Consider the following 113,489-nt stretch of genomic DNA (forward strand, 5'->3'; position numbering starts at 1 on the left):
TCCGGATGCCCCACTTTTTCATATGATGTTTACTCCTATAAGGGCAGGTTAATAAGCAATGCCCACTCTGCTGCCAATAAACTCGGGATTCTCCAATTGTTTATAAGCAAAGTCAGCGGTATCCCCTACCGTAATCTGTTTTCCGCCTTCCGGCAAGTAATCCTTTTCAATCCGGTAATTGCCGTATGCTTTTCCATCCGGCAAATATGTCGGGCAGACAATGGTCCAGTCAAGGCTGGTCTTTTCCAGCAAATGAAAAACCGAAGCGTGTTCTTCTGCTGCAAAAGTCAACTTGCGATTGGATTCGCCTCCTTGGTAACGCAATGATCCGGGTGCCATCCGGCTATTCAAAATGCCTGCCGTTCCAATCGTGATAATGCGCCGAATCCCCTGCTCTTTCATCGCATTGATGATAAGCGGCATGGATTGGGATAAGGTTGTGGTCCGGTCGGTCCCGATTGCACTGAAGACCGCTTCCGTCCCGGCAATTGCCTTTCCGACATCTTCCGCTTTTCGGATATCACCAACAATCGCTTCTAGATTGGGATGATCAAAAGGCGGTTTTGACCGGACCAGCGCTTTCACTTGATGGCCATCATCCAAGGCCGACCGTAAAATTTTTTCCCCGACTCGCCCAGTAGCTCCAAACAAAGCAATTTTCATGTGCTTCCTCCTTTATGAATGATGGATGAAAAATGTTTCCAATGGCTTGATAAAATCAAATGAAAACATAGGCAATAAGTGGTGTAGCCTAATTAAAAAGTATATAGAATTTTCTGTCAACTAGTAAGACTTGCCTATTGCGAAGAAAAGCCCGTATAAATTTAAAAAGGCCCGTTTCGGCCTTTTTCTTGAAAAAATAACGGCTTTCAGTTTGGTGTTATTTGAAAAGAAAACCTTTTTTCGCTAAAAATTCACGCAGATGCGTGCGATGCGGCTTATTTAGGAAATGAGCCATTTGCTGTGTCCATGTGATGGATTTCTGATTAGAAGTTCGCGTCTTATAATAAGCTGCAATGGTATTGTCGTATTCTGGAAGCAAACTTTGATATTTCGCCTCATCGTATTCGTTCTCATGCAATATCGCTTCTACCGGCAAACGCGGTTTTACTTCGTTCGCTTCATTAGGCACCCCAATAGTCAAGCCGTATACCGGAAAAACGCCTTCCGGCAGCCCGGCCAGCTCGCTGATTGCTTCCATATTGTTTCGGACTCCGCCAATATAACAAATGCCATAACCTTTGGATTCCGCAGCAAGCGCCAAATTCTGTGCCAGAAGCCCGACGTCCGTGACCGCCACGATCAAATTTTCAGCCTGATCAAAAACGATAGGTTCTTTTTGCATCGCTGATGCATGCTTCAGACGGTTGTAATCGGCGCACATTAAAAACACCGCGCCAGCCCCTTCCATTTGCTGAGGGTTGCGTGATAGTTCCCCCAGTTTTCTCCGTTTTGCCGGATCGGTGACCCAAACGATGGAATAAGCTTGCACAAAATGCGAGCTTGCTGCGTACTGGGCCGCTTCAATCAATTCGCTGACTTCGCTGCGCGTTAACTGTTTTTCTTGATAATCACGCACCGATGCATGGGATTTCATTAAGTTCAAAACCATTAACCTTATCTCCTTTCAATCCTTTCTTCTATCCTAACAAAAACTTTGCTTCGATACTCTTCGGACGATTTTTGCTACAATAAACATATAGGGGTGAATGGATTTGAAACTTGCACAGACCGTTTTTTCCGTCTTTTTCTTGCTGGTGCTCGGCAGTTTTTTGTTTATATGGCTGCGCAACGAAGTGGCGTTCCGGGAAGAACTTAAAGAACGGCCCGCGCCGTCCAGCCTCCATCCCATCGTCGAAGAAAAGAAAGATGAACTGATTGAGAAAACCGCGGATATCGGCATCGAGATTCTCATTACTGACGATTTCCGCTCCATCGATGCACAAGACAACTTGCACCGCCAAGGACGCAGCGAGCCAGGAAGGATTGTAACGTATGCCGAGGGCGGCGAATCTTACCACAATTACGGATTGGCTATCGATTTCGCATTGCGCCTTCCTGATGGAGGTGTTGTATGGGATATAAAAAGAGACGGCAACGGAAACGGGAAAGCCGATTGGCTGGAAGTAGCGGACATCGCCAAAGAACTTGGGTTTTCATGGGGCGGCGACTGGCGGAATTTCAAGGATTATCCCCACCTGGAAATGAATTTCGGCTTGTCAATCGAAGACCTGCAAAAAGGCTGGCGGCCTGAAGATGTCATAGAATAGGAAAAGAGCACCTCATGGGTGCTCTTTTCTGTTGGAAGCGCTGCTGAATTCCGATGAAAATGTTCGTAAAGTCTACAATTCTTGCCGAAGTGCCTGGATAACATCAATCTTTGTGGCTTTTCGTGCTGGCCGCCATCCCGATACCATCGCAACTCCGATGCTGATAAGTGATGCGATGACCACAAGCTGCCAGGGAATAACCGAAATCAGGATATTGATATCGTCCACGCCCTCTTCACCCATCGAACTTTTGATGATGATTGGAACCAGCCAATTTGCCAAAAAGCTGATGCCGTAAGAAATGATGATTGCAAACACGGTGCCGATAATGCCGATAGCGGCACTTTCCATCAGAAAAAGCTTCTGGATCAGCTTCGGCTGTGCACCGATTGCTTTCATAACACCGATTTCGCGCGTCCGCTCCGTGACCGCCATCGTCATTGTATTAAAAATACCTATAGAAGCGATCAACACCGCAATCGTCCCAACAAAAATCAAGCCTGCTTTCAATGCGGTAAAGAACATATCCATCGAACCAAGTTCTTCGGTAACAGAATACACATAGTACCCATCTTCTTTCAGTGTTTCAGTGATTGTTCCGACGTTTTGAAGATCGTCCGCATAGACTAGAATTTCGCTAAAGCTTTCGTTCAGAGCCAGTTCGCTGTTGAACACAGCTACAAATGAGTTATCGATATAAACGCTATTGTTAACAATCCAATCTTTTCCTGGCTCTTCCATAATGCCGGAAACCGTGAATTCCCAAGTTGCAGGTTCTGCGTCTCCTTCGTATGGGGTTAGTTCCAGTTTGAATGTTTGGCCGAGGATACTGCCCGCGAATCCTTTCGTTTCTTCCCCATTGTCTGCCTGCCCCTGCTCTTCTTCTGTTAACAGCGACTGTGCAAAATGATAGCCAACCAAAACTTCATCTTTTGATTTCGGCATTTCGCCTTCCGACAAAACAAGACCGGCTTTTTGTTCTTCTTTAAAATCCACTAGAACCGGTGAAACATACCCTTCTCTTTCACCAAGCATTGCGCTCGCTTCCGCTTCCGGCCTGCTGTGCTTGACGGTTGCTATAACGTGGTCCATATCCCGCATTGCTTGAATTTCTTCATCAGTGATTTTTTCATCGGACTCTTCTTTGCCTGGCACTTGGATTTCCGTGACCAGTTGGTTGTCCAGCACATCGTCTGTGATCGTTTTATGCAAACCGAAGCCGACAGACGCCAAGACGATCAGGAACGCGCAGCCCATCATCGCTGCAAGGATAGTCGTCGCTACCCGAAGCTTATTGCGTTTCATATGCTGGCGGATAAAATCGATCTGGTCCTTAAATCGCATGGCGCTTTTCCCCTTTCACGAGTTCGCCGTCATGGAGCCGGTATTTCCGGTGTGCCACATTGGCCACTTCTTCGTCGTGCGTGATGATGACAAATGTCAACCCGAGCGACCGGTTCAGCGATTGAATCAGCATTAAAATATCTTCTTCCGTTTCGGAGTCCAAACTGCCTGTCGGCTCATCGGCGAGCAGAATGGGCGGTTCGGTGACCAAAGCGCGGGCAATGCTGACACGCTGCTGCTGCCCACCCGACAATTCATTTGGATAATGGTCGGCCACCGCTGCAAGCCCCACTTTTTCTAATAATTGCTGCACTTTTGCCCGTCTTTCGCCTTCAGCCTCTCCTTTGATTTTCAGCGGCAGTTCAACGTTCTCAAAGGCGGTCAATCCAGGCATCAATTGGAAATTCTGAAAGATGAAACCGAAGTTCGCTAAGCGAAATTTAGCCATTTCCGCTTCGTTCAGCGTTGCGGTTTCTTGTTGGTTCACCTTTACTGAACCGGATTCGGGCGCCATGAAACCTGCCAGAACGTTCAATAGCGTTGATTTCCCCGATCCGCTTTTTCCAAGAATCGCGACAATCTCGCCTTTTTTTACATCTAAAGTCAAACCTTTCAACACTGGAACACGGCGCTCTTTTCCTTTTTTCCCGATTGCGAATGTGTGCTGCAAATTTTGAATCTCAATCATATTACTGCCCCTCTCTGTTTCATGGTTTCAGTATAAAGGGCAAATCTTAACAAATAGGCAGGGCTTTTCTGAAGAAAGTCTTAAGAAGCATTGGACAAAACAAAAAGGCCCCCAAGGAGCCCTTTTGTCCGTTGCCACAATTCCATATTCTCTATTGTCCGCGTGCCCAGGCGATGCGTGGATCGATTTGCCTCGACATGCGCACCATTACCGGCTTGAATCCAAGCCGCGGCCAAAATGATGAAGCTAAATGATTGGGCGTGTGCCAATCGGCAAAAACAAAATCAAACCCTTCGTTCTTCAATTCCGTAAAGCAATGGTTCGCAAGTGCCCGTCCGATTCCTCTCCCGCGCAGCTCCGGATTTGTAGAAGCAGCAGGCAGCTCCACGCAATTGGCCGGTGTTACCAGGCTCAACGGGTTGTCTTTCCGGTAGTAGACATGGAATCCCGCGACCCGTTCCCCTTGCTCGGCCAGCCACAGATAGGCTTCCTGATCTTCCGATAACGCTTCATACGCATTTTTGATATCGTGCATCGTCTCTTTCGTAATCGGCAGCCATGACGGGGCGTCCGCTTGGTGGATGCTGTTCCAAAGCGCCATTTTCTTCAAAAGAGGCGCATCTTCTTTTCCGCCTCGGCGAAATGACAAGTTCGGCTTCTGCGCAGGCAATTTCGGTTCAAAGTCGTGAAGCGGCAAAACCGCGTATTTCTGTTCATAGTAAAACGATTGGTTCAACCACTGTTCCACGATTGCCGGATTGCCGAGCGGAGCCATCAGTACATGATGGAAATAGCCGTGCTTGATCCATTCCGCTCCCGCATCCGCGTACAGCAGCCGCAGCAAGCTCGGATTTTCCTTTTCGCTGATGGCGATCGCTTCGTAGTCCATCCAAACGAATCGCCCCCGCTCTGCCTCTTCCTTGAATTCATACAGCAGATAGCCAATGACTTCAATTCCCCTGACAGCGACGATGCCGCTGATATAAGGGCGTTCCAGCATCTTACGGATTACGTTTTCCGCTTCGTCGATTTCTTCGAAACTCTCAGGAAGAAACGCAAAGCTTTTCCGTTCCCTTTCATGCCGTTTCGCTAATAATGCCGCCATTTGGCGAATATGGTTTTCTTCGACGCCTATAAACTGAATCATGGCCCTTCACTCCTCTGACTGAAGTTTCACTTCTAATATGCGGTAGTGGCCCGTTTCCAACTTTTCCCCGAAAACAACCGGCACAGGCTCTACAAAAATTGGTCCGTCAATGATAATGGTATGGAATTCCCCTTCTTCCCCGCACGCATCAATTCCCAGCGCTTCAAGCTCCTCGATCAATTCCAGGGTAAATTCCCGGCCCAAAAACCGTTCATCCATGCGCTCTGTGTCAACAACCGTAATGACTGCCTTGAAGCCTTCATCCACCAGTTCTTGCAGCAAGGCTTTTCTCGGCTCCTGCCACAACGGATGGAGAAGCTTCATCCCTGCTTCTGCGCTGACTTTTTCCACCCACCTTAAATGGTCCTCCAAGTCGATATCGCCATACACACCCATTTGGACGCCTGCTTGCCGGAACCTTTTCAACTGCTCAATAAATTCCTCCTCATATCCTGCCCAGTCGGCTTTGCCAATGACAAGCGGAAGTCCCATGCGTTTAGCTTGCGCTTCCATTACGTCCAGCGGCAATCCATGCGACCGCGATTGGGATCCGTCCTTTTCAAACATCGTAAACAACGCAATAGGAACATGCCCCTCCAAGACTGCCCGGTAATAAGCGAGTGCGGAATCTTTGCCGCCGCTCCATGACATAAAAAATGATTTTTGCATTTGGCACCTCTTTTGTTTAATGGTTCTTATTTTATAAAATTCGACAGCGGACGACTAAATTCCTTTGTCGCCTTGAGTTTCCCAAGCCCTTGCTCCAGCCTTGTGCCGATTGAAGAGCGAGGCGCTTATCCTTTTGCAAAAAGCATCTGCTTAGCAAGAAACCAAAAAAGCTGCCGAGAGTTCTCGACAGCCTTGTCCATGCTTTTATAATCGCTTATCTTCCTACCATGTTCTCCGGCCTTACCCATTCATCGAACTGTTCGGCTGTTAAATGTCCGCTTTTTACCGCAGATTCTTTTAGCGTCGTGCCTTCTTTATGGGCCTGTTTTGCGATTGCTGCCGCTTTTTCATAACCGATATGCGGGTTCAATGATGTCACCAGCATCAATGAATTGCTCACATGATTTTGAATAACATCAAGGTTCGCTTCAATTCCTACTGCACAATTGTCATCAAAGCTGATCAGGCTGTCTGTCAACAACCGGACAGACTGCAGGAAGTTGTATGCAATTACCGGCTTAAAGACATTCAACTCAAAATTCCCTTGGCTTGCTGCAAATCCGATTGCTGCATCGTTGCCCATAACTTGGACGGCCACCATCGTTAAAGCTTCACTTTGTGTCGGGTTGACTTTCCCTGGCATAATAGAGCTGCCTGGTTCGTTTTCAGGAATCGTGATTTCGCCGATGCCACTGCGCGGGCCGCTTGCCAGCCAGCGAACATCATTTGCAATCTTCATGGAGTCCGCCGCAAGCGCTTTGATTGCGCCGTGTGTATAAACCATTTCGTCGTGGCTTGTCAGCGCATGGAATTTGTTTTCAGCAGATGTAAATTGGGAGCCGACTGCTTCTGAAATAAATGCCGCAACAGAAGGGCCAAAAGTAGGATCAGCGTTGATGCCTGTTCCCACCGCCGTACCGCCGATTGCCAACTCACGCATTTCTTCAACACTTGCGCGGATCATACGCTCGCTTTTCTCAAGCATATGCCTCCAGCCGCTGATTTCCTGGCCAAGCGTCAACGGTGTCGCGTCTTGAAGATGCGTACGGCCGATTTTAATAATATCGTCAAAACGCTTCGATTTTTCATCAAGCGTCGCTTTTAGTTTTTGGATGGCTGGAAGCAATTTCTCAGTCACTGCTAAAACGCCTGCCACGTGCATCGCTGTTGGATATGTATCGTTCGAGCTTTGCGACATATTGACATCGTCATTCGGATGCAGCTTTTCTTCAGATGATTGTTCCGCCAGAATTTCGTTGCCTCGGCGTGCCAGCACTTCGTTCATGTTCATGTTCGATTGGGTGCCGCTGCCAGTTTGCCAAACCACTAATGGGAAATGGTCGTTCCATTTGCCTTCGACCACTTCATTTGCGGCTGTTTCGATCGCTTTCATCTTCGCTTCTGATAATTTGCCAAGTTTATGGTTTGCTTTCGCTGCCGCTTTTTTCAATTGGGCAAACGCCATGACCACTTCATGCGGCATGCGTTCTGTGCCGATTGCAAAGTTTTGGAGGCTGCGCTGTGTCTGCGCTGCCCACATTTTGTCTGCTTCTACTTGAATTTCGCCCATCGTGTCTTTCTCTGTACGATACTGCATTCCATTCACTCCAATTCATATGTCATTATGTAGCCTTCTCTTCTATTAAACACAAGCGGTGCAAAAAAAGCGACCTTTCCAGTTAAAAAAGTCCTATTTTTGCTGCATGAAAAAACCTTCGATCACTTCTTCATCCGAATGCGGAATATATTCGCCTTTGACAATTTGCGCTCCATTGATATTGCCGCTGGAAAGCAGCACGATATCGTTGGGGCCGCTCTCTCTCAGCGCTTCAATAACTCCTTCGCGCCGCGTAGGGGCTGTCCGCACTTTTTGCTTGTAAGGGACAGAAAACCCCTTCAGCACTTCGTTGACAATATCATCGGGATCCAAGAAGCCGGGATGGTCAACCGAGACAACCAGGACATCCGCTTTTCCTTCAGCTGCTTTTGCCATTTTCGGCATTTTGGCAAAGTCGCGGATGCCCACTCCTGCAATCATGGCAATCAGCCGATTGTGCGGCAACTTCTTCACTTCTTTCAATACCAGATCCAAAGCCACCGGCGTATGGGCATAATCGAGGATGATTTTCCGTTCTTCCGGTCCCCGGATCACTTGAAAGCGACCTTCCACTTGCGGCATCTTCGGTAGTGCAAGCAAAATCTCGCCGATCGGAACATCGGTCAGGAGCGCCGCGCCGATGGCGGCTGTCAGATTAGCGGCATTATACTCGCCGTAAAGCGGGACCTTCACCGGATAGGACTGCCCCTTGTACATTAAATCGAATGCTAATCCGTCATTCAGGCTTTCGCAGTTTGCCCAGATCAAATCAGCACCGGAGTCTAAAAATTGGCTGTAAGTGAGAGCTGGGTAAGTTACAACCTCCAGAATTTGCCTTGCCATTCCTTTATCGTCCAAATTAATGACTGCATTTTTCGCCTGCGAAAACAATTGAAGTTTGCACTGTAAATAATGTTCAAACACTTTGTGGTATTCCATATGCTCTTCTGAAATATTCGTATGGATGGCGACATCAAAAAGAACGCCTTCCACCCGTTTTTGGTCTAGGGCGATGGAAGAAACCTCCATTGACGCGGCCTGGTCCCCAAAAGCGGCCAATTGTGAAAAGATGCCGTGGATGTCGGAAGATAACGGGGTAGTCGGCGTGCTTTTTTTATAACTGATTTTGCCGGCCGAGTTCCATATGCCGGTTGTACCAAGAAAACCGCAAGGAATTCCAAGCAGGTTGAACAAGTGGTACACATATGTCGCCGTTGTTGTTTTGCCATTTGTTCCTGTCACCCCGACTTTAACCAGTCGGTCTTGCACCCGGTTGTAAAAGTGAATAGAGGCATATGCCAATGCGGTACGGGAATCTTCCACTGCTGCAAAAGTCACCCCATTATGGGCTTTTGCGTGAGTTTCTAAAATTTCGCGGTCCGATCCTATAACTGCACTAGCCCCTTTTTGAATGGCTTCTTCTATATAAAGGTGTCCGTCCGTATTTTCTCCAGATACGCAAAAGAATGCGGAGCCGTTTGTAACTTCTTGTGAGTTATATACAATGGAACTGATTTCCTGTGTTTCGGGGCCATAGCAGGCGATAAGCGAAAAATGTGGAATTTGGTCGAATTGTATATTCATTGGCAGCTCCTTCTTTATGAAAATAACTTGTTCTACAGATAATTTTATCCTTAGATTACCATTATTCTATCATTTTAACAGGAGCGAGAGAACCGTTTCCGAAAGCCATTTACCCAATATACTTTATTTTCGTACTATTCGACTAGGCCAGCCCTTTTTCTTAACGCTTTTTGGATATAGCTCCGTTGTTTATTGATTTCTACTGGAAACGAATTTCTATTTATGGAAACTGTTTTATGCCCATCCTTTAAAATTAAACAAAAAAGGAGCAAAAGCTGAAGAGCTTTTGCTCCTTTTCGGCAATCATCCAAATCCATCTTACTTTTCCGTTTGTTTAGAGGCTGTTTCATACTGTAGTTGCTTTATCGCCTCAGCGTAATCAGTTTTCCCTGTCAAGCTCTCCAGCATGTCGCGGACGTCGATGCCTGAAGATTCTTTTAGCGTCTCTTGAAGCGAGGACATCAAATTAGTCGCGTAAGCCGTTACTTTGTTGGCGCCGCCGCCTTCTCCGCCACCTGTATCGACTACAGTGATTTTATCAATATTGGAAAGCGGGCTTGCGATTTCTCTTGCGTACTCAGGCAGCATCTTAACGATCATGTCGAGAGTGGCAGCCTGGCCGTACATTTCAAACGCTTCCGCAATTTTGCGTTTTGCTTCGGCCTCGGCCAAACCTTTCATGCGGATGATATCCGCCTCCGATTCACCTTGCGCACGAAGAGAATCGGCTTTCGCCAAACCATCGAGGCGCACTTTTTCCGCATCCGCTTTCGCCATCGCTTCAACGCGGTACTTCTGTGCATCCGCCACTGTCAGCTGTTTTGACTTTTCCGCTTGGGCAGCCTGTTCAACCGCATAACGGTCGGCATCGGCCTTTTTCTTTACTTCGGAATCATACTGGCGCTCACGGCGCTGGATTTCTTTTTCTTCCAACTCAATTTGCTTTTGGCGCTCAATGATGCGAATTTGCATTTCCTGCTCTATGACTTCCTGTTTCGAGCGGGCCGTCTCAAGCTCGTATGCTTGGTCGGCGCGGGCTTTCGCGCTGTCCTGCTCGCGCCGGTATTCCGCGACTTTCAATAAGTTTTCTTTCTCCGCTTCCGCAATTTCCGTGGCGCGCTGGATTTCAGCACGCTGTGCGTCTTTGCCAGCTTCTGCCCGCTTGATGCGCGTCTGCATTTCCGATTCCGCCGTCGCAATGTCGGCATCCCGCTTCACTTGTGCAATACGCGCTTTACCGAGTGAATCCAGATAGCCGTTTTTATCGCGCACGTCTTTGATAGTAAAGGAGACAATTATCAAACCCATTTTCGCCAGATCATGGGAAGCGACGCGCTGCACTTCTTGGGAAAATTTGTCGCGGTTTTTATAAATTTCTTCGACAGTCATCGATCCTAAAATGGAACGCAAATGGCCTTCAAGCACTTCTTTCGCTTCGTTTTCGCGGTCTTCCTTTGACTTTCCTAGAAACTGTTCTGCAGCAGTCGCGATTTCAGAAATTGAACCGCCGATTTTGATGATGGCCGTGCCGTCGGCCATGACAGGAACTCCTTGTTCCGTATAAACTTCAGGTGTGGTCACTTCCAACTTGCTTGACAGCAAACTGAGCGGCGCCGCCTGCTGGAATATCGGCAGCAAGAATGTCCCTCCCCCTCTAATGATCTTAATGCGGTTTCCTGAATCGTCCGTATGGACATTCTTTGACCCTAAGTAGCTCCCTGTCACAATCAATGCTTCATCGGGGCCTACCGTCTTATATTTAGTGATATAGACGCCGATAATCGCCAGCAGCACAAACGCTGCTATTCCCACTGCAATCATACCCATTCCAATTTCCATTTCCATTCCCCCAGTCATTTTTTCCCGCCGAAACTTACCGGTTGATATGCCCTGACATACAGCGTATTGTCTTTGACATCGATAATCAGCACCTGCTCATCTTGGCTTATAGCTTCGTTATCATAGCCTGTCGCCCGCTTCGCAATCATGCCGCCATATGTTTCCATAACGACTTCCCCATATCCATTCTCAGGTATCGGAATAATCACCCGCGCAACTTGCCCAAGAAGCGACTCTTCTGTATACGCGATGGATGATTCCGCAGAGGACAACGGCAATAAAACAAAGAAATAAAGCAAAAAGTCCAAGAACGCCGCTATTGCTAAAGAAACGCCAAGTATGGCCAAGCTGCTCCATCCCGTCCCGATTTCCAGCAAATAACCTGCTGCAGCTGCCAAAGTGAAGAATGCCAAGATGACTGTCGGATTTAAAAAAGGAAGCGCATCTCCCCCGTCAGCAACATCGCCAAAAAACACGTAAAGCACTGTCAAAGCCCCTGCGATAATAAGGGTGTACATATACAGCTGCTCCATGGCCAGCTTAAACAGCTCCATTCCAAAACCTCCCATTCCAGTTATTTTATTTCCATACTTTCTATACGGAGAGAAAAGAAGAAAGTTTCAGAAAAATACATTTTCCATCGAAAAGGCCGTTCGTCTTCGGAATGCCGGTTCTTCTTCCTCTGTATAGAAGAATCCTTCAACAACCAAAAAGACGGCTGTCTTAAGACAGCCATCTTTTGCTTAATGTGCAGATGCAGTTTTATAGAATGGGTTTTGCAAATTGAAGCTCGTGGAAGCCTTTGACAAGCTGGAAACCGAGGCCGACATAGCCGGATTCCAGCAGTTTCCGCTGTTTTTCAAGATCATTGAGTTTCGCGCTGACGTAATCCGTATACCGAAGCGGAGGGTTCTTCAAATCTTTCATAAAGATATACCGATCCAAACTATTGTATTTGTTTTTTAACGCTTTGATGTACATATGCTGGGAAAACTTGTCTTTCAAGCTGGGAATGTTCATCGGCGCTACCGTACAGCAAACATAGCGGAACTCTTCTTTTAAATGAGGCAGCTCTTTCATTACAACTTCTGCCAAAGTCTGCTGGAGCCGATTGCCCCTGTATTCAGGAAGCACTACAGAAATTTCTTGATAGATGACCTTCGAAAGCTCTTCTTCCCCAAGCCCGATGTCGTATCCCAAATGCCCTTCATCAATTTCCGGTATCAACAAAGCACGGAAGCCGATCAGCTGGCCTTCCGCGAATGCGCCTACCATAACTCCCCGTTCGTTTAAAATGAATAGGAATTCCTCCGTTGACAGCGGCTGGAGCGTTTCTTTTTCAGCAAGCGATTCGATTACGGTTTCCTGCACGTGTTCGATTATCGGCAAATCTTCCAAAGAGAGGCGCTTTATATACATAGGCTGTTTTTCATGAAGCACTTGGTTAGTTATAGTCCCTTCATACAAGAACCCCATTGTACATTCTCCTATTGGTTAGTTTATGTCGCTTTTGTAAGTTAGCATACCACGCGCAAAAGAACTCGTCTGTATTTCCGATGAATTTTTATGCATTTCATCCTTTTTTACAAGTCCTAAATCATGCCGGCAATTTGAAAAATCCTTCGATTTGCTTTTTTGATGTCAGAAGAATGACAGTATTTCCAGGCCGGGCATTCTGGAACACCCGCATTCGTTCCCTCATCTTCATCTTCCGCGCAGAATAAGTGGTGATGATGAATTTCAAAAAGGGCCAATCCATTTTTTCGGGGCACCCTTCCCCTAAATCAGGCCGTGTTCTTCCGATATTAGCCAGCCAGCGTTTTAAAACCCGATACAAGCAAATGCCTAATGGCAGCTCCAGGTAAATCATTGTATCCGCTTCTGCTAAACGGATATCGGCCGTAGCTGTATAATTTCCGTCAATGATCCACTTATCGCTTTTTACGATTTTTTCTTGGGCCTCCCTGAATTCTTCAGGTTCTGCTTCTATCCAACCGGGCTTCCAATAATACGCGTCAAGATGGTAAACCGGCAGGGATAGTTTCTTTCCAAGCTTAGCAGCGAATGTGGACTTCCCCACTCCTGCAGACACGCCCATTACGATGACTTTTTCCACATTCTGCCTCCCTTTTTTTCACTCTTGTTTTCTATTTTACTATTAAATGCAAGAGCCAATCTATAAAAAATTTAGACAATCTAAAGATATGGGTTGCAATTTCCGTAAACCCATGTTATTCTAAGGAAGAATTATTTTTGTTCGGATAACTTTTTTAAAAGTGTCAGATGTATATCTGCAAGATTTGAGCAAGGATAGTAATACAATGTATGCTCACGCATACGAGGAGGAAACACACATGGAACACGGTAAAGTAAAATGGTTTAACTCAGAAAAAGGATTTGGCTTCATCGAACGCGAAGGCGGCGACGATGTATTCGTACATTTCTCTGCAATCCAAAGCGAAGGCTTCAAATCACTAGACGAAGGTCAAGAAGTTACTTTTGACATCGAGCAAGGCCAACGCGGTCTTCAAGCTACTAACGTAGTTAAAGCTTAATCTAAAACCAACTATTTATGGGTTCCTCTTCGGAGGAGCCCATTTTTTTGCCTTTTTCTTGCATAAAAAAGCGCAGCTCTGCAAAGCTGCGCTTTTCCCTTTTCTTGAGTGCCCGTCCATTCTATGATTTTATTGCTGAGGATTCATTGCGAAATACAATTGGAACACCAAAAAAATCAAAATGCATGCCGCAAGAGTCCCGATGGCAATCCCAAGTGCCAGTTTCTTTCCATCCATGCCCTCACCCCTTTTTCTCAAATCTGTCCTGCCTCATCCAGCCATGCACCCTCAATCAGTTTCATCGCCTCAAAAGCGCCCTTGCCCCTATTTGATAGTACGGTCAACACACTGCCGCTATCCGGATAGTAGCCTGAATGGAAACTTACTCCCGGGTCATAGCCTATGACGTGATATTTAGTGATGGCACCGTCCTGTCGATCGATCCAAACACCATAGCCGTAATCGCCGCTCCCCCCGGAAACATGGGCAGTGAGCAGACAGCCGGTCATGCCTTTTGAAAGCAAGGAATGATTCATCAGGCTCTCCCAAAAACGCACCATATCATTTGCGGTAACAAAAGCCCCTCCATCAGCTCCTCCGATAACCGGAATTGCGTATTGGTTGGTCCGCCAACCGTTTTTTTCTTCAATATAGCCAAATGCCGTCTGCGCCGGCAGCTGATCCAATGGAAAATAACCGGAATCCGCCATTTCTGCCCGCGCAAAAATCCGTTCTTCCACCTCTTCTATAAACGGCTTGCCCGTTATTTTTTCCACAACCAGGCCGAGTGCGATAAACCCTGCATTGTTGTACCGGAAACGTTCACCCGGCGTGAACAGCATCGGCCTGTTTTGGAAGAGCGGCAAAAAATCACTGCCGGTTTTCATTCCATACATCGGCCGATCGTGCCACAATTCTTCATAATCCGCCATTGTTTCTTCATCAAAATAATCCGGGATGCCGGAAGTATGCGTCAGCAGATGATGGATGGTTGCAGGAAAATCCGGGAAAAGATCCGGCAGCACTTCGGACAGCTTGGCTTCGAAAGACAAAAGCCCTTCTTCCACCAGCTGGCATATGATAACCGCAGTAAATATCTTGCTGCCGGAAGCGATGCCAAAACGTGTATCTATGGCATTTGGCCGCAGATTCGCCCGGTCAGCCAGCCCCTTTGCTGTTGACCATGTTTCTTTTCGCTTGAAGATAGCGACTCCTGAAAACTCCATTTCCTCCAATGTATCGGATATAGGATTTTCAGCGGCAGCTTCCCGGAACTCGCCTTCTTCCGTAATATCGATTTGGCGGCCGTCCGCCAGTTCAACCGATAGCGGATGGGTTTCACTTTTCTGCTTCGAAAAATACCATAGGCGTTTTGGCGGCACCAGGAGCAGATAAGTATCGCCTTTTCCAAGGAAATTCAACGTGCCGGGATCTATACCTTTATTGCCCCGCACCGGGATATTCATTTCTTCCAATCGGCGGCCGATTTCTTTTACATGCGGGGTAGTGATGCTGACTTCACTGATGTTCAGGAGCGAATCGACGGTAAAGTCGCCCATCCGGTCGACGTTACGCCTTGCAATAAATTCTATAATATTACCAGCCGGATCTTGAAAATAAAACGCGTCTGCGTTGAAATTGGCATAAAAGATTTCGTCCATGCCATCTTGGCGATTTAAAGTTACACGTGAATTTGCCCAGCTTTTAGCAAGCGTGAATTGGTTGCCGGGAATATTAAAGGCAAAATGATAAAATGCTTTCCGTTCGGATTTTTCGAAGACCAGCTGAGATTCACCGATCGAGAGCGTAAAACCGGTATCGCCCTCCTCCACAATACGGAATCCTAATTGGTATTCATAAAACCCTTTCAATTCTTCCAAACGATTTGTATATAAGGTCACTTTTTTAAACATGTCCTCACCCCTTACGACAAGCATACCGAAAACGATAGGGATTTTCCTCTTTTATACAACAAAAAGAAAAAGGAGCACAAGGCTCCTTTTATACCGCTCCGGTAAACTGCAGTTCTTTCGCTTCTCGATTGCCGGCTGCCAAAATCACTTTCAGCCAGAAGCCCCTTTGCCTTTGTATTCTAAACGGATCATATCACGGCATTGTATGCCGTTCTCAAAAATCGGTTCCGGGTAATGGCGGATAAAAAAGTCCCGGTCGATAGCCGCAATGCGGAATCCACATTTCTGATAGAGGGCGAGCTGGCCGATGCTTGAATTTCCCGTGCCGATTTCCACTGTTTCATAGCCCATCCGCAAAGCTTCCGAAAGCGCATGATTCAGCAGCTCTTTGCCATAGCCCTTGCCTCTTCTGGAAGTTTCAAGGGCTATATTTTTTATTTCAATGGCAGTGTCAGTGAGCGGCAAAAGGATATACGCGCCGACCCTCTCGCCTTGATGTTCTGCGGCATAGCAAAAACCGGTTGCTGCATATGAAAGAATGAGCTCTTCAGACGGGTCCGCCTCGAGCAGCAAATCCATTGGCAATGGTTCGTTTTTTCGCAGCAGCCGGATATCCATCAGTTTTTCTCTCGGAATCCCTGGTCGAGCAAATATTCTTTCGCATCGTCAAATGTGCCGAAGCTTTCTTCCAAGTTCTTTCCTGTGTAAACATTCCAGAACGGTTCTTCATAAGCTAAAAGCAATTTGACGTCTTCGCGGTTTGTCCAAGTTTTTTCATAAGGCGGTTCCGGTTCAAGCGATAGATAGTCGAGTGCATCAGCAATAACTGAGCGCAGTTCTTTTTCATTGAATTCACGGATATTGACGAAACCTTTACTGTCCGCTTCATAATGCGGCAAATCCCCTACATAGACAAAGCCGTTGCCGTTCGGATGAAGGTGGTACACTACTATTTTTTTATCATATAGGCTTTCTTCAAAGTGGAAATTCACACGCTTCATTGACACGTCTTTGCGCGTCAATTCCGGAAAAGATTCAATGATTTCCAGTTTTTGTTCGAATGTCAGCATATTTTTACCCCGTTTCTTATGGTTCACTCTTTGAATATTATAGCATGAAAAAGGCGGTGCTTTGGGCGGATTCGTGTAAGAATCGCGATTCGTCATGCAGGAACGTCCAAAGTGCTTGTAGAACGATTCAAAGTTCGTGCAGGAACCGAAAAACTTCATGAAGAAAATTCCGGCAACCAACTCCAAAACAAAAAAGCTGCGCGGACGCAGCTTTTCATTAGTTTTTCGCTTTTTTCTGGATGAATGGCCACCAGACGCCGCGGTCGAATGATACTGAAATTGCCGGAATCAATAACGGCAAGACGATCAAACCGTAAAGCAGCAATCCGGTAATGACAATTGTCGCAATTTGCACCAGGCTCAAGACGCCGGATGGCATCATGGCACCGAATGTACCGGCTAAAATAATGGCAGCTGTGATGATGACGGTACCCATCTTCGCCATTGAAATGCCCATCGCTTTGCGTACACTCAGTCCGTGTTCCGCTTCTTCGCGGAAACGGTCAAGAAGGAAAATCGAGTAATCGACACCGAGTGCCACCAGCATAACAAATCCGAAGAACGGGACTGCCCAGCTGATGCCGTCATAGCCAAGCCCATTCACGAAAATCAGTTCCGCGATCGAAATCGATGTGTAATACGTCAACAACAATGAGCCGATCATATACAGCGGCATGATCAACGAACGGAACAAAATTGCCAGCACGATGAACAAACTTGCCAACATGATTGTTACTGTCTTGGTAAAGTCGCTCGATGATACTTCCTGCAGATCGTTGTTGATGCTTGAAATTCCGCTGTAGGCGATTTGCGCGTCTTCTAGCGGCGTGTCCATAATTGTGCGGTCCACAGCTTCTTTAACTTCCGCTGTTATATCGATCGATTCCGGTGAATATGGATCTTCGGCTAATACAACCTCCAGCTTCATGCCTGTGCCGTCTGCAAATGCATAGCGATCAAGCACTTGAGCGAATTCTTCGTCTTCAAGGGTGCCGTCAGGAATGAAAAGGCCGGTATCGCTTGCCGCTTGGCTACCGCTCATTTCCTGCATTATATCTGTCGCTTGGGTCAAACCATCTTGAATCTGGATGATCCCTTCATTGGAAGCACCGACCCCATCAGCAAGTTGAGAAAGGCCTGTACCGAGTTCACCTGTTTGCCCGGCTGCTCCTGCCAATCCTTGCTGGATTTGCGTAAGCCCACCGCTGATGCCTGTCAACGCGCCAACTGTTTGCTGGATATTGCCAGTTTGCTGCAAGCCTTGATTTGTCAAAGCAAGCTGCTGATTGATCTGGGAAAGGCCGGCTGCCGCTTCATCCAGCCCGCCAGCGCCATCGGTTTGGGCGCTGACACCGGCCAGGTTCGTTTCAATTTCGCCCAATCCATTCTGGACTTCGCCAAGCCCGTCGCGCGCGTCCGAAATACCATCGGCCAACAAACCGATCTGATTGTCGACGTACAAGTCTTCGATAACTTCGCCAGTTGGCCGGGTCACTGTGCGGACCGCTTCAACTCCGTCAATTTTTTCAATTTCACGGCTGAGCGATTCGAAATATGGAACAATTTCTTCGTCGGTAAGCGATTCCCCGGACTTCACAATAACTTGCACCGGCAAGGAATCACCTTTTCCGAAGCCTGCTTCAATGGCGCGGAGTCCTTTAACCGATTCATATTCCGAGCCGATCTCATCAACTGTATTGAACGAGAGCGAGTTGTCGTATGTGAAAAGAAGAGGCACAGTGATGATGGCCACTACCAGCATGGACAATAACGGTCGGTTGATGGACAACTTGCTCATTGTTATCCAGAGTTTGCTGTCATTATGCGAAGCCGATTTTTTTGCCGGCCAAAAAAGTTTTTCTTTCAGCAATGCCATAAAGAATGGCACGACTGTATACAAGACGATCAGCAAAACGAATATGCCGACAGCCACTGCAACCGCCGATTTAAAAATCGGAAATTCGGCAAAGCCGATGGCAAAAAAGCCGATGAACACAGCAATCCCGCTGATCAAGAGCGTTCTTCCCGCTGTTTTGTACGTATTGACGATGGATTCCACCGTATCATGCCCGGCCGACAATTCTTCCTTATAGCGGCTTAGCAGCAATATGCAGTAGTCGGTCCCGATTCCGAACAAAATCGCCACCAGGAATATTTGAGTATAATTCGAAACCGGGAATCCGAACCAGTCAATGAAATAAGCTACAATCGACTGGCTCAGCAAGTATGAAATGCCCACCGCAACAAGTGGGATGAACGGCGTGATGATTGAACGGAAGACCGCTAAAAGCAAAGCGAATATCAATACGACTGTAATGATTTCCGTCCGCTTCAAGCCTTCCTGCGCGCTGGCATTGACATCGTTGTTGATAATCGCTTCTCCGGTCACGTACGCTGTCAGGTCTTCCGGTATGATGCTTTCCCGAATTTCATCAGCTACCGCATTCACTTCTTCATCAGTGCCATCAACCATAATCGGCATAAGCACCGTTTTTTGGTCTTCTGAAATCAATTGTTCTTCAAGCTCTTCGCTTTCGACCGGATTAAGGACGCTTGTAACCGGATCGCCCAACTCTTCAATTTCCCCCACCATTTGCCCAAGCGTCTCCCGCATCGAACTGTCGATACCATCTTCAAGCGGAACAACGAGTGAAATGGTTTGTTCCGCTGCATCGGCATCGCTTAAGATTGTGGCTGCAATTTGGGAAGAAGCTTCATCGGACAGTTGGAATGAACCAGCCTGTTCCGCTTGTTCCGCCAAATTGGGGGCCAGTAAAAACAAAGCAACTGTAATAACAAGCAAACCGATGGTAATCGGCCATTTTAACTTTAGTACTGTACGCATTCCTTACACTCCATCCATTTTTATGATCTCTTTCAGCTTTCGGAAAAACAACAGAAACTGCTCGATTTCTTTATCATTCACTTGGTCGGACAACAGCTTTCCGAGATACTCCATCAGCACTTTATCGGATTGCTCAAGCACATCTTTTCCCGACTCGGTCAATTCCAGCAGTTTCTCCCGCCGGTCTTCCGTTTGGACAATCCGGATCAACTCTTTTTGAAGCAATTTTTTGATGCGGCTTGAAATGGCGCTTTTGTGGACAGACTGCAAAAGGGCCAATCGGCTTGAAGTGATCTTCCCTTCTTTGCTGATGAGCTTTAAAGTCTGTATCTGTTCAGGCGAATACTCGTTCCATAACGGGTTATCCACTGCCCGTATGACCCGTTCCGTCCCATAAAACATTACTTCCTGAAACAAATCCACCGCTTCTTTTATTCTTTCATCCATAAAGTATACCCCCTAAACTATTAACTAGTTTAGGGGGTATACTTTCCTGCGTCAAGCAATTCACATTCCATAAAAAAACCTGTGGAACAAGTCCACAGGTTTTTACTCTACATCTTTTACTACAGTATGACCGATTTCTTGGCGCCGCGCGTAAATGTTCTTAGCAATCGCCTTGATCACGGCATACACCGGGATAGCCAAGATGATTCCCCATAAGCCCGCTATGTTCCCGGCCGCCAGAATGAGCGTGATAACGGTTAGCGGATGGACATCCAAAGCATTGCCCATGACATTCGGCGTGATGAAGTTGCTCTCAATTTGTTGCGCAACAAGCATGACAATGAGAACATATACCGCCATAATCGGTTCTTGTACCAGCGCGATGATAACCGCAGGCACAACCGCGATATAAGGCCCTAAAAACGGGATGACGTTCGTCGCCATGCCTATCAAAGCAAGGAGCAAAGCATAATCAAGGTCAATGATCAAATAACCGATCAGCAGCATGATGCCGACTAAAAAGCTGACAAACAATTGCCCTTGGATGTACGCTTGCAAAGTTTGGTCAATGTCGTGCATCGTCTTGCGGATCCATCTGTTGCGGGCCCCTGAAAAGAATCCCGAAATGAATGGCACGAATTTACGGTGATCGATCAGCAGATAGATAAGGAAGAACGGCACTAGAACGAGCGTGAACAAGCCGGAAATAAAACTTGTCAGGAAGGACAATACCCATGTCCCGATTCCCGCAGCTCTTGCTCCAAACTGCTCTGTCACTCCATTCAGCTGCTCCTCCACCGAAGTCGGCAAACGGTCCCGCTGATCCAGCAAATACTGGATATAGCCCTCGGTATTTTCGATAATCTCCGGACCATTTTCGACCAATGCATTGACCTGATCTGTTACAATCGGGCCAATCATTCTATAAAGCAGCCAAAAAACAAGAATAATGAGCAATATAATAATTAAAATAGCTGACCATTTCGGAAACTTTTTCCTTTCCAAAAAATAAAGAATCGGCCGGGTCAGATAGAAAAGCACCCCTCCAAGCAACAATGGCACAAAAATTGTTTGCGCAATGATGAACAGCGGATCGAATATTGCTTGGACTTCTATAAATAAACGGATAATGATCAAAGCAAGTATAGTACCGATACCCGCTTGAAACCAAAGTTTACTCGTCAACTAATGCACATCCCTTCTTTATATATATAACCGTAGTTTACCACGAAAGCTCCATGTTCTAACGCTATTCAAAGGATTCTGTTCTTATTCGCCTCGCATATTCGTGCTGAAACAGAAAAAGCATCTGCAAATTGCGCAGATGCTTGCTATCGGTTAAAGAAGTTTTCCGTGAAATAAGGCTGATTTTCTTTGTTGAATGCCGCTCCAACCCCTAAGTACCCATAATCGGCTTTTACGATATTTTCCCGGTGCCCCATGGAGTTCATCAAGCCTTCATGAGCAAAAATGCTGCTGTATTGTCCATAAGCTAAATTTTCGCCAGCCACGAAGAATTGAATTCCGTCTTCTTCCATCCGGTCAAACGGTGACTCCCCTTGCTGGTTCGTATGGCTGAAGTATTGATTGGCTGCCATATCTTCGCTATGTTTACGAGCGGTATCCGCGACTTCCTCGTCCCATCTCAGAATGGGCAGGTTCCGTTGGACCCGCGTTGAATTGGTCAGCTCAAACAGCAAAAGTTCCGACCCTTTCCGAAACTCATCGTTTGGCTCTGCATAAATGCCTGGCCGTTTTTCTTCCAATTCTTCATGGATCACTTGAACGGCTGTGACGGTATCCCCTTCATGCACATCATAAAAAACTGTAACGTAAATATCATCAATCTTGTACAAATCGTATTCGTCCCGCGTATCTAAAATGTATTGGACATTGCCTTTTTGGAGATGTTTGAGCGGCGTCCCTAGCGCTTTCCGCACTTCCTCTTTCGTCGAGTCCATCGACAGATCTTCAGTTGAGGAGATGAGGGCTTGATTGGTATACATGCCATTGACTTTTCCTTCTTTGTCATAGGAAAGCAAGACATAGTTTTGATAGTCTGTATGGTAGCTATGCCAGTCTGTCCCATACTCATTGCGCATCAAACGCAGCGGCAAGCCCACTTTCGCCTGTGCTTCTTCTTTTGCCATGCCAAGGGTGACGTTATGGACAGCAAAAAGAGAGTCTGTTGCAGCGATATCCGGTTTTGCAACTGCTTTTGGAGCTTCAAGCGAATTGTCGGAAACCAACGACTGAAGTTCACCCCCAAGACGCGCGGTGAATTGCTTGGCGCCATCCAGCGCTTTTGCAACTTCCGGATTTTCTGATACATTTTCAATGGCCTGATCGACAGAGTCCAAAAAGCTCAAATCCACGTATTCACCGGCCTTTTCTTCCCATAATGGGCGTGCCGCATAAGCAAGCACAAGTATGGCCAGCAGCCAAAATATTTTCCGCAAGTGCATCACCTCTTCTCTCCCATTTTAAATGCCGCCGCCGCAACTATAAAGCAATAACGCTCGGCTAATTGAAAAGAAAGCCCTGCGCATGCATCAGCATCAGGGCCTTCTCTTTTCACTCAATTCCTTTGATTTCCAATTCTTTTACCGGCAAGAACAGTTCCCCCGTCCGGGAATAAGTTAACGAAACGTCATCGCCTTCCTGCAAATAGATGGCCAAAGGCACATTCTCGGAAGAGACAAGATAATTGGTTCCATCTTCAAGCAAAAACGACACCACAGTAAAGTCCCCGGCTTTTTCCTTGAAAACCCGTTCGACAATGCCCGAAGTTTCCGCGTCCTCTGAACCCGACGCGCCGTTGACCGTACTGCCTCCGCGCTGAAGAGCCGTCTTGTATGAGCGCAAAGCGTCGTTTGGAGTTGAAGCATAAACCGATATTTCCGGATTCGCTGCAGAAACGATAAAATAGTTTTGCAAAAATCCATTGGAATCAAGCACCGGCGTCAGCCAGCTTGTTTCGCCGTAGAAGTTGTAAAGTACCGGCATGGCTCCAGACCACTCTTTCTCGATAAACTGCTTTTCAATAATTTGCAGGTTTCCTCGAGAATCCATATAAGAATCTTCCATGTTGCCCGTAAAATATGTCGATTCGCCTGTCCGCGCATTTGTCAAAGAATAGCCGAGCATCGAATCGACGCCTTCTTTCGGGCTGGTGAAGTCCGTGAAATAATACATGTCGCCTGCTGCGTCGAAGATTGGGCTGACATTAGCCTCCGTCCCTTCATTCGACGGCAGTTTTACATCTTTCTTGCCAAAAACGCTGTTCCAGAATCCATGGACGTACTCTCCGTAATAATCGTTTTCCAAACTGACGGATTCAGGAGAAACAGCTCCATCGATAAACGCCGGAACTTCGGCCAAAGGGTAGGTTTCAACTGCCCCTGAAGCCGGGTCGACCGCGACGACGCCCTTTACCTTGAATCCGTTGCGCGCTGAAATGAATTCGCCATACGAACGGATATAAAAGGGCTTTCCATCATCATCAATTTCAAGCTGAGGATCCCCGTAGAAAACCGCCTCCGGGTTTTTCATGCGCATGTGGCGCTCAATGTTTTTGTTAAAATAAGAAGACGGCGTGTACGCCATTTCGGCAGCCATGAATTTCGGATTAGCTGCCGCGTCCGTTGCGCTCATCGTAAAATAGCCAGGAGTAACTTCCGCATTGCGCCATTTGAAGAAGCCGGAAAATTCTACAGGAGCAATATAGACATATTCCCCGGCCACTTTTTGAATCTGTAAATTCCCTAATTCATAATAGCTTGTGTCCGGCACTTGCCCAAACGCCTTTTTCATTTTATTGCGGGCAAATTGAGGCGGCACGCTGGCCGGTGTTTGGGTCTCGTCAAACGCAGTGATTTCCATTTGTTCATCCATTTCGACCGCTTTGAATTTTTCCGTCGCATTGAACAATGGCGCAGACAAAACATACGCGCCTATTATCAGCGAAGCCACAAAAAGAAAGCCCTTCACTTTTTGTTCGGTGCCGCTCGAAGCGAAAAACCCAAGCGCGGACACTATTATAAACAGCGGCCAAAGCGATAACAAATTGAGGTCCAAATGCGTAAAATAATAGTAAGCGGTGATTAACACCGTGAAAAACAGGAGCATAACTATAACCCCGGCAAGCCGCGCGGAAAAAGTCCTTTTTCCGCTGCCGCGCTTTGTCGGCTTTCCTTCTGTCAGCGGCGAGGCAATCAAAGCGGCGGCTAAAGCGGCAATAGCAGCAAACAAGATAATACTTCCCATAATGTATTCCCCTCTGTTTCTGAATGGTTCCCACATTACTATATACGGATAACCAGGGGGGAAGTTTCACTTCAGCCATTGCCGTCCACTAAGCGGCATATGCAATTGACCAACAAAAAGCAGGCTCCCAAACACTTGGAGCCTGTTTTTTCATCCTAGGTTCTTTTTCAGCAGCTGTTCCGCTTCTTGCATAATCGTCCGCACGATATCGGCGGCGGCCATTTCATGGGTCAGCATGCGCGTCGTCTGGCCTGCCCATAGGGACATGAATTCTGGATTCGCCGCTTTCGCTGCTGCTGCACGAATATCTTTTGTTGCGGTATTTTGGGAAGGAAATGGCAGCGGCTCAATGTTCTTCTGCTCGAACTCTTCGACAAAGCGGTTTTTGATGCCGCGCGCCGGCCTCCCGGTAAAACTTTTGGTGATGACTGTACTTTCTTCTGTGCTTTCGAACAAAGCCTGTTTGTACATTTCATGTGCGGCAGATTCTTTTGAAGAAAGGAAGCGGGTTCCGATCTGAACCGCCTGCGCGCCAAGAAAAAGCGAAGCGACAAGTCCTCGCCCATCCGCGATTCCCCCTGCCGCAACAACCGGAATCCCAACTGCGTCGACGATTTGCGGCACAAGAGACATTGTTCCGATTTGCGCGCCAAAAGGATGCTTGCCAAGCGTAAACGTGCCGCGATGCCCGCCGGCTTCACTGCCTTGGGCAACAATAGCATCCACTCCTATCCGTTCCGCTGTCTTCGCTTCTTCTACAGTCGTCACCATCGCTACAATTTTGATGTTCCTGCTTTTCGCGCGTGCCATCTGTTCCGCCGATAAACAGCCGAACGCTGTGCTGATGATCGGCACGCCAAAATCCAAACAAATATCGAATTGCTCGCCGCTCCAATCGGGAGACGACAAGGAAGCAGGCGGCTCGGCAATTCCCAGTTCTGTCCGAAAAGGATTCAAGATTTGCTGCACTTCTTCAAGCCGAGAAAAATCGTCTTCCACTTCTGCTGCAAACAGATTCACACCGAAGGGCCGAGAAGTTCTTTGAGCTATCTCGCTAAGGGCAGTCCGAAGCGCATCCGGAGCCATGTAAGCGGCCCCAAGCGTACCAAGCCCCCCAGCCTCGCTGACTGAAGACACCAGCTCTACAGTTGTAGGACCGCCTGCCATACCAGCCTGGATAATCGGATATTCAATGCCAAACAATTCACATATTCCTGTTTTTAATGTAATCACTTTCTCCCTCCTAGCATTTTCCACTCTGTCTTCAGTATCTCGCAACCGGCAATCTTCTTCAATCGGGAACTTTTCCGCAGCGCTCATCGTTCTTATTAAAAAAGCAGACAGAAAAAGGCGGGATTACTACTATGAAGGGGTTCCTTTCACTTTTGGGCATCACTTTGATCGTCGGTGCATTTGGGTTGATCCTTATAATTTTCATCGACAACCCTCTCGAAGAATGGAAAAGCGACGAAAGAATGTATGCTTATATTGAAACGCGCCAACACCATTCTGCAGAAATTGCCACACAAAATGAATTTGGTTTAAAACCGTTAGTGGCCATAGCACATAAAACAACTAACCTCTACATCAACTTGGACAGCAGCTGCGAGAAACCTTCCCGCGATTAATATAAAAGGCGGCCCAGCATCGTTTTCGACGATTGCTGGGCCGCCTTGCTTTTTCACCGCTTGGATTGCGAATCCAAAATTTTCTTCATGAAGTTTTTCGTCCCTGCATGAATTTTCGGACCATCCCCCTGAACTTCACGTTTTTCACATGGCGAAACGCCTGTCCTGCTACGGTTTTCGTGCTTCTATACATTAATCAAACAACCAAACGGATCTTGTTTCCCGCTGGGTCTTTTGTTTCCAGAAAATCCTCATGGAACGAAACTTCCGCTCCGATTTCATGAAGCCGAGCAGCTGTCGCACTTCGTTTCTCCTCGGTATCAAAGATCAAAGTATAGTAATCCAATCCAGCAGCTTTCTCGGGAAGCGCCGGGATGCCGACACCGTTCCAGACGTTCAGGCCGATATGATGGTGGTATTTCCGGTCGGCTATGAACAATGCTTGCCGCCCCATTGAAGCAACAATTTGAAAGCCCAGGCCAGCCACATAAAAATGTTCCGCTTGTGCAAGATCCGATACATGCAGATGAATATGCCCCATAACGGCGCCAGCCGGCATTCCTTGCCACGTTTCGCCGGATTCCTGTGCAGCCTTGACGATCCCTTCCGCATCAAGCGGATCGACCGCCATTGCAACTTCATCGTTATTCCAATTCCATTTTGCAGCATCCCGGTCCCGGTAAATTTCAATCCCATTTCCTTCGGGGTCCGACAAATACAGCGCTTCACTCACCAAGTGGTCCGACGAACCAAGCCCGATGCCCCTGTAATGAAGATGAATCAAAATTTTCCCCAGCTCTTTGCGGTTTGGAAGCAAAATCGCAAAATGATAAAGGCCTGCATAACGCCCTTGTTTCGGCAATAGCCCTTCAACTGTTTCAAGAACTAACAACGTCCGTCCTGCTACTCCTAGTTCCGCCCTTTTTTCTGTGCGGGACAGCACGCTAAAACCGATCGTCTCTGTATAAAACTGAATCATTTTCGTTAGATCCAATACTTTCAATCCTACTTGGGCCACATAAGTGACCGGTTTTTGATGGAAATTCATATGCTTCTTTCCCTTCCTTCTAGTTACTTTATGTAACTAATTTTATTTTAATAACAATAAGTTGTCAAGTAACCTTATTCTTTTAATTTACAGTATTTTTTGCTATTATATATAGAAAGGAGTGAGGAATATGGATACATCCCTTATTTGCCCGCGTTTTGAAAGTGCCATTTCAATTTTGAGCCAGCGCTGGACAGGCTTAATCATATATCAATTATTATCAGGGCCTCAGCGCTTCAGCCAGTTGACCGAAGCTATTGGCATAAGCGGCCGTCTGTTGTCCGAACGGCTGAAAAATTTGGAAGCGAGCGGTCTTGTGACCCGTACTGTCTATCCGGAAACACCCGTGCGGATTGAATACTGTTTGACCGAGAAAGGCATTGCATTAAAACCGGTCATGGATGAAATCCAAAGCTGGTCCCAAACCTGGGTGGAACCGATTGAAACCAAATAAAACAGCTTATCCATCAATAGGATAAGCTGTTTTATTTGGTCTGGTGCTGAATAATGTATTTCAGCCCCTCATAGGCTGTACCGAATGTTTTTGTTTTGCTTTCCAGTTTCACAATGGACATCGCCAGCTTAGGGTTGATGCCGACTAAGATGCATTCGGTTCCAATAAGCTTCAAACTATCCGTCAACATTTGAATCTGGTAGCGAATTTGGTTTTCAAACTCCGTAATCCCGCTCAAATCAACGAGAACGTGTTCTATGCCTTTTTCTGAGCATTCCGCCAGAATCGTGGCCAGCAGCTGATCCGAACGGTCTTTATCAAACTCCCCAATAAGCGGAAGCGCTATCGTCTTCTCCCAAATGTTCAGAATGGGAATAGAGAGCTCCTTGATCAGCTTCTCACTTCGCTTTTGCTCTTCTGCCTGTGTTGTGACATCCATCAGCATCACAATATAGCCTTCAATTGCATCTTCCGCATTTTTAATCGGCGTTATGACAATATCAGTTACAAATTCATTGCGGATGGTAATTCTGGACCGGTGAGTTTCGTTCAGCTGTTTCATAAGCTGCTTCTGCCGATCCGGCTGCTTGTGAAAACTGTCCATATTCATGCCGATCAGCTCCCGGCAATCAGACAGGCCAAATAACGGGACAACATCTGTAAGCAGCCTGCATGCTTCAGTGTTCATCCATCTTACGGTATAAGAAGTATCGGCAATTATAATAGTTTCTCCAATATAGTCCAGGGCATGTAACAGTGATATCGAATCCGGTATTGCTCCTATTGCGGCCATAGTCTTCCACCTTATCAGTCATTTTGGTATTTACCTTATACCCATTATCGCATAAGACTATTCCTGCCGCTCCATTATATGTTCAGCCTTGCCAAAAGAAAGAAGCATACGGTAGAAGCATGCTTCTTGTCTTCCGGAATTCAGCTGGCTAACCGGACTGTCATTTCACAGCCAGCGCCTTTTTCTTTTCTCTTGCAAAGCTGTAGTTTCCATCAAAACGTTCAATTGTTTCGTCGCGCAGCCAATAGGTGACCGGAAAGAGTTTGTCCAAGAAATACCGGTCATGCGAGACCGAAACAATGGTTCCCGGAAAATCGGAGAGCGCCTCTTCCATCACTTCTTTCGCCTCCAAATCCAAGTGGTTCGTCGGTTCATCCAAAACAAGTAAATTGTGGTCCATATGCATCAGCTGGGCCAGCCGGAGCCGCATCCGTTCCCCGCCGCTCAATTGCCGGACTGGCTGGAATACCATGTTCCCAAAAAACAGAAACTTCGCCAGGAGTGGACGGGCATCATATTCGGAAACCGGCACTACATCCCGGAATTCTTGGATAATGGTACGGTCGTTATCCATTTCCAAAGTATGCTGGGACAAATAGCCGATTGAAAGTCCGCTGCCAAGCCGAATCTCCCCGGCATCCACCGGCTCATTCCCTAAAATCATATTCAGAAGGGTCGTTTTCCCCGTTCCATTGGAGCCGACGATTGCAACGCGCTCCCCGTACCGAATATGCATGGAAACATCATGAAATAAAATTCTGTCGCCAAATTCCTTCCAAACGTCCTCCATGCGTACAACGTCTTTACCGCTCCGGTCTTTTGCCTGAAAATGGAGAGCCATCTGTTTTTTCGACAATACGGGGCGCGCCAGTACATCAATTCGCGCCAACGCTTTTTCCATGCTTTTGGCTCTTCTGTGCATGCCCGCATTCGGCGGATTGGCCCGGTTCGCCCACTCCTTCAGCCGCTTGATCGTTTCTTTCATTTTCTGTATTTTCTTTTGCTGGTCCTGATACTGCTGGAATTCGATCAAGAGCCGGGCTTCCCGCTCTTTTACATATGCAGAGTAGTTCCCTTTGTATTGGATCAAATCCCCTTGGTCAAGTTCCCAAATATGAGTCACTGTTTCATCAAGAAAATAGCGGTCATGCGAAACCAGCACAATCGTCCCTTTATAGTGGGCAATGAATCCGGCTAGCCACTCAATGGCTTCCAGATCCAAATGGTTGGTCGGTTCGTCGAGCAACAACAGATCCGGCTGCTGCAGCAACAATTTTGCAAGCCCCACTTTTGTACGTTCGCCCCCGCTTAGATGGCCCCACTTCTCGGACTTCAAATGCTTGATCTTCAACCCGTTCAGCACTTGGTCCATCCGGACATCAATCTCATACCCGCCCCGCTGAATAAAGTCATCTTGCAGCTTGCCGTAGCGCGATAGGAGCCGTTCCATTTCTTCCGGAGAAGCTGTTGCCATGGCATTTTCCATTGCAGCCAATTGCATTTGGACCGCTGCCAATTCTGAGAAAACGTCCGATAACAATTGGTAAACCGGCAGTTCCCCATCCTCATACGGAGACTGCTTCAATAATCCGACCGCACTTCCCTTTTTCCAGGTGACCGTTCCTTCAGTAGGCTGCAAAGCGCCTGCCAGCACATTCAGCAGCGCTGTTTTCCCTTCTCCATTGCGGCCTACCAAGCCGATTCGCTGGCCCTCCGCCACTTCGCCTTTTATATGATTGAATAATTTTTGTGTCGCAAAATGACACATGATCTGTTGGAATTGGCTAATAATCATCGTGCTCTCCCTTTCGTCGAAGAGACGCAGCCATAGAAAAAAGGCCATGCACAGACGCATGCCCTTTTAAAAAATCCGTTCGCAGGCAGATGTCTCTTACTGGTTATTTTCACTCCATGCAGTTGTCTGTAAAAGGACAGACTTGTCCAGTGCAGCTACTCCGGTGAAAAAAACGGCATGAAGGATGTACAAATATTGTTCACATTCCGACATGCGCTTACCAGTATGATTCATCTTACCCACCTCCTTCGTTCATTTCTTCCATAATAAGCGAAGCTAAGAAAGCAGTCAACAGAAATCAGAATATTCTTTTCAGCATCAAAAAAAGAACAGGACCGTATCTTCCTGTTCTGTCTTTGCTCAGCCATTGTACTTTGATTTGGGATGGGATGTTTTCAAGACATCCCCAATCCAGCCCCGCCGTCTCAAGTAAAGGTATAAGACCAAGGTAGTTAGTATGATTAACGTGAGCGCCATCGGGTAGCCAAATGACCAGTGAAGCTCTGGCATATTGTCAAAGTTCATGCCCCATAGACCGCCATAAGCCATGATTGGAGTAAACAATGTCGCCAAAACAGTCAAAGTTTTAGCAATTTCATTTCCCCGATAGCTGGCGATGACATTTTCCATATCGACCAAGTTATTGATTTCGTCTTCATAAGACTCAACCAGCATGGCGCAGCGGTCAATTCGCATGGATGTCCGGTAATATTCCGGCTCTTCTTGCACTTCTTTTCCAAACACTTCCGGAATCGCCATTTTGATTTCCAAAAAGCCGATAACAAGATGCTTCCAGAGAAAAATCTCATGACGGACATTTTGGACTTCCTCAAAAATCTTCTTATTGTTTTTTTCCTGGATAGCCCACAATAAATTGTGGAGCCGTTCTTCAAAAAGGTCGATTTTTTTGAGAATCGCGTTAGACATTTTCCCGAGCAAAATCATCATGAGCTCGATTGATGATGAAGCGTTTTGCATCTGCCGAAGAATGGCTTCTTCGTCCAAATCTTCATCCCTTTCAAAAGCGATCTCGTTCGTTACCAATGCTTCCCGGGACAGATAAAAATGAAAAACGTCACGTGCGCTTCGCTGCTGCTGGCTTTGCCTAAACACCAAGGAGCCCCAAATTGCTTCATGTCCCGGGTTTGAAGTTTCCGTATGTAAAGCATTGACTGCTATGTTTTCTGATTCTTGAATCCACGAATGCATCCGCTTATTTTCCGGCATGAATTTCCGGAAATTTTGGTCCTCCACGTCCCCTTCTTGCCAAATCCCGTTTTCAAATGAATGCTGCGGCATTGCAAATCCCTCCTTATCCCTATAATGCGCTCGATTGAAAAAGCAAGCCGCCGCAGGCTTGCTTTATTTATCGATTGGGTTGTTCTGATCAGTGTCTCTATATTTCTCATTCGAATTTTCTTTATACTCCAAATCCTTGTCCGGCAACAACTCAAAATCCTTCTCGGGCGCAGGCGGTGTATCCCTGTGCGGCTCGACTCTCGGGATCAACTCTTCGCCTTCGTGATTGTCCTTCTTCATCGCTGCTCCTCCTAGGAATATGATTACTTTTAAAATACCCGTTTTGCTTTTCAAGTAATCTTTTTTAACCCTGTACAATTATTATTCCTTCAGTTTTTCACCAACGATTTGATTAGCGGAATATCATCCGGATATGCCAAATCCAATTCTTCGAGTTCATCAATCGGTTTCCAAGCAACATCTGCAATCCATTCGTCTCCTTCAAGAAGAGTGATTTCCCCGCTGATCAGTTCCACTCTGAAATAATGGAGTTCAAACGATACAGCATCATTTTCGTAAGTTCCGCTTTTCACCGTCAGTTCTTCAATAGCCCGGACCGTTAAACCGGTCTCTTCAAAAAACTCCCGTTCACAGCTTTCTTCTAATGTTTCGCCTGATTCTTGTCCGCCCGAGGGCACCCCCCATTTTTTTTCTTCTTCAGGAGGGCCCTGCAGCACCAACAACACCTCATTCAATTCATTTATACAGACGCCGGCTGCGCCTTTCCAGTTCGACATTTCCATCAAATCTCTCCCATTGCTCGTTTTTCAATTTGCCGCACCATGATGTCTTTTCCTTCAATATACTTTTCGATGTTGCAAGGAAATTCTTTTGCCAGCTTCTTTTTTAACGTACCATATTCTTCTGCAATCCGGGGATTTTCCCGAAGATAATCGCGGAAAGCCAAGTGCCGTATAATTTCCATATTTCCTTCTTGATAGATGTGAATATGATGGGTGCGCTCATCTCCGCCCCGTTGATAATAACGCCTGCCGGGAAGCCCGTTTTCCCCCTTGGAAATATAGCCTAATTTCACCAAATCATTATCGAACCGATCGATTTTTTCAATATCCCTGACCACTGGCATCAAATCAATCACCGGTTTTGCTGCCATTCCTTGAACCGAGGTGCTTCCAATGTGATGAACTGCCAGACACTCTTCTCCAAGCACCTTTTGAATTTCGCTTGATGCAAGTTCAAATTGCTGTTTCCATTTGGGATTGAATTCGGTGACCGTTACTTTCCTCATCTTTCTCCCCCTTTAATATTCACGAGAAAAAGCGGCTTGCCACTGCAAGCCGCCGTTCACTCTATCTATTTACTCTGCCGCTTTACTGTATGCATCGTCCAACCTTAAACCGTGTGTTGCATCCGGCAACCCAAGGTCTGCCGAAAATCCATTTGCCCGGTAAAAAGCATCTGCATTAGCAGAATCTGTCCGCACTACAATTTCGCTGAAATGATCACGGCCATGATCGATAATCTTCTTTAATAACATCGTACCAATCCCTTGTCTGCGCACATGCTGGGAAATATAAAACCTGCGCAGTCTGCCAATGCCGCCTTTGGTTGAATAAGGGTCGCGATTCAGACCGCCGATGGCTACAAGTTCATCCCGTTCATCCCACACACCGTAAAGCACTTCGCCCGCCTGGTTAAATGTATTGGTGCCATCCTGATACTGGCTGACCAACCGCTTAAGAAAGCGATATCCTTCGGCTTCACTTTCTTCCACTAACTTTGAGACATCCACCGTTGTTAAATCATCGATTTCTTTTAGTTTTACGGTCATATTGTAGCCTCCTCATTATGGTGTGCATGGTTTCGCCATGGTCTTGCATGTTCTTATTCAGTGTATAGGAGTTCCTTTACGAATTCCAGCATGCAATCAGAATTTTCTAGCAACTAAAAAGAGAAACTGTGCAGTTGCACAGTTTCTCTTTTTCTTTTAAACAGCAGAAGATTCCACATCAGCCTTTTTCACTTCAATTTTTTTGATCAAGTAAATGCTTGCTTCATATAGAATGACCATCGGAACCAAGACAATCAGTTGGCTGATAAAGTCCGGTGGGGTGATAAGCGCTGACACGACAGCTATGACTATATAAGAATATTTACGCACCTTTTTCATTGAAGCTGATGTAAGCAATCCGATTGAAGACAAAAACAAGGCGACAATCGGCAATTCGAACAACAAGCCTAACGGAACAGTTGTCATGATCAAAAAGTGAATATATTCACTCGCTGAGATCATCACGGCAAAGTTGGCCGCTCCCATTCCGACTAGAAATTGATAGCTTAATGGATTGACTATGAAATAACCGAAAGCCACGCCCAAGATAAAAAGAAGAAGCATGACCGGCGAATACAAGCCAATGAACTTCGTTTCTTCTTCTTTCAAACCAGGCTTTACAAATTGCCACAAAAAATAGCAAAGAAAAGGCAGGGAAAGACCCAACGCTAATGTCATCGAGATGGAAGTATAGAATTTGATGACTTCCAACGGCCCAAGAATCACTAAGTCATGCCCTTTCACCACAAAGGGGAACCAGTAATTTATCGTTGAGAAGACCACCACTAAAAAGATGAGAAAAACAATTGCGCTTTTTATCAATTGTTTCCGCAATTCCCCTAAATGATCCACCAATGTTTCCACATGAGTGTCCGGTTCTTTTCCTGGATCGCTTGGCGGCGCGGGCGGTTCACTTTGCTTAAGAGGTCCAGCCTGCATTTTTTCAACAGGATTTACTGGCGGCACCGCCTTTTTACGCAATGGACTTACTAATTTTTGTTCTCCATACGGATCCATTTAACCACCTTCATAGTGTTTCAGATTTTTTCTCTTCTGCTGCTGTTGCTTGTAAAGGGGTTGGCGGCGGTTGTATTGTCGTCTGTGCCGGTGCTTGAGTTGGCGTATGTGTATCTTCGTCATCCATAATTCCTTTTGTCGAACGCTTGAATTCCGATAGCGTCTTTCCGACAGCGCCTCCAATTTCAGGCAGTTTCTTCGGTCCAAATAAGATAAGAACAATAACCAAGATAATGATCAATCCTGGAACACCAATTGATGAAAACATATGTGTAGCCTCCTTTTTTAGACGAGCGATCCACCGTCTCTGCTATATTTGATGATCCCTTCAGCACAGCGGTAAGCCAGTGCACCTACTGTGCCTGTCGGGTTGTATCCGCCATTGTGGGCGAAATTCCCTGCTCCAACCACAAACAAGTTTTCAGCATCCCAATGCTGCAAGTAGTTGTTGACTACACTATCTTCACGGCTGCTGCCCATAATCGTTCCGCCTGTATTGTGTGTAGTCTGATATGGGACAATGTCGTAATCGGAAATCGGGTTTCCTCCAACAACAGTTTTCGCGCCCATCTCCTGCATAATTTCAGCAGCTCTTTCTGTTAAGTGCGCATGCAACGCTTTGTCTTGGTCGGTGAAATTATACGTCAGCTGCAGCAACGGTACGCCGTAAATGTCTTTATACGTCCCATCAAGCGCCATGAAGTTTTCTTTATGAGGCATCGAAGCCCCTTGTCCGCCGACATTCAAAGCTCTTGTGTAGTTATGGATAGAAGCTTTCTTGAAATCGGCCCCCCAAGAAGGCGTATCTGGCGGAATTGGATTATGAAGGATTGGCCGTTGCCCAGTTTGAGTGATGGACAAGCTAGCCCCATGGATAAAGTCCAAATCGCTATGGTCAAAATTGTCGCCATTAAAATCGTCGACGGTCATGCCAAGCGCTCCAGCACCCATAAATGTATTCATCTGTTCATCAAAAAAGCCAGAAGCTGAAGGAAGAATCTGGTAAGCATAGTTTTTGCCTAAAGTGCCGCGTCCTGTTTCCGGATCATATTGTTCACCGATATTCGACACCATCAGCAGTTTCGCATTATTCATCATATAACTTGTCAGAACAACCACTTCTGCCGGTTGAATGAATTCTTCAAAGGTTACTGTATCGACATACCGGACCCCTGTGACTTTATCTCCTTCTTTCAATATTTCCACTACGTTTGCATTGAATTTGACCTCAAAGTTCCCTGTGTCCATGGCTGTTGGAACCACTGTCACTTCCGGTGATGATTTTGCTCCATATTCACAGCCGAAACGCTCGCAAAATCCGCAATATTGGCAGGCATTTATGGTCTTGCCATCTGGATTTTCATACACTTCCGATAAGTTTGCCGACGGCATCATGAAAGGCGAAAGCCCTAGATTTGTTGCAGCGGTTTCAAATTTTTGCAGAATAGGGGTTTTCTTCATCGGAGGAGTAGGATAGTCCTCTGAACGTTTCCCCCAAAACGGGTTTTTATCTTCTCCAGAAATTCCTGCTGTTTTTTCGAATTTCATAAAATATGGTTCTAATTCGTCGTACGTGATTCCCCAGTCTTGAAGAGTATAATCAGCGGAAAGTTTGTTTTTTCCATACTTCTCTTCGGTCATGGACTTTATTTCGAAATCATACGGCAAAAACCGCCAGTTTTGGCCATTCCAATGGGTACCGGATCCGCCCAGTCCTTCACCTATCAAAAAAGAGCCCATTTGCCGCATAGGCAATGCGCGTTGTTTTCGACTATTGCGGAACGTGATGGTTTCCCGTGATAAATCCTGCATCAATTCATAGCGGATGGCATAGCGGTATTCGTCATGTACAATTGAAAAATCCGATGTACTCCGCTCGCGCCCACGCTCCAAACCCACTACTTTAAGGTTTTCTTTCGCACATTCAGCAGCAATGATGCCTCCTGTCCAACCAACTCCAACCGTTACTACATCAACTTTATCTAAAGTTGTCGCCATTAATATCCCCCCATATATGTTATGTCACATGCCAAGCGAGTGCGGTTCGATTTCCTGGAATTCTTCACTCTCAATCTCATTGATATAAGCTGGTTGATGGCCAGGGAAACCTTTCATTTTCCAGCCTTCCATATTGGCATTTCCGCTATAGATCGGGTCCGCATATGCCCCTTCTAAAGTTGCCTGACGCAGCAGCCTGAAAAAGAAAAGAGAGGACACCCCTTTCATGTCAATTTCATCTTCCTGGAAAGCGGTCAGAATTTCATCTTTTTGCGCTCCCTCAAGATCCACAAAATTGGCGTTGAACCGGCTTTGTGCTTCTGCTTGCATCAGTTGGAGGCCTTGGCGGAACATCTCGTTTCGTTTCAGGCGGCTCTGGTAGCCCTGGGTGCTTTCACCTTCATAAAAAGGAGGCTGCATATATTCTTTCGAATTCTCACCATAAGCTCCTGCTAATTGGCGGTCAATAAAATAAGGGACATTCAGTCCAATTGCACCCGGCCCTAAATCATCCTCAGGAAAAATCCGTTCCGTAGCCTGTGCCAGAATTTGAAATTCCGCGTCGTTTTTGAAAAATTGAAGCCCGAGGACACCACCGGCTCCTCCCTGTTCCCCATCAGTTGCAGCAGGAGGCGCAGTTGTGCTTGCAGAACCGTTTCCGCCAACATTTGATCCAATCAAACCACCAATCAGACCGCCTCCAATCAAGGCTCCAGTTGCAACTCCTGACGTTTTCAAAAAATCGCGCCGGGAGAAATTTTTTTCTTTTTTCGTCATCTTTTCTGACCCCCTAATTACTATTTTATTAAAACATTGCGAATATACCCCTGTATACCCTTTCACAAATGGTTTAATCCTAATAAATTAGGGAATTTTAATGCCAAAAGAAAGGGTTGGTGGCAATGGAAACAAGATTATCAATCAAGGAAATTCCTTCCTATTTGAGATGGAAAGATTCTCTCTTGGATTTAAGGTACCGTTTTGATTCGGATACAGCGGATTATACATTAACCCGCTTGTTTGACCCCCAGATCGAAGAAGATTTGGAACGCTATGGCATTATGGATGTACAGGCAGCAAAAAAACATTATTCGGCTGAAATAGAAAAAGCTCAGCGCAATGTGTATTTTTACCGGATCGCGAACATCATGTTTTTGGTATTATTCATTCTACTTCCGAGCATCGCCTTGTACTTTTTTCAGGATAGTTTATTCGCGCTAGTGTTCGGCGTTCTTTTTTCGCTTTTGATGTTTTTCCTGGTGGAGTGTTTCAATCAAGCGTACTTGAATAAGTTCCAAAAACAATTGAAGGATGAAATTGGCTTAGAGCAAAGAATTCAAAGTGCCGCCATTCCTTTTCAAGACAATGAAATAACCGTTAAAGGAAACTCGGCAACCGTCACTAAAAAAGGGTTTGGCCCCATTTCCACATCCAAATACAAAAAAGGCGCCGAGAACGTAATTCGTTTTCAGCTCGAGGATGACTCTATTGTGCCATATATCTAATGAAAAATTTGAAATGCCAAAAAATGGACAGCCTTAGTAAAGGTTGTCCGTTTTTCCCCAATAAAAAAGGCCAAGGGAATGGACACCTCGGCTTTGTAGCATGATTGATTTAATTTAAGATTTTGATGGTAACGCTTTTGCGGCCCCAGTTCAAAGCTGCATCTTGTGATGGAATAAATACATCAATTTTGTTTCCTTTGATTGCTCCGCCTGTATCGCCTGCAATCGCTTCTCCGTATCCTTCAACCCAAACTCTAGAGCCTAACGGAATAACAGTAGGGTCGACCGCGATCACTTTTTGGTTCGGATTCGAACGAAGGTCCTGTCCTGTTGCTGTAACTCCTGAACATCCCGCACAGAATGCTGTATAAGCTGTAGCTGATACGGTCATTTCTTTGCCTGAAGCAGGCTCTGCCGAAGCTTTTGCCACTGCTTCTGTTTTAGCAGGAGCTGATGCTTTTTCTACTTTTTCCGGTGCCGCTTTTGCTGATTCAACTGGTTTTGGCACAGAAATCGGCGTTCCGCCTTTAACTACCAATTTGTCTCCAGGATAAATCCAGTGGCCCGTAATACCGTTCCAGCTCATCAATGCGTCCAATGATATGCCATGGGCTTGAGCAATCTTAAATAGCGTATCTCCACTTTGTACTATGTACAAGGACTTTTCCGCTGATTGTTGTTCTTTCTGTTCTTTCACTTCTACCTGAAGTTCCTGGTTCGGATAGATGATGTCCGATGACAACTCATTCCACCCTTTTAACTGATCTACTGAAACGTTCTGCTTCTGGGAGATGCTCCAAAGCGTGTCCCCAGATTCAACTGTATAAGATGAATTAGCGCTAGCTTGACTCGCTAGTCCTACACTTAATGCCGCTACTGCCGTGAACGTGATAATTTGTTTTTTCATAAAATGAAATTCCTCCTTCTCACTGTCTGAAAGCATCATAACACCCGAACATTGCAAGAAGATGACAGGACGTCGAGTTAAAGTTATCAATTACATTACGTAAAAGTAGCATATATTACGTAATGTAATATAGTTGGAAATAATTTCTTAATAGTTTAGATAAATCCTTTTTTTATTTTCATTGAAGAAAGAGGGAGAATTTAATGGAAATTTTACTTCAATAGAGTGATTTCATAATAAAAAGCTCCCGCTTGGATATGCGGGAGCTTTTCACTTGGCTTTATTTGAAGACACTGGTGCTGTGAAGCGGCTGAATCTTGGATTTCGGGTCAAGGTAAGCCTTCGCGTTATTGATAGCAGTTGGCGCTTCGCCAAAGCCGACAGCGATCAACTTAACTTTTCCTTCATATGTTGCAATGTCGCCGGCAGCGTAAATCCCTTCGATGCTCGTTTCCATCTTGGAATTGACCACTACTGAATTTTTTTCCATTTCAAGGCCCCACTCTTTGATCGGTCCAAGTGAAGTGATGTTTCCGTAATTGACGATAACATGATCGACTTCCAAGCGCTCTTCGTTGCCTTCTTTATCAATGAGGACCAATTCGCGGACTTGGCCATTCTCGCCAACCAGCTCTTTTACCCCATAAGGTTTTTTGATTTCCACTTTTGACTGCATGAGCACGTCGATATTCGCTTCGTGTGCTGTCATTTTGTCCCGGCGATGGCTAAGTGTGACATGCTCCGCCACATTTTCAAGCATCATCGCCCAGTCTACAGCAGAGTCGCCTCCACCTAGCACTACCACTTTCTTGTCGTGGAACAACGTTAAATCTTTCACGCCGTAATGGAGGGTCTTGCCTTCAAATTGCTCAGATCCATCAATACCCAATTTGCGCGGCTGAAATGCGCCGACGCCAGCTGTAAGGAGAATCGATTTTGTATAATGCAAGCCTTTGTCCGTTTCAATGACGAAAACCTCACCGTCGCGTTCAACATTAGCTACTGTCTCTTCCAGACAAATGGCGGGATCGCCGTAGTTTGCCTGAACCACTAAATTATCAACAAGGTCTTTCGCCAAAATTTTTGTGAATCCGCCAATATCGTATATGAACTTGTCAGGATACAATTCCGAAAGTTGGCCGCCAAGCTGTGGCAAGCTGTCCAATATTTTCACTTTCATTTTGCGCATACCGCCGTAAAACGAAGCGAACAAGCCGGTTGGTCCGCCCCCGATAATTGTAATATCGAAAATTTCGCGTTCTTTCATTTATAACACTCCTATTTTTAATCAATACCTATATCTTATCACAATTCCCCCTATATCTCGCTATTGGACTTATGGCGGAAACCGCAAAATTAAAATTTGCAGAGACGCCTTTAATGCCTGCAAGTTGCGTTGGCTTCCGGTAAACTGAATCTAACAGAAGCAAGGAAAGGATGAATGGGAATGGACTTAGGGTTGGAAGGGAAAATAGTAGTGGTCATGGCTTCAAGCAAGGGCTTAGGGAAAGCGGCAGCCATGGAGTTTGCGAAAGAAGGGGCGGCTGTCATCATTTCAAGCCGCAGCCAGGAAGCACTGGAACAGGCACAGAAAGAAATCCAAGAGCGAACCGGCAACAGCAATGTCCATATGCGCGTTTGCGACATGTCTAAAGAGCGCGACATTACTTCGCTGTTCCAATTTGTCATTCAAAAGTTTGGCAGAGTCGATGTACTGGTCAACAACACCGGCGGACCGAAAGCCGGCGGGTCGAGTGCAGTAAACGACGACGACTGGTATAACGCATTCGAGCGAAATCTCTTAAGCTACATCCGGACCGCTCGTACTGTGCTGCCCTATATGAAGAAGCAGCAATTCGGACGCATCATCAATATATCTTCTTCTTCCACAAAAGAAGTGATTGATGGATTGATCTTGTCCAATACGTTCCGTGCCGGCATGGTCGGTTTCTCAAAAACACTGGCTCGCGAGGTCGCCGGCGATAACATCATGGTCAATACGATCGGCCCTGGACGCATCGCTACCGATCGTGTAGCGGAACTGAACCAGCTTGCGGCAGAGAGGCAGCAAGTGCCGATTGAAAAAATCATCCAAAAAAGCGAATCTGAAATACCGATCGGCCGATTCGGTGACCCTGAAGAATTCGCCAAAGTGGTGGTCTTCCTTGCTTCTTCCGCGAATTCCTATTTGACCGGGCAATCGCTTGTTATTGACGGAGGCCTGCTTAAAGCCTTGTAATAGCCTTAAGATTATACACCAAAGCGAAAAGCCGATATACTGGAAAATGAACTAAATGAAAAGGAGATGTTGTACATGGCGAAAAAAGGCCACATCCATATGGAAAATGGCGAAAAGATCGAATTCGAACTTTTCCCGAACGAAGCACCAAACACTGTTAAAAACTTTGAGGAACTTGCAAACTCCGGCTTCTATGACGGTGTGACATTCCACCGCGTTATCCCTGGCTTCGTCTCGCAAGGCGGCGACCCGACAGGCACTGGTGCTGGCGGCAGCGGCAAAAACATTAAATGCGAAACTGAAGGAAACCCTCATAAACACCAGGCAGGAAGCCTGTCAATGGCTCACGCCGGTAAAGACACTGGCTCAAGCCAATTCTTTATCGTTCATGAACCACAACCGCATCTTAACGGTGTGCATACAGTTTTCGGACAAGTAACTTCTGGGCTTGAAACAGCTAAAGCCATGAAAAATGGCGACAAAATGACTAAAGTCCATGTTTTTGACGAAGAATAAGAAGCAGAAAAACCGGCTTGGACAGTTCCAAGCCGGTTTTTTATAGCGATTTCTAAAGATGATGAAGCAGAAGCACTGTTATGGTTGAAAGCATCTGAACCAATCCCCTGCAAGATCCAAACTAATTGTTATAAACCGGACTCGTCGATGTATTTTTTCAAAATCTCATCGTACTCTCCACTATCCCGCAACTCTTGGAGTCCAGCGTTGACTTTTTCGAGCAGATCCCCGTTTTGCCCCTTTAATACTGCAATCCCGTACTGATCGTTGGTCAAACGCTCGCCTACTGTTTTTAATTTAAGGTCCCTTTTGGTGATTGCATAAGCAATTACCGGATAATCTTCCAATAAAACATCTGCGTGGCCGTTTGCAACATCCAGAAACATTGAAGGGCTATCCTCGAAATCAGCAATTCTATAACCATATTCTTCTTGGTTTTCACGGGCAAATTTCGATCCTGTAGTTCCGTTTTTTACAGCGACCACTCTCCCTTCCAAATCCTCCAAAGAAGCCACTTCTGTATTTTCTGCATTAACTACAAGTGTCAAACCTGCATCAAAATACGGTTCAGAGAAATCCAGAATTTCTTTCCTTTCATCCGTAATGCTCATTCCGGCAATGGCCAAGTCCAATTCACCAGATTCTAAAGACGGAATAATCCCTACAAAATCCATTGGCCGCAGCTCAATATCAAGGTCTTGGCTTTGGGCAATCGCATTGATGATGTCAATGTCGATCCCCGTATATTCGCCTCCTACTTGAAATTCAAATGGCGGGTAAGTTGTGTCAATGCCAACTAAGTACGCTCCTCCGCCATTGCCGCCTCCGCTTTCTCCATTCTCCTCGTCTGCTTTGTCCCCCCCTTCTTGTTGAGTTTGTCCACTTTCTGGTCCGCACGCAACTACAATTAGAATCAAGGTCAAAAGCAGCAAAAAGAAACTGAACTTTTTCACCTTTCTCACCCCTTGTAGTTCTATTGCCTTCTATTTAATATAACATATTTTTTGTATTTTGTTATTCTTTTGACCTAAAAAGTTATACCACAATCCCAAAAATGTAAGATATCCATTATCTTCTTACTTCTTGTTTCTTCTATACTTTGAAAGAAAAGATATTCGAATTAGCTATCGGAGTTGACTCCATTCGCAATTTCCCTTTTTCTCCGGAGCCTCATAAAGAGCCGGAAATTGTGCACCAGTGTTTTCAGCACCGCATAGGACGGAATGGCGATCAGGAGGCCGATAAACCCGTAGAGTGCTGCCGATACCAGCAGCAGCAGAATGATTGTCAGCGGATGGATATTCAAGCGGCTGCCCATAACGTTAGGCGTCACCAAGTTCCCTTCGAGCTGCTGCACAACAAAAAGTACTGCAAGCACTTTGAGAGCCATGAAAGGTTCCGGGCTGATCAATGCGACAAAAAGAGCCGGCACAACGCCGATCATCGGCCCAAGAAACGGGACAATATTAAGGAACATCGCAAATACCGCCAGTGTTAATGCATACTCAAGTCCAATAATCACATAACCTATATACATCAGGACACCAACGACAACCGCTACAATCACTTGGCTGACAATATAAGTAGAAAGAGCTTGGTCAGCGTCTTTTAAAACTTTCCTGCCTTCTGGCCTCCGGTCTTCCGAAAGATATTTCATCAAATGAGGAACCAGCTTCTCATCATCCCTTAACAGGAAGAACAAGATGAACGGGACAATGATTAAGACAAGGGCCACATTCATGACCATTGTGAAGATGCCCAAGACATTTTCCATCAATCCGTCCGATAAGTTTTTTATGTGGCCAAGCGCCTGATTTTTCAACTCTGTTCCTGAAACCCCGCCAAATTGAATTTGTGAAAGGGCTTCCCCCGATTCTTCCGTCACTTCCTCCACTCGTTCTGGCGCAAGTTCCGCCAAGCCTTCAACTTGGCTCTTGATTAGCGGGCCAAAATAATAAACCAATGTTGTAATAACAAGCACCATCAGCATGAATAATATGACGATTCCTGCATTTTTCGGCATATAGCGCATCAATAATCGCAGAAAAGGCCGAATCATATAATATAAAAGGCCGGCAATCAAAATCGGCGCAAAGATTGTTGCGATGATAATTTTGAACGGTATCCATACATAATCGATCCGCCCAAGAAAAAATAGGATAACAACAGCGAAGAGAATTGCTGTTGCATACTCAAAGAAAGGTTTTCTGATCCACATTCCGTCTGCCCCTTTTCATATAGCTTGTTTATAGATTTCAGCAAAAAAAGCGGAAGCAAGGGTATCCCCGCTTCCGCTCTTTTGACTTTGCTTATTTGTCTTCTTCTAGTTCGCGCATTTCCCGGTGCGTTTGAGGAAAACCGTTTGCCTGCCATTCATCGCGATAAGCCGAGTCTAATTGCGTCAAGCCTTGTTCCGCAGGATCTACATCCGCATCCGGACTTTCCCGTTTATCGACTTCTTGGCTATTGCGCATATCCACGTCTTCTTCAACTTGTACTTGTTTTTTCGCTTGAACCGCCCGGAAAACAAAAAAGCCGGCTGCTGCAGCTAACGTACTTCCAATCACTGTATTCATCGTTGAATTTTTCATCTGAATCCCTCCACATTTAGAAACTTGATTGCTCTTCTCTTTCTTGTATACCCTAAAAAGCTGTTCTTAAATACGAAAACAAAAGATTTTCGGTTTTCGTTACCCTTTCAATTGCCGCAGCGCCTTTTCTTCCGCCGGAATCCGGACCAACAGCAGCAGCATTGCATTTGCGATGGTGAAAATCAGTGCAGTGCGCCATGCCCCGAATATCATGGGCAGCGAAGCAATTTCCAAGGCTACAACCACGTAATTCGGATGTGGAATCCAGCGGTAAGGTCCGCTTTTCACTTTTTCCGCTCCCGGCAAAACCAAAATTTTAGTGTTCCAGAAAGGTCCCAGGGAAGCCAAAGCCCATACACGCAAAATCTGGGCGACAACAAAGAGAAGGAAAAAGAAGAGCCAGCCCCCGCCTCCGTCAGGCCCCATGTACAAGACTTCCGCAAGCAATGAAACGAAAAAAAGAATATGAAGCAAGACAATCCACTTGTAATGGGAAGCTCCCGCTTCAATTGCTCCTTGCTGTTTCATCCGCCGTTCATTGGATTTAGCATACATGACTTCCAGCAGGCGCTGCAGAATGACAAAGCCGAATACGATATAAAAAAAGGTCATTGGCCCGATTCTCCCCATTCCAGCCAAAGCATTTCCGAGCTGAATCCGGGCCCCAAAGCTGTCAACAGCCCTTCTTCCCCCTGTTTTGGCTCTGCTTCCATAAATTCTTTGAGAACATATAAAACTGTCGGCGAAGACATATTCCCGTAATTCGCTAATACGTTCCTGGAGATATCCGTTTTTTCATTTGAAATGCCAAGCGACTTTTCATAGGCGGCAAGCACTTTTTTACCACCGGGGTGGGCGACGAAATGGATAATATCCGAAGAAGTTTTACCGAGTTTTTCTAAGAAGAGGTCCACATTCGGCTTGAGCCATTTCTCAATGATTTTCGGAATGTCCCGGGAAAAAACGACATGAAGGCCTTGGTCCTTTACATCCCATCCCATAACGTCTTCAGAGTCTTGCATCAATGTGGACTGGGTGTCTTTGATGAAAAAACCGGCTCCCTTTCCTTGCACTTGCTCGCCAGTTACAAGAGCGCACGCGGCACCGTCGGCGAATAACGATGTTCCAATCAAGTTGCTTTTTGAGGTATCGGTGCGCTGGAACGTCAAGCTGCATAACTCAATGCACAGCACGAGAACTTTCGCTTCAGGATAAGCGCGGCAATAATCATGGGCACGGCTGATTCCAGATGCTCCCCCAGCACAGCCCAGGCCCCATAACGGAATGCGCTTAATGTGGGGAGGCAGCCGCAGCTCGTTCATAATCCGTGCATCAATGGTCGGCGTCGACATGCCGGAACTTGATACGAAGATGAAAGCGTCGATCTCTTCTTTTTCCACTTCTGATTCTTCCAGGCAACGGGCAACAGCGCGGCTGCCCATCCGTACGGCTTCTTCGACATAGCGCTGATTTTTTTCCTCAAGTCCACGCTCTTTTTCGAACCAATCAAGCGGAGCCGCAAAATACCTACCTTCGATCTGGCCGTTGCCAAATACCCGCAGCAGCCTTTCAATATCATCATAATGCCCGCCAAAAAGATTGCGTACGACCCCGACGATCTCTTTTTGGTCAACATAATAAGGGGCGTTTTCAATGACTACATTCCGGATGAATGACATCGGCTTTCCTCCTTTTTCTTTTCGGTTTAAAAAGCCATCCTCTAAAAAGGACGGCTTGCCGGTTCATTGCAGTTGTTCCATTCTGCTGAGTTATCTAAAAATTTACCCTGACCTTATGCAATCTAAACGCACAGGCTCAAGCCGTCCCGGTTTTAAGCTGTTCAATTACTTTCAGCGCAACGCCTCTAGCGGATGCGGGATTTTGGCCGGTAACAATTTTTCCGGATACCACGACACATTCGGTCAGCGGAAGCGCTGCCTGTTTGAACAGAACCCCTTGTTCTTTCATGGCTTGCTCAAGCGAGAAGGGGATGAAGCTGTATAACCCCATCACTTTTTCTTCGCGGTCGGTGAAGCCGGTGACCACATGCCCTGAAAGAATCGGGCGCTCCCCTGTCAAGTGGACATTCAGCAAGCCGCTTGGCCCATGGCAGACCGCTGATACCACTCCCCCGTTTTTGAAAATCGTCCTAGTGAGTTCTTGAAGGCCTTTGTTGTTCGGAAAATCCCACATGGTTCCGTGTCCGCCGGTAAAATAGATGGCATCGTATTCATTGCCATCGATCTGGCTTGGAACCAGCGGCTGTTTCAGCCGGTCCATCAAACTATCATCCATATAATAATGTCTGGTTTTCTTATTGGTTAAAACGGCCAAGAGACTTCTTGGATCGATTGGCACCCGTGTCGAAGCGGTACTGACGATGTCGACTTCAAATTCATTTTTGACTTCATGGTAAAAATCCGTCAGCTCCCTCAGCCATAGACCGGTCATTTTTCCTGGCACTCCGAGCGAGGCGTTATTCGTTACCGCTATTAAAATTTTTTTCATACTAATCCCCTTTCAGCCGGATAAGCCCTTTTTCTTCGTATTCCCTTTAAGCCATAATTTACTCATTGTTCACTTGAATCCCGGTGAAAGATTATTTGAAATAAAAAAGATAGAGCCGAAGGGCAAGAGCCGACTCTATCTTTCAAATTTCGAAGTAATCTCTTCAAGCAGATCCACTAATTTCAATTCGAATTCCTCATTGTCTTCCTGGCGCCTTTTCTTAGGGCCTTTCATACGTCCGCCCGCTTGGCGGATTTTTTTAGCCACATGGCGCCCATATAGCAGCTGGTCTATGTTTTCATCTGAATAAACGCGCCCATTTTGATCGATGGGATAACCTTGTTTAGCCAGAACCATGGCCGCTAGACCATAGTCTTGAGTGACCACTACATCGCCTTTTTGGACCCGGTTGACCAAAACAAAGTCGACCGCATCCGCGCCTTTCGAAACAGTGACCGTTTCCGCCCCTTCCCGCTGCATATCATGGGCTGTATCACACAATAACAGAACAGGCAGCCCGAAACGTTTCGCCGCTGCAATGGTCAAGTCCACTACCGGACAGCCATCCGCATCGATGAGTATTTTCGCCATCAGCTGTTCACCCTTTCATTCATCTCATCCAGCAGTTTTTCCGCCGCGCGTTTGTACAAATTGCTTGTGTGGACCAATGAGGCGATCAAAAGCACACGATCAAATTCCTTCATTTCTCCAGCTTCATGCATTTGCTTGGCCACCCCTTCCTCCTGCCGCTCCAGCTCTTTCGCAAAACTTTCGACGTTGCCTTTTTGCAGATGCAGGTAACTCTCATAGAAAGGCTGCAGATCCATGCCCTTCTGGCCAGCTTTTTCATTGATGCCGTCAAGTACTTGCTTGATGTCATTGATCGACAACACACTTTTCATCTGATAGATCAAAGAGATTAACATAATATGGTTGCGGGAATATTTTTTATTGTGCGGCGGATAAAACAGTTTCCCTTTGGCATAATTGTTGATCATGGTCTTGGTCAGGATTTTTTCTTCATTGTTTCTTTTGGATTCAGCAAAGCCTGTTTCAAACAATTGAATCACTTGATCGATGTATAAATCTATTCTAGGAATATCTTCTGCTGGAATCTGGCTTTGAAAAGCCCGCTTATCAAATGGCTCTTTTCGGTTTTCCAATTGTCGTCCTCCTCACCTGCTGCTTGATAGTCATTATTTTACCTTATCATTGAATATCCTCCAAGCTTGACTAGCAAAAATAATGCGTATATCATTATAAGTAGTTTTAAAAACTACGTAAAAAGAGGAGCGTATATTATGTCTGTTTACATACGAGAACCTTTCAATGCATTGTCCCATTTAGCAGGGGCTGTCCTGTCATTTATCGCATTTTGCGCCATGGTGTTAAAAGCAGCATACGCCGATGCACCTGGCTTGCATGTCGCAGCCGTCATGATTTTTGGCATCAGTTTAATGTGCCTTTATACCGCGTCCGCCCTTTATCACGCAGCAATAGCTGCACCGAGGACTATCGCTTTTCTTCGAAAACTTGATCATTCCATGATTTTCGCTCTTATCGCGGGTTCATATGCCCCGTTTTGCCTGATTGCTCTTTCCGGAACGCTCGGCTGGGTGTTGTTCGCTCTTGTAGCTGTCTTCGGCATCAGCGGCATTTTGTTTAAAATGGTTTGGTTCCATTCCCCCCGCTGGCTTTCGACTGCGCTTTACATTGCCATGGGCTGGATCATCATCTTTGCAATTGTGCCGCTTGCCGCGAGCATGCCGATCAGCGGTTTGCTTTGGCTGGTCGCTGGAGGGCTTTTCTATACGATAGGCGGAATCATCTATGGCTTAAAGCCTGATTTTTTGTCTTCAAAATATTTAGGATTCCATGAAATTTTCCACCTGTTTATTCTGCTCGGAAGCTTATGCCATTTCATCTCGGTTTACTTTTATGTTTTGTAGATCAGATGGGCGAAGACAGCAGCACATGCTCCATGCCGATTCAGCAAGAAGACATTAGCATAGCCCGAAATTCAAAAGACCTGTCCTTCTCATAAAAAAAAGAAGGACAGGTCTTTTGGCTGCTAGTTTCCATAGGTCTCCAACGCCCGCATCAAGTTGGCCTGGATTTTGATGTCTTTGAAATTGATGCCCAGGGTTACCGCCGTTTGGGCGATTTCTGGACGGATGCCGGAAAGGACAGATTGAACACCGATTATTTTCAATGAAGCCATCAGCTGGAACAATTGCTGGGCGACCATTGTATCGATAATTGCCACGGCAGACAAATCGATGTACAAGGTATGCAGCTGCCGCTTCGCACTTTGTTCAAGCGCCGTTTCCAAGATGACTTTGGCCCGGTGGGTATCAATATCGCCAACAAGCGGCAGAATCCCTACCCCTTTTTTTATGGGAATGACCGGACTGCTCAGTTCGTTAATCATAGCTTGCTGGCTGGCCAAAATTTTCTGGGTCGCTTCATGATGATGGATAGCAAAAATTTCAATGATATAGTCAAAAGCATGGTTGATCGCCTCACTCCAACGCAATGCGTCCTCACTCCTAGCGTTAGGGTTCTCCTCAAAGAACTTCCGGACGAACCCCCAGTAAATGCCTCTGAAAATCCGCAGCTGGGCAATGACTTCATGAAGCGGAACTGCTTGTTGGACGCGTTCTTTGGCCACTGTTTCCACCCATTCTTCGATAAAGCTGCCATATTCTTCTCGTCCTTGTACAAAGACTAAAGAAACTGCTTCGATGAATTTCGCGTTCTGCATTCTCAACTGCTTTTCAACCTGAACCGCTGCATTCTTCGAATAAGTGGAGCCGTCCGCTTTTATACGTTTGCTGAGCCACTCATCTGTCAAATGGCTTGTATTTTGAATCATAAATCCATATAGATCTTTGCTGATTTGGCCCATTGTTTATAAATCCCCTTTTTCATTGTACTTTCATAGTATAAGAAAAGATGGGGATTATCCACTGATTACTGAAAAAGGCCTTCTGCATCTGCAGAAGGCCTTTTTCAACGTTTAATTTTCGATATCCCTGTGTTTAGCCATTATCCATTTATAGTAAAAAATGATTGCGATCAAGGCAACTGCCAGCGCCAGGTAAAGGTTCGAATACCCCATCAGCCCAGCAAGAACGCCAAGCGATACCGCACCGACCGCCATTCCGCTATCGAACAAAGCGAAAAACGTTCCTGTCGCATAACCGCTTCGATGTTTGTCGGCCGCTTGGATCGCCAAAGTCTGGAAACTCGGCAAAAGCGTCCCATATCCAAGCCCTACCAGCGCCCCCGACAGTAAAAGCATCCACCAGGAGTGGGTGAAGCTCAATGCGAGGAGGCCGACTGCAAAAATGATACATGAAGGAATGATGACAATGTCCGGTCCCCTCATGTCAAACAACCGTCCGGTGAACGGCCGCACCAACAACATTGCCACCGCATAAACGACAAAGAAAAAACTTGCCGTCTGAAGCAGCCCAAGCGATTCTGCATAAACCGAGATAAAGGTTATAATGCTGGCATACACAAAGGAAATCAAAAATCCTACACTGGCAACAGGCAGTGATTTTATCTCTATAAAATCACTGAAGGCCAATTTTCGTTTTTCCGATTTGACGACCGGTTTTTCCTCTGCTCGAACGGACAAGGCGCAAAAAAAGCCGACTGCCATGATAATTCCGAAAATCAAAAAAATCGTCCGATACGCCACATGAGGCTGAAGCGTCAAAGCAAGGAATGGGCCGGCAACCACAGCCAAATTCATCGCAATGCCGTAATAGCCAAGCCCTTCCCCTCGCCGCTCAGGCGGAACAAGATCAGCCGCAATGGCTCCAGCAACAGTCGTCACCAAACTAAACCAAATGCCGTGAAAAAAGCGCAGCATCAAAAGCGCCGGCAGTTCTGCCGCGAATATATACAACAATGTACTGACTGCGAACATTAAGACGCTGAACGCCAATATTTTCCGTTTGCCAAATTTCTCTAGGATCAACCCTGCAAAAAAACGCATGATGATTGCGGATACCAGGAAAATCGAAACGGCAAAGCCGCTCTCAGCAGCCGTGCCGTCCAATCCTTCTGGATCCAGTACATAAATTGGCACCAGTGTCAGCAATGCATAGAACACGGCGAAAATAAAAAACGTGCTAATTGATATGTTAATGAAACTCTTCGTCCAAATCGGAGGTTTTTCAGTCATTCCTTACATCCTTTTCTTTTGCTTCCGCTCCAAGTTTTCGCATCAAAGCAATCAGTTGCAGCTGTTCATCTTCTGTCAGATCGGACAACAGCCGTTCTTCCAATTCCGTGACCCGTCGTTCAATTTTCGGCAGCAGCTTTTTCGCCCGGCCTGAAAGATCCACAATTCGTTCCCGTTTGTCCGTCCCTTCCCGCCGCACAATCCAATCGCTTTGTTCCAGCCGGACAATAGTACGCGTCACCGTAGGCGCTTCAACATTCAAATACTGCCATATATCTTTTTGCGCCATAGCCCCGAATTGCTTCAGGCAAAAAAGAATCGACCATTGCGAGCTGTACAAGCCGAACTCCTTCAACACTTCATTTACCTCTTTTACAGACAATCGCGATGTTTGATGGATTTCATGAAACAATAAATTCCGCATAAAACATCCCACCTCTAATTATTTACCTAAGTAAGTATATCGCCCGTCGGCGGGCAAGTAAAGAGATTATTTCGATAAGCAAAATAAAAAAGGCTTTCGGAAATTTTCCGATAGCCTTTTTCATTTGGCTCCAGATGGACCGAAAGCGTCGCTCTGAAGCCAAATGGAGAAGTATCTAGATTTTATTGTCAAATCAGGATTCCACGTTTTTTTGCTTCAAACAGCAGTTCTTCACGGAAGTCCGGATGCGCAATTCCGATCAAGCGCTTGGCGCGTTCAGAGAGCGACACGCCGTGAAGGCGCGCAATACCGTATTCCGTCACAATATTATCGACGTCATTTTTTCCTGTTGTAACAACAGACCCTGGAGCCAAATCCAGTTTGATCCGAGAAATGGAATCGTTTTTTGCCGTCGACTGCAGGCAAATATAGCCTTTGCCGTTTTCGGCGAACCGGACGCCTCTCGCGAAATCGATTTGGCCGCCGCTTGATGAATAGTATTTCCCGCCTACCGTTTCTGAAGCGCATTGGCCGAACAGATCCACTTCCGTAGTCGCGTTGATCGACACAATGTTTTTTTCTTTAGCAATTTCTCGAGGGTCATTGACCAAGCTGACCGGAAGAAATTCGACCCCTGGGTTATTGTCGATAAAATCATATAATTTCTTCGTTCCGTAAGCGAATGTCGCAATGATTTTCCCGGGATGGGTGAATTTCCGCGTTCCATCCACTGCCCCCGCGTTCACCAAATCGACGATGCCATCCGGCAGCATTTCCGTGTGAATCCCTAGATGGCGATGGTCCTTCAACATGCTGATGACCGCATTCGGCACCGAGCCGATGCCGATCTGCAGCGTATCCCCATTTTCTATATCTGCGGTTACGGATGCCGCAATGCGAATATCTTTTTCGCCAATTTGAGATGATTTTTCTTCAAGAAGTGTTGCATTGTGCTCAACGTAGCCGGCGATTTGGCTGATATGGATTTGATTGCGCCCATAAGTCCTTGGCATCTGGTTGTTCACCTCCAGCACAAAAGGAACTGTGCCGATAAATTCCGCAACATAGTCCGCCTGCGTTCCCAACGTAAAATAGCCATGCTCGTCCATTGGGGAAACGACAGTCATAATCATCGACATTTTTGTTATTTTCTTCAGCATTCTCGGCACTTCATGGAAATTGTTTGGCACAAGCTCCAATTTCGCTTGCTGATAGACTTTTCTTGTGGCTCCGCTGAGAAAATACGAGACGTGCTTCAATTGTTCAAATCGTCCTTCAATATAAGGCCTGGGGCGCAAAGCTAACATTTGATGAATAGTTACGCCCTTCAATTTTTCAGCATGTTCTTCCAATAGGTCAAGCAACCGGATCGGCTCCCCGTTCGCTATTGGAATGATGATATCTGCTCCCGGCTCAATCAAGCCGATCAAATCTGGAATACTCAACTTTTTGGCCATTCAGCTTTCACTCCCGCTTCTGCTAATATCGTTAAATTTTATCATAGTTTCCTTTGTTTTCTCCTTCTCAAAATTGCTGTTTTTTTATTTTTTTGCAAAACAAAAAGCCGTCATTTTTGCTGACGGCTCCGTTGTATAACACTGAAAATTATTCCTCCTATGCCAAATGCCGCCATCACTCCCCATAAAATCAGCAAGACGGTGGAACCTATCCCTGGGGAGCCTTCGGAATTCGCATAAAACTGGAGGCCGAAAAAAGCTAGGCTTATGGCTGCGATGGCAGCAAAATAAATGATTCGGCCTTTAAAACTAAAATTTTTCATAGAAAAACTCCTTTGAATGGGTGCGATTTACCGTCGCACTTTAGTCGATTCCAAGTGGGCTTTGGTCCAAACAAGCGTGACAAGCAAGAACAATTCGAACGCATTCGTTGCGGCCGAACTCTCTAAGGGCATCGGGACAGCGCTGCCGATAACCATCACAACCGAACCGGCCAGCATCCATTTCCAGCCTGTAAGCCTCCAAAGGACAGCGCCTGAAAAGATGAGTACAGCTGTCAACAGCAGCACCATGACTGGCGGGCCAGTCGCCGGGTCAGCAGAAACATAGCGCACGACCCCATATTCACTCGCGCTTTTCAAATCCAGATGGACTGTTTCAAGCACAAACTCAATTGCAATCAGAGCCAGCGTACATAATACAGCCCCAGCCAGAACCGGCGCTTTTTTCACCCATTCCACGCCAGCCCGATCCAATGCACCCCATGAAAACAAGACAAGCGTCGGCGTCAATAAAGCATGAATCCAGAAGCGGGGCCTGCTCAAGCTTTCCAGCAGCGCTCCTTCCCCAATGAATTTGCCGAGCGCGATAATGCCGTTATCGTAAATAAGGCCAAGCACCACTAAAAACACAAACGACATCATGTTCCATGTTTTCTGCTGTCCCATCCCCCATATCAGCAATAGGAGATATGCCGCCGCAAAGAAAAAATAAAGAAATGTATCCATGTTTTCCCCTTCCAGAACCGAACTCTTACTTTTGTCATTCACTATTCAAGAAGGATCTAAACACTAAAGAAATTTCGATCTCTTAACTCAGCTGTTTATTTCAGCAAAAAGCGCGTCTGGCTATAGCCTTCTTTCGACTTTTTCACTTCCAAAATCGCCGGGATAGCGGATTTCAATTCCTGGACATGGGAAATGACCCCGATCATCCGTCCAGACTTCTGCAAATCAATCAATGTCTCAATGGATTTGTTCAATGATTCTTCATCAAGCGAACCGAATCCTTCGTCGATAAACATTGTGTCAATCGACACACCGCCTTGGAAGCTTTGGATAACATCGGCCATGCCAAGAGCGAGACATAGAGAAGCATTGAACTTTTCTCCGCCCGACATGGTTTTGACGTCGCGCGTCTGCCCGGTATACGAGTCGTAGACATCAAGCCCCAATCCGCTTTGTTTGCCCCGCGCTTCCTGGCGGTCGCTGCGGATCAAGTAGAACTGGCCATTTGATAATTCCCTCAAACGCTCGTTGGCTGAATGGATAATCTGTTCCAAGTATTCAATCTGCAAATACCGTTCAAAGGAAATTTTTTGCGGGTTTTGGCCGCGAATCATATCATGCAAATCGGCAATTCTGCTCATTTCCTGCTCAGCCTGCGCCGCTTGTTCGGTTGCTTGCGCAATTTTGCCCATCAAAGCCACCGCTGTCTTTTCAAACTCTTTGGAGTAGTTTAATTGGGCAAAAGCCTGTTCATAGACGCGTTTCAATTCAGCCAATTCAGCTTCAAGTTCCGCCGAATTGGTTTTTTCACGCCCTGCAAGCAAAGTTTCCAGCTCCCTGACTTGCTCAATCAATGTATGCCTGCTTTGCTTATAGGCCTCGAGCTCTTTTTTCAGCGCAGCTTGTGCGGATTCCGTCAATTTCGCCTGCTGATAAACTGATTCCGATTCAAACGACGACTTTTGAAGAGCCGCATTAAATTGTTCTCCTGCCTGTACTTTTTTGTTTTTCACTTCTTCGGCTGTTCCCACAGCATGCTCGAGCGCTGCTGCTGTAGAAGCTTTTATTTCTTTCGCCGATTGGAAACGCTCCTGCGCTTGTGCCCATAGTTTCTCAAGCTGATCTTTTTCGGCCGAAGCTTGGCGGATGTTCTTTTCCAGGACAGCAAGAACCCGAATCTCCTCTGGAATCGACATTAACTGCTGTTCAAAAACGGCTGTTGCTGTCTCAAACGCTGCCCGTTGTTTCTGCATGGCCGCTGAGGCATCTCCTTTTCGCCGTTCCAGCTGTTCCACTTGGCGGGCCAATTGGCTGAGGTTTTCTTTTAAAGTGCGCAGTTCTTGTTTGTCTTTTTGCAATTCCCCGACTTCTGCATCCAGCGCTTTTCGTTCCGCCTCAAGACCTGGATATTCCTCTTCTGTCCGATCGGGATTCCATCCGAAGCTGCGCGCTTCCGCTTTCTTCTCGTCCAACTGTTCGGCCAATGCATTCAAACGTGCCGATGCGTTGCGGAATCGGCTGTCTGCTCCGTCGAGTTTGGCCTTCTCCAGATCAAGCTGCTCTTTTGCAACCGCTGATCCATGCGCCGCACTGATCTTATTCGGATGCTCAAGACTTCCGCATACCGGGCATGCTTCACCTTCGTGCAATTGCTCCGCCAGCACTCTCGCCTGGTCAGCGAACCATTTCGCTTCAAGCTCTGCATAATGGGCAGCAGCTTGCCTGTACGCCGTTTCCAATGTCCGGCTTTCCTTCTCCAGTTTTGTCCAGCTGCTTTGAGCGGCAAGCAAAGATGCGGCAATACGGCACTTCTCTTTCAATTCTGCCAAGCGTTCATTTTTCCCGTCAAAAGCTTCAACTTTCTGTTCCAGCTCTGCCGCTTGCAGCGCTATCTTCTCGAGGACCCGCTTTTCAGTCTGCCAAGTTTCTTCAGCTGATTCCGCTTCCGCTGCCACTTGTTTTGCCAGCGTTTCAAGACGCTCGAGTTCTGCCCTTTTCCCATCCAACTCCTGTACTGCAGGAAGTTTGTTCTGCAGTTCAAGAATTTTTCTGTGAAGCTGTTCCCGCTCCCCTTGGCGTTTTTCCTGCACACAAAATTCCGCTTCCGATCTCTTCCATTGATCAAGAGCAGTCTGCGCATTTGCCCGGGCTGCTTTTAGAAGTTCCAGTTTCTCAAGTTCATCGTTCTGCAGCTCTTTAAAAAAGCTTTCCAGCCCTTCAATCAAACTTGCGCGCTCAGCCTGCTGCAAATGCCGTTCTTTTTCTTCAAAAACTGGAAGTTCGGCTGTCATCTGCTCGAGCCGCTCCCCTTTTTGCGCCAACTCGTCGAAACGGTCATTCCATTGCTTCGCCTCATGAAAAAGCTGCTGCTTTTCTGCATGCCGCTGATAAGCGGTTTGGTACGCCACTTTATCCGAAGCAATTTTTCCTTCGTAGAATTCCGCTTCCTGTCCAAGGGCTGCCATCACTTGATGGACATTGTAATGGTCGCGTGAAAGCAGCTCGAAAATCGCTGAATCCCGGTCGGGAAGCGAGGCTGCAATGTTCCGGATATGGCTTGCTAAAACCTGTTCTTCCAATTGGAACGCTTTTGACGCTTCATCTTTCTTTTGCTTTAATCGTTCACTGATCATTTTGTAGGGTTCGGTTTTGAAAATCTTCCGCAGAATCTCTTCTTTGTTGTCAGTTTCCGAAGTCAAAAGCTTGCGGAACTCCCCTTGCGGCAGCATGACAATTTGGCTGAACTGATTCTGGGTCAATCCTATGATTTCTTCTATCCTGCGGTTGATTTCCGAAACGATTTGCCGCTCGACGCATGGTTTTTCCCCGCCTTCGCATTTCTCGAAAAATTCATAGCGTTCACCAGTCGCACTTTTATTTCCTTTTTTCACATGGCCCATCTGGCGTAAAATCCGGTACACCTTGTTATGTATCTCGAATTCCATTTCGACGCACGTATGCGTTCCATCGTCAGCGAAGTCACTCCGCAAAATCCTTGAGTCGCTGCGGTCCGATCCGCTTGCCGATCCGTAAAGCGCAAAACAGATCCCATCAAAAATCGTGGTCTTCCCTGAGCCGGTGCTGCCCGAGATGACAAACAACTGATTGCCTTGCAAATCGGCAAAATCAATCACTTCTGTTTGCTTGTATGGGCCGAACGCGGTCAGTTTTAGTTTTAAGGGTCTCATACGTTCACCCCTTCTTTCTTATCGCTTTCTTCACTTAAGAATTCTTCCAGCACGTCTTTGAAAATCGCTTCTGTCTCTTCGGAAGCCGCTTCGCCTTTCACTTCTTCGTAAAATGCTTTGAACAGCGATAATGAATCCATTTTCCGGCGCACCCCGGCCCCGCTTTGCGCAGCAGTTCCCATAAAGCTTTTCCGCTCTACATGCATCGCATTCGGATAAACCGAACGAACTTTTTCCATCGGATACAAAATTGGAGAGTCATCCAGCAATTTGACAAAAACAAAGTCTTCATTGAGCTCATGTTTCAGAATTTCTTCCATTGTCCCCTCAACCGTTCGCATATCGCGGTTTGGCACAAACAAGCGCTTTTCGACTGTCACTTGGCCGCTGGCATCCATATTTACTATATGAAACCCTTTTTGATGTTTTTCTTCAGAAATCGAATATTTCAAAGGCGATCCCGCGTAGCGGATCGTTTCATTCAAAACGTAATGGGCTTTGTGCAAATGCCCAAGCGCGGTGTAGTGAAAGCTGTCAAAATGGTGCGCAGCCACATGTTCCGCCCCGCCGATCGATAATGGACGCTCTGAATCACTTGTATTGTCTTCTTGTTCCCCGTGCGGCGTCACAAATGCATGGCCGACAAAAACGTGGCGGGCATTTGGATCGAGCGATTTCTTGATGGTGCCGGTGATCGCTTTCATGGCGTCATTATGGGAACGGATTTCCGGATCTTCAAAGGCGTATTTAACCAGCGAAGGATCGGTGTACGGGACGAGATGAAAATGGACTTCCCCATGTTCATCTTTCAAGATGACCGGCTCATGTTCTTTTTGGACATGTCCAGCAATATGGATGCCGTTCATCTTCATAATGCGGCTGCCAAAATTCAAGCGGCCTGGACTGTCGTGGTTTCCCGCTACAGCGAGTACCGGGGTGTTTAAACCCAGGACGATTTTGGCCAATACCTCATCGAGCAGATTGACGGCATCGGTCGGCGGCACTGCCCGGTCATACAAATCTCCGGCAACGATCACCGCGTCAGGTTTTTCTTCTTCTATGGCAGCGATCAGTTGGTTCAAGACAAGACGCTGTTCTTCTGTCATATAGACGCCTTGGATCAGTTTTCCTAAATGCCAGTCGGCAGTATGAAAAAACTTCATGGTTTTTCCCCTTTCCATCATTAAAAAGAATATATGTTCGTTCCATTATACACGAAACCTGTTCGCTTGTTTCCTTTAAATAGATGGTTTATAATGAGAACAAACGTTCTATTAAAAGGAGTGAAAATCATGAAAGCACAGATCCTTAAAGCTTTTAAGCACCAACAGCTCATCGACATGATGTACATGGCAAACGACGGCTCCATCAGCAAGCGCCGGATTAAAATATTGAAAGTGAGCGGCGATGCATTTCAGGCCTACTGCTTTCTGCGGAACAAGAAACGCACGTTTAAAGTGGATAATGTGCTTTCATTGATTCCTGTAACGCGAAAAGAACGGTTGATCATCTGATTCGACCTCCAAATATGTTAAACTGAAAGAAATGGCTGTTGGAGGGATTAGCATGAGATTGACTGTTTACCTGGCCGGAGAAATTCACAGCGCATGGCGCGAAGAACTCAAGAAAAAAGCATTGGCATTAAGGCTTCCTGTTGATTTTGTCGGACCCATGGAAAATCATGAGCGCTCGGACAATATCGGCGAAGAAATTCTTGGCAAACAGCCCAACGCGTTGGTCAAGGATATGACTGCCTCCAGTTTCAACAATCTGCGGACCGGCGTTTTGATCCATAAAGCGGATCTTGTCATCGCTTTTTTTGGCGAGCAGTATAAACAATGGAATACTGCCATGGATGCCAGTTCCGCAATTGCTGCCGGCAAGCCGCTGATCATCATTCGACCCGAAAATCTGCACCATCCGTTAAAAGAGCTATCCCGAAAAGCGAGCGCTACTGTTGCTACCGTCGATCAAGCCCTCAAAGCCCTGTCATATATTTTTGAATGAAAAACCCGGCCACCTCTGAGATGGCCGGGTTTTTCGGGACTGATATTGGCTGGTGCACTTAAGGATTCATTGCTCCTGTCTCTGCATCGCTCCGCTAGCTTCGAGACATGAAAAACCGCTGCATCGCTTCGCTGCTTCGTCGCAGTAAAAACCAAAACCTATTGCTCCTGTCTCTGCATCGCTCCGCTAGCTTCGAGACATGAAAAATCGCTGCATCGCTTCGCTAGCTTCGTCGCAGTAAAAACCAAAACCTATTGCTCCTGTCTCTGCATCGCTCCGCTAGCTTCGAGACATGAAAAACCGCTGCATCGCTTCGCTAGCTTCGTCGCAATAAAAAAACGTCCTTTTGGACGTTTTTTTATTGGTACCAGCTTCCTACGATCGGGTAATCGAATCGGTCGCCGTTCAATGCTCTGATGATGCCTAGGATCGGGACGATGACTGTCATGATTCCGAAGACGATCAACATCGGGATGCCGATGATGATGACTGTCAGCAGCGAAGAAATAAACAGCAAGATCCCCATGGCAACTTGGAATAACAGGGCTTGGATGGATAGTTTCTTCACTTCATGGTCATCCGTGATAAGAAAGACGATAAATGGCACTAAAAACGGAGCAAAAAAGGCACTGGCATGGACAAGCACTTTCAATCCGGTATTTTGCATCTGTTTCATCTCCAGTCATTTTCTGATACCTATTATACGGATGACCGGTTGAAAAGTTTCATTTTCTCATTGGTCGATCTGCAAAACCACTTTACCGAATTGCCGCCCTTCCGACAAGTGGTCGAATGCCGCCTGGGCGTCTTCCAGCCGGAACACTTTGTCGACGTGTGAGTGGGTGTTGTGCTGTTCGATGTGGGCGAGCATATCGCGCAGCTCTTCCCTGCTGCCCATCGTCGATCCGAACAGCTGATACTGGCCGTAGAAGAATTGCCGCAGATTGAAATCAACATTATCTTCTGTCGTTGCACCGAAAATAACGATGCGCCCGCCTTTTTTCAACACTTCAAGCGAACGGTTGAATGTTGCGCGCCCTACGCTGTCAATAACAAGGTCAATGGTTTCTCCTGAAAGCTCTGTCTTCCAGTCGCTTGCCGTATCGATGGCAATGTCCGCTCCCGCCTCTTTGGCTTGCTCCAGTTTTTCTTTGCTTCTCGACGTTGCAATGACCTTTGCTCCGGCGTTTTTCGCAAATTGAATCAGATAAGTGGCCACTCCGCCTCCCGCCCCTGGAATAAAGACGGTGTCGCCTTTTTGGACTCCCCCTTTTGTAAACAGCGCCCGGTAGCCTGTCAACGCAGCCAACGCCAAAGAACCCGCTTCTTCCCATGACAAGTAGTCCGGTTTTGGCTCCACTTGCTCAGCCGACAATACAATTTTTTCAGCAAATGTTCCATGGTCTGGCATGCCGAGAATGTCGAACCCTTCCGGCGGTGCATCGCTGTTTTCATACCAACGCAAAGCCGGGTTCACAATCACTTCGTCTCCTACAGAAACATTCGTTACTCCTTCGCCGACCGATTCAATAACGCCAGCGCCATCCGAACCGATGATCAGCGCCTCCGGATGGTTGCCATGCCGCCTTACCAACCCTAAATCCCGGCGATTCAATCCCGCTGTCCGAAGAGAGACCACAACTTCACCAGCCCGCGCTTTCGGTTCTTCCATGTTTTTGATCTTCAATTCTCCCGCTTCGATTACAAATGCTTTCACTTCTGCCATCCGCTCCTCTTCCGCTTTATATTATCGTTCATCCTTTTTGGACTTTATGTATGTTTGTTCATAAAGCATCAGCTTGGTATAAATCGTTTCAAGAATCGGGACATCCACGTTGTGTTCGTTCGCCTTTTCCAGCAGATATCCCTGCAGGTGCTCCGCCTCAATCGGCAGTGATTTTTCTACGTCACGCTGCATGGAGGATTTCATGCCGGCTGCCATTGCATTGATTTTTTCTATTTGTTCTTGCGCTATCGTTTCTTTGACAGGCGCGCCTATTTTGAACATTATCTCAGCAAGTTCCTTGATAAATGCAGCAATTGTCCGACGTCCCGTCTCCAAGTCACGGATCGGGCCGATCGGCGATTCCATTGCAGCGGTAATCCCAGACATTGCAGCAATGAACAAATACTTATGCCACATATCCTGATTGATCTTTTCACTAAAAATAAACTCGGCTTTCGTGCCTTCGAATGCTTTTTGCAGTTTCATTACACGCTCTGTCTTTTCCCCCGTGCGTTCTCCGTAGACAAGTTGGTTTATCGGACTCGTCTGGATAACAGCACCGTTTTCGTCAAGTGTTGATTCGATAAAGCATAGACCGCCGATAACTGCGCTATCGCCGAATGCTTCTATTAAAACATCAATATGCGCAATGCCATTCAGCAGCGGCAAAATCATCGTCCCTTCTCCAACAAACGGACGGATATCTTCAATCGCGCCTCGAAGCTGATAAGACTTCGTCGAAATGACAACCACATCAAAAGTTGCGCCAGCATTTTCTGCAGTTATCAATTTCGGGACTAAGCGGCTGTCGCCGTTGACGCTTTTAATCTTCAATCCTGTTTCCTCAAGCTGCGCTTTTCGTTTTTCACGCACTAAAAATGTGACATCTTCCCCTTTTTCAAGCAACCGGCCGCCAAAATACCCGCCGATTGCACCAGCTCCCACAATAAGAATCTTCATCAGCGTTTCTCCTTTTCATTGCCTGTAATAATATTCATTGTGGCGCAAATTTTTCAATTGCGCCACAATTCTGCTCCTACTAGAATTAAGTCTATAAAGGGAAATCCGGTGAATGACGTCTACCGTTGCTATTTCCCGGGAAATTGCACAAATCGTATCATAGCAAATGACATTTTTATGCTTTGTGCTCTCTTTTATCCTTCCCCAAGTACTTTTCCAGTTTCTCTTTCAATTCAGCGGGCAACCTTTCACTTTTTTGTTTTTTAAAGTTGAAGTAAACAGCCCCCGCTTCTCCTTTGGCGATCAATTCACCTGTCTTTTCGTCCGTAATTTGATGCGCCAGCATGAAACTTGAATCGCCAAGACGGCTGACTTCCGTGGCAATTTTCAGCCGCTGGTTGAAATGCCCTTGGCGGACAAAATCGCATTGGGCCGAAATCAGAATGATTTTCCAATCAGCAATATCTGCACCTAATCCAAGTTCTTGAAAAAAGTCAGTACGGGCTTCTTCCAAATAGATAAAATAGCTGATGCTGCTGATGTGCCCCAGCGCATCCGTTTCGCTAAATCGCACTTTCACAGTTGTTTCATGGGCCATCCATTCCCTCTCCTTTCTGTGTTGCGGCTGCCGATTTTTATCCAGCATAACCAATGCCATTGCATTCATATCTGAATTTCCGTCAGCTGTTTTAAACTGACTGTTTGATTTGTGCAAAATACAGAATCTGTCCACTGGCGCTTTGGCAGCCAGAATACAAGCCGTTACAGCCTTTGAACGCCTGTCCAATTTTTTCTAAAATAAAATGTCCCTCAAGCTCTATAGTAACTTGAGGGACATTCATCATTCATTTTTCCGTGTCTTCTTTTTTCACCTTGGTCATCCTGACCTTTTCCATTCTTTCCCCATTTTTTTATGCGGCTGTTTGTTCTTGCTCATGTAATATGCCTCCTTTCATATGTACAGCTATTGCCTGGCGTTTTCAAGCCTCTTCCCGACACTTCATTTCAACTTGTTTTCCCGTTCAGCAACACGCTAAACAAGGCATTTCATTCTGTTTTCAGCTCTCAGGCAGAGTTGGCAAAAATTGCTCCAGCTGCCGAAGGTCCACATTGCCGCCGGACAAAATTGCGGCAATATTTTTGCCGGCAGCTTCAAATTTTCCGGAAAGTATAGCAGCAATCGCTACGGCGCTTGAAGGTTCGATGAGCTGTTTTGTCCGCTCGACCATAAACTGAAATGCTTCTTTGATCTCATCTTCCGACACCAAGACGATTCCATCCAAATGCTCCTGCAGAATCGGGAAAGTCAAATCGCCTGGCTGGGAAGTCCGCAGCCCGTCAGCGATTGTCTCAGTTCCTTGAATCGCTGTAATCCTGTTGGCAGCAAGCGATAAATACGTATCGTTAGCGATTTCCGGTTCAGCCGCAATCACCCTCAAATGTGGCTTGACTGCTTTAACAGCCGTCAAGATGCCGGCAATCAAACCGCCTCCACCGACCGGAACTACAAGGGTGTCCGCTTCCGGTACTTGATCGAGCAATTCCAATCCAACCGTGCCTTGGCCGGCGATAATATGCGGATGATCGTAAGGCGGCACATAAAATCCATTGTTTTCTTCGGCAAGCTGAATCGCTCTTGGTATCCTTTCAGCGGAAGTGGTGCCGCAATATACAACTTCTCCATTGTATGCTTTGATCGCTGCGACTTTTACGCGGTTTGCATCTTCGGGAACGACAATAATTGCTGGAATCCCGAGCTCCGCAGCAATATATGCGACAGCTTGTCCATGATTGCCGGATGAGGCCGCGGTAACAAGACGGGCGCCTTCTCTGACTGCATGTATGACCGCATTGGCAGCACCGCGCAATTTGAAAGAGCCGGTTTTTTGAAGATGTTCCGATTTGAGGTGAATGCGGTTTCCGCTTTTTGCATCCAGTAAAGCCGACGTTAAAACCGGCGTTTGGTGAATGATGCCCTTCAGTTCCTTTTGCGCTTTTTGCACATCGCTTAAACTGACCATATCTCTCCCCCTTTATTGAGGCTATTTTAGCACAAGTAATTCGATTATTCCGTCTTTATCAGCTTTAATTTCAGCTCCCGCCGAAGAAAGTATGCCATTGGCATGGTAAACTATCCTTATACAGGAAAGGGGCGGCTGCTATGCTGAAACGTTTAGTGATCACTGGATACAAGCAACATGAACTAGGAATATTCGACGACAAAAACCCTGGAATCCGCTTTATCAAAAAAGCGCTGGAAAACCGTCTTCGTTCCCTGCTTGACGAAGGGCTTGAATGGGTGATTTTGAGCGGACAGCTTGGTGTCGAAACTTGGGCGGCAGAAGTAGTGATAGACATGAAAAAAGAATTCCCGGACTTGAAGTATGCCGTCCTGACTCCTTTTCTCGAACAAGAAAAGAATTGGAATGAAACCAAGCAGGAAAAGTACCGCACAATTGTTGAACAAGCAGATTTCCATCGCAGTTTGACGAACAAACCGTATGAAGCGCCGTGGCAGTTTATCGAGAAGAATAAGTTTTTCCTTCGAAATTCCGACGGCATTCTTATTGTCTATGATGAAGAAACGGATGGCTCACCAAAATTCATCAAAAAAGAAGCGGACCGCTATGCTGAAAAAGCGGATTATGAGGTGCTGACGATTACTGCAGACGACCTTCGTATTGTGACCGAAGAAGAACAAATGGATGAGTGGGGATGATCAATCAGGCCAAGGGGCGCCTGATTGATTTTTTTGACATTTGACTAACTTAACTGCCTTCGGTAACCTTAAAGAATTGTCTTTGGGACTATTCATTTAAGGAGGAATCTATGAAGAAAGCTTCGAAAGTTTTTTACATCACATTTGTTTTAATTGTTTTAACGGTTGCCTTTGGAGTCATCGCACCAGAGATGTTTGAGAAAGTGACCGGAAATATCCGTTCGTTCATCGACACTTCATTTGGCTGGTATTATTTGATGCTCATGGCATTTTTGCTGATTTTCACTTTTATCATCATCATCAGCCCCTATGGAAAAATCCGGCTCGGCAAAGATGCTGACCGCCCCGAATTTTCGACCCTGTCTTGGATTTCCATGCTCTTTTCAGCTGGCATGGGAATCGGCCTTGTTTTTTACGGGGCTTCCGAACCGCTATCCCATTTCGCCATCCAGCCTGCTACTGCAGAACCAGGAACAGATGCAGCTTTTAAAGAAGCGCTGCAGCGAACTTACTACCACTGGGGTATCCATGTTTGGGCAATGTATGGAATGGTCGCTTTATCACTTGCTTTTTTCCAGTTCAGAAAAGGCCAGCCAGCATTAATTTCATCAACATTGAAGCCGATTTTCGGCAAAAAGATGGAAGGCCCCTTAGGGACGCTCGTCGATGTGCTTGCGGTTTTTGCCACTGTTTTTGGCGTAGCAACTTCGCTCGGCTTCGGTGCTGCTCAAATTAATGGCGGACTCGCTTACCTGTTCGGCATCGAGCAAAGCTACACTGCTCAAATGATTATTATCGGTGCCGTTACTGTCCTGTTCATCATTTCTGCATGGTCAGGGCTCAACAAAGGCATCAAGTATTTGTCCAACACTAATATGGTGCTTGCCGTCACGCTGCTGATCCTTGTGTTGGTCCTTGGCCCGACCATTCTTATTTTGAATATGTTCACTGAAACATTCGGCGCGTATTTCCAGAATTTAATCGGCCTTAGTTTCCAATCCGCTCCTCTTGATGCAGAAAACCGCAGCTGGCTGAACACTTGGACCATCTTTTATTGGGCTTGGTGGATTTCATGGGCGCCATTTGTCAGCATGTTCATCGCCCGCGTTTCCAAAGGACGGACTATCCGGGAATTTTTAATCGGAGTAGTAATCGCCCCAACGGTATTTGGCTCGATTTGGTTTGCCGCTTTTGGCACAACCGCAATTGATATTCAAAAAAGCGGCGTTGATTTGACGGCTTTCCCGACAGAGCAGACATTGTTCGCGATGTTCAGTGCAATGCCTATCGGTACATTGATGGCCATCGTGGCCATTTTGCTTGTCAGCACGTTTTTTATCACCTCTGCGGATTCCGCCACTTTCGTGCTGGGGATGCAGTCGACAAACGGGTCATTATTGCCAAGCAACCAGATCAAAATCTTATGGGGCATTGCCCAGTCGCTTGTAGCGGCAATCCTGCTGTCTGTAGGCGGCCTGACCGCCGTGCAAAACACCATCATCATTGCGGCTTTGCCGTTTTCATTCATCATAATTTTGATGGTCATTGCGTTATTCAAAGCATTGAGCGCAGAGCTTAAATTAGTTAAGCCGAAAAAATGAATCGTGACCGCCTTCCGATTATCAAATGGAAGGCGGTTTTTAGCATATACATACTTTTCACCAAGCGGGGTATAGGAAAAAGAAACCCAAAAAATGGAGGTGCTCAGCCCTATGGAAAAACAAACGAAAGCAATCATCCAAGATTCTTTGGATGCCTTGCTGGAAAATCGGGAGTTCTTGCCGGAACTGCAAGGATCCATGAGAAATCAAGCGTTCACTTCATTGAGCTCCATTCTTTCAACCCCTAACAAAATTCACAAATCGTTTCTTCGGATTCCATTGGATGATGGGCGTGTTGTCAGAATCCCTTCTTTCCGCGTCCAGCATAACAATGCATTCGGCCCTTACAAAGGCGGAATCCGTTTCCATGAAAGCGTTAATGAAGAGGAAGTTGTCAACTTGGCTTTTTTGATGACGTTGAAAAACGCGCTGCACAGTGTGCCATTCGGAGGCGGAAAAGGCGGAATCGTGTTGAACCCGCGAAATTTCTCGGAAAAAGAGCTGAATTTAATAGCGCGTAAATATGTACGCTATTTCTCGGATGTCATAGGGCCCGACAAAGACATACCCGCACCCGATGTCGGATCTGGCGCACGTGAAATGGATTGGATGATGACGGAATATAAGAAGATCACCAACGGCAGTGCATATCTTGGAAGCTTTACCGGCAAAAGCATTGAAAACGGCGGTTCACTCGGCAGAAGAGAAGCGACGGGCAAAGGCGTTTACTTTACATTCCGCTATTTGCTGCACGACTTCATAAAAGAAAACGAACAGCAGTTAAACTCATCTGACAATATTTTTGCGGCAACTGCCCTAGCCCACTATGACCGGCCATTGACAATGGCTGTACAAGGCTTTGGAAATGTCGGATCTGTTGCAGCGCTCGAAGCCTATAAGAGCACCCACATCAACAATAAAGTTGTAGCGGTCAGTGACCGCAACGTCACATTATATAATGCGGATGGTTTGGATATCCTGTCATTGGTCGAATTCGCGGCAACCAACCGCGGGGATTTGCCGAATACGGAAGAACAGCTCCAACAAGCCAAAGTGACAGCGGAAATCAGAGGACGCGATGAGCTGTTGACGATGCCTGTTGATGTTCTTTTGCTTGCCGCACTGGAAAACCAGATTCATCCGGAGAATATGAAGGACATTCAGGCACGCATTATCATTGAAGGAGCGAATGCTCCGGTTACGCAGGAAGCGGACGAATATCTGAGTGAACAAGGAGTTATCATCATTCCGGATATCTTGGCAAACGCAGGCGGAGTCATTGTTTCATATTTCGAATGGCTGCAGGGCCGAGAAACTCAATTCTATTCGGAAGAAGAAGTTTACCGGCTGCTCCTTGAAAAAATGAAAGATACGATGGATTTGATTTTCCCCCAATTTTTTGGAGATCCGTTCCCGCTACGCCAAAACTGCTATATCCATTCGGTCAGAAGATTATCCACGATTTTGTACCGCCAAGGCCAGTTGTATTAAAAAAGCACAAACAAAAATCAGCTGCCGTTAACTTTTAAAAAAACCGGAGCCAATAATGGCTCCGGTTTTTACATTCCTTTTGTCCGGCGGTCATGGGAAATGGAATAGGCTTCTTTCCGGAAGTTCAGGATGCGGTCTTCTGAACATTCGATGCCTTGAGTCGCCACAGTCGGATCAAAAATGACCGTTTCGGCGCTTTCCGCTTTTCCCGTAACCAGCAGCCGGCCAATTGCCAGCTTCTTTCGGTCGGCAGGCCATTCTTGAGTTGGATCGTCCGTCGGGTCCTCTTTTTCCCCAAGGACGATATTCAATTGAAAGGCGACCGGTCCTTTAGCAAGCCGGTCCTCGAAATCGGCTTTGTAGTATTCAATCGGCATTGATACGGCTTTTGCCAGCGACAGCGTATCCACTCCCGCTTCCGGCTCCCATTCATATTTGACCGGTCTTTTGTTTCCATGGGCATCAATGAAATAAAAAACATGGATGGCGTGATAACGCCCAGTGGCAAAACTGGCAGGTGCGTGCATTTTTTTCAAAACATCGATGCCCGCTCTGCTTTCCGGATATTTTGCGACCAATTGAGCCAGGTCTGCTATGCGTGGTTTTCCGTTCTTGAACGATTTCATGATGGTGAGCATTTCAGTAAACACTTCGGGCGTTTTAGCTACAAAAATAGGAGAATTCACTCCAACAATATTCGCCACAGCCGATTCCGGCAAGTGAAACTGGACCGCCATCCCTTTGACCGGCGACATGATATCGGTCCAAGTGGGATCCGGCGAGCTATGCGAAAAGCGGACAAGCGCCCTGGTTTCCCCTTGCTGGAAATGCGGTGCTGTCGTCAGTTCCGATGCTGCTCCATTCGCCGCAAAAACACCTTCATAAATATCCCCTCTGGCGTGGGCTCGCCGATAGCCCGGGTATCTCCCGAATACTTTCTCAATCTGGTTGACTGCGGTTTCCGCTAATGGTTGCTTTTCCATTTCATCACCTCGTTGCTTTTGCTATACCCCTTTACTGCCGAAGTTAATGATGATTTTGCAAAACACTTAGTATTGGTCTGCATATAGCCACCAGGCCCATGTACCGGCACCCCCCGCTAAACTGGCAGCAAGCACGATGAAAATATTGATGGCCTTTAAATCGTAGCCTTCCCCTGCCACACCGCTATACAGGGCCGGAATAGACCATGGAAAATAGGCGCCATAGCCGACAGCCGCTATGATTTGCGAAAACACGACCATCAAGACCACAAACCCTAAAGGAGCCAAATACCCCCTTCCCCAGCAAGCAAAAAAAGCGACGGGCGCACTTAAGCTGATGGTCAGCAAGGCCGTGATCACTATGGCAGCAAGACCATTTTGCAAAACTGACTGTGACCATCCGGCAAGGCCGATTCCCCATCCGATCACCATTCCCAACCCTGTAACATACAAGCTCAACAGACCGGTGGTGGCCATAACCGCCAAGAACTTGGCTGCAACTAGAACGCCTCTATGATATGGCAGTGCCAAGAGGTCTTTTATTGTCCTGTCTGTATACTCTCTGCCAAAAATCCAGCTTGCTACAAAGCCGAAAACGATAAGGCCCCCTACAGCAATGATTTGGGCCAACAATGAAAAATAAGCCGGCCAGCTGGCTTCTCCCGCAATCCGGGCTTTCGCGCCAAGCAAGCCTGCAGTTTTCGCAAATTCAGGATTCTTCAAGACAAACATAAAAAAGCCTCCCATCAATGGAGCGAAGGTAAAAGCGGCCAAAACAGCCCAGAGCAGTTTGCCTTTCCGAAGCTTCAAAACTTCTACATGCAGCACAGCCATTAAAGGATTCATAATCCCCCCTCTCCTTTCTGGCCTATAATCCGCAAAAAATAAGTTTCTAAATCTTCTTCCTCTACCGCCAATTGGGTCGGAGCAAAGCCCTGATAAACAAGGAAACGTGCTATGTCATCCGGGCGCTGGATCGCTTTTGCATCGTATGTCTCGATAAATCCATCCCTATTCAAGGAGGAGACAAATCCGGCAGATGCCATCGCTTCAAGAACCCCCTCTTTCTCGTGCGCCCCTATTACAAGCCGCCTGTTCAAAAGAAGATGCAGCCGGGCAGATTCCACTTCCTGGACAAGGCGGCCCTGGTGGATAATGCCGACCTTCGTCGCAATTTTGGCGATTTCTGTGAGCAGATGGCTCGAAATGAAAATGGCTACCCCTTCATCAAATGCCAGCTCCCGAAGAAATTCCCTAATCTCTACAATTCCGGCCGGATCAAGCCCATTGACCGGCTCATCCAATATTAAAATTTCAGGTTTGTGCAAAAGAGCTTTGGCGATTCCTAAACGCTGCGCATTTCCCAATGAGAGGTTTTTCGCTTTCTTATCGGCATAAGGCTTCAATTTCAGCCGATTGATCACGTTGTCCACCACTTCCGGATCAGAAATCAGGCGGAGCCGGCGAAAAGCGTGCAAATTTTCTCTTACCGTGAGTTCCGGATAGGCGTGCGGCGTTTCGACCATATACCCGACCTTCTTCCAGATAGCGTGATTTCTGAGGCTCACCTTTTCCCCATGGATAAAGCATGTTCCGGAAGTCGGTTTGATCATTCCCAGAAGCATCCGGATGGTCGTGGTTTTCCCGGAACCATTCAACCCGATAAAACCGTAAATCTCTCCTTTACCGACGCTTAGCGTAAGGTTTCCGACTGCTTGAAGCCCCTTATAGTTTTTTGACAATCCAGCGATTTCGATGAGTTTTTTCATGTCTCTTTGCTCCTTTTGCAGAAAGGATTGAGGTGAAAGCGACTTTATGCGAACAGTATGGGCTTTTGTCCGAAAAACTTCAATATGAAATTCAGGCGGAAGTTGCCTTTCATTGAATATCTCGTTAGATAACGGGAATACATATATAAAATCCAACCTTTAGGAGGAAACGGAAATGGACATGAAGCACGAAAACAATAAAATTTCTTTTTTGGACAACTCTGAAGAAAAGGCTTTTATTTCTTATGTTCCAGATGGCGAAGTGTTAACGGTTGATCATACGGTTGTCTCCCCAGAACTGGAAGGCCAAGGAATAGGCAAAAAATTGGTGGCGGAAATTGTTCAATATGCAAGGGACGAAGGAAAAAGCATTGATGCCCAGTGCCCGTTCGCCAATGCAATCATTGAGAAAACGCCTGAGTTCCAGGACATATTGGCGAAATGAGCAGCATCCGCGAAAGCGGATGTTTTTTGTTCCCCCTATAGTTTCTCCCCCTTCCGTTTTGTGGAACACTTAAAACAAACAGCAGAAAGGGGTTTTGGCCATGTCCCAACCGCTTGAAGAAGCAGTCAAAAAATACGCGCAGCCGTTCCAGTCGCCCCAGGATTTGACGGCGGTGCTCGATGCCATTGGAGATGCAAAAATTGTCATGCTCGGTGAAGCAAGCCATGGCACATCCGAGTTTTATACCGTCCGTGCGGAATTATCGAAAAGGCTGATCCAAGAAAAAGGATTCACGTTGATAGCAGTCGAGGGCGACTGGCCGTCATCACAGCAAGTCAACCGCTATATCCGGGGCTATAGCGGCAGCGGCAAAAGCGCTGAGGAAGTGCTGCAGTCGTATAGACGGTGGCCAACTTGGATGTGGGCCAACGAAGAAATTGCCGACTTTACCCGCTGGCTGAAAAAATACAACGAGAATACTGAACGACAAGTCGGTTTTTATGGAATCGACGTTTACAGCCTATGGGAATCGATGGAGGAAGTTGTGCAGTATTTGACTGTTGCAAATCCAGCCGGAGGAGATTTGGATTTGGCGAAAAAAGCGTTTTCCTGCTTCGAGCCATTCAACCGCCAGCCAGAAAAATACGCGATTTCCACCGCGAATTTCACAGAAGTCTGCGTCGATGAAGTATCCAAACTCTTGTCTTCGATCCGCAGCAACGAAGAACATTATAAAGATGATCAGGAAAGCGGCCTGAATTTGGAAATCAACGCGCTGGTCGCAAAAAACGCGGAGGATTATTACCGGGCGATGGTTCAAAGCGGTGAGATTTCCTGGAATATCCGTGATGAACATATGGTTGAAGCCATCAACGAAGTGTGCGATTATCACGGACGCGATGCTAAAATCATCATTTGGGAACACAATACCCATATCGGTGATGCCCGGGCAACTGATATGAAAAGGGACGGCATGCTCAATGTCGGACAGGTACTGCGTGAACAAAACCGGTCGCAGGATGTTTTTGCTGTCGGCTTTGGCACTTATCAAGGCACCGTCATCGCTGCGGATTCCTGGGGAGCCCCGCATGAACGGATATCCGTCCCTCCCGCCCGCATCAACTCTTGGGAAGAAATTATGCACCGTTCCGGCGCCTACGATAAATTGTTGATTTTCAATGAAGAAAACCGGCCGCTGTTCGAGGATTGGGTCGGTCACCGAGCCATCGGTGTAGTCTACAATCCCGAATTCGAAGCCTATGGCAATTATGTCCCCTCCAAAATTTCTCAGCGCTATGACGCCTTTATTTTCTTGGATGAAACAAAAGCCTTATCTCCTTTAAAAGTCGAAAATCCGATAATTGATTAGTCCGATTCATTCCCTCCGTCTTATTTCAATGCCTTACAAATTCAAAGAAAAATGGCAGACCAGGGATGGTCTGCCATTTTTCATATAAAACCGCCGTCGTTAAGGCTATACAAGTAATTCCAGTTGTCGGCTTTATACAATGCGTGGATTGTCAGCCGCTCCCCTGTCCCTAATGTTACTTCTTCCTGAGTAATGGCCACTACCATTGCGGTCGCTCCATTGTCCAAGTTCAAATACACATCACCAATGGATGGCCTTAGTGCATGCTTTTCTTTTATCGTGTCTTCCAGCTTTGCGTCTTCTTCCAACAGGTCTGCAGGCACCTTGGATTTGTCCTGATAGGTTATATCATTGCTGCCGGGTTCTTCCCCAGGGACCATTACATAAAACTCCCTGGCTTTTACTGTATTTTGGCGAGTGGTTATTACATCTTTCCCTTCGACCGTTTCAACTTTTTCAAACTCGTTCAAGGAGTAATGGTCCATATAATCCGGATCCGGCTTGGTGATCAAGATATAGCCGCCTTCTTCTGCTGCACGGTCTTCCCGAAGGGTATACTTTGCCCCTAAAAACAAAAACGAATCCATATGTTTCGGTTTGTAGTAAGTTACCTCTTCCGCTTTGCTTGCCACTTGCTCCATATCTTTGATCCGAAACATCAAAATTGATTTTTTAGCTAGGGGCTTAATGGAATAAATTTTGTGCAGCTCATTATTATAGTAAACAAACTGGCCTTTGCGCGCTTGAATTAATTTCATATTTTCCCCTCCAATACTTGTATTTCTCCTCTGTAGATTTTAGAGGAAATAACAGCAGAAGTCCATGCAATCGATAAAATTGTCTGGTATGGTAGAACAAGCAAAACGGATGGGAAGGTGAACAAGCGGATGGACTTTAAAAATCGGGATGAATTCATCATCAAAAAATACCAGCAAGATGAAGAAACGATGATTCAGCTTTATGTGCAATGGTGCTTGAACCATGGTGTGGATCCTGTTGCCTTATACCAGCGCGCCTATCCTGGACAAGCACAAAACGGCGCTTTGCTGAAAGCGACGGAAGAAGCCGGCCAGGAACATATGGAAATTGGACACGACACTCTTTTAGAAGTGCTGCAACTGTTCGGCAATGACGATTTGGCTTTTGCCGTCACAGAAGAAATCCAAAAGCTCCCAAAACGCTGAAAGGCCAAGTGCTTAGTGCACCCAGCCTTTTAGCGTTTTTTCTTCCTCAATTCTTTCGCTTTGTTTTCAATATGGCTGGTTCGAAGGTTTTCATAGCGATTCGAAGCTATGTTGCTGTAGATTTTGTCCAAATGCGAGCGGATTTCCTTTTCATCCGATTCTTCCCCAGGCCCAACCTTCTCTTGTGCCCTTTCCTTTTCCATCTGCTTCACCCCTCCGTGTTCATGCAATTCTTGCAATAATTTTTCCCTTCCCCGTTTCTGCTTAAACACATAGAAAAACCGGACCTTTTTATAAGTCCGGTTTTGATTGATTAGACAGTCACTTTTACGCTTTCCAGTTCTTTCCCAAGGAATTTCGCCAGTTCCAACATGCCGAATTTACCGGCTGCCGCTTCTGCATCTGAATTATAGTTGGTGTTAGTATTTACATCGTAAGTGAAAATCTCACCCGCACTGTTGCGGATAAACTCAATTCCCGCCACGGTAATGTTGTTTTGGCGAAGAAATTCTTCGTATTTCCCGATAATTGGATCGTTGAATCCTTCCACCACCTGGAACTTAGGCTTTTCTTCCACTTGTTCTCCTACAGGGCAGAACAAGTCTTCAATGCTGCAGGCATCCGCCGGGCATAATTCAAAGCCTTCCGATGTATCCACTTGCACCGCATAGACAAATTTGCCGCCGACAAATTCACAGCGCGTGATAAAAGGTTCCGGCGCTTGGATATACTGCTGAACAAGCGTGATGCCATCGATGGACGGTTCAAAACCGCCGCCATCCAAGTGTTCGTGCAATGCTGCCATCGAATGGAACAATTGAACGCCCAACCCTTTCCCTGCACGGTTATGCTTGATGATGAATGAAGATTCTCCAAGTTGTTCTGCTGCTTTGACGATTTGCTCTTTGCCGTTCGCCGCAATTGTTTTCGGTGTACGGATGCCCGCTGCGTTCAAAGCCATATACTGATTGACCTTGCTGACTTCCAGGCGCAGGGCGCGGCTTCCATTGAAAACTTTGCGTCCATGGTGCTCAAGCCAAACCAACAAAGATTCTGCAAGTTCAGGCGCATAACGATGGCCGCGTGTATGCGAGGAAGCACTCATACGACTGTAAAATACGCCTTCTGGCGGCGCTTCGTTCAAGTCAACAAGCCCTTCATCGGTAAACCAGTTTTCATACGGCAGGCCCAGTTCATCCAAACGCTTGAACAAGTGGGTTGTCCATTCTTCATTTTCGTGAATTACATATATTTTTTCTGTCATGAAAAGTCCTCCTATTTAGAAAGCGTCTCAAGCGCTTTTCTTTTCTCTTCCACCAATGGCATTACTTTTTGCGAGAAGCGTTCCATCTCCTCCAGCTGCGGAGAAAATTGCAGAAGCAATAAATCAAGGCCCGCTTTCTCATAAGCCAGTATCCGGTCTGCGATTTGTTCAGGCGTACCGATCAGATTCGGGCGCAGCCCCCGGTTGGATACCGAATAGTCTTCCAATTTCACCTGCTGCTCAAGCTGCGATTTGCTGACAAAGTCATTATAGCCGACATAGCCGCTGGAATCCTTCATATCCACAATGCGCGCATATTCCGCTTTAACTTCTTCTTCCGTATCACGGCAAACAACATATGCTGCCATACCGAACGATTGCAGAGGCTCTTTTCCTGCTGCTTTGCGAAGATCTTTCATATCTTGTATTTTCTTTTCGATTTCTTCAACTGTTCCGCCATGCATCACATAAGCATCGCAATTTTCAACAATCGATTTTTTACCGCGGGGGCTTTCTCCGCCCGCATACAAAATCGGGTTGGGGCGCTGCACGGGTTTCGGCTCCAAGCGCGCGTTCTGAATATCGTAATATTTTCCTTTGAATGAAAACTCCGGCTGGGTCCACATGCCTTTCACTACTGCAAGGAACTCATCTGTCCGGTCATAGCGTTCGTCATGCTCCGTGAATTCGCCGCCGTATTGGCGTGCTTCTTCTGCCCACCATGCGGAAACGACGTTTAGCGTAAAGCGCCCGTTGGAGATCTGGTCAATGTTCGCCGCCATCTTAGCCGTGATAGCAGGGTTATGGAAAGCAGGGCGAATGGCAGTCATAATTTCAATTTTCTCAGTCACGGCTGCAAGTGCCGCTGCCGTAGACCAAGCTTCAAGCGAGTCAGCTTCCATTCCTTTTATGTCATTCAAGTTCAACTCAGCAATTAAGGTAGTATCGTATCCCCATTTTTCTGCTGACTGCGTTACTTTTTTTGCATATTCAAATGTAGTGGGCATGTTTTCCTCTTCCACATTGCGAAGCCATCCACCGAAAATAGGCATCCAAAAACCATATCTCATTTCTACTCGCTTCCTCTCATCTATGAAGTGACTGCCACTCTCGAAGTTTCTCCCAGAGCTGTAATTTTATAGGGCCAACTTTTAAAAAAGAAATTAGCTGGAACTTCAATATTCATTTTTTGAAGATTAAACGTATTATACAATAAACCCTTTTATTCTTACCAGTGAACTTGGTTATAAAATTTTTTAACTTTTCATAACAGCCTTTCCCCTATTTTCATCACAGACAAGAACCCTGTCACTTTCCGAAAGATGAGGGCATGACAACAGCCATTACCTCTCCTCCCGCGCAAAGCGTTTCGCCTGCAAACACTTCAACCGAAACCCGGAATTTCTTCGGATGAATTTCTTCCACTTTTCCGATTGCTCTTAACATTGCTCCTTTTGGTGTCGGTTTCATGAAATCCACATGCAAAGAAGCAGTGACAAAACGAGGCGGTTCCTCTCCGCTTCCCGGTTCAAAGCCATTCTTCCGGTGCAGCGCCAAAGAAGCAGAGCCGGTGCCATGGCAGTCGATCAGCGAAGCGATCAGTCCTCCGTAGACAAATCCAGGTATGGCGGTATGTTCTTCTTTTGGTTCGTAGAAAGTCACCGTTTCTTCCCCTTGCCAGCTGGTGCGGAAATGGTGCCCATGCGGATTCAACCGGCCGCAGCCATAGCACCACGCGAATTCTTTCGCATAATCGTCCTGTATCGCATGTCGCGTGTCCGCTTCCATAAAACAACCCTCTTTCAATCGGTTTACCAAGTACAAAATATTCTTTATCTTATCACAGCACTAGTGGATTAATGCAAGTATTCAAACTTTTCCCCTAAATAAAAAAGGTTTGAAGCCCTTTCGCTTCAAACCTTTTTTGCAACCCAAAGGAAAAAGCATGATCCTTTTCATCAGACCATGCTTTCCCTTTTGCTTTCCCCTTCTTCCTGAAGGGGCTCTGCACGCGGAAAATTCAATTAAATTCCTTCTACAAACTGTCATTTTCTGACGAATAACAAACCCTCGCCATTGTTACAGTTCACTTGCTCTGACTGCTGTTTGCCATTCCGGCCTGTGGATTCACATCTACATTTTGGTGACGATTGGTGGCAGCCAGTCTTTCAAATGCACTTACACAAAAAACTTACGTCTTACTTTTGTTACACTTTCCAATTAGAAACCACATGAAACGTTGGTCCCCGACGAGAGTGATAATCGCCAGTAAAGCAAATTTTCCGCCAAGGCTGTGCAATTCCTCGTCTGAAGGCGATTATAAGCGACTCTCTTACTTGCTCGCTTACTCGTTTCTTCCTACGGTAGTTCTGCCTTGTACAGATAAAATACCCCTTACAATTTTCTTTAAACCTCTTTTTTAAAAATTTATTAGAATCTTTATTAAATTTTAATTATTTTTTTACTTTTTCTTTTTAGCAGGCTATACTTAGAATTAGTTCGAATTCCGTAATAAAGGAGAGATTTTATGGCTAAGAGTTTACCCCCGCGTTCAGAAGTGCCAGTACAGGATACATGGGACTTAACGAGTTTGTTTTCTTCAGAAGAAGAATTTTATCAAGCCTTGTCCGAGCTTGAAGAACATGCCGCCGCATTCCAGCAGCAGCATTCAGGAAAAATAGCAGATGCTCCTTCTATTATCGAAGCATTGACTGCTTATGCTGCACTTTATGAGAAATTGGTTCCTTTAAGTACATACGCCAGTCTGGCATTGAGCACCGACCAAACAAATGATGCCGCCCAAATGCTTTCAAGCAAATTCGGCTCTGTCGCCGCAAAAATCAGCAGCAAACTGGCTTTTCTGAACAGTGAACTTCTGGCTTTGCCTGAAGACACCCTGCAGCAAGCGATGAACGAATCCGATGAATTCAAAGTTTACTTGGAGAAATTGATCCGCAAAAAACGGTATCAATTGCATCCGGAAGTGGAAAAAACGCTGGCTGCCTATTCGTCCACTTTCAGCGCGCCATACGGCTTATACAACACCACCAAAATGGTCGATATGAAATTTGAGGATTTTGAAGTGAACGGCAAGAACTATCCGCTCAGCTATGTATCGTTTGAGGGCGACTGGGAAGCCGAAACGAATGTTGAACTTCGCCGGGCCGCCTTTAACGCATTTTCCGATAAACTGAAAGATTACCAGCATACGACAGCGAAAACTTACGATATGCAGCTGCAAACTGAAAAAACAACTTCAGATTTGCGCGGCTACGATACCATTTTTGACTATTTGCTGTTCAATCAGGAAGTGGATCGCTCCCTTTACCATCGCCAAATTGATTTGATCATGAAGGAATTGGCTCCGCATATGCGCAAGTATGCTAAATTGCTGCAAGAAGTCCATGGCCTTGGCAAAATGACATTTGCTGATTTGAAAATTCCTTTGGATCCATCGTATGAACCTGAAATCACTGTGGAAGAATCCAAGAAATACATCGATGAAGCACTGGCGATCATGGGCCCGGATTATTTGGAGATGGTTGACCGGTCGTATTCGGAGCGCTGGATCGATTTCGCCCAAAACACAGGGAAATCGACGGGTGCATTTTGTTCCAGCCCTTACGGCGACCACCCGTATATCCTGATATCCTGGACAGGACGCATGAACGAAGTGTTTGTGTTGGCTCATGAACTGGGCCATGCCGGCCATTTCTACAACTCCAACCGCGAGCAGAACGTATTTAATGCGCGCCCATCCCTGTATTTTATCGAGGCGCCGTCGACGATGAACGAAATGCTCGTTGCCAACCATCTTCTCGAAAGCTCAAACGATCCGCAATTCAAGCGTTGGGTCATCTCATCAATTGTGGCCAGAACCTATTACCATAACTTTGTGACGCATTTGCTCGAAGCAGCTTATCAGCGTAAAGTGTATGAACGCATTGATGCAGGCCAAAGCGTTAACGCAGGCATCCTGAACAACTTGAAACGCGGTGTTCTTGAAGAATTTTGGGGAGATGCTGTGGAAATCACGCCAGGAGCCGAACTGACGTGGATGCGCCAGCCCCATTACTATATGGGATTGTACCCTTACACATACAGCGCGGGATTGACGATTTCCACGCAAGTATCCAAACGCATCCTGAAAGAAGGACAACCTGCTGTCGACGACTGGATTGAAGTATTGAAAGCCGGCGGGACGAAAACGCCTGTTGAGCTGTCCCAGATGGCTGGGGTCGATATCACGACCGAGCAGCCGCTCCGCGATACCATCGCCTACATCGGCGAATTGGTCGACGAACTGGTCAAACTTACTGAAGAAATCAAAGTGAAATAATAAGAACATGAAGAAAAGCCGGACAGATTCTGTCCGGCTTTTTTCCAGCTTGTTGAGAAAGTTAACTTTGGATGAGCGTCATCCTTAACCGATAGTTCGCCAACCAGCTGCGCTTGCCGCGGGAGAGCGCCAAGCCTCCTCAGCCGCTTCGAAAACCTTGTGCTCCTGCATCGCTGCGCTAGCTTCGTCGCAAATGAGTTGGGCAAAAGCAATTTGCCCAACTCATTTCCTGCGGGGTCTCAGCCGTCTCGCTATCCCGCAGGCGTCTCCGCTGCTTGGTTTTCTATCTGGGAGCAGGAAACACTAACAGTGAATTTGCTTCAACAATCATGATGGCAGAGAATCTCTACAGGGAATGAAAAGAAGTGCCAGGCAGCGGAAAGCGTCCGCCTGGAGCGCAATTTGAAAAGAGTAACAAGAGTTTCTCGACAGCTTTTTTCACTTTTGGGCGCCTTTCCAGTTCAACGCCTGTTCGACCGCGATTGCCGCCATTGTTCCGACAATCAAGCCGTTCGACAGTGTCGCAGCCAGGACAGATGGCAAATTGACCATGCTGTCAGGCGGGACAAACATAAGCCCAACACCGATCATCAATCCGAATGCCGAAACTTTATAAGCACGCTGCTGATCCTCAGCTTCCGTTAATTCATTGAACGCCATTTCGACCATTTTTGTGAAAATCGCAAAAATGACCGCATAGGCAACTGGTGCCGGCAATGCAGCAAGCAGCGCCATGATATCCGGAAACAAACTGACAAGCACTACAAGAACACCGCCGGTCATAAACGGCTTAAGCGACGGTGTTTTTGTGGCACTGACAAAACCGGCGGCACCGGAAATCGGAACCGGTCCGATAGATGAAAATATGCCGGCCAGAATTTGGTTGAGCCCCGAGGCCACTGAAGCTTGTTTGATCCGGTCTGCTTTGACAATCGAAAACTCATTTTTCAGCACCGTTTCCATGACTCGGACCGAGGCCATCATATTGGCAATCAGCAAAATGGTCAGGAACAACGCCGTCACAAACATGCCGCTATCCCAGATAATCGGTCCAAAGACGAACACTTTTGGAAGCGAGAAGACTGAACTCTCTCCAAAAGCGGCACTTGGCGCTTTACCCAACAGAAGAAATATCAGCCAGCCGGCCGATATGGCCAAGAGAATCGAATAGCGGTTGACCCAAGCTGTTTTGTGGCCCATCAGATAAAACGTAATCACGATGACCAGCACTGCTCCCAAAACAATGAGGCCATCAAGCGGATCGCCTTCTTCTGCAATGCCGAGCAAACCTTTCAAAATGGATTCGCTCAACTGCAGAACGAGCAGCAGCAAATAAATGAACGTAATTGTCGGAGTGAACAAGCTTTTCATTTTGTCCACAAGTCCGGTATATGCAAAAACAATAAACAAAACCCCACTGTAAATCAGGCCGCTTTGAAGCGCCTGCAGCGAAGCATCCATTGTCGGGTACATCATGCCGATCAAGCCGGCGTAAACGATGAAGATGCCCCACCATAAACCGGCCGGCCCTTCATTGATTGGCATTCTATGGCCGATGGCGGCTTGAATAAGGCAGGCAGCCCCCAAGACGAAAATTGTCCGCTGCACAAACAAGGTTGTGTCTCCTCCGTCCATGCCGAAAACACTCGCGATTGCGATTGGCGCGGCTATTGACGAAGCCAAAAGAAAAACTGCCCATTGAATTCCACCCACTAAATTTTTCATCAATATTTTCTCCACTTTCTTCATGTGTCCTGTCGTTAACCAGTATACATTATTTTTTGAAGACAAAAAAAAGGCCTGACGCCGTCAGGACTCTTTTTTCTTGTCGCTATCTGTATCTTTATCGTACGTTACTGTATATCCTTGGTCTTCCAGTTGTTTCACTTCTTTTTTTGAAGCTTTCACCAAGAGCCAGATAATAACAAGAGATAAAATGAATATTACAACAACGGAAATGATTCCCGGGATATACTCAGTCTTGTCTTCTGGAAAATATAGAAATTCCATTATATTTTCTCCCGCCTTTAACTAATCAATTTTTTCCTAATTATACATGATAGTTTTGGCTGTTTAGGGAAGGAACGTGAACGTTTAGTGGCAATCCTTGAATTTCGATCACTGCTCCCTGCGCCCTTATTCAGGAAAAATGCCAGCCGCATCAGTTTGCTGGCTGGCATTCCCTACAAGATTTGCTATTCACCTTCTGAAACGACGGTAAACCGCTTGTTCTTATGTTTAGGATCCTCAATTTCGTCAACCAAGGCAATGGCATAATCCCGGTAGCTGATATAGCTTTCTCCTTTTGAATTGACGATAAATCCGTCCTCGCCTGACTGATAATAGCCGGTCCGCATTCCTTCCGAATCAAAAAAAGCGGCTGGGCTTAAGAAAGTCCATTGGATACCCGTTGAAGCTTCCAAATCGGCCAAGTTTCGGCTTTGGTTCAAGGCGATCGCCTTGAACGTCTCCGGAAATTCCGGCGTCTCATAAAAGCGAGTTGTTTTTGCTTCGTCCATAAACAGGGTTCCTGCGCCGCCGACAACGATCATCCTTGTGTTCGGCGCACCTTTCAATGCTTCGATCAAATGCTTCCCTGCTTCTACGTGCTGTTCCGCTTTTTCAACCGGGACGCCGAACGCATTAACCACTACATCAAATTGCTGCAGGTCTTCAGCGGTCAAGCTGAAAATCTCTTTTTCCAAATACTTCACATCTGGCCGTTCAAGTTTTTGCGCATTTCTAACGATGGCTGTAACATCATGGCCTCTCACCATCGCTTCTTTCATGATAAGGCTTCCCGCTTTTCCAGTTGCTCCGATAATTCCAACTTTCATTCAGGGTTCCTCCCAGCGTTTTCTTACTGCTCTATGGCGTCTTTCAATATTTCATAGGATCGCTTTCTTTTTTCCTGATCATATATATAAGATACTGCCATCAATTCGTCGATTTCCAATTCTCCACAAAACCGGTTGATTTGTTCACTGACAGTATTCCGGTCTCCTTTGAACGTGTACTTCGACATGCCGTGCACCATGCTCTCTTCATAGAAGTTCCATCGCCCATCCATTGAGCGAACCGGCGGCTGAAGAAGGTTTTGGGTTCCTCTGACAACGTTCAAGTAAAACAAATCGCTGGAAGTCGAGAGTGTTTCCGCTTCTTCGTTGGTTTCTGCCGCAATCACGTTAACACAAACCATGACATAAGGTTTGGAAAGATATTCTGAAGGCTCGAATTCGCTTCGGTAGATATGGAGTGCCTGCTCGAGCTGCTGCGGAGCAAAATGGGCGGCAAATACATATGGCAGACCCAGACGCGCCGCCAGTTGCGCACTGGAAGTACTGGAACCCAATATGAAAATAGGAACTTCTGTCCCGACCCCTGGGTGCGCATGGACAGTCCCCTGATGTTGGGCTGATTTCAAATAAGTTTGAAGTTCGACCACATCTTGCGGAAAAACAAAAGCGGTTTCCTGATTGGTTCTGCGCAAAGCATGGGCAGTCCGCATATCAGTTCCCGGCGCCCGGCCAAGCCCTAGATTAACACGCCCCGGATACATAGTTTCCAGCGTGCCAAACTGTTCCGCTACAACAAGCGGCGTATGGTTCGGCAGCATGATGCCGCCAGAGCCGACTTCAATCGATTCCGTGTTATCTAAAACTTTAGCGATCAAAATAGAAGTGGCTGAACTTGCAAGCGTCGGGGTATTGTGATGCTCCGACAGCCAAAAACGCTGATAGCCCAATTCTTCTACATGCTTCGCTAACTTGACCATATCCTGTAATGCTTCTTTTGTTGTATGTCCTTCACGCACCGGCACTAAATCCAATACGGATACCGGCATGGTTGTTCTTTCTTCATTCATTGCGTAACGCCCCTTCTTCTATAGCTGCATTTTAAGCATAGAACCAGAAAATCCTGATTACAAACTTTCTGCTTGCAGCTCTTGAAAAGATGGCGTTGCTTTTGCTTGTTTTGATCTTCATCAAACCCGTTGACGGCATTTGCCGCGCCTCTCCCCCTCTTTTGATGCGTTCTTGGAATAATCCTTGGCCTCGTCCGTTTTCTTTCAATTTTCCACTTATTCTTTTTGTTCCCCAATTCCAGGAAACTCACACGTATACACTGAAAATTCAATATAAAAAGGAGCGCCATTTTCATGGCCCTCCTTTTCGGCTTTATATTGTATAGGCCTTGCCAATTTCAGCAAACTCCGCCTCTCCGCTGTAAGTTTTCTGGGCCGCTTGCAAAATTTCATCGAGATTGCCATACTGCGGCAAATGGGTCAGCAATAGTTTGCGCGCTTGCGCTCTCTCTGCAAGCGTGCCTGCCTGGCTGCCGCTCATATGCCCTTCGATGATGCCGATATACTTTTCGTATAAATTGGATTCAGCAACAAGCAAGTCTGTGCCTTCAGCAAATCCGACCAAGGCTTCGGTCCATTCTGTGTCTGCCGTAAAGACCACTGATTTCCCATTGGAGGAAAATCGGAGAGCCAAACAATACACCGGGTGGACCGTTTCGCAAAACGACACTTCCCACGGTCCGATTTGAATCTTGTTTTCAACCTTCAACGCTCTTCCTTCGGTCACTCCTTTGAAAGATAGTTGGTTGAATGCTTCCTGGTCTTTGTCATGGGCATAAATCGGCAATGGTATGTTCTCCCACTCTTTCAACTGCATACCAATCATTGCCGCATGCTGCAAAACGCCGATATCCGCAATATGGTCGGCATGATAATGGCTGATGGCCACAGCGTCGATTCTTCGCAGCTCTGTGTAATTTTGCACCGCTGCCAACACTCCGCTCCCACAATCGATCAGGCATTGAAAACCATCTTGTTCTATCAAGAATGAAGAAGTCGCTTCGTTTTTGTTTGGGAAAGCTCCCCAAATTCCAACTGGTGTGATTTTCATAAAACCGCTCCTTTGCCAATTTGTTTTCTCTAGTATACCCGATTCAATTCCAGCCATCTTGTTTATCCCCTATTTCCCGGTGGTATGTATACAAATGAGTGATAATCGAATGGAGGGATTACTTTGACAGTAAAACTAACAGTAGAAAATGCCGTACAGGCGAAAGCGGAAATTGAAAAATTGCAGACTCAAGGATATGACGATGACAATATTTACATTTTCGCACATGACAAACGCCGTGAAGCGGACATCACTGAAGCGCTGGATACTGAAAGCGTAGGCATGAAAGAACAAGGCTTTTTGGCTGGCATGAAAAACATGACCAGTTCCCGTGGAGACGAGCTTCGGGCCCAAATGGCCGCAGTCGGTTTATCCGATCAAGAAGCCGAAGAATATGAAGAAGAGCTTGATAAAGGAAAATTAGTCATTATTGCATCCAAAGATGAATAAGCAATACAAAAGGCCGTTTCTCTTTTTGAGAACGGCCTTTCATTTTCGGCTTAATTTATATATTCATAATTTTTCACTATTTTAACATAAACATTTTTCTTCCATTTACTTAGGGAGATAGTTACTAATGGCATAAGAATCGTTCTTCTCATTGATATAGCATATAATTTTTGCTATATTTGAATAAGTTTTATTTTCGAACTAAGAGAGTCTTAGCTTTTTCTGCAGGGCATCAAGGGGGAACAGGATGAAGAACAGTTTAAAAATGGGCAGCGCCTTTATCGGCATTATTGTAGGAGCAGGTTTCGCGTCTGGACAGGAAATTCTTCAATATTTTACGAGCTTCGGTATGATTGGCATCGTAATAGCGGCTATCGCAACAGCTTTATTTGCTTATTTGGGCATGAATTTAACACTTCTCGGAAGCCGGATGCAAACCACCTCCCATAAAGAAGTTGTTTATGGCATCAGTGGAAAAACATTCGGAAGAGTGGTCGATTACATTATAATTTTCACTTTGTTTGGTGTAGGAGTAGTCATGATTGCGGGTGCAGGCTCTTTGGTCTCCCAGCAGTTTGGATTGCCGGCAATTTCCGGCAGCATAGTAATGACGGTATTGGTCATCGTGACCATCATGCTCAATGTCCATAAAGTCATTGCTATCATCGGCAGCATCACGCCATTTTTGATTATAATGGTGGTAGTATTGGCCGTTTACAGCTTGGCCACAATGGATGGTTCATTTGCCGAGCTCGATCCAATTGCTCAGCAACAAGCATCAGCTGTGCCTAATTGGTTTTTATCAGCGATCAATTATGTTTCTTTTAACATTGCGTTAGGCGCTTCTATGGCCATCGTCATGGGCGGCACTGAGAAAGATGAAAAAGTGGCGGCACGCGGCGGATTGATTGGCGGTCTTGGACTTGGAATCCTGATCATATTAAGCCATTTGGCGATTTTTTCGAAAGTCGATGCAGTCGGCAGCGCAGATATGCCTATGCTGCAAATTGCCAATGACATTTCTCCAATTTTAGGGTTTTTTATGTCAATCATTCTATTCGGAATGATTTTCAACACAGCAGTCGGAATGGTATTCGCGTTCGCAGCCCGCTTTTATACTTTCGGCACGGCAAAATTCCGGATTTTTGTGATTATCACCGGCGTGGTTTCGTTTATCCTTAGCTTTGTCGGCTTCAAGGATCTTGTCGGCATGTTCTATCCTGTTGTCGGTTATCTAGGTTTCTTCCTGGTAGGAGCAATCATTGTCGCCGCCTTCAAATACAATAAAAAAACAGCCGCAGCGTAAATATCCTTACCTTAAATCTTAGCCGCCAAAGCAGGCAATTCCGCTTTGGCGGCTTTTCATGTTATGGTTTTAGTGAAATACCCAATCGGAAGGAGCGCTCACTGATGGATTCGTTTGTAAAAACGCCCGAACAGCAAAAATTGGTCAATCAACTTAAAAAATTGCAGCCGACTTTCCAAAAACGCGAACCGGAATTGGATGCTCTTGGTTCTTTTCCTTTTGATAATATGGCCGATTTGAAAAACATCAATTACCATGCACTGACGCTGCCAAAAGAATACGGCGGCCAAGGACTCGGCCTTTATGAATACATATTGGCACAAGAAGCGATTTCAGAAGGATCCGGCGCCACCGGCCTGTCCATCGGCTGGCACGTCGGCATTGTCCTTGAATATGCCGAAAACCGCCATTGGCACACTGGATCGGCCAGCTGGCTGACGGAAAAAATAAGGCACGGGGCTCTCATCAACACGGCTGCAACCGAAAACAATGCGGGCAGCCCGCTTCGCGGCGCGCTGCCAAAAACGACCGCAGTACTCGACGGAAACGAATGGATCATCAATGGGGAAAAAACATATACATCGCTTGCCCCGGCCCTTGATTACATTTTCGTGACTGCCACTACCACAAACAACACCGTTGAGACATTCATCATTCCGCGGAATACGGCAGGGGTTTCGATCGATGAATCGTGGGATATGCTCGCAATGCGGGGAACAGCAAGCCATACGCTTGTAATGGACAATGTCCGCATTCCTGCTTCTTTTGTATTAAAATCATCTGACGCTCAAGCACCGGCAAAAGGATGGCTGCTGCACATTCCGGCTTGTTATATCGGTATTGCCGCCGCTGCGCGGACATATGCAATTCAATTTGCCGCAAGCTACGTTCCTGCTTCACTTGGCAAGCCAATCGCAGAAACCCCAAACATCAGGCAGCTCATCGGCGAAATGGAGCTCGAACTGGCCACCGCCCGCCATCTTCTATACGGAACAGTCGAACGCTATGAACAAGCTACAGATAAAGCGCCGCTGGCCGAAGCGCTGAACGTTACAAAAATTGCGGTCACCAATGCAGCCATCGGCATCGTTGACAAAGCGATGAAAATAGTCGGCTCCCGCGCTTTATCGGAATCGAATCCGATGCACCGCCATTATTTGAATGTGCGCGCCGGCCTTTACAATCCGCCGATGGAAGATATGGTCAAAGCCCAGCTTGCCAGACAGGCTATCGAAAAGTGGAACCTAAAAGAAAATTGAAAGGCGGAAAGCAGAATGACTCTAGTATGGATTGATGAGACCGAGGTTACTGCATTAAACTTCCAAAATGAAACTGTAACCGACCCTGCATCAGGGAAAACCAAGCGAAAAATCGCTTTTGACTTTAAAGTGACAAGCGCCGAGTATCATGATATTGCTGTCTTGCTCTATAAAATGGAGTTTCGCATCCGGGTGCCCGAACAAAACCTGGACTTTGTTGCCGCAATCTCCAACTATTCGACTTCCATCACCAATCTTTACGAAGAAGACCAAGTGGCTGACTATAAGCTGGAATTGACGGAAAAAGCTTAAACCAAAAATGCCTGCACTTTTTTAAGGGTGCAGGCATTTTTGGTTTTATCGCCTCTTGAAACGGCTTCCGGAATTGCTTCTTAACCGCTGCATCAAATTATGTGCGCGGGCGGCCTTAGCTTTCGCCAAGTTGTCATCCACTTCAATTGCCTCTATCTCTCCCTCGTTCATCGTGATTGTAAACCAGGAGTGCATTCGGCTCCCTTCCGGCAGCCGAGAGACGGGAACAATGATCTCCCGTCCGTTTTCTTCCAGCAAAATAACTGCATTGGAGCCATCTTCGATTCGGTCAAGCATTCCTCTCATCCTATCATCCCCCTATGCAAGCAAGACCTTGCTCTTTGATATCTCTGAGTTTTCCAGGTCCGATGCCTTTTATTTCCGTTAATTCGTCAATGGTTCGGAAAGGCCTTTCCGCAATGATGCCTTTTGCATAAGCCGGTCCAATGCCTGCAATTTCCTGCAGTTCCGCAGAGGATGCGGCATTCAAATTAATGCACCGATTTTTCCCTTCTTTGGCAACCCCATCCCGTTCCGTGGACACGCTGTATGTCTTGCCATCTGTCTCTACAATGACAGTCCCATTGACATCGGTGCCGAATACTTCCGCTCCAGCATTCTCCGCAGCAGCCAGCACTTCTGCATGGGGATGGCCATAGGAATTATCCGCCCCCGCACTGTAAATGGCGATTTCAGGAGATACCGATTTTAAAAATGCGTCGCTTGTAGACGTATTGGATCCATGGTGCCCTAAATGCAAGATTTCGGCATCCAACTCCATCCCACTATCAATCATGTTCTGTTCTTCTTTAATGCCGGAATCACCTGTAAAGACGAAGCGTATGTCACCATACGTGAGCCTGAACGAAACCGACTCTTCATTGGCTTTTCCAGTGATCTTTTCCGGATACAACACTTCAATTTCCATGGCTCCCAGATCGAATACTTCTCCGCTCCGCGGCTCATAATAATCGCTGCCTCCAGAATCGATCGCTTCCAGCGTTTCGATGAACGTGTCAGATGTGCTTTCGTTGCCTGACATCCACACTTCCCCAACGTCATAGTTCTTAATGACATCAGCCAACTGCCCAATATGGTCAGAATCGGGGTGGGTTCCAACTGCAATGTCGATTTTCCGAATGTCCTGCGCTTCCAAATAATCGATCACATCCGTGGAATTCCAATCTCCCGCATCAATGAGCATTGTATGGCCTTCCATCTCGAGTAATGTCGAGTCGCCCTGCCCCACATCAATAAAGTGCACTTTCAAGCCGCCAGCCTGCTGTTCAGAGGCTGTGTGTTTTTGCGTCCCAGCTTCTTCCGCCTTTTCACTTGGACGGATACAAGCCCCTAGCAGCAGCAAAATCAATAAGCAATGGAAAACTAGCCATTTTTTCTTCAAGGACTCTCCCTCATTTCATACTGCATTTTACCACAATGCACTTTCTTCTCGCTCTTCCCGCCTTCTCAAGAAGCTAAGCGCCTGCCGCGCCGAACCACAAAAAAACCGCTTCAAAATTTCCGAAGCGGCCTTGTCTTTGTATGATGAAGATTTAAGATGACATATAACCGCCGCCGTTCACATGCAAAAACTGGCCCGTCATATACGAGTTTTGGGAATCCGCCAAGAAAACAAAAGCTTTTGCGAGTTCGTACGGCTGTCCAGGGCGGCCCGCCGGCACATCTTTCCCAAAATCTTCCCCCACATTAGGGTTGATGTCTTCAAATGTTTTCGTAATGAGCGGGGTCCAGACCGGTCCAGGCGCAATTCCATTCACTGCAATTCCCTGGTCGACCAGGCGCCGCGCCAAAGAACGGGTCAAAGAAACCATGGCCCCATTCGCCCCGGCATAATCAATAAGATCCGAATGTCCCTGATAAGCATTGATGGAGGCCGTATTGATGATGCGGCTCCCTTTTTCCAAATAGGGGAGCGCCGCTCTTACAATATAAAACATGGCAAACGCTTTAATCTGAAACGTTTTTAACAATTGTTCATCCGTAATATCCAGCGGCGATGTCTGGGGATATTGAAAACCTGCATTGTTTACAATGACGTCCAATCGGCCGAATTCTTCCAACGCAAATTGGACCAAACGACCGCAATTATCCGAAGTGCTCAAATCTCCACTCAACGCCCTTGCTTCGCCGCCATATTTTTCGATTACTTGTATCGTTTCATTGGCTGATTCCTCGTCGTCCAAGTGGCCAATCACCACTTTTGCGCCTTCTTTTGCGTACGCGATGGACACAGCACGGCCAATGCCGCTGCTGCCTCCAGTCACAAGAGCCACTTTCCCGCTCAATACTCCGCTTGCTTTGTAATCTTCCAAATCCGTATTATTGAACGGCTTATCCACTCCACTACCACCCTTTCAGGATTCAATGCGCACTAAAATTTTCTCAAGGCGCCAAACTTCGTCCGAATACTGCTGAATGGTTCGGTCGCTGGAAAAAATGCCGGATTCTGCAATGTTTTTCACTGACATCCCCCACCACTCCTTTTGATCCGCATAAGCCTCCACCATTTTTTCATGCACCCCGGCGTAGCTATGGAAATCTTTCAGCACAAAGTAAGGATCATTCAAGTCCACCAACTGTTTGCGGATAAAACTGATATTGCCGATGCCATCGGACAATTCCCCTTGAAGCAGCCGAGCTATAAGCCGTTTCAGCTCCGGGCTCTCCTCAATCACTTCTTGCGCCCGATAAGTTTTGTGCTTTTCAAGCATCATGATTTGCTGGGAATGAAGGCCGAAAATAAAAGCATTTTCTTTGCCAACATGGTCAACAATTTCAACGTTGGCACCGTCAAGCGTCCCTAATGTTATTCCGCCATTCATCATGAATTTCATGTTCCCGGTGCCTGAAGCTTCTTTGGAAGCGGTCGAAATCTGTTCACTGACGTCTGCGGCCGGAAACATTTTTTCGCCATGGCTGACGTTGTAATCTTCCACAAAAACAACATGGATGTGTTTGCGCACTAAGGGGTCCTTGTTCACTTTGTCGGCCACAACATTGATCAGCTTGATGACTTGCTTGGCGAATTCATATCCCGGAGCCGCTTTGCCGCCAAAGAAAAACGTTCTCGGATACGGCCGGAATGTGCTGTCTTCTTTGATGCGGTCGTAAAGCGATTGAATATGGAGAATGTTCATCAATTGGCGCTTATAGCCATGAAACCGTTTGATATGGATATCAAAAATAGACAGCGGATCTATGAGGCTGTCCCTTGATTTTCCAACATGGTCGATCAACTGATTTTTTTTCGTCTGCTTTACCGCCTTCAAGGCTTCCAGGAACGAAGAGTCGATGGCGAACTTTTCTAAGTTATTCAATAGGATTGGTTTTTTTATCCACTCTTCCCCGATAGAGTCTGTAATTAACTTTGTCAGTTCGGGGTTGGCTTTGATCAGCCAGCGGCGATGGGTGATGCCATTGGTTTTGTTGTGGAATTTTTCCGGAAACTGCCTGTGAAGCTCTTTAAGTTCCCGGTTCTTCAAGATATCCGTGTGAAGCTGAGCCACTCCATTTACTTTATAGCTGCCCACAACTGCCAATACGGCCATTTTTACAATGCCGCCGTCAATGATGGACATCTTTTTAAACGCCTCTTCTTTGCATTGCTGTTCCTGCAGCTGTGCTTTGAAACGGCGGTCAATTTCTTGGATAATTTCATAAACGCGGGGAACCAATGATGCCAGCAGGGAGCTGTCCCATTTTTCCATCGCTTCCCCCAGGATTGTGTGATTTGTGTAAGAAATGGTCCGGGTCGTGAGATTCCAGGCTTCTTCCCATTCCAATCCCTCCACATCAAGCAAAAGGCGCATGAGTTCCGGAATCGCAATTGCCGGATGGGTATCATTGATTTGGATCGCTACATGGTCAGGCAATTGCCGGATGGGGCAAGGCAAGGTTCTTAAAATGGTTTGAAGAGAAGCACTGCACATAAAATACTGCTGTTTCAAACGCAAGATCTTCCCCGTAACAAGGGAATCGTTCGGATAAAGCCGGTCGGATATCGCTGCGGTTTCCGCTTCATATTCCTCAAAGTCCTTCGTTTCCGGAAGCGGGCGTCCGGAAATCTCCGCTTGCCATAACCGCAAGGTATTCACTGTCCCGCCGGATGCACCGATAATCGGCATGTCATATGGAACAGCTTTAACCCATTCCACATCTTTAAGGTTCGGATGCAATCGGCCATAGAACGGAATCTCCACTGATAAATCATCCCGCCTGATTTCCCGGTTCCCTGTTTCCGTTATCCAATTGGTCGGATATTCGGATTGAAAGCCGTTTTCAATCCGCTGCGTAAACAATCCGCCTTTGTAACGGATGCCGTACCCATGCCCCGGCAACTGCAAAGCAGCGAGCGAATCCAAAAAACAAGCCGCCAGTCTTCCAAGCCCTCCGTTGCCAAGCCCCGGTTCAGGTTCCATTTCTTCTAATTCATCCAAGCTAAAACCGAGTTCCTGCAGCCCTTTTTGGACAATTGGGAAGATCCCCAAATTGTGAAGATTCTGCCCAAGCATCCGACCAATCAGAAATTCAATTGAAAAATAGTATAACTGCTTTGTCCCAGCTTCCTCGTAGCGCTTATTCGTTCGGACCCAATCTTTTTCCACAACTTCTCTCACCATGGCGCCAAGTACCGCATACGCCAATCCGGGGTCCTTATCTTCTCCGGTTTGCTTCAGACGTTTCGTAAATTCTTTTTTGAATTCCTCTTTCGAATCGAACATAGTTTATCCTCACCCTCTGGCTATCCTCTCATATTCTTTTGCGTACTCTTTTGCAGAATGCGCCCAAGAATAATCGCCGACCATTCCATTTTGTTTGATTGTCTCCCAGTGTTCCGGTTTGGAATACAGTGATAAAGCCCGTTCTACTGCATCAGAAAAAGATTTGCCCTGCAGAAAGTCGCTAAGGAAACCTGTTCCGCTGCGGGTGTTTTCATCATATTCTTCGATAGTATCCTTCAAGCCCCCGGTTTTATTGGCAACTGGAACGGTCCCGTAACGCATTGAGATCAACTGGCTCAAACCACAAGGCTCAAAATGCGATGGCATCAGAAAAATGTCAGCCCCAGCGTACAACAAATGGGCAAGCGCTTCGTCAAAACCGATATAGATCCCTACTTTTTCCGGATAGCTTTCGGCTAGCTGACGGAAAAACTGTTCATTTTTTTCTTCGCCGGATCCAAGAAGCACAAACTGCAAATCCGTTTTTTCAAGGAGGCCCGGCAATGTTTCCATCAGCACATCAACGCCTTTTTGTCTGGATAATCTGGAAACCATGGTCAACAAGGGAATATCCCCGCGCTCCGGCAATTCGAATTTTGCTTGGATTGCCCGTTTATTGACCGCTTTTTCTTCCATGCTTGTCTGGTCATATTCCTTTTCAATCATTAAATCAGCCGCCGGATTGTAAGCAACGGTATCGATGCCGTTTAATATGCCGATGAATTTCTCTTCCAGTTCCTGAAGCAAAGGATGTAATTTTTCCCCGTACTGCTCTGTCAAGATTTCATTCCGATATGTAGGGCTAACCGTACTAATGCAGTCAGCATATAACAAACCGGTTTTCATCATATTGAATTTGCCGTTCCATTCAACTAGGCCCTCATCAAAATAACGTTCGTCCATCTCGTAATTGGAAAGGAAAGCCTCTTTGGAATAAGGTCCTTGATAAAGCAAATTATGGATTGTCAGCATTGTTTTGATGTTTTCATTAAATCTCCGGAACTGCTCATCTTCCCGCACCAGAAATGGTATCATCGCTGCATGCCAATCATGTACGTGCAGTACATCTGCTTTGAAATTCAAGGTCTGCATTACCGCTAAGGCAGCCCGGTTAAAAAAGGCGTAGCGTTCGGCATCATCGGTATGCCCATAAACACGTTCCCGCTTAAAATATTTATCGTGTTCCAGGAAAATAAACCGTACACCATTTTGTACATACTCATAAATTCCACATTTTTTTTTGTCATATTTGAACGGAATTTCGATTTCTTCAATTAATGAGAATTCCTCCTCGTACTTTTCTGGAATCAAGTTGTATTTTGGGAGTATGACCATTACTTCATGGCCCAGCTCCACCAATTCTTTGGGCAATGCCCCCATTACATCACCAAGCCCTCCCACTTTCACAAAAGGGGCACATTCGGCTGCTGCCATGACAATCTTCATCCAACATCCTCCTTCAATACTCGTTCCCCTTTACGCAAGACGACCGGGTTTTCTTTTGTCCCACGCAAGATTACACCCGATTCAATATGGACCTCTTTATCGGCGATCACATAAGACAAATCACAGCCTTCCCCGATGACGCATTTCTGCATGATGATGCAGTGGTCCACTTTCGCGTTCTTTTTGACCATAACGGCGCGGCCAAGAATGCTTTCCGTCACCGAACCTTCGATGGTACCCCCGTTAGCAAGCAATGCCCGCTTCACCACAGAACCTTTGAGATAACGGGTAGGAGGTTCATCTTTTACTTTGGTGTAGATTGGGCATTCGTGAAGAAATAACTCGCTCCATCGCTCAACGTTCAACAAAGCCATCGATTCGTTGAAATAGCTTTGTACTGAGTCAATGACAGCTACATAGCCCTCATATTCATAGCGCCCATACGTATAAGGTTTCTTCTTCAAATTCACAAGATCTTCCACGCTGACAACGCGTTTTTCTTTATAGACGTCGATTAGCTCCATCAGCAATTCCCTAGACATGATATAGCTTTTTAATGAAGTGTCTCCGCTAACCGCCTCTGTAATGTCCGCTCCTGATTCAATATGGGCCTGCAGCATCTTCTGATAGTTAATCTGGGTTATTGTATAGCAACTTGTGATGACGACGTGCTGGCGTCTGCTTTTCGTTATAAAAGCTTTGTGTTCTTCCAACGCCGCAAAAGCCCCGACACTCAAATGCCCGCCGTTTAGCTGGGTAGGAGGCAAAAGGAATAAACCGTCTTTTCTGCGGTCCAAATCCCAGCTTTTCCCCATACCTATATGATCCAAAAGCGACACAAACGGGTTAGTCGGAAAAACGCCTACCGAGCTTATGCCGGAGTTGACAATGTTGGACAAGGTAAAATCAATTAGCCGGTACCGCCCAGCAAAAGGAACGGAAGCCGTTGAACGGTACATCGTTAAATCTTCCAAACCAGGTATTCTCACTGCTGCATCAACGATTGCCATCAAACGCATGTTCGCCACTTCCTTTCCACTTTTCGACAATTTCATCCGTCAACAAAATGATTTCCCCTTCTGGGCTTCCTACTTCAAAATTATCAGGAACATTAAATGAGGGAGGCACAATGGCTCTGGTTAGTTTTGCCCCGTTGCCGACAACCACTCCGCTCATGATGACGCAGTCTTGTATAGTTGCTCCCTCTTTAATATAAACATCTTGGAATACTACTGACTTGGTCACTTCCCCTTCGATAACACAGCCTTCGTTAACAAAAGATTCCTGAACATACCCTGTTTCTGTGACAACTTGCGGCGGCAGCTGGGGATTGGAAGAAAATATGCGCCATGCCGGATCGTGCAAGTTCAGGCCGGATTCGGGGTTCAACAAATCCATATTAGCTTCCCACAGGCTTTCAACGGTTCCGACATCTTTCCAATAGCCTTTATACGGATAAGCGACCAGCTTTTCCCCTTTGCCAAGCATCAGCGGAATGATGTCATGCCCAAAGTCATGGGAAGAGTCTTCGTTTTCGTTGTCCATGATCAAGAAATCTTTCAGTTTTTGCCAATCAAATATATAGACGCCCATCGAAGCCAAATTGCTTTTCGCATCTTTCGGCTTTTCGACAAATTCGGTTATGTTCATTTTTTCGTCGGTATTCATAATGCCAAATCGATGGGTTTCCTCCCATGGCACCTCGATGACCGAAATGGTGGCATCCGCTTGCTGTTCTTTATGGAAATCCAGCATCATGCCATAATCCATTTTGTAAATGTGGTCGCCCGATAAGATGATGACATATTCGGGGTCGTGTTCCATCAAATAGTTGATGTTTTGATAAATGGCATTTGCTGTGCCGTCATACCATCTGATGCCTCCCATGGCTGCATAAGGCGTCAGCATCGTAACGCCCCCATTGCGCCGGTCCAAATCCCAAGGCGTCCCAAGGCCGATGTAATTATGCAGCACATGGGGCTGGTATTGGGTCAATACGCCGACCGTATGGATTTCCGAATTCATGCAATTCGATAACGGGAAATCGATGATCCGGTATTTTCCGCCAAAAGGAATGGCGGGCTTGGCAATATTGTACGTAAGCGATTTCAAACGGCTTCCTTGTCCTCCTGCTAGAAGCATGGCCACGATTTCGGTCTTCATTCAACTTCACTCCTATCCTGTTTTTTCTTCCAAATACTCATGGTGAATGCGGGCAAATCAATTTCCATCGATTGGCTTTGGCGGTTGAATGGAATCTCCTTGGCAACAGCCTGTACATGCTGCTGCTCACTCCCTCCTCCATAAGGAGCCTGGTCTGTTGAAAATATCTGTAGGTAGATGCCTTTTGACGGCACCCCGATTTGAAAATCCGGATAATGGCAGTCCGAAAAATTGCAGACGATAACGCATTCATTTTCCGGCGAACGCCCCCTGCGGACAAATGAAGCGACACTTTGCTTGCTGTTGTCGGCATCCAGCCATTGGAATCCTTCCCGCTGGTCGTCCAGTTCGTATAAGGCTGGCTCACTTCTGTAGAACATCAACAGTTCTTTTGTAAACAAGGCCATTTGCCGATGGGCTTTAAAGTCATATAAATGCCAGTCCAATTGGGGCTGGAATTTCCATTCGTCGAAATGGCCGAATTCCTGGCCCATAAACAACAGCTTTTTCCCAGGATGGGCAATCCAAAACCCGAGAAGCAAACGCAATTGATGGAATTTCTCCTCGTAAGTGCCAGGAAGCTTGTTGAGCAAGGACCCTTGCCCATGAACAAATTCATCGTGAGAAAAAGTGGAAATAAACCGTTCTTCGTAATGATAAAAAATAGAAAAGTTGATATTGCCGTGAAATTTGGAGCGCTCAGCGGGCGGCGTTTTCATATATACCTGGACATCGTTCATCCAGCCAAAATTCCATTTGTAATGGAATCCCACTCCTCCATCTTCAATTTCGCCCGTCACTTTCGGATAATGCCAGGCGTCTTCTGCAATCAGCACGGCTTCCGGATGATGTTGCCTCAAAGAAGCGGTTAAATTGCGAAGAAACGCCACCCCATCTTCATTCGGAGTTCGCTCAGGGTCATTTGGGACAAACAGCAAGTTGACCAATGCATCCATCCGGAAACCATCAAATTTGAATTCGTCCAGCCAATAATGGGCACTTGATAAGAGAAAGCTGACGACTTCCCCCTTTCGTACATCAAAGTTCAACGTCCCCCAATCCGGGTTCATCCGGCGTTCCGGCCTGGCTTCTTCATAAAGAGGGGTGCCATTGAACAAAGCCAAAGCATGCAGGTCGACGCAAAAGTGGCCAGGCACCCAATCAAGAAACAAACCAATTCCGCTTTCTGCACATTTTTGGATGAAGTATTTCAAATCATCTCCTGACCCATACCTGCTGGTCGGAGAAAAATAGCCGGTAGTTTGATATCCCCAGGATTCGTCAAGCGGATGTTCCGTAATGGGCATCATTTCAATATGCGTGAATCCTTGCTTTTTTACATACGGGATTACTTCTTCCGCCAGCTCCCGGTAAGTTAGAAACCGGCCATCTTTTGTGCGTTTCCATGTCCCTATATGCAACTCATAAATTGCCATCGGCTCTTCAAAATGCTGCCGATTTGGCGATTTTTTCAGATTAATGACCGCTTCAGGCCAAAGAAACTCTGAATCCGCTTGTACAATTGAGCGGTTTTGCGGCCTTTTTTCACTTGCTCTGGCAAAAGGATCGATTTTGCGCAAGTTTTCTTTTTGCGGTGTTTCAATTTCATATTCGTACCGATAGCCTGCCATCATCCTTGGCACTGATGCTTGCCATATCGCCGAATCGAGCGGATGGGAAGTCATTGGGTATCTTTCTTCCTTGTTATCTTTGGCATTAGCGCAAACGACAGTGACACGCTCCACCTCCGGCACCCAGACTGTGAAAGTTGTCTCGCCGTCCCGCAAATGCGAGCCAAAGTACCGATAAGCGTCAATCATCCGCCCTTCGTGAAATTCCAATAGCTTTTCTTGCGTTAAAGAATTTGCTTGGCTGATCAATATAACACCCCCCAAAAGGACTGCAGCTTCCCGTCATTTCTTACTAGTTATTCTACAGACTGCACCGAAAACCCTTGTCAAAATACAAAATTATCAGAAAATAATAACAAAAATTATTATTCACTTTGCCGAATCCAGCGGACGTTCGAAATGTTTACACATATTTCTGTTGCAAGGCACTTGTTTGATGCCAGTATATCCACTACGCTTATGGAGGATAAACAAGCTAAAGAAAGCGAGGACGAGGAACCTTGAAAAAAAACGTCTGGCTTTTTTCACTGTTGCTTTTCACCCTCATCCTTTCAGGGTGCGGACAATCAATACAAGATCCATTGAACTGGGAATTGGAAGATTTCACATTCACGAACCAGGAGAACGAACAAGTAGGTTTGGCCGATTTAAAAGGAGAAGTATGGCTGGCTGACTTTGTTTTTACAAATTGCACAACGGTTTGCTTGCCGATGATGGCAAATATGACCGACCTTCAGGCACTGCTTCAAAAAGAAGGGCTTGACGTGAAAATCGTTTCATTTACAGCCGATCCTGATTTTGACACTCCTGAAGTTTTAAAATCTTATGCAGAAAATTACGGGGCCGATTTATCAAGCTGGCATTTGCTTACCGGCTATTCTTCGGAAACGATTGATAAGTTTGCCATGGACAACTTCAAGACGATAGCAAGAAAACCTGAAGATCAGGACCAGGCCATGCATGGCACCTCGTTTTATCTTATAGACCAAAACGGAGTCGTGATGAAAGACTATAATGGCCTCCAGCCGCCAGCCGACGACATCATTTCAGATATTAAAATTTTAGTGGAGGAATAAGCATGTTTGAAAACAAGAAATGGCTATGGATATCGTCCATAATCGCGGCCGTTCTTCTTGTGCTCTTTTTCATGCCGCGCGATAATCAGCCTCCTCCACAAAGCCGTGTCATTCTGGAACATTCGCACCGGACCTATATCGCCTATTCTTGCTTTGAAGAGTCGAATGCGACAAATTTTCTTGAAGAATCCACACTGCAGGAAGCCCGCGATTTGAATTACCCGGCGGAGTCCGCTTGCACGGAAAAAGTGTTTCAAGGCAATCGCGACAGCTTTTTTGTCAGCTTGATGAAAGAGTTGGGCATTATGGGGAAAGAGACAAAAGATTGGTGATAGATTGAAGCAGACAGAGGTATGGCCTCTGCCTGCTTTTTGTTTAACGGTTTTTGAAAGCTTCTCTTTTTTCGGGGTAAAGTTAGGCTGAAACGCCACTATCGATTATAATGGAATTCAGGATTCAGCTTCAGCTGCTTCCGGGGAATGGAAATCTTGCTTTTATGGAATTGCGCGGATTGAAAGCCTCCGCTGAGTGAAGCTTCAATATATCGCCCTTTAGCATTCATATCGTGCTAACCTGCCGCGATGCATATATAACAGGCGCTTATAAAAGTATAGGAGGATACAAAGTGGGGTTAACTAGAGACTTTTTTATTTCATTATCCAAAAACCAGTTATTGAACAATGGCGCTAAAAAATGGGGGTTGAAGCTTGGGGCCAGCAAAGTGGTTGCCGGGACGGATATCGACAGCATGATGAAATCGGTCAAAGAGCTGAACAGCAATGGCATCAGCGCAACCATCGATAATCTTGGAGAGTTTGTCTATAGCAAAGAAGAAGCCCTCCTTGCAAAAAAAAATATTTTGGATACGCTGGAAGCAATCCAACTGCATGCGGTAAATGCCCATATGTCCATCAAATTAACCCAAGTCGGCCTGGATGTCGACTATAAATTCTGTTTGGAAAATATGAAAGAAATTGCGGCGCTTGCTGCAAATTATGATATTTTCATCAACATCGACATGGAAGATTACGGACATTTGCAGCAGACGCTCGATCTGCTTAACGAATTGCTGAAGGAATATGACAATGTCGGAACAGTCATTCAATCCTATTTGTACCGGTCGGAAAAAGATCTTGAGAACTTGCAAAACGTCCGGCTTCGGCTAGTCAAAGGCGCCTACAAAGAAAAAGAAGAGGTTTCTTTGCAAGGCAAACAAGAAATCGATGAGAATTACATGAATCTGATCAAAAGCCGCCTTCTTGGCCAAGCTTTCACTTCCATAGCTACGCATGACCATAACATCATCAATGAAGTGAAAAAGTTCGTTCAGCAAAACAGCATTCCCCTCAGCCGCTTTGAGTTCCAAATGCTTTACGGCTTCCGTTCTGAAATGCAGAAGGAACTGGCGAGAGAAGGCTATAACTTCACCACTTACGTTCCATTCGGCCAGGATTGGTATGGCTACTATATGAGGCGTTTAGCCGAGCGCCCGCAAAACATTAACTTAGTGCTGAAAAGCATGGTTTCAAAATAAAAAAGCGGCTTCCCCATCCTCAGTTCAAGGTGGAGAAGCCGCTTTTTCAGTTTTTATCCAGCACCCGTACATGAATCGGCTCTAAATCTTTCTCCAGCCGTGACCGTTGCTGTTCATATTGCTTCGGAAGCATCAGTTTTTCTCCCAGCGCTTCCAGCGGCTCATCAATTGCAAACCCTGGCGGATCCGTCGCAATTTCAAACAAAATATCGCCGTATTCCCTAAAGTAAATGGCTTTAAAGTAATTGCGGTCTTGGACAGGCGTAACGCCAAGGCCATAACTTTCAATATGCCGCTTCCAGTCCAATTGGTCTTCGTTGTCTTTTGCCCGCCAAGCGATATGGTGGACTGTACCGACGCCCAGCTGCCCTGCGCCTTCAGGCGTCATCTTCAAATCGATGACATTGCCGATGTTGCTTGTTGAACGGAACCGCAGCAAATCTCCTTCTTCTCCGACCCGTTCCAGTCCCATTGCTGTTTCCAACAGTTCTGCTGTTTTCTCAGCGTTGGAAGAATATAGCGTCGCCCCGCCGAAGCCTTTGATCGCTTTGTCCGGCCCGATTTTGCCAAAGCGCCATGTATTGTCTTTGCCGGCTTGTCTGGCCACGATTTCCAGGTGCAAGCCGTGCGGGTCGTCAAACCCCAAATATTGCTCGCCAAACCGCTCGCTCTTTTCTGCTTGAATATCAAAATCCGCCAGGCGTTTTTCCCAAAAATCCAAGGCGCCGACAGGAACCACATAAGTTGTCACACCTACTTGCCCATCGCCGATCCGGCCTTTGTAAGCGTCTCCCCATGGAAAGAAAGTAACGATGGTTCCAGGATTTGCCCCTTCATCGCCAAAATACAAATGATAAGTTCCGGGATCATCAAAATTGACCGTTTGTTTAACGAGACGCAATCCCAAAACTCCTGCATAAAAATCCACATTTTCCTGCGGATTGCCGACAACTGCCGTAATATGGTGGATACCCATTGAATTTTTCGCCATCTTTAATCTCTCCTCAACTTCTGTCTCTATTCTTTAAACCCATTATAACATAATATATCTCGAATTAAAGATAAAAAGATTGAAGGCACTGATCTAGCTTCTTTGCTTGCCTACTCTTATGAGGGCAGAAGTGGTTCAAGCGGGATTTTTACCACCCGGCGGATACAGTGCCGCTGGCATGCGGCACTGGAACCTGTTTGTTCAATCACAAAATCAACCTCGATTTTGCCGTTGTTCGATTACCTCTTTCTTTTCCTGTTCTTCCTGTTCTTTCAATTCGGCTTGTTCCTGCTTTTTTTGCTGTTCGATTTCCGCATTTTCTTCCGGACCGGTTCTTTCTTTCTCTTTCTCGCTTATTTCCTCTATTCTTTCCATTTCCTCCTCGTATTCTTTTTCCACATCAGTCGTCGACGGGATAAAAGGCTCTTGGTTATAATCTGTGCGCCTTCCGTAACGAACCAATTCGTAGATGATAAGCCCATTGTTAGGCCTCCCATTGAACGTCTTCATTGGCACCACGTCAAACAGCACATAGTAAAACGCATAAAAAACAAAGCGGTCCCAAAACTTTACAAATTCCTGAATCATGCCATTAGCCAAAAAGGCGTTCAGCGTTAAAGCCATTACAAGATTTGTCAGTATAGGTCCCGCGTAGATGCATACATAAGCGAAATTGCTTTTTCTTTTAAGCGAATCATAGGAAAACCAGCTGTAGAGATGGTAGTGTTTACGAACATCAAACATACCAAATTTAAAAATTCGCGGCCCAGTCCCTATTGTAAGCCTAGGGTTTTCCACTCCGAATATTGCGCTGACAATCAAATAACCCATCTCTCTTATAAACACAACCGTTGGCAAAATGATAAAAGCGGAAATAATTAGCGACAGCAGATCTGAAAGACCAAACATTAAATCCCCTCTTTTTCGTTTGTCCAATTAACACATGAATTATTTTTATACCCGTTTTTTCACTTAAAGACTCTTATTATCATAAAATTCACTTTTGTAAAACAACTATTAATTCGAAAGTCCCTATCTTTTTGCCATAAGTCCCGGATAAGATAAGATTACCATTCTTCAAAGAACATATCCGCCAAAGGAAGTGCCGCATGAGAAGAAAGCATCCTAACCCATTCAAGCCCCAAAAAATGAGCGTCCTTCTCTGTACGCTATTCGTTTTGTTTACAATAGTTTCTACAGAACAAATTGCAACGTCAGTGAATGTGTCCGCCTCTGATCAGATCACCGGTTCCGCGATTTTCAAGCCGCCGCCCAATATGGATACCATAAAAAAAGAAGTGCGCGTCCTGAAGGACCTGGTATACGATGGAACAAAAAATAGCTTTTTGGATATATACTATCCGGCACATGTTACTGAACCTCTTCCAGTTGTTTTATGGATTCACGGCGGCGGCTATGTGGGCGGGTCAAAAGACAGCCGGCAGGATTACGGCATGGCACTTGCAAATGCCGGTTATGTCGTCGCCAACATAGACTACGCCTTGGCGCCTGGCCAGCTGTATCCAGGACCAGTTCTGCAGGCAAATGCCGCACTGCAATTCATGGCGCTTCACGCCGGTGAATTCGGCGGCGACATGAGCCGGCTGTTTATAGGCGGCGATTCAGCTGGCGCACAAATAGCCAGTCAGCTTGCTGCAGTGATTTCCAACCAAAAACTGGCCGGCGCCATGGGCATTCGGCCAGCGGTCCAAGCGGAACAATTGAGGGGCGCTTTACTGATGTGCGGTTTATACAATATGGAAACGGTCCGAGCAACCGGTTTCCCGAATATCGACTTGTTCCTGAATACATATACAGGATCTGATCAATTCGAATCGTTTTCCCGGATCGCCGAATTGTCGACTGTCGATCAAATCACGCCGGATTATCCTCCGGTATTCATAGCGGTTGGAGACGGAGACCCATTCGCTTCCCAATCAGCGGAAATGGTGCAAGCGCTGGAATCGCAGAATGTCGCAGTAGACAGCGTATTTTTCGAAGACAGCGGCAAAAAATTGAAGCATGAATTCCAATACGCGCTCGATACCGTCGATGCACAGGAAACACTGGAAAAAACATTGGATTTCTTGTCAGCAAAAAGTAATTGATGCATAAATAAAGAGCCTCCAACTAGGAGGCTCTTTTCTACATATCAATGGTTTATTGCGCTTTTTTGTACAGGCACACGGACGGGCTGTTTTCTTTTTGAAGGCAGCATGTTGAAAACGATGTTTAGAGCGATTGCCGTGACGCTTCCCGCTACGATGCCGTTGCTTGTCAAAATCTGAATGCTTGATGGCAGTTGCGCGAATAGTTCTGGCACAACCGTCACGCCAAGGCCTAGACCGACAGAACAAGCGATGATCATAGAATTTTCCTGTGATTCCGAAATGATTTTGCTGAGCATTTTGATTCCCTGCGCAATGACCATGCCGAACATGGCAACCATCGCTCCGCCAAGTACCGCAGTCGGAATGATCGTTGTTGCTGCCGCTACTTTAGGCAAGAAGCCTAGCGTAATCAACATTAAACCGGTGATCAAAATGATCTTTCTTGATTTGACGCCGGACATCTGGATAAGGCCGACGTTTTGAGAAAATGTTGTATATGGAAATGAGTTGAAAATCCCGCCCAAAACAATAGCAAGGCCTTCTGCACGGTATCCTTTTGCCAAATCTTTTTCTGTTAGTTTCTTCTCAGTAATATCACTCAAAGCAAAGTAAGTGCCTGTTGATTCGACTAAGGAAACCATTGCCACTAAACACATTGTAAGTATAGCAGACCACTCAAATGTTGGCGCTCCGAAGTAGAACGGTTCGACCATGTGGAAGTAAGAAGCATCTTTTATCGCTGTAAAATCAACCACACCCATAATCGTGGCTGCAACTGTTCCCGCGATCAATCCAAGCAAAATGGAGATAGCTCTAATAAAGCCTGTAGCGAATCTGTAAACCAAGATAATGAACAGCAAAGTTCCAAAAGCCAACGAAATATTCGTCAGTGACCCAAAGTCGCTCGCTCCCTGTCCGCCGCCCATGTTATTGATGGCAACCGGAATCAATGTAATCCCGATAATCGTTACTACCGATCCTGTAACAACCGGCGGGAAAAAGCGGACAAGACTGCCGAAAAATCCGCTGATTACAACAACAAACAAACCGGAAGCCAGAATAGAGCCATAAATTGCCGAGATTCCAAATTCAGCGCCAATGGCAATCATTGGGCCGACCGCTGTAAATGTACATCCTAAAACTACTGGAAGGCCGATTCCAAAAAACCGGTTGTTGACGATTTGAAGGATTGTCGCCACACCGCAAAGCAAAATGTCGATAGCGACCAAGTATGTTAATTGTTCAGGTGTAAGGCCAAGGGCATCTCCTACGATCAATGGCACTAATACTGCTCCTGCGTACATGGCAAGAAGATGCTGGAATCCTAAGGCTGCTGCCCCTAAAGAGTTTTTCATGCGGTTGGAACCTCCTGGTAAAATTCAACTTTTCCGTTGGCCATGGACGAGATATTAGCGAGCGATTCTACACGGATTCCTCGATTCCGGATCATGCTGCCGCCTGTTTGGAAGCCTTTCTCAATTACGATGCCGACGCCTGCAAGTGCTGCATCCGCTTGTTCTACAATATCTACAAGCCCAAGAGCAGCTTGCCCGTTAGCCAGAAAATCGTCAATGATTAATACTACATCATCGCTTTTGATGAAATCCTTGGAAACTGAAATATCGTTTGTTTCGTTTTTGGTAAAAGAGTGCACACTTGCTGTATACAACTGATCGACCAATGTCAGTGATTTCCGCTTTCGCGCAAACACTACAGGAACGCCAAGGTTCAACCCAAGCATAACCGCCGGTGCGATTCCTGATGACTCGATCGTTAAAATTTTGGTCACAGCTTCGTTTTTGAAGCGCGCCGCAAATTCATTGCCGATTGCTTGCATCAAAGATGGATCGATTTGATGGTTCAAAAAAGAATCGACTTTCAAAACTGATTCAGACAGCACTTTGCCGTCTGTTATGATTTTCTCCTGTAGTTGCTTCATGCAGCTGGTCCCCTTTCGTCACGCCGGAAGGCATAAAAAATAGCCCTCAGAACGTGCATCCATTCATACCATGAGCGGAGCAATGTCCTTCGAGCTTAGTGCCGAAAGGAAACGAAAAGAAATACACCTGTTGGAACAGGCATAGTCTTATCATTCCGTTGCTTCTCATAGTCGGTTTGTTAACGGCAAACCGGTAGAAACTTGCGGGCCATATTCCCGCTATTATATGAGTGAATATATTAGAATGGTCTTATTATAGCATGTGAAAAAACCGTTTCAAGGTTTACATAATTAAAATATTATTCTGTAAATTCTGAAATCGAAAAGACCTAGCGTTTACCGATCCAAGCCTTTCTGCAGCCTGGCATTCAGGTGACCAATCCGCCATTTCATCAGCTTTTCTCCAGTTTTTCCTCCAAGCCTGGATTTCTGTACCCAGCCTTGAGCAAATTTCAATCCGGTTTCAACGATGGCCATTTTCAACTTCCCTAGGCGATGATTGGATGAAAGCTTCCCCGGATCCCCTTTTCAGAACCTGCCGTTCGTTATAATTTATTTGATTTAATTCAAGTCAGACCTTATATTTAGAGAGTCGAAATAAAATACAACGAAAAGAGTGGAATTTTATGTCGGGCTGGCTTCGCGACTGGAAAATGAAAATCATGGCCTTCAACCGGAATATCAAGTTATTCATGTTGGCCAATGTGCTTATCCAAATTGGAATGGGCGTGTTCATGGTCATGTACAATCTATACATAAAAGAATTGGGAATGCCTGAAACAGTGAATGGGCAAGTGATTTCAATGACTGCTTTAGCATCTGCAATTGCATTGATTCCCGCAGGTTTCTTGAGCGATAGATATGGGCGGAAATGGATTATTATCGGCGGAGTCGCCCTTGGGGCAGCTACACTTTTTTACCGCAGTTTCGCTGTAGTCGAGGCACCGCTTGTTTATGCCGCCTTCTTTACCGGGCTTTTTATGGCATTCGTCCAGGTATCAGGGGTTCCGTTCCTGGCGGAAAATTCCAATTCATCTGAGCGGGTGCACCTGTTCAGCATTTATTTTGCGTTAATGACCGTTGCCAACGTAATTGGCAGCCTGCTTGGCGGAGTCGTTTCGGACACGCTTCAGCTTTTCCTTGCGACAGCCCCGGTTGAAGCCATCCGCTGGTCGCTGCTTTTTGGTGCTGCGCTTTTTGCCATGGGGCTTCTGCCGCTGCTGCGATTGAATAGCGAAAGCCCTGTAAAGACAAAGAAAATGGAAGCTCATATCGAAATTCACCCAGCTGATGCAGACCTCAAGAAAAACCTCATTGTCATCTTTCACTTTTCATTTGCCAGTTTACTGGTAGGTATAGGTTCCGGATTGGTTGTCCCTTATTTGAACCTCTACTTTTCCAATCGCTTTGAAGCATCAAATGCGTATATCGGTTTAATCTTGTCGCTCGGCTCTGCTATGACAGCAGTAGCAATGCTGATCGGGCCATTGCTCGTCCGGAAAGCCGGCAAAGTGAAAGCCTTGATACTTTTTCAGATATTATCCATTCCATTCCTGCTGTTGACCGCCTATACATCTTCCCTCCTTCTCGCTTCTGTCGGATTTCTTTTCCGGCAGGCACTGATGAATGCGGCCAATCCCATCCAAAGCGCTGTTGCCATGGAATTGGTGCATGATAAATACAAAGGCTTGTCCAATTCAGTCAACCAAATGGTCTTCAACGTTGGCTGGGCAACCATGGGGCCAATTGCGGCCGGCCTTGTCATTTCATATGGCTCCTACTGGGGATATGCGTATGCTTTCACCATTACAGCCAGTTTGTATATTCTTTCTTCAGCATATTACTTTTTCATCTTCGGAAAGAAAAAACTGGCGGAAGAATAAAAAAGCGGCAGGCGAGAAATCCTTCTCGCCTGCCGCTTCTGGAATTTATTTTTTCTTTGCTGTCAGCCGTCCAAGCGCATAAGCACCTGCGAAAAGGCCGATTGCCGTATTCGTGCGTTTATTGAACACTTGTTTCACAACCAGATTCAAGTTTTGAGGGCGTTCTGCCAACCGGCGCATAAAGTAGCCATACCAGTCGTCGCCAAATGGCACATATGTGCAGAAGTTATAGCCTTTTTTCGCCAAGTCCACTTGCATGTCCTTGCGGAAACCATAGAGCATTTGGAATTCAAATTTATCGCGTGAAATGCCATGCTCTTCGACAAAATCAATAACGTGGTTGATGATGTTGTGGTCATGAGTGGCAATGGATGTGAATTTTCCATTCAACAAATGATATTCGATCAATTTGATGAAGTTTGCATCGATTTCTTCACGTGTTTGGTAAGCATATTCAGCCGGCTCTTTATAAGCGCCTTTCACAATACGCAAACGTAGATCTTTGTGCTTTTCAATGTCTTCTTGCGCACGATAGAAATAGGATTGAATTACTGTCCCAACGTTGCTGTACTCTTCTAAAAGAGTTTCCAGCAAATCGTAAGAAGGCTGGACATGCCCATAATCTTCCATGTCGAGGTTGATGTGCATATCGTATTTGCTTGCGGCAGCTACAATTTCCTTCAAGCTCTCGTAACAGAAATCATAATCGATATCTAAACCGATTTGTGTAGGTTTCAATGAGATATGAGCGTCTACTCCATTCGCATGGATGGCCTCAATCACTTCTAAAATGCTGTCTTTCGCTTTCAAGGCTTCTTCTCTTTCAAAAACGAATTCACCAAGATTATCAACCGTGCAGCTAATGCCTAGTGCATTTAGTTCGCGTATGCTCTTGATTGTCTCTTCAACATTTGTTCCCGCCACAACATTTTGGGCTCCAAGCTTCAAACCATACTTTTTCGCTGCAGCAGTCAGCATTTGATTTGTAGACAACCCAATAAAAATCTCTTTTAACATGTTTTTCCCTCCTGATACAATTGACCAAAAAGCTGCTCGCAAGAAATAAACATTCATTGCAGTCCATTCCTTATGATACACGCAAGCTTAATTGTAGCCTTTTCCAAAGAAAATAGCACTGCTTTTATTTACCTAAATGCAAAAAGAAAAAGCTCTTTTTTAGCGTCACTGCGGTGTTTGCAAGCAGAAACCCTTGCCCTGCCGGGATTTTCGCTTTTAAGCTAAATGCAATATATTACTCAAAATAATCAAACTTTTTTCACCCAAAAAAAACCGCATCGGCCGTTTTGGCTTTTGCGGCATTTTTTTGGGGTCAAGCCATCCGCTTATAGAAAGACACGAAATTCCCGACCACTTGATCCAGAAATCCTCTCGTACCGGAGTCGACCATTTCGTTCTGGCCGTTCAATTTTTCATGGACTGATCCGATGTAAACTTCGTTATTCGGAAGCAGCCAAGGCGATAGTGACGGATTGGATAGAATTTCCCTGAGATGGATTTGGGCACGGACACTGCCAAGCACACCCATAGAAGATCCGACAATAAAAGCCGGTTTCTCCCGAAGCACAAATCCGCCGCGCGACAACCAATCAATGGCGTTTTTCAAAGAACCAGGTATCGAGAAATTATATTCCGCTACCGCAAACAGAACGGCATCGGCCTGTTTGATCTTATTTCTGAACTCGATCACTTCTTGCGGTGCATTTTCTTCAGTATCAGGGTTATACATCGGGATGTCATGAATCAAAACAGGCTCGATATCCATTTGGTCGGCATAGCGTTTTTTCATGTACTCCACTAACTTCAAGTTGTTCGAGTCTTTTCTCACACTTCCAATAACCGCTGCAACTTTGATTGTCATTTTACCCTCTCCTTCGCCGGCTTCGCTGCCGTTCAAAATATTGTTACCGTACTGATACCCGAACTGTTGGGATTATAACATTAGAGCAGTTGTGGACAGGATGGACTTTGCTTCCCCTTGTTTGCCTGAGCAATTTTCAAGCAAATAAAAAAACTGCCATGGATGGAATCGCGGCAGTTTTTTGGATGATCGGGGTTAGTTATTAATGTACTTTTCGAAAACGTCCCCAAAATCTTTCACATGGTATTGGCTGCGGACTGATGTCAGCCACGTAAAGCCGAAATCTGTCAGCTTGGAGTATTGGACGTCAAGTTCAACATTTGAAGGGCGGGAATTTTGCAGGACTGTCACTGCTTTGTCCAAACTTTGGCCTGCCATATCGATCAGGATAGCATTTTCATATGTCATTTCTGCAATGCGCAGCAGGGTTTTATACAAGTCTTTCAATTTTTCGATTTGGTTTTTTTGAACATCAATTTTAAATGCCACAGCCCCTAAGCGAAAGCCGATTTCCACATCCAAATCGATTTTTCCCGCCGTCTCAAGAACTACATCTGAAATGATGTGCTGGGAATATGGATAGCGCCGCAATGTCCGTTTTGAAGACATGGCGCTTTCACCATCAACATGAATCAGCGCTAAATTTGTGAAACAGTATTCGTCAGCCCGGGTTTTGATCATGAAGTAAATTTTTTCATCATCTTCATGCATGACATAATCATCTGCATCTGTTTTGTCGTAATCCTGCGGATCGATGATTTTCCCTACATCCGATAAACCTAGAGCGTCTGAAGCCATCTTCTTGAACATATACACAACCCCTTCTCTGCTTGGAAAAGATTTTCCTTAATATAACAAGTTTACCAGAGAATCAATGAGGCAGCATCCATAAAAAAGCTTTCCCTCTTTGGCTTATTGTGCATTCAGTTTGACGATGGAGTAGTTCAGGCCGAGAGCGAAAGCAACCCAGCCGATGTACGGAACCATAAGCATCGAGGCGGTCTTGTCGTATTTGCTGAACCTATATGCTGTAAAGGTTACCGCTGCAAGCAGGAACGCCATTTCCACTAATGCAGTGCCCCGCAGCCCCCATTTGAAAAACAGAAAGGACCATAAGAAGTTCAAGCCCAGTTGTATGTCATACGGCAAACTCGTCTTTGAGCGTGCATTTTGAAGCTTCGCTTTTTCATCTGCCCGGTACTTCGCAATCCCCATTGCCGCATACAGCGTAGTCCAAACCGCCGGAAAGACCCATGGAGCGGGAGAAAATGAAGGCTTTTTCAACTTGTCGTACTTTTCCTGCGAGCCTTGATTAGCAAACATCCCGATAATCGATCCACCGACAACGGGGACCAATACATTCACTGCCAATTTTTTCACATCCACTTGCCCATCCACTTTCAGTAGCTCCACTTTTCTACGCCTCTTTTCAATTTGTTTTTTTGTATTACTCTATCCTCTCATGCGGATATTAAACATGGTGCTCTGCATAAAAACTGCTTAGGCAAATCTTTCAAAGGATTTGGTTCATGGATTTTTTGAAGCTCGAAAGGTTTTCATTTCAAAATACCGAACTTCTACTTTATAAACATGAAAGAGGTGCAGAAATGGACATTCATTTACAACCCGTCACACGAAAAAATTGGGAGGAGGCTTTAACGCTGCAAGTGAAAGAAGCCCAGCGCAGCTTCACCCCTTCTGTTGCGGTATCACTTGCAAAAATCGCCATTAAACCGGACGGCGACCACGTTACTTATTTGCCTTTTGCCATCTATGAGCAAGACAGCCTAGTGGGATTCATCATGCATGCCTACGAGGAAGGCACAGACAATATGTATTGGATAAACGGCTTTTTAATCGATGAAAAGCAGCAAGGAAAAGGGTATGGGAAAGCCGCTTTTGCCGAGATGGTCCGCTGGATAACAAAGCGGTTTCCCGAATGCCGGGAAATCCGGCTGACCGTCCATAAAGACAACCACGCTGCCCGCTCCCTCTACATCCACTTCGGCTTCCGTCCGACTGGTGAAGTTTTTGGGGAGCATGAGGAAGTAATGGTTTTTTCGGTCAATTAAAAAGGACCTTGTCCAATTTACAAAACCCTTTCAGCAAGACCAAAAAAGCAGATAACTGGTATCTGCTTTTTTGGTGCTATCTTTTATCCACCCGGTAAGTAAACTCTACCGGCACTTCTTTTTTTGCAGCCGTACGCACAATGAACATTATATTGCCCGCATTCCTGATTTCGTAATCGTGCGACGACGATTCCATTGTCCAAATAGGTTCATCCATAGAATGGTGAATATGGATTCGGACGTTTTCCTCTTTTCCATTCGCCAAATCATAGCAATACGTTATATACTCCACGCCTTCTTGCATCCAGCGCTTTTTCTCGTAGCTATTGCATCTGATATTGAACGCTTCCCCGATCCTGATTGATACAGCTTCCCCCTCCGTTACGGAGCCGATGGCATCTTCCCCGATAAATTCCAGTTCTTTGTCCGTATCCAGGCTATATAGCTTCACCTTGCCGCTGGCTAAAGAAACGCCAAGGCCATTTGTTTTTTTATTGTCAAATTCCATTTTTATAGTTGCCCGATTGCTCCATTTGTCTACTTCATAGATTGTCCGAAACGAATCTATATGAGCTTCCAAGAACGCAATCTGTGTTGTTTGTCCATTCAAAAGCGTAACGGGCTGTCCTATCCTGTAGGTGTGGCGGTCCCTAAAATCATATCCTTCAATTGATGGTCGGCTAACTGAACTTTCATGCACTCCCAGCTCAGGGGAAAAATCACCGGTCCTCGGCTGCCGGTAAACTTTTCCAGCCATCAACTTCAAAGCCGCGCCGATAAAATCGATTCCAGCGTCATTGCGAATCTCCAGCCATCCCATCAGCTGGAGCTCCGTTCCCTTGATCTCTGCTATATAGTTCATCTGCCATTCGATGCCTTCGGCTAAGTATGACACTTTTATATGATCCTCCATTTTACCAGGCGCTGTCTTCCAAACAAGCGCTGGACCATCAAAAAAGCTTTCCGGCAACGGCGGTACAACAAGCTCACCTTTGGGATCTATCACCACTTCTTTTGTGTCCTGCAGCTCCCCGATCAAGCCATCCCCAATGCTCAGCAAGCGGATTTTCCTTTCTTCTCCAGTATCATGTTTGCGTATTGCCACTTCTTGACCGATATACTTTTCGAGCAGGTTGCTTTTGTTCAGTAAATCCTGGCTAGATCTTTGTTCAAGCATATTGAAACCCTTCGCCAAAACCGAACCGGCTTCTATGCCTCTGGCGATATCCGTAAAACAAATCTCGTCTATTTCTTCTTGGACCCCAATTCGGCGCACTTCTTTGACCATGCAAAAACCGCCGTGATAAACAGTTAAACTGAGAGAAATTCGTTCCTTGGCCGTCGATTGGTACTTCATCTTGCCGCCCCTTTCTTGAAGTGCATGCTGCTTCTTCGCTAACTTTGGCTTAAAGCAAAACTGGAAATTCAGTAATACGGATTCACAAACTTCGGCAAGAGCCATCGCCTTGCAAGATGTTCTAAATGCTACGGCCATTTTAACATTTTTTATCAGCAAACAACCAAATTTTCAGATTATTTTGATCTGTCCATTCCAATTCCTGTACAATAAAGTTAATACTTTTTGAAGGAGTGACGTTCTAATGGCAAGCACTAAATCTTTTGTAACTGATTTTATGGAAAAATACAGGTCCCGTTTCGAAGAAATCAGCACACATGTATGGAACCACCCGGAAACCCGTTTCCAGGAATACGAATCGGCCGCCTTTTTAGCAAATGCACTCGAAACGGAAGGATTTGCGGTTGAACGAAATGTAGCCGGCATTGAAACTGCCTTTATCGGTACGTTTGGAGAAGGAGCACCCTACATCGGCTTTTTAGGGGAATTTGATGCCTTGTCCGGCCTTAGCCAGCAAGCGAATATCGCTGAACAGAAACCGATTGTCGAAGGCGGAATCGGCCACGGGTGCGGACATAATTTGCTTGGCACCGGCGCTCTTTCATCTGCATTTGCAGTGAAAGCTTATATGGAAGAACATAACTTGCCCGGGACAGTCCAGTTTTTCGGATGCCCTGGCGAAGAAGGCGGTTCAGGCAAAACTTTTATGGCAAGAGAAGGCGTATTTGACCACCTTGACGTTGCGCTGTCTTGGCATCCATCTCCTGTGAATAGCATCATGCATCTCAGCACGCTCGCCAATTACCAAGTCTATTTCCGATTCAAAGGCATTACCTCCCATGCCGCAAATTCTCCGCATCTCGGGCGAAGTGCATTGGACGCGGTTGAACTGATGAATGTCGGCGTCAACTATTTGCGGGAGCATGTTCCTGCAGATGCTCGCATGCATTACGCCGTGACAAATACCGGCGGCTATTCCCCGAACGTTGTGCAAGCAGATGCGGAGGTCCTTTACTTGATCCGCGCGCCAAAAGTAGAGCAAGTGGATGAAATCTATAAACGGGTTTGCAAAGTCGCAGAAGGCGCCGCACTTATGACCGAAACCCAGCTTACCATCACTTTTGATAAAGCCTGTTCAAACTATGAGCCGAACCGGGCATTAGAAAAAATACTCCACCGCTGTCTTGTGGAAACCGGCGCGGGATCTGCAAGCGAAGAAGACCAGCAGTTTGCGAAAGCCATATGGGAATCATTGAATGAGGGCGAACAAAAAAGCGCGGTTGAAGTGCTGAAAGGTTTTGGCTATACCGGAGATGGGTCAGAATTTGAAGGCAAGTATTTATACGATGATGTTTCAGAATATATCCCTTCCGATGAAGTATTATCCGGGTCGACCGACGTTTCAGATGTCAGCTGGCTTGTACCGACTGCGCAATGCACAACGGCAACGGCAGCACTTGGAACCCCTCTTCATACATGGCAGATGGTGACCCAAGGCATTTCGCCATTTGCCCATTCCGGAATGCTGCGCGCCGGAACAGCGATGGCGTTGACAGCCATCCACTTGCTTGAAAATACAGACGAGCTGAAAGCGATCAAAGAAGAACACGAAAAGAAACGCGAAAAAAACCCGTACGTCTGCCCGATTCCAGCAGAGGTCAAACCTTCTGTTATCAAAAACTAGCATAAGCCCGCCATAGGAATCAGATTCCTATGGCGGGCTTATTATCTTTTGTTATTTTGCAAGAGAAGCGGCAATCCGGAAGAGCACATCAACACCTGCCGGCAATACTTCTTCGTCGTAATCGAACAGCTCATTATGATGCCCTGCGGCAAGTGTTGTCCCCACGATAATATATGTGGCAAGGCCGCCTTTGTTTTTTACACGCTCCATAAAATAAGTGGCATCTTCCGAACCTGCCGCTCCTTCACTCCATTTGGTGACATTCTCAACAAGCGGCGACTGC

General features: G+C 46.2%; 118 protein-coding genes, 1 pseudogene and 1 riboswitch (2 of these 120 running past the window's edge). Of the genes and pseudogenes, 28 read left to right on the forward strand and 91 right to left on the reverse strand.

All coding sequences use genetic code 11. The features are described from left to right. From FQV30_RS14570 to FQV30_RS14580, 3 genes are all read right to left on the reverse strand, one after another. Window positions 1-22, reverse strand: partial view of an alpha/beta hydrolase gene (locus tag FQV30_RS14570; RefSeq protein WP_146500879.1) — the start only. Its footprint begins 701 nt before the window's first position; the window shows 22 of its 723 coding nt (coding positions 1-22); the start codon lies at window positions 20-22; its stop codon lies off the left edge, out of view. A 26-nt stretch (window positions 23-48) separates the two neighbouring features. After that, entirely contained in the window at window positions 49-663 is a 615-nt protein-coding gene (locus FQV30_RS14575) for an NAD(P)-dependent oxidoreductase (RefSeq protein WP_146500880.1), read from the reverse strand. A 217-nt stretch (window positions 664-880) separates the two neighbouring features. Continuing rightward, window positions 881-1,612 (reverse strand): NADPH-dependent oxidoreductase, encoded by a 732-nt coding sequence (locus tag FQV30_RS14580; protein WP_146500881.1) that lies wholly within the window; start codon window positions 1,610-1,612, stop codon window positions 881-883. 97 nt (window positions 1,613-1,709) lie between these two features. Here FQV30_RS14580 and FQV30_RS14585 point away from each other — a divergent pair, with 97 nt between their 5' ends. Continuing rightward, entirely contained in the window at window positions 1,710-2,270 is a 561-nt protein-coding gene (locus FQV30_RS14585) for a M15 family metallopeptidase (protein ID WP_186725673.1), read from the forward strand. Window positions 2,271-2,342: 72 nt separating this feature from the next. On the opposite strand, the gene FQV30_RS14590 is transcribed toward FQV30_RS14585, so the two are convergent. The 10 genes from FQV30_RS14590 to FQV30_RS14635 all read right to left on the reverse strand — a co-directional run bounded on the left by FQV30_RS14590 (window position 2,343) and on the right by FQV30_RS14635 (window position 13,254). Next, the gene (locus FQV30_RS14590; protein WP_146500883.1) at window positions 2,343-3,614 is read right to left on the reverse strand and encodes an ABC transporter permease; all 1,272 of its coding nucleotides are present in this window, start codon (window positions 3,612-3,614) and stop codon (window positions 2,343-2,345) included. Beyond that, the gene (locus FQV30_RS14595) at window positions 3,604-4,302 is read right to left on the reverse strand and encodes an ABC transporter ATP-binding protein (protein ID WP_146500884.1); all 699 of its coding nucleotides are present in this window, start codon (window positions 4,300-4,302) and stop codon (window positions 3,604-3,606) included. The genes FQV30_RS14590 and FQV30_RS14595 overlap by 11 nt, the downstream gene beginning before the upstream one ends. 151 nt (window positions 4,303-4,453) lie before the next feature. After that, window positions 4,454-5,449, reverse strand: coding sequence for a GNAT family N-acetyltransferase (locus FQV30_RS14600; protein ID WP_146500885.1), 996 nt, complete (start codon window positions 5,447-5,449; stop codon window positions 4,454-4,456). A gap of 6 nt (window positions 5,450-5,455) precedes the next feature. After that, on the reverse strand, window positions 5,456-6,118 hold the full coding sequence (locus FQV30_RS14605; protein ID WP_146500886.1) for a Dph6-related ATP pyrophosphatase: 663 nt from the start codon (window positions 6,116-6,118) through the stop codon (window positions 5,456-5,458). A 214-nt stretch (window positions 6,119-6,332) separates the two neighbouring features. Next, the gene (fumC, locus tag FQV30_RS14610; protein WP_146500887.1) at window positions 6,333-7,715 is read right to left on the reverse strand and encodes a class II fumarate hydratase; all 1,383 of its coding nucleotides are present in this window, start codon (window positions 7,713-7,715) and stop codon (window positions 6,333-6,335) included. Window positions 7,716-7,808: 93 nt separating this feature from the next. After that, on the reverse strand, window positions 7,809-9,299 hold the full coding sequence (locus FQV30_RS14615) for a UDP-N-acetylmuramoyl-L-alanyl-D-glutamate--2,6-diaminopimelate ligase (protein ID WP_146500888.1): 1,491 nt from the start codon (window positions 9,297-9,299) through the stop codon (window positions 7,809-7,811). A gap of 318 nt (window positions 9,300-9,617) precedes the next feature. Then, a complete protein-coding gene (locus FQV30_RS14620) occupies window positions 9,618-11,138 on the reverse strand; it encodes a flotillin lipid rafts scaffold protein FloT (RefSeq protein ID WP_370512405.1) in 1,521 nt (506 codons plus the stop codon). A 14-nt stretch (window positions 11,139-11,152) separates the two neighbouring features. Then, window positions 11,153-11,692 carry an NfeD family membrane protein gene (locus FQV30_RS14625; protein ID WP_146500890.1) on the reverse strand — a complete coding sequence of 180 codons (540 nt, stop codon included), beginning with the start codon at window positions 11,690-11,692 and terminating at the stop codon, window positions 11,153-11,155. A gap of 208 nt (window positions 11,693-11,900) precedes the next feature. Then, window positions 11,901-12,614 carry a hypothetical protein gene (locus tag FQV30_RS14630; protein ID WP_146500891.1) on the reverse strand — a complete coding sequence of 238 codons (714 nt, stop codon included), beginning with the start codon at window positions 12,612-12,614 and terminating at the stop codon, window positions 11,901-11,903. Window positions 12,615-12,735: 121 nt separating this feature from the next. Beyond that, on the reverse strand, window positions 12,736-13,254 hold the full coding sequence (locus tag FQV30_RS14635; protein WP_146500892.1) for a P-loop NTPase family protein: 519 nt from the start codon (window positions 13,252-13,254) through the stop codon (window positions 12,736-12,738). Window positions 13,255-13,492: 238 nt separating this feature from the next. On the opposite strand from FQV30_RS14635, the gene FQV30_RS14640 reads away from it, so the two are divergent. After that, window positions 13,493-13,693, forward strand: coding sequence for a cold-shock protein (locus FQV30_RS14640; protein ID WP_106533237.1), 201 nt, complete (start codon window positions 13,493-13,495; stop codon window positions 13,691-13,693). Window positions 13,694-13,947: 254 nt separating this feature from the next. Here the strand turns inward: FQV30_RS14640 and FQV30_RS18385 are convergent, their stop codons facing one another. The 10 genes and pseudogenes from FQV30_RS18385 to FQV30_RS14685 all read right to left on the reverse strand — a co-directional run bounded on the left by FQV30_RS18385 (window position 13,948) and on the right by FQV30_RS14685 (window position 25,467). Further along, window positions 13,948-14,919, reverse strand: a complete 972-nt coding sequence (locus FQV30_RS18385; RefSeq protein ID WP_370512407.1) for a serine hydrolase domain-containing protein — start codon at window positions 14,917-14,919, stop codon at window positions 13,948-13,950. A 153-nt stretch (window positions 14,920-15,072) separates the two neighbouring features. Continuing rightward, a pseudogene (locus FQV30_RS18390) lies at window positions 15,073-15,630 on the reverse strand (serine hydrolase); the annotation flags it as partial. A 126-nt stretch (window positions 15,631-15,756) separates the two neighbouring features. Continuing rightward, entirely contained in the window at window positions 15,757-16,224 is a 468-nt protein-coding gene (locus FQV30_RS14650) for a GNAT family N-acetyltransferase (protein ID WP_146500894.1), read from the reverse strand. After that, window positions 16,224-16,676, reverse strand: coding sequence for a hypothetical protein (locus FQV30_RS14655; protein WP_146500895.1), 453 nt, complete (start codon window positions 16,674-16,676; stop codon window positions 16,224-16,226). The genes FQV30_RS14650 and FQV30_RS14655 overlap by 1 nt, the downstream gene beginning before the upstream one ends. A gap of 217 nt (window positions 16,677-16,893) precedes the next feature. Then, complete coding sequence (locus FQV30_RS14660; protein ID WP_146500896.1) at window positions 16,894-19,521, reverse strand: MMPL family transporter; 2,628 nt, start codon at window positions 19,519-19,521, stop codon at window positions 16,894-16,896. Window positions 19,522-19,524: 3 nt separating this feature from the next. Beyond that, window positions 19,525-19,968, reverse strand: a complete 444-nt coding sequence (locus FQV30_RS14665; protein ID WP_146500897.1) for a MarR family winged helix-turn-helix transcriptional regulator — start codon at window positions 19,966-19,968, stop codon at window positions 19,525-19,527. A 102-nt stretch (window positions 19,969-20,070) separates the two neighbouring features. Next, window positions 20,071-21,153: an AI-2E family transporter gene (locus tag FQV30_RS14670; protein WP_146500898.1), complete on the reverse strand. Its 1,083-nt coding sequence runs from the start codon at window positions 21,151-21,153 to the stop codon at window positions 20,071-20,073. A 146-nt stretch (window positions 21,154-21,299) separates the two neighbouring features. Continuing rightward, complete coding sequence (locus tag FQV30_RS14675; RefSeq protein ID WP_146500899.1) at window positions 21,300-22,427, reverse strand: CAP domain-containing protein; 1,128 nt, start codon at window positions 22,425-22,427, stop codon at window positions 21,300-21,302. A 115-nt stretch (window positions 22,428-22,542) separates the two neighbouring features. Next, complete coding sequence (locus FQV30_RS14680; RefSeq protein ID WP_146500900.1) at window positions 22,543-24,234, reverse strand: hypothetical protein; 1,692 nt, start codon at window positions 24,232-24,234, stop codon at window positions 22,543-22,545. A gap of 150 nt (window positions 24,235-24,384) precedes the next feature. Next, window positions 24,385-25,467, reverse strand: coding sequence for an NAD(P)H-dependent flavin oxidoreductase (locus FQV30_RS14685; RefSeq protein ID WP_146500901.1), 1,083 nt, complete (start codon window positions 25,465-25,467; stop codon window positions 24,385-24,387). A 131-nt stretch (window positions 25,468-25,598) separates the two neighbouring features. On the opposite strand from FQV30_RS14685, the gene FQV30_RS14690 reads away from it, so the two are divergent. Beyond that, window positions 25,599-25,862, forward strand: coding sequence for a hypothetical protein (locus FQV30_RS14690; protein ID WP_146500902.1), 264 nt, complete (start codon window positions 25,599-25,601; stop codon window positions 25,860-25,862). 196 nt (window positions 25,863-26,058) lie between these two features. Here FQV30_RS14690 and FQV30_RS14695 read toward each other — a convergent pair whose 3' ends face one another. After that, complete coding sequence (locus FQV30_RS14695) at window positions 26,059-26,910, reverse strand: VOC family protein (RefSeq protein ID WP_146500903.1); 852 nt, start codon at window positions 26,908-26,910, stop codon at window positions 26,059-26,061. A gap of 130 nt (window positions 26,911-27,040) precedes the next feature. On the opposite strand from FQV30_RS14695, the gene FQV30_RS14700 reads away from it, so the two are divergent. Continuing rightward, window positions 27,041-27,364, forward strand: coding sequence for a winged helix-turn-helix transcriptional regulator (locus FQV30_RS14700; protein ID WP_146500904.1), 324 nt, complete (start codon window positions 27,041-27,043; stop codon window positions 27,362-27,364). A gap of 31 nt (window positions 27,365-27,395) precedes the next feature. On the opposite strand, the gene FQV30_RS14705 is transcribed toward FQV30_RS14700, so the two are convergent. The 12 genes from FQV30_RS14705 to FQV30_RS14750 form a co-directional block, all read right to left on the reverse strand. Beyond that, window positions 27,396-28,157: an STAS domain-containing protein gene (locus tag FQV30_RS14705; RefSeq protein WP_146500905.1), complete on the reverse strand. Its 762-nt coding sequence runs from the start codon at window positions 28,155-28,157 to the stop codon at window positions 27,396-27,398. 160 nt (window positions 28,158-28,317) lie between these two features. Then, on the reverse strand, window positions 28,318-29,952 hold the full coding sequence (gene abc-f / locus FQV30_RS14710; protein ID WP_146500906.1) for a ribosomal protection-like ABC-F family protein: 1,635 nt from the start codon (window positions 29,950-29,952) through the stop codon (window positions 28,318-28,320). Window positions 29,953-30,048: 96 nt separating this feature from the next. Next, complete coding sequence (locus FQV30_RS18010; RefSeq protein WP_186725675.1) at window positions 30,049-30,186, reverse strand: hypothetical protein; 138 nt, start codon at window positions 30,184-30,186, stop codon at window positions 30,049-30,051. Between the two features lie 126 nt (window positions 30,187-30,312). Beyond that, window positions 30,313-31,251, reverse strand: a complete 939-nt coding sequence (locus FQV30_RS14715) for a magnesium transporter CorA family protein (RefSeq protein WP_146500907.1) — start codon at window positions 31,249-31,251, stop codon at window positions 30,313-30,315. 63 nt (window positions 31,252-31,314) lie between these two features. Continuing rightward, window positions 31,315-31,491 (reverse strand): hypothetical protein, encoded by a 177-nt coding sequence (locus FQV30_RS18015; protein WP_186725676.1) that lies wholly within the window; start codon window positions 31,489-31,491, stop codon window positions 31,315-31,317. Window positions 31,492-31,580: 89 nt separating this feature from the next. Then, window positions 31,581-31,994 carry an NUDIX hydrolase gene (locus tag FQV30_RS14720; protein ID WP_370512406.1) on the reverse strand — a complete coding sequence of 138 codons (414 nt, stop codon included), beginning with the start codon at window positions 31,992-31,994 and terminating at the stop codon, window positions 31,581-31,583. Next, window positions 31,994-32,500, reverse strand: a complete 507-nt coding sequence (locus FQV30_RS14725; protein WP_146500909.1) for a GrpB family protein — start codon at window positions 32,498-32,500, stop codon at window positions 31,994-31,996. Before FQV30_RS14725 ends, FQV30_RS14720 begins: the two co-directional genes overlap by 1 nt. A 69-nt stretch (window positions 32,501-32,569) precedes the next feature. Continuing rightward, window positions 32,570-33,043 carry a GNAT family N-acetyltransferase gene (locus tag FQV30_RS14730; protein ID WP_146500910.1) on the reverse strand — a complete coding sequence of 158 codons (474 nt, stop codon included), beginning with the start codon at window positions 33,041-33,043 and terminating at the stop codon, window positions 32,570-32,572. A gap of 156 nt (window positions 33,044-33,199) precedes the next feature. Then, complete coding sequence (gene tatC / locus FQV30_RS14735; RefSeq protein ID WP_146500911.1) at window positions 33,200-34,060, reverse strand: twin-arginine translocase subunit TatC; 861 nt, start codon at window positions 34,058-34,060, stop codon at window positions 33,200-33,202. Between the two features lie 10 nt (window positions 34,061-34,070). After that, entirely contained in the window at window positions 34,071-34,328 is a 258-nt protein-coding gene (locus FQV30_RS14740; protein ID WP_255473483.1) for a twin-arginine translocase TatA/TatE family subunit, read from the reverse strand. Between the two features lie 17 nt (window positions 34,329-34,345). Further along, window positions 34,346-36,058 carry a GMC family oxidoreductase gene (locus tag FQV30_RS14745; RefSeq protein ID WP_146500912.1) on the reverse strand — a complete coding sequence of 571 codons (1,713 nt, stop codon included), beginning with the start codon at window positions 36,056-36,058 and terminating at the stop codon, window positions 34,346-34,348. A 24-nt stretch (window positions 36,059-36,082) separates the two neighbouring features. After that, window positions 36,083-36,835 carry a gluconate 2-dehydrogenase subunit 3 family protein gene (locus FQV30_RS14750; protein WP_146500913.1) on the reverse strand — a complete coding sequence of 251 codons (753 nt, stop codon included), beginning with the start codon at window positions 36,833-36,835 and terminating at the stop codon, window positions 36,083-36,085. A gap of 125 nt (window positions 36,836-36,960) precedes the next feature. Here FQV30_RS14750 and FQV30_RS14755 point away from each other — a divergent pair, with 125 nt between their 5' ends. After that, complete coding sequence (locus FQV30_RS14755; RefSeq protein ID WP_146500914.1) at window positions 36,961-37,563, forward strand: hypothetical protein; 603 nt, start codon at window positions 36,961-36,963, stop codon at window positions 37,561-37,563. 109 nt (window positions 37,564-37,672) lie between these two features. Here the strand turns inward: FQV30_RS14755 and FQV30_RS14760 are convergent, their stop codons facing one another. Further along, a complete protein-coding gene (locus FQV30_RS14760) occupies window positions 37,673-38,470 on the reverse strand; it encodes a LysM peptidoglycan-binding and 3D domain-containing protein (RefSeq protein ID WP_146500915.1) in 798 nt (265 codons plus the stop codon). Between the two features lie 280 nt (window positions 38,471-38,750). After that, window positions 38,751-39,737: an NAD(P)/FAD-dependent oxidoreductase gene (locus FQV30_RS14765; RefSeq protein ID WP_146500916.1), complete on the reverse strand. Its 987-nt coding sequence runs from the start codon at window positions 39,735-39,737 to the stop codon at window positions 38,751-38,753. Between the two features lie 180 nt (window positions 39,738-39,917). On the opposite strand from FQV30_RS14765, the gene FQV30_RS14770 reads away from it, so the two are divergent. Both FQV30_RS14770 and FQV30_RS14775 read left to right on the forward strand, forming a co-directional pair. After that, the gene (locus FQV30_RS14770; RefSeq protein ID WP_146500917.1) at window positions 39,918-40,709 is read left to right on the forward strand and encodes an SDR family oxidoreductase; all 792 of its coding nucleotides are present in this window, start codon (window positions 39,918-39,920) and stop codon (window positions 40,707-40,709) included. A 75-nt stretch (window positions 40,710-40,784) separates the two neighbouring features. Further along, on the forward strand, window positions 40,785-41,225 hold the full coding sequence (locus FQV30_RS14775) for a peptidylprolyl isomerase (RefSeq protein ID WP_146500918.1): 441 nt from the start codon (window positions 40,785-40,787) through the stop codon (window positions 41,223-41,225). A gap of 128 nt (window positions 41,226-41,353) precedes the next feature. On the opposite strand, the gene FQV30_RS14780 is transcribed toward FQV30_RS14775, so the two are convergent. From FQV30_RS14780 to FQV30_RS14815, 8 genes are all read right to left on the reverse strand, one after another. After that, window positions 41,354-42,178, reverse strand: coding sequence for a transporter substrate-binding domain-containing protein (locus tag FQV30_RS14780; RefSeq protein ID WP_146500919.1), 825 nt, complete (start codon window positions 42,176-42,178; stop codon window positions 41,354-41,356). 167 nt (window positions 42,179-42,345) lie between these two features. Continuing rightward, entirely contained in the window at window positions 42,346-43,443 is a 1,098-nt protein-coding gene (locus FQV30_RS14785; protein ID WP_146500920.1) for an AI-2E family transporter, read from the reverse strand. A 91-nt stretch (window positions 43,444-43,534) separates the two neighbouring features. Then, a complete protein-coding gene (locus FQV30_RS14790; protein ID WP_146500921.1) occupies window positions 43,535-43,816 on the reverse strand; it encodes a hypothetical protein in 282 nt (93 codons plus the stop codon). Window positions 43,817-43,915: 99 nt separating this feature from the next. Next, window positions 43,916-44,428, reverse strand: a complete 513-nt coding sequence (locus FQV30_RS14795; protein WP_146500922.1) for an isoprenylcysteine carboxyl methyltransferase family protein — start codon at window positions 44,426-44,428, stop codon at window positions 43,916-43,918. Continuing rightward, window positions 44,425-45,495, reverse strand: coding sequence for a type III polyketide synthase (locus tag FQV30_RS14800; protein WP_146500923.1), 1,071 nt, complete (start codon window positions 45,493-45,495; stop codon window positions 44,425-44,427). Before FQV30_RS14800 ends, FQV30_RS14795 begins: the two co-directional genes overlap by 4 nt. A gap of 136 nt (window positions 45,496-45,631) precedes the next feature. Continuing rightward, window positions 45,632-46,324, reverse strand: a complete 693-nt coding sequence (locus FQV30_RS14805) for a type 1 glutamine amidotransferase domain-containing protein (RefSeq protein ID WP_146500924.1) — start codon at window positions 46,322-46,324, stop codon at window positions 45,632-45,634. A gap of 135 nt (window positions 46,325-46,459) precedes the next feature. Beyond that, complete coding sequence (locus FQV30_RS14810; RefSeq protein ID WP_146500925.1) at window positions 46,460-46,915, reverse strand: YaiI/YqxD family protein; 456 nt, start codon at window positions 46,913-46,915, stop codon at window positions 46,460-46,462. After that, on the reverse strand, window positions 46,915-47,487 hold the full coding sequence (locus tag FQV30_RS14815) for a DUF1836 domain-containing protein (protein WP_146500926.1): 573 nt from the start codon (window positions 47,485-47,487) through the stop codon (window positions 46,915-46,917). The genes FQV30_RS14810 and FQV30_RS14815 overlap by 1 nt, the downstream gene beginning before the upstream one ends. A gap of 138 nt (window positions 47,488-47,625) precedes the next feature. On the opposite strand from FQV30_RS14815, the gene trhA reads away from it, so the two are divergent. Continuing rightward, window positions 47,626-48,273, forward strand: a complete 648-nt coding sequence (gene trhA, locus FQV30_RS14820; protein WP_146500927.1) for a PAQR family membrane homeostasis protein TrhA — start codon at window positions 47,626-47,628, stop codon at window positions 48,271-48,273. Between the two features lie 122 nt (window positions 48,274-48,395). Here the strand turns inward: trhA and FQV30_RS14825 are convergent, their stop codons facing one another. From FQV30_RS14825 to FQV30_RS14860, 8 genes are all read right to left on the reverse strand, one after another. Beyond that, window positions 48,396-49,232, reverse strand: a complete 837-nt coding sequence (locus FQV30_RS14825) for an STAS domain-containing protein (RefSeq protein ID WP_146500928.1) — start codon at window positions 49,230-49,232, stop codon at window positions 48,396-48,398. Between the two features lie 111 nt (window positions 49,233-49,343). Further along, window positions 49,344-50,522: an MFS transporter gene (locus tag FQV30_RS14830; RefSeq protein WP_146500929.1), complete on the reverse strand. Its 1,179-nt coding sequence runs from the start codon at window positions 50,520-50,522 to the stop codon at window positions 49,344-49,346. Next, the gene (locus tag FQV30_RS14835) at window positions 50,515-50,946 is read right to left on the reverse strand and encodes a MarR family winged helix-turn-helix transcriptional regulator (RefSeq protein ID WP_146500930.1); all 432 of its coding nucleotides are present in this window, start codon (window positions 50,944-50,946) and stop codon (window positions 50,515-50,517) included. The genes FQV30_RS14830 and FQV30_RS14835 overlap by 8 nt, the downstream gene beginning before the upstream one ends. Window positions 50,947-51,134: 188 nt before the next feature. Continuing rightward, on the reverse strand, window positions 51,135-52,403 hold the full coding sequence (locus tag FQV30_RS14840) for an acetyl-CoA hydrolase/transferase family protein (RefSeq protein WP_146500931.1): 1,269 nt from the start codon (window positions 52,401-52,403) through the stop codon (window positions 51,135-51,137). A gap of 110 nt (window positions 52,404-52,513) precedes the next feature. After that, window positions 52,514-52,726: a hypothetical protein gene (locus FQV30_RS14845; RefSeq protein ID WP_146500932.1), complete on the reverse strand. Its 213-nt coding sequence runs from the start codon at window positions 52,724-52,726 to the stop codon at window positions 52,514-52,516. Between the two features lie 27 nt (window positions 52,727-52,753). Then, the gene (locus tag FQV30_RS14850; protein WP_146500933.1) at window positions 52,754-53,410 is read right to left on the reverse strand and encodes a hypothetical protein; all 657 of its coding nucleotides are present in this window, start codon (window positions 53,408-53,410) and stop codon (window positions 52,754-52,756) included. Between the two features lie 95 nt (window positions 53,411-53,505). Beyond that, window positions 53,506-56,598, reverse strand: a complete 3,093-nt coding sequence (locus FQV30_RS14855; protein ID WP_146500934.1) for an AAA family ATPase — start codon at window positions 56,596-56,598, stop codon at window positions 53,506-53,508. Continuing rightward, entirely contained in the window at window positions 56,595-57,761 is a 1,167-nt protein-coding gene (locus FQV30_RS14860) for an exonuclease SbcCD subunit D (RefSeq protein ID WP_146500935.1), read from the reverse strand. Before FQV30_RS14860 ends, FQV30_RS14855 begins: the two co-directional genes overlap by 4 nt. Window positions 57,762-57,890: 129 nt before the next feature. Between FQV30_RS14860 and FQV30_RS14865 the strand changes: the two genes are divergently transcribed. Then, window positions 57,891-58,112 carry a transcriptional regulator gene (locus tag FQV30_RS14865; protein WP_146500936.1) on the forward strand — a complete coding sequence of 74 codons (222 nt, stop codon included), beginning with the start codon at window positions 57,891-57,893 and terminating at the stop codon, window positions 58,110-58,112. Window positions 58,113-58,164: 52 nt separating this feature from the next. Beyond that, on the forward strand, window positions 58,165-58,605 hold the full coding sequence (locus tag FQV30_RS14870) for a YtoQ family protein (RefSeq protein WP_146500937.1): 441 nt from the start codon (window positions 58,165-58,167) through the stop codon (window positions 58,603-58,605). 358 nt (window positions 58,606-58,963) lie between these two features. Here the strand turns inward: FQV30_RS14870 and FQV30_RS14875 are convergent, their stop codons facing one another. From FQV30_RS14875 to FQV30_RS14895, 5 genes are all read right to left on the reverse strand, one after another. Next, window positions 58,964-59,272, reverse strand: coding sequence for a DUF4870 domain-containing protein (locus FQV30_RS14875; RefSeq protein ID WP_146500938.1), 309 nt, complete (start codon window positions 59,270-59,272; stop codon window positions 58,964-58,966). 66 nt (window positions 59,273-59,338) lie between these two features. Continuing rightward, window positions 59,339-60,322 carry a zinc-binding dehydrogenase gene (locus FQV30_RS14880; RefSeq protein WP_146501100.1) on the reverse strand — a complete coding sequence of 328 codons (984 nt, stop codon included), beginning with the start codon at window positions 60,320-60,322 and terminating at the stop codon, window positions 59,339-59,341. A gap of 30 nt (window positions 60,323-60,352) precedes the next feature. Continuing rightward, complete coding sequence (locus FQV30_RS14885) at window positions 60,353-61,291, reverse strand: ketopantoate reductase family protein (RefSeq protein ID WP_146500939.1); 939 nt, start codon at window positions 61,289-61,291, stop codon at window positions 60,353-60,355. Window positions 61,292-61,466: 175 nt separating this feature from the next. Next, window positions 61,467-61,889, reverse strand: coding sequence for an acyl-CoA thioesterase (locus FQV30_RS14890; protein WP_146500940.1), 423 nt, complete (start codon window positions 61,887-61,889; stop codon window positions 61,467-61,469). Between the two features lie 460 nt (window positions 61,890-62,349). Continuing rightward, entirely contained in the window at window positions 62,350-63,312 is a 963-nt protein-coding gene (locus FQV30_RS14895) for a threonine ammonia-lyase (RefSeq protein ID WP_146500941.1), read from the reverse strand. A gap of 140 nt (window positions 63,313-63,452) precedes the next feature. On the opposite strand from FQV30_RS14895, the gene FQV30_RS14900 reads away from it, so the two are divergent. The 3 genes from FQV30_RS14900 (at window position 63,453) to FQV30_RS14910 (ending at window position 67,102) form a co-directional block, all read left to right on the forward strand. Then, window positions 63,453-64,010: an SLOG family protein gene (locus FQV30_RS14900; RefSeq protein WP_146500942.1), complete on the forward strand. Its 558-nt coding sequence runs from the start codon at window positions 63,453-63,455 to the stop codon at window positions 64,008-64,010. A 110-nt stretch (window positions 64,011-64,120) separates the two neighbouring features. Continuing rightward, on the forward strand, window positions 64,121-65,611 hold the full coding sequence (locus tag FQV30_RS14905) for a glycine betaine uptake BCCT transporter (protein WP_146500943.1): 1,491 nt from the start codon (window positions 64,121-64,123) through the stop codon (window positions 65,609-65,611). Between the two features lie 111 nt (window positions 65,612-65,722). Then, on the forward strand, window positions 65,723-67,102 hold the full coding sequence (locus FQV30_RS14910) for a Glu/Leu/Phe/Val family dehydrogenase (protein WP_146500944.1): 1,380 nt from the start codon (window positions 65,723-65,725) through the stop codon (window positions 67,100-67,102). A 68-nt stretch (window positions 67,103-67,170) separates the two neighbouring features. Here FQV30_RS14910 and FQV30_RS14915 read toward each other — a convergent pair whose 3' ends face one another. From FQV30_RS14915 to FQV30_RS14925, 3 genes are all read right to left on the reverse strand, one after another. After that, window positions 67,171-68,085 (reverse strand): catalase family peroxidase, encoded by a 915-nt coding sequence (locus FQV30_RS14915; protein ID WP_146500945.1) that lies wholly within the window; start codon window positions 68,083-68,085, stop codon window positions 67,171-67,173. Window positions 68,086-68,151: 66 nt separating this feature from the next. Continuing rightward, window positions 68,152-68,931, reverse strand: a complete 780-nt coding sequence (locus FQV30_RS14920) for an ABC transporter permease (protein ID WP_146500946.1) — start codon at window positions 68,929-68,931, stop codon at window positions 68,152-68,154. After that, window positions 68,928-69,854 carry an ABC transporter ATP-binding protein gene (locus FQV30_RS14925; protein ID WP_146500947.1) on the reverse strand — a complete coding sequence of 309 codons (927 nt, stop codon included), beginning with the start codon at window positions 69,852-69,854 and terminating at the stop codon, window positions 68,928-68,930. Before FQV30_RS14925 ends, FQV30_RS14920 begins: the two co-directional genes overlap by 4 nt. A gap of 175 nt (window positions 69,855-70,029) precedes the next feature. Between FQV30_RS14925 and FQV30_RS14930 the strand changes: the two genes are divergently transcribed. Next, complete coding sequence (locus FQV30_RS14930) at window positions 70,030-70,299, forward strand: GNAT family N-acetyltransferase (protein WP_146500948.1); 270 nt, start codon at window positions 70,030-70,032, stop codon at window positions 70,297-70,299. Between the two features lie 100 nt (window positions 70,300-70,399). Beyond that, a complete protein-coding gene (locus FQV30_RS14935; RefSeq protein WP_146500949.1) occupies window positions 70,400-71,668 on the forward strand; it encodes an erythromycin esterase family protein in 1,269 nt (422 codons plus the stop codon). An 80-nt stretch (window positions 71,669-71,748) separates the two neighbouring features. Here the strand turns inward: FQV30_RS14935 and FQV30_RS14940 are convergent, their stop codons facing one another. Continuing rightward, window positions 71,749-72,426, reverse strand: coding sequence for a hypothetical protein (locus FQV30_RS14940; protein WP_146500950.1), 678 nt, complete (start codon window positions 72,424-72,426; stop codon window positions 71,749-71,751). A gap of 129 nt (window positions 72,427-72,555) precedes the next feature. Between FQV30_RS14940 and FQV30_RS14945 the strand changes: the two genes are divergently transcribed. Then, window positions 72,556-72,852, forward strand: a complete 297-nt coding sequence (locus FQV30_RS14945; protein WP_146500951.1) for a hypothetical protein — start codon at window positions 72,556-72,558, stop codon at window positions 72,850-72,852. A 29-nt stretch (window positions 72,853-72,881) separates the two neighbouring features. Here the strand turns inward: FQV30_RS14945 and FQV30_RS18020 are convergent, their stop codons facing one another. The 4 genes from FQV30_RS18020 to FQV30_RS14960 form a co-directional block, all read right to left on the reverse strand. Next, window positions 72,882-73,055 carry a hypothetical protein gene (locus tag FQV30_RS18020; protein WP_186725688.1) on the reverse strand — a complete coding sequence of 58 codons (174 nt, stop codon included), beginning with the start codon at window positions 73,053-73,055 and terminating at the stop codon, window positions 72,882-72,884. Between the two features lie 110 nt (window positions 73,056-73,165). Beyond that, a complete protein-coding gene (locus FQV30_RS14950) occupies window positions 73,166-74,116 on the reverse strand; it encodes an ATP-grasp domain-containing protein (RefSeq protein ID WP_146500952.1) in 951 nt (316 codons plus the stop codon). Between the two features lie 11 nt (window positions 74,117-74,127). Beyond that, window positions 74,128-75,186 carry an LLM class flavin-dependent oxidoreductase gene (locus tag FQV30_RS14955; RefSeq protein WP_146500953.1) on the reverse strand — a complete coding sequence of 353 codons (1,059 nt, stop codon included), beginning with the start codon at window positions 75,184-75,186 and terminating at the stop codon, window positions 74,128-74,130. A 238-nt stretch (window positions 75,187-75,424) separates the two neighbouring features. Then, window positions 75,425-75,904 carry a PaaI family thioesterase gene (locus FQV30_RS14960; protein WP_146500954.1) on the reverse strand — a complete coding sequence of 160 codons (480 nt, stop codon included), beginning with the start codon at window positions 75,902-75,904 and terminating at the stop codon, window positions 75,425-75,427. A gap of 739 nt (window positions 75,905-76,643) precedes the next feature. Between FQV30_RS14960 and pepF the strand changes: the two genes are divergently transcribed. Further along, window positions 76,644-78,455 carry an oligoendopeptidase F gene (gene pepF / locus FQV30_RS14965; RefSeq protein ID WP_146500955.1) on the forward strand — a complete coding sequence of 604 codons (1,812 nt, stop codon included), beginning with the start codon at window positions 76,644-76,646 and terminating at the stop codon, window positions 78,453-78,455. Window positions 78,456-78,893: 438 nt separating this feature from the next. Here the strand turns inward: pepF and FQV30_RS14970 are convergent, their stop codons facing one another. The 5 genes from FQV30_RS14970 to FQV30_RS14990 form a co-directional block, all read right to left on the reverse strand. Next, the gene (locus FQV30_RS14970; protein WP_146500956.1) at window positions 78,894-80,180 is read right to left on the reverse strand and encodes a purine/pyrimidine permease; all 1,287 of its coding nucleotides are present in this window, start codon (window positions 80,178-80,180) and stop codon (window positions 78,894-78,896) included. A gap of 84 nt (window positions 80,181-80,264) precedes the next feature. Next, complete coding sequence (locus tag FQV30_RS14975; protein ID WP_146500957.1) at window positions 80,265-80,465, reverse strand: hypothetical protein; 201 nt, start codon at window positions 80,463-80,465, stop codon at window positions 80,265-80,267. A gap of 185 nt (window positions 80,466-80,650) precedes the next feature. Next, on the reverse strand, window positions 80,651-81,292 hold the full coding sequence (locus FQV30_RS14980; protein WP_146500958.1) for an NAD(P)-dependent oxidoreductase: 642 nt from the start codon (window positions 81,290-81,292) through the stop codon (window positions 80,651-80,653). Window positions 81,293-81,315: 23 nt separating this feature from the next. Beyond that, on the reverse strand, window positions 81,316-82,320 hold the full coding sequence (locus FQV30_RS14985) for an LLM class flavin-dependent oxidoreductase (RefSeq protein WP_146500959.1): 1,005 nt from the start codon (window positions 82,318-82,320) through the stop codon (window positions 81,316-81,318). A gap of 313 nt (window positions 82,321-82,633) precedes the next feature. Continuing rightward, window positions 82,634-83,371 carry an MBL fold metallo-hydrolase gene (locus FQV30_RS14990; protein WP_146500960.1) on the reverse strand — a complete coding sequence of 246 codons (738 nt, stop codon included), beginning with the start codon at window positions 83,369-83,371 and terminating at the stop codon, window positions 82,634-82,636. Window positions 83,372-83,494: 123 nt separating this feature from the next. On the opposite strand from FQV30_RS14990, the gene FQV30_RS14995 reads away from it, so the two are divergent. The 4 genes from FQV30_RS14995 (at window position 83,495) to FQV30_RS15010 (ending at window position 86,698) form a co-directional block, all read left to right on the forward strand. Continuing rightward, complete coding sequence (locus FQV30_RS14995; protein ID WP_146500961.1) at window positions 83,495-83,821, forward strand: YflT domain-containing protein; 327 nt, start codon at window positions 83,495-83,497, stop codon at window positions 83,819-83,821. A gap of 247 nt (window positions 83,822-84,068) precedes the next feature. Next, on the forward strand, window positions 84,069-85,127 hold the full coding sequence (locus tag FQV30_RS15000; protein WP_146500962.1) for a YkvI family membrane protein: 1,059 nt from the start codon (window positions 84,069-84,071) through the stop codon (window positions 85,125-85,127). A gap of 101 nt (window positions 85,128-85,228) precedes the next feature. Continuing rightward, window positions 85,229-86,386, forward strand: a complete 1,158-nt coding sequence (locus FQV30_RS15005; RefSeq protein ID WP_186725687.1) for an acyl-CoA dehydrogenase family protein — start codon at window positions 85,229-85,231, stop codon at window positions 86,384-86,386. A gap of 15 nt (window positions 86,387-86,401) precedes the next feature. Next, complete coding sequence (locus FQV30_RS15010; RefSeq protein WP_146500964.1) at window positions 86,402-86,698, forward strand: DUF3219 family protein; 297 nt, start codon at window positions 86,402-86,404, stop codon at window positions 86,696-86,698. Window positions 86,699-86,743: 45 nt separating this feature from the next. Here the strand turns inward: FQV30_RS15010 and FQV30_RS15015 are convergent, their stop codons facing one another. The 8 genes from FQV30_RS15015 to glgB all read right to left on the reverse strand — a co-directional run bounded on the left by FQV30_RS15015 (window position 86,744) and on the right by glgB (window position 96,929). Beyond that, window positions 86,744-87,004: a DUF3006 domain-containing protein gene (locus FQV30_RS15015; RefSeq protein WP_146500965.1), complete on the reverse strand. Its 261-nt coding sequence runs from the start codon at window positions 87,002-87,004 to the stop codon at window positions 86,744-86,746. Between the two features lie 4 nt (window positions 87,005-87,008). Continuing rightward, entirely contained in the window at window positions 87,009-88,100 is a 1,092-nt protein-coding gene (locus FQV30_RS15020) for an MBL fold metallo-hydrolase (protein ID WP_146500966.1), read from the reverse strand. Window positions 88,101-88,251: 151 nt separating this feature from the next. Further along, entirely contained in the window at window positions 88,252-89,058 is an 807-nt protein-coding gene (locus tag FQV30_RS15025; RefSeq protein ID WP_146500967.1) for an SDR family oxidoreductase, read from the reverse strand. 15 nt (window positions 89,059-89,073) lie between these two features. Beyond that, window positions 89,074-91,440, reverse strand: coding sequence for a glycogen/starch/alpha-glucan family phosphorylase (gene glgP / locus FQV30_RS15030; protein WP_146500968.1), 2,367 nt, complete (start codon window positions 91,438-91,440; stop codon window positions 89,074-89,076). 9 nt (window positions 91,441-91,449) lie between these two features. Continuing rightward, window positions 91,450-92,886, reverse strand: coding sequence for a glycogen synthase GlgA (gene glgA / locus FQV30_RS15035; RefSeq protein ID WP_146500969.1), 1,437 nt, complete (start codon window positions 92,884-92,886; stop codon window positions 91,450-91,452). Beyond that, a complete protein-coding gene (locus FQV30_RS15040; RefSeq protein WP_146501101.1) occupies window positions 92,883-93,905 on the reverse strand; it encodes a glucose-1-phosphate adenylyltransferase family protein in 1,023 nt (340 codons plus the stop codon). The genes glgA and FQV30_RS15040 overlap by 4 nt, the downstream gene beginning before the upstream one ends. Then, window positions 93,883-95,049, reverse strand: coding sequence for a glucose-1-phosphate adenylyltransferase (locus FQV30_RS15045; RefSeq protein WP_146500970.1), 1,167 nt, complete (start codon window positions 95,047-95,049; stop codon window positions 93,883-93,885). The genes FQV30_RS15040 and FQV30_RS15045 overlap by 23 nt, the downstream gene beginning before the upstream one ends. Next, window positions 95,046-96,929, reverse strand: coding sequence for a 1,4-alpha-glucan branching protein GlgB (gene glgB, locus FQV30_RS15050; RefSeq protein ID WP_255473484.1), 1,884 nt, complete (start codon window positions 96,927-96,929; stop codon window positions 95,046-95,048). Before glgB ends, FQV30_RS15045 begins: the two co-directional genes overlap by 4 nt. Before the next feature lie 251 nt (window positions 96,930-97,180). Between glgB and FQV30_RS15055 the strand changes: the two genes are divergently transcribed. The 3 genes from FQV30_RS15055 to FQV30_RS15065 all read left to right on the forward strand — a co-directional run bounded on the left by FQV30_RS15055 (window position 97,181) and on the right by FQV30_RS15065 (window position 99,290). Beyond that, the gene (locus FQV30_RS15055) at window positions 97,181-97,756 is read left to right on the forward strand and encodes an SCO family protein (RefSeq protein WP_146500971.1); all 576 of its coding nucleotides are present in this window, start codon (window positions 97,181-97,183) and stop codon (window positions 97,754-97,756) included. Window positions 97,757-97,758: 2 nt separating this feature from the next. Further along, window positions 97,759-98,088, forward strand: coding sequence for a hypothetical protein (locus FQV30_RS15060; protein WP_146500972.1), 330 nt, complete (start codon window positions 97,759-97,761; stop codon window positions 98,086-98,088). A gap of 293 nt (window positions 98,089-98,381) precedes the next feature. After that, window positions 98,382-99,290, forward strand: coding sequence for a proline dehydrogenase family protein (locus tag FQV30_RS15065; protein WP_146500973.1), 909 nt, complete (start codon window positions 98,382-98,384; stop codon window positions 99,288-99,290). Window positions 99,291-99,336: 46 nt separating this feature from the next. On the opposite strand, the gene FQV30_RS15070 is transcribed toward FQV30_RS15065, so the two are convergent. Next, window positions 99,337-100,281: a ring-cleaving dioxygenase gene (locus FQV30_RS15070; protein WP_146500974.1), complete on the reverse strand. Its 945-nt coding sequence runs from the start codon at window positions 100,279-100,281 to the stop codon at window positions 99,337-99,339. A gap of 213 nt (window positions 100,282-100,494) precedes the next feature. Next, window positions 100,495-101,190: a hypothetical protein gene (locus tag FQV30_RS15075; protein ID WP_146500975.1), complete on the reverse strand. Its 696-nt coding sequence runs from the start codon at window positions 101,188-101,190 to the stop codon at window positions 100,495-100,497. 200 nt (window positions 101,191-101,390) lie between these two features. Between FQV30_RS15075 and FQV30_RS15080 the strand changes: the two genes are divergently transcribed. Further along, the gene (locus tag FQV30_RS15080) at window positions 101,391-102,389 is read left to right on the forward strand and encodes an alpha/beta hydrolase (RefSeq protein WP_255473485.1); all 999 of its coding nucleotides are present in this window, start codon (window positions 101,391-101,393) and stop codon (window positions 102,387-102,389) included. A 44-nt stretch (window positions 102,390-102,433) separates the two neighbouring features. Here the strand turns inward: FQV30_RS15080 and FQV30_RS15085 are convergent, their stop codons facing one another. The 3 genes from FQV30_RS15085 to FQV30_RS18025 all read right to left on the reverse strand — a co-directional run bounded on the left by FQV30_RS15085 (window position 102,434) and on the right by FQV30_RS18025 (window position 104,808). Then, window positions 102,434-103,747, reverse strand: coding sequence for a nucleobase:cation symporter-2 family protein (locus FQV30_RS15085; RefSeq protein WP_146500976.1), 1,314 nt, complete (start codon window positions 103,745-103,747; stop codon window positions 102,434-102,436). Beyond that, complete coding sequence (locus FQV30_RS15090) at window positions 103,744-104,331, reverse strand: xanthine phosphoribosyltransferase (RefSeq protein ID WP_146500977.1); 588 nt, start codon at window positions 104,329-104,331, stop codon at window positions 103,744-103,746. Before FQV30_RS15090 ends, FQV30_RS15085 begins: the two co-directional genes overlap by 4 nt. A 148-nt stretch (window positions 104,332-104,479) precedes the next feature. After that, window positions 104,480-104,581: riboswitch (purine riboswitch) on the reverse strand. Window positions 104,582-104,667: 86 nt separating this feature from the next. After that, complete coding sequence (locus tag FQV30_RS18025) at window positions 104,668-104,808, reverse strand: hypothetical protein (protein WP_186725677.1); 141 nt, start codon at window positions 104,806-104,808, stop codon at window positions 104,668-104,670. Between the two features lie 149 nt (window positions 104,809-104,957). Here FQV30_RS18025 and FQV30_RS15095 point away from each other — a divergent pair, with 149 nt between their 5' ends. Beyond that, window positions 104,958-106,214, forward strand: a complete 1,257-nt coding sequence (locus FQV30_RS15095; protein WP_146500978.1) for an MFS transporter — start codon at window positions 104,958-104,960, stop codon at window positions 106,212-106,214. A 45-nt stretch (window positions 106,215-106,259) separates the two neighbouring features. Here FQV30_RS15095 and FQV30_RS15100 read toward each other — a convergent pair whose 3' ends face one another. The 4 genes from FQV30_RS15100 to FQV30_RS15115 all read right to left on the reverse strand — a co-directional run bounded on the left by FQV30_RS15100 (window position 106,260) and on the right by FQV30_RS15115 (window position 109,506). Beyond that, entirely contained in the window at window positions 106,260-107,231 is a 972-nt protein-coding gene (locus FQV30_RS15100; RefSeq protein ID WP_146500979.1) for a proline dehydrogenase family protein, read from the reverse strand. 313 nt (window positions 107,232-107,544) lie between these two features. Further along, on the reverse strand, window positions 107,545-108,093 hold the full coding sequence (locus tag FQV30_RS15105; RefSeq protein ID WP_186725678.1) for an NADPH-dependent FMN reductase: 549 nt from the start codon (window positions 108,091-108,093) through the stop codon (window positions 107,545-107,547). A gap of 195 nt (window positions 108,094-108,288) precedes the next feature. Beyond that, window positions 108,289-108,903 (reverse strand): PH domain-containing protein, encoded by a 615-nt coding sequence (locus FQV30_RS15110; protein WP_146500980.1) that lies wholly within the window; start codon window positions 108,901-108,903, stop codon window positions 108,289-108,291. 102 nt (window positions 108,904-109,005) lie between these two features. Next, window positions 109,006-109,506 carry a TspO/MBR family protein gene (locus FQV30_RS15115; RefSeq protein ID WP_146500981.1) on the reverse strand — a complete coding sequence of 167 codons (501 nt, stop codon included), beginning with the start codon at window positions 109,504-109,506 and terminating at the stop codon, window positions 109,006-109,008. A 194-nt stretch (window positions 109,507-109,700) separates the two neighbouring features. On the opposite strand from FQV30_RS15115, the gene FQV30_RS15120 reads away from it, so the two are divergent. After that, window positions 109,701-110,165, forward strand: coding sequence for a GNAT family N-acetyltransferase (locus FQV30_RS15120; protein WP_146500982.1), 465 nt, complete (start codon window positions 109,701-109,703; stop codon window positions 110,163-110,165). 76 nt (window positions 110,166-110,241) lie between these two features. On the opposite strand, the gene FQV30_RS15125 is transcribed toward FQV30_RS15120, so the two are convergent. After that, on the reverse strand, window positions 110,242-111,522 hold the full coding sequence (locus FQV30_RS15125; protein WP_146500983.1) for a DUF4139 domain-containing protein: 1,281 nt from the start codon (window positions 111,520-111,522) through the stop codon (window positions 110,242-110,244). A gap of 244 nt (window positions 111,523-111,766) precedes the next feature. Between FQV30_RS15125 and FQV30_RS15130 the strand changes: the two genes are divergently transcribed. Beyond that, window positions 111,767-113,206 (forward strand): M20 family metallopeptidase, encoded by a 1,440-nt coding sequence (locus FQV30_RS15130; RefSeq protein ID WP_146500984.1) that lies wholly within the window; start codon window positions 111,767-111,769, stop codon window positions 113,204-113,206. A gap of 51 nt (window positions 113,207-113,257) precedes the next feature. Here the strand turns inward: FQV30_RS15130 and FQV30_RS15135 are convergent, their stop codons facing one another. Further along, on the reverse strand, window positions 113,258-113,489 hold the end of the coding sequence (locus tag FQV30_RS15135; protein ID WP_146500985.1) for a M20 family metallo-hydrolase. 1,070 nt of this gene lie beyond the right edge of the window; 232 of the gene's 1,302 nt are visible here — the last part of the coding sequence; the start codon falls outside the window, past its right edge; the stop codon is at window positions 113,258-113,260.

Origin of the sequence: Planomicrobium sp. CPCC 101110, from assembly GCF_007859395.1 — a bacterium.
Lineage (GTDB): Bacteria > Bacillota > Bacilli > Bacillales_A > Planococcaceae > Planococcus.

What these genes read in the sequence shown, in the direction of transcription:
- FQV30_RS14575 (WP_146500880.1), bottom strand. Translation starts at nt 663, where the DNA reads ATGAAAATTGCTTTGTTTGGAGCTACTGGGCGAGTCGGGGAAAAAATT.
- FQV30_RS14580 (WP_146500881.1), bottom strand. Translation starts at nt 1,612, where the DNA reads ATGGTTTTGAACTTAATGAAATCCCATGCATCGGTGCGTGATTATCAA.
- FQV30_RS14585 (WP_186725673.1), top strand. Translation starts at nt 1,710, where the DNA reads ATGGATTTGAAACTTGCACAGACCGTTTTTTCCGTCTTTTTCTTGCTG.
- FQV30_RS14590 (WP_146500883.1), bottom strand. Translation starts at nt 3,614, where the DNA reads ATGCGATTTAAGGACCAGATCGATTTTATCCGCCAGCATATGAAACGC.
- FQV30_RS14595 (WP_146500884.1), bottom strand. Translation starts at nt 4,302, where the DNA reads ATGATTGAGATTCAAAATTTGCAGCACACATTCGCAATCGGGAAAAAA.
- FQV30_RS14600 (WP_146500885.1), bottom strand. Translation starts at nt 5,449, where the DNA reads ATGATTCAGTTTATAGGCGTCGAAGAAAACCATATTCGCCAAATGGCG.
- FQV30_RS14605 (WP_146500886.1), bottom strand. Translation starts at nt 6,118, where the DNA reads ATGCAAAAATCATTTTTTATGTCATGGAGCGGCGGCAAAGATTCCGCA.
- fumC (WP_146500887.1), bottom strand. Translation starts at nt 7,715, where the DNA reads ATGCAGTATCGTACAGAGAAAGACACGATGGGCGAAATTCAAGTAGAA.
- FQV30_RS14615 (WP_146500888.1), bottom strand. Translation starts at nt 9,299, where the DNA reads ATGAATATACAATTCGACCAAATTCCACATTTTTCGCTTATCGCCTGC.
- FQV30_RS14620 (WP_370512405.1), bottom strand. Translation starts at nt 11,138, where the DNA reads ATGGAAATTGGAATGGGTATGATTGCAGTGGGAATAGCAGCGTTTGTG.
- FQV30_RS14625 (WP_146500890.1), bottom strand. Translation starts at nt 11,692, where the DNA reads ATGGAGCTGTTTAAGCTGGCCATGGAGCAGCTGTATATGTACACCCTT.
- FQV30_RS14630 (WP_146500891.1), bottom strand. Translation starts at nt 12,614, where the DNA reads ATGGGGTTCTTGTATGAAGGGACTATAACTAACCAAGTGCTTCATGAA.
- FQV30_RS14640 (WP_106533237.1), top strand. Translation starts at nt 13,493, where the DNA reads ATGGAACACGGTAAAGTAAAATGGTTTAACTCAGAAAAAGGATTTGGC.
- FQV30_RS18385 (WP_370512407.1), bottom strand. Translation starts at nt 14,919, where the DNA reads ATGGAGTTTTCAGGAGTCGCTATCTTCAAGCGAAAAGAAACATGGTCA.
- FQV30_RS14650 (WP_146500894.1), bottom strand. Translation starts at nt 16,224, where the DNA reads ATGGATATCCGGCTGCTGCGAAAAAACGAACCATTGCCAATGGATTTG.
- FQV30_RS14655 (WP_146500895.1), bottom strand. Translation starts at nt 16,676, where the DNA reads ATGCTGACATTCGAACAAAAACTGGAAATCATTGAATCTTTTCCGGAA.
- FQV30_RS14660 (WP_146500896.1), bottom strand. Translation starts at nt 19,521, where the DNA reads ATGCGTACAGTACTAAAGTTAAAATGGCCGATTACCATCGGTTTGCTT.
- FQV30_RS14665 (WP_146500897.1), bottom strand. Translation starts at nt 19,968, where the DNA reads ATGGATGAAAGAATAAAAGAAGCGGTGGATTTGTTTCAGGAAGTAATG.
- FQV30_RS14680 (WP_146500900.1), bottom strand. Translation starts at nt 24,234, where the DNA reads ATGGGAAGTATTATCTTGTTTGCTGCTATTGCCGCTTTAGCCGCCGCT.
- FQV30_RS14690 (WP_146500902.1), top strand. Translation starts at nt 25,599, where the DNA reads ATGAAGGGGTTCCTTTCACTTTTGGGCATCACTTTGATCGTCGGTGCA.
- FQV30_RS14695 (WP_146500903.1), bottom strand. Translation starts at nt 26,910, where the DNA reads ATGAATTTCCATCAAAAACCGGTCACTTATGTGGCCCAAGTAGGATTG.
- FQV30_RS14700 (WP_146500904.1), top strand. Translation starts at nt 27,041, where the DNA reads ATGGATACATCCCTTATTTGCCCGCGTTTTGAAAGTGCCATTTCAATT.
- FQV30_RS14705 (WP_146500905.1), bottom strand. Translation starts at nt 28,157, where the DNA reads ATGGCCGCAATAGGAGCAATACCGGATTCGATATCACTGTTACATGCC.
- abc-f (WP_146500906.1), bottom strand. Translation starts at nt 29,952, where the DNA reads ATGATTATTAGCCAATTCCAACAGATCATGTGTCATTTTGCGACACAA.
- FQV30_RS18010 (WP_186725675.1), bottom strand. Translation starts at nt 30,186, where the DNA reads ATGAATCATACTGGTAAGCGCATGTCGGAATGTGAACAATATTTGTAC.
- FQV30_RS14715 (WP_146500907.1), bottom strand. Translation starts at nt 31,251, where the DNA reads ATGCCGCAGCATTCATTTGAAAACGGGATTTGGCAAGAAGGGGACGTG.
- FQV30_RS18015 (WP_186725676.1), bottom strand. Translation starts at nt 31,491, where the DNA reads ATGAAGAAGGACAATCACGAAGGCGAAGAGTTGATCCCGAGAGTCGAG.
- FQV30_RS14720 (WP_370512406.1), bottom strand. Translation starts at nt 31,994, where the DNA reads ATGGAAATGTCGAACTGGAAAGGCGCAGCCGGCGTCTGTATAAATGAA.
- FQV30_RS14725 (WP_146500909.1), bottom strand. Translation starts at nt 32,500, where the DNA reads ATGAGGAAAGTAACGGTCACCGAATTCAATCCCAAATGGAAACAGCAA.
- FQV30_RS14730 (WP_146500910.1), bottom strand. Translation starts at nt 33,043, where the DNA reads ATGACCGTAAAACTAAAAGAAATCGATGATTTAACAACGGTGGATGTC.
- tatC (WP_146500911.1), bottom strand. Translation starts at nt 34,060, where the DNA reads ATGGATCCGTATGGAGAACAAAAATTAGTAAGTCCATTGCGTAAAAAG.
- FQV30_RS14740 (WP_255473483.1), bottom strand. Translation starts at nt 34,328, where the DNA reads ATGTTTTCATCAATTGGTGTTCCAGGATTGATCATTATCTTGGTTATT.
- FQV30_RS14745 (WP_146500912.1), bottom strand. Translation starts at nt 36,058, where the DNA reads ATGGCGACAACTTTAGATAAAGTTGATGTAGTAACGGTTGGAGTTGGT.
- FQV30_RS14750 (WP_146500913.1), bottom strand. Translation starts at nt 36,835, where the DNA reads ATGACGAAAAAAGAAAAAAATTTCTCCCGGCGCGATTTTTTGAAAACG.
- FQV30_RS14755 (WP_146500914.1), top strand. Translation starts at nt 36,961, where the DNA reads ATGGAAACAAGATTATCAATCAAGGAAATTCCTTCCTATTTGAGATGG.
- FQV30_RS14760 (WP_146500915.1), bottom strand. Translation starts at nt 38,470, where the DNA reads ATGAAAAAACAAATTATCACGTTCACGGCAGTAGCGGCATTAAGTGTA.
- FQV30_RS14765 (WP_146500916.1), bottom strand. Translation starts at nt 39,737, where the DNA reads ATGAAAGAACGCGAAATTTTCGATATTACAATTATCGGGGGCGGACCA.
- FQV30_RS14770 (WP_146500917.1), top strand. Translation starts at nt 39,918, where the DNA reads ATGGACTTAGGGTTGGAAGGGAAAATAGTAGTGGTCATGGCTTCAAGC.
- FQV30_RS14775 (WP_146500918.1), top strand. Translation starts at nt 40,785, where the DNA reads ATGGCGAAAAAAGGCCACATCCATATGGAAAATGGCGAAAAGATCGAA.
- FQV30_RS14785 (WP_146500920.1), bottom strand. Translation starts at nt 43,443, where the DNA reads ATGTGGATCAGAAAACCTTTCTTTGAGTATGCAACAGCAATTCTCTTC.
- FQV30_RS14790 (WP_146500921.1), bottom strand. Translation starts at nt 43,816, where the DNA reads ATGAAAAATTCAACGATGAATACAGTGATTGGAAGTACGTTAGCTGCA.
- FQV30_RS14795 (WP_146500922.1), bottom strand. Translation starts at nt 44,428, where the DNA reads ATGACCTTTTTTTATATCGTATTCGGCTTTGTCATTCTGCAGCGCCTG.
- FQV30_RS14800 (WP_146500923.1), bottom strand. Translation starts at nt 45,495, where the DNA reads ATGTCATTCATCCGGAATGTAGTCATTGAAAACGCCCCTTATTATGTT.
- FQV30_RS14805 (WP_146500924.1), bottom strand. Translation starts at nt 46,324, where the DNA reads ATGAAAAAAATTTTAATAGCGGTAACGAATAACGCCTCGCTCGGAGTG.
- FQV30_RS14810 (WP_146500925.1), bottom strand. Translation starts at nt 46,915, where the DNA reads ATGGCGAAAATACTCATCGATGCGGATGGCTGTCCGGTAGTGGACTTG.
- trhA (WP_146500927.1), top strand. Translation starts at nt 47,626, where the DNA reads ATGTCTGTTTACATACGAGAACCTTTCAATGCATTGTCCCATTTAGCA.
- FQV30_RS14825 (WP_146500928.1), bottom strand. Translation starts at nt 49,232, where the DNA reads ATGGGCCAAATCAGCAAAGATCTATATGGATTTATGATTCAAAATACA.
- FQV30_RS14830 (WP_146500929.1), bottom strand. Translation starts at nt 50,522, where the DNA reads ATGACTGAAAAACCTCCGATTTGGACGAAGAGTTTCATTAACATATCA.
- FQV30_RS14835 (WP_146500930.1), bottom strand. Translation starts at nt 50,946, where the DNA reads ATGCGGAATTTATTGTTTCATGAAATCCATCAAACATCGCGATTGTCT.
- FQV30_RS14840 (WP_146500931.1), bottom strand. Translation starts at nt 52,403, where the DNA reads ATGGCCAAAAAGTTGAGTATTCCAGATTTGATCGGCTTGATTGAGCCG.
- FQV30_RS14845 (WP_146500932.1), bottom strand. Translation starts at nt 52,726, where the DNA reads ATGAAAAATTTTAGTTTTAAAGGCCGAATCATTTATTTTGCTGCCATC.
- FQV30_RS14850 (WP_146500933.1), bottom strand. Translation starts at nt 53,410, where the DNA reads ATGGATACATTTCTTTATTTTTTCTTTGCGGCGGCATATCTCCTATTG.
- FQV30_RS14855 (WP_146500934.1), bottom strand. Translation starts at nt 56,598, where the DNA reads ATGAGACCCTTAAAACTAAAACTGACCGCGTTCGGCCCATACAAGCAA.
- FQV30_RS14860 (WP_146500935.1), bottom strand. Translation starts at nt 57,761, where the DNA reads ATGAAGTTTTTTCATACTGCCGACTGGCATTTAGGAAAACTGATCCAA.
- FQV30_RS14865 (WP_146500936.1), top strand. Translation starts at nt 57,891, where the DNA reads ATGAAAGCACAGATCCTTAAAGCTTTTAAGCACCAACAGCTCATCGAC.
- FQV30_RS14870 (WP_146500937.1), top strand. Translation starts at nt 58,165, where the DNA reads ATGAGATTGACTGTTTACCTGGCCGGAGAAATTCACAGCGCATGGCGC.
- FQV30_RS14875 (WP_146500938.1), bottom strand. Translation starts at nt 59,272, where the DNA reads ATGCAAAATACCGGATTGAAAGTGCTTGTCCATGCCAGTGCCTTTTTT.
- FQV30_RS14885 (WP_146500939.1), bottom strand. Translation starts at nt 61,291, where the DNA reads ATGAAGATTCTTATTGTGGGAGCTGGTGCAATCGGCGGGTATTTTGGC.
- FQV30_RS14890 (WP_146500940.1), bottom strand. Translation starts at nt 61,889, where the DNA reads ATGGCCCATGAAACAACTGTGAAAGTGCGATTTAGCGAAACGGATGCG.
- FQV30_RS14895 (WP_146500941.1), bottom strand. Translation starts at nt 63,312, where the DNA reads ATGGTCAGTTTAAGCGATGTGCAAAAAGCGCAAAAGGAACTGAAGGGC.
- FQV30_RS14900 (WP_146500942.1), top strand. Translation starts at nt 63,453, where the DNA reads ATGCTGAAACGTTTAGTGATCACTGGATACAAGCAACATGAACTAGGA.
- FQV30_RS14905 (WP_146500943.1), top strand. Translation starts at nt 64,121, where the DNA reads ATGAAGAAAGCTTCGAAAGTTTTTTACATCACATTTGTTTTAATTGTT.
- FQV30_RS14910 (WP_146500944.1), top strand. Translation starts at nt 65,723, where the DNA reads ATGGAAAAACAAACGAAAGCAATCATCCAAGATTCTTTGGATGCCTTG.
- FQV30_RS14915 (WP_146500945.1), bottom strand. Translation starts at nt 68,085, where the DNA reads ATGGAAAAGCAACCATTAGCGGAAACCGCAGTCAACCAGATTGAGAAA.
- FQV30_RS14920 (WP_146500946.1), bottom strand. Translation starts at nt 68,931, where the DNA reads ATGAATCCTTTAATGGCTGTGCTGCATGTAGAAGTTTTGAAGCTTCGG.
- FQV30_RS14925 (WP_146500947.1), bottom strand. Translation starts at nt 69,854, where the DNA reads ATGAAAAAACTCATCGAAATCGCTGGATTGTCAAAAAACTATAAGGGG.
- FQV30_RS14930 (WP_146500948.1), top strand. Translation starts at nt 70,030, where the DNA reads ATGGACATGAAGCACGAAAACAATAAAATTTCTTTTTTGGACAACTCT.
- FQV30_RS14935 (WP_146500949.1), top strand. Translation starts at nt 70,400, where the DNA reads ATGTCCCAACCGCTTGAAGAAGCAGTCAAAAAATACGCGCAGCCGTTC.
- FQV30_RS14940 (WP_146500950.1), bottom strand. Translation starts at nt 72,426, where the DNA reads ATGAAATTAATTCAAGCGCGCAAAGGCCAGTTTGTTTACTATAATAAT.
- FQV30_RS14945 (WP_146500951.1), top strand. Translation starts at nt 72,556, where the DNA reads ATGGACTTTAAAAATCGGGATGAATTCATCATCAAAAAATACCAGCAA.
- FQV30_RS18020 (WP_186725688.1), bottom strand. Translation starts at nt 73,055, where the DNA reads ATGGAAAAGGAAAGGGCACAAGAGAAGGTTGGGCCTGGGGAAGAATCG.
- FQV30_RS14950 (WP_146500952.1), bottom strand. Translation starts at nt 74,116, where the DNA reads ATGACAGAAAAAATATATGTAATTCACGAAAATGAAGAATGGACAACC.
- FQV30_RS14955 (WP_146500953.1), bottom strand. Translation starts at nt 75,186, where the DNA reads ATGAGATATGGTTTTTGGATGCCTATTTTCGGTGGATGGCTTCGCAAT.
- FQV30_RS14960 (WP_146500954.1), bottom strand. Translation starts at nt 75,904, where the DNA reads ATGGAAGCGGACACGCGACATGCGATACAGGACGATTATGCGAAAGAA.
- pepF (WP_146500955.1), top strand. Translation starts at nt 76,644, where the DNA reads ATGGCTAAGAGTTTACCCCCGCGTTCAGAAGTGCCAGTACAGGATACA.
- FQV30_RS14970 (WP_146500956.1), bottom strand. Translation starts at nt 80,180, where the DNA reads ATGAAAAATTTAGTGGGTGGAATTCAATGGGCAGTTTTTCTTTTGGCT.
- FQV30_RS14975 (WP_146500957.1), bottom strand. Translation starts at nt 80,465, where the DNA reads ATGGAATTTCTATATTTTCCAGAAGACAAGACTGAGTATATCCCGGGA.
- FQV30_RS14980 (WP_146500958.1), bottom strand. Translation starts at nt 81,292, where the DNA reads ATGAAAGTTGGAATTATCGGAGCAACTGGAAAAGCGGGAAGCCTTATC.
- FQV30_RS14985 (WP_146500959.1), bottom strand. Translation starts at nt 82,320, where the DNA reads ATGAATGAAGAAAGAACAACCATGCCGGTATCCGTATTGGATTTAGTG.
- FQV30_RS14990 (WP_146500960.1), bottom strand. Translation starts at nt 83,371, where the DNA reads ATGAAAATCACACCAGTTGGAATTTGGGGAGCTTTCCCAAACAAAAAC.
- FQV30_RS15000 (WP_146500962.1), top strand. Translation starts at nt 84,069, where the DNA reads ATGAAGAACAGTTTAAAAATGGGCAGCGCCTTTATCGGCATTATTGTA.
- FQV30_RS15010 (WP_146500964.1), top strand. Translation starts at nt 86,402, where the DNA reads ATGACTCTAGTATGGATTGATGAGACCGAGGTTACTGCATTAAACTTC.
- FQV30_RS15015 (WP_146500965.1), bottom strand. Translation starts at nt 87,004, where the DNA reads ATGAGAGGAATGCTTGACCGAATCGAAGATGGCTCCAATGCAGTTATT.
- glgP (WP_146500968.1), bottom strand. Translation starts at nt 91,440, where the DNA reads ATGTTCGATTCGAAAGAGGAATTCAAAAAAGAATTTACGAAACGTCTG.
- glgA (WP_146500969.1), bottom strand. Translation starts at nt 92,886, where the DNA reads ATGAAGATTGTCATGGCAGCAGCCGAATGTGCCCCTTTTGTGAAAGTG.
- FQV30_RS15040 (WP_146501101.1), bottom strand. Translation starts at nt 93,905, where the DNA reads ATGCGTTTGATGGCAATCGTTGATGCAGCAGTGAGAATACCTGGTTTG.
- FQV30_RS15045 (WP_146500970.1), bottom strand. Translation starts at nt 95,049, where the DNA reads ATGAAGACCGAAATCGTGGCCATGCTTCTAGCAGGAGGACAAGGAAGC.
- FQV30_RS15060 (WP_146500972.1), top strand. Translation starts at nt 97,759, where the DNA reads ATGTTTGAAAACAAGAAATGGCTATGGATATCGTCCATAATCGCGGCC.
- FQV30_RS15070 (WP_146500974.1), bottom strand. Translation starts at nt 100,281, where the DNA reads ATGGCGAAAAATTCAATGGGTATCCACCATATTACGGCAGTTGTCGGC.
- FQV30_RS15075 (WP_146500975.1), bottom strand. Translation starts at nt 101,190, where the DNA reads ATGTTTGGTCTTTCAGATCTGCTGTCGCTAATTATTTCCGCTTTTATC.
- FQV30_RS15080 (WP_255473485.1), top strand. Translation starts at nt 101,391, where the DNA reads ATGAGAAGAAAGCATCCTAACCCATTCAAGCCCCAAAAAATGAGCGTC.
- FQV30_RS15085 (WP_146500976.1), bottom strand. Translation starts at nt 103,747, where the DNA reads ATGAAAAACTCTTTAGGGGCAGCAGCCTTAGGATTCCAGCATCTTCTT.
- FQV30_RS15090 (WP_146500977.1), bottom strand. Translation starts at nt 104,331, where the DNA reads ATGAAGCAACTACAGGAGAAAATCATAACAGACGGCAAAGTGCTGTCT.
- FQV30_RS18025 (WP_186725677.1), bottom strand. Translation starts at nt 104,808, where the DNA reads ATGGCCATCGTTGAAACCGGATTGAAATTTGCTCAAGGCTGGGTACAG.
- FQV30_RS15095 (WP_146500978.1), top strand. Translation starts at nt 104,958, where the DNA reads ATGTCGGGCTGGCTTCGCGACTGGAAAATGAAAATCATGGCCTTCAAC.
- FQV30_RS15100 (WP_146500979.1), bottom strand. Translation starts at nt 107,231, where the DNA reads ATGTTAAAAGAGATTTTTATTGGGTTGTCTACAAATCAAATGCTGACT.
- FQV30_RS15105 (WP_186725678.1), bottom strand. Translation starts at nt 108,093, where the DNA reads ATGACAATCAAAGTTGCAGCGGTTATTGGAAGTGTGAGAAAAGACTCG.
- FQV30_RS15110 (WP_146500980.1), bottom strand. Translation starts at nt 108,903, where the DNA reads ATGTTCAAGAAGATGGCTTCAGACGCTCTAGGTTTATCGGATGTAGGG.
- FQV30_RS15120 (WP_146500982.1), top strand. Translation starts at nt 109,701, where the DNA reads ATGGACATTCATTTACAACCCGTCACACGAAAAAATTGGGAGGAGGCT.
- FQV30_RS15125 (WP_146500983.1), bottom strand. Translation starts at nt 111,522, where the DNA reads ATGAAGTACCAATCGACGGCCAAGGAACGAATTTCTCTCAGTTTAACT.
- FQV30_RS15130 (WP_146500984.1), top strand. Translation starts at nt 111,767, where the DNA reads ATGGCAAGCACTAAATCTTTTGTAACTGATTTTATGGAAAAATACAGG.